The sequence below is a fragment of the Xanthomarina sp. GH4-25 genome (assembly GCF_045363175.1).
Classification (GTDB): Bacteria; Bacteroidota; Bacteroidia; order Flavobacteriales; family Flavobacteriaceae; genus Xanthomarina.
Window position 1 is genome coordinate 1 of record NZ_JBJFLO010000009.1, and the last position, 115,343, is coordinate 115,343.

Annotated in this window: 115 protein-coding genes, 1 other RNA gene and 1 pseudogene (1 of these 117 running past the window's edge); 56 read left to right on the forward strand and 61 right to left on the reverse strand. The window is 32.1% G+C overall.

What is annotated here, in order from left to right:
* From ACI5KZ_RS12915 to ACI5KZ_RS12925, 3 genes are all read left to right on the forward strand, one after another.
* Nucleotides 1-1,603, forward strand: a 1,603-nt coding sequence (locus ACI5KZ_RS12915; RefSeq protein WP_406847852.1) for a gliding motility-associated C-terminal domain-containing protein, incomplete at its 5' end; no start/stop codon positions are given.
* A gap of 11 nt (nucleotides 1,604-1,614) precedes the next feature.
* Nucleotides 1,615-2,541 carry a type IX secretion system membrane protein PorP/SprF gene (locus ACI5KZ_RS12920; protein WP_109308117.1) on the forward strand — a complete coding sequence of 309 codons (927 nt, stop codon included), beginning with the start codon at nucleotides 1,615-1,617 and terminating at the stop codon, nucleotides 2,539-2,541.
* An 11-nt stretch (nucleotides 2,542-2,552) separates the two neighbouring features.
* A complete protein-coding gene (locus ACI5KZ_RS12925; protein WP_406847853.1) occupies nucleotides 2,553-4,469 on the forward strand; it encodes an OmpA family protein in 1,917 nt (638 codons plus the stop codon).
* Between the two features lie 617 nt (nucleotides 4,470-5,086).
* On the opposite strand, the gene ACI5KZ_RS12930 is transcribed toward ACI5KZ_RS12925, so the two are convergent.
* Together ACI5KZ_RS12930 and pdxH are read right to left on the reverse strand one after the other, a co-directional pair.
* Complete coding sequence (locus ACI5KZ_RS12930; RefSeq protein WP_406847854.1) at nucleotides 5,087-5,581, reverse strand: CAP domain-containing protein; 495 nt, start codon at nucleotides 5,579-5,581, stop codon at nucleotides 5,087-5,089.
* Nucleotides 5,582-5,746: 165 nt separating this feature from the next.
* Nucleotides 5,747-6,394: a pyridoxamine 5'-phosphate oxidase gene (gene pdxH, locus ACI5KZ_RS12935; protein WP_406847855.1), complete on the reverse strand. Its 648-nt coding sequence runs from the start codon at nucleotides 6,392-6,394 to the stop codon at nucleotides 5,747-5,749.
* 82 nt (nucleotides 6,395-6,476) lie between these two features.
* On the opposite strand from pdxH, the gene ACI5KZ_RS12940 reads away from it, so the two are divergent.
* On the forward strand, nucleotides 6,477-6,890 hold the full coding sequence (locus ACI5KZ_RS12940; RefSeq protein WP_109308114.1) for a hypothetical protein: 414 nt from the start codon (nucleotides 6,477-6,479) through the stop codon (nucleotides 6,888-6,890).
* On the opposite strand, the gene ACI5KZ_RS12945 is transcribed toward ACI5KZ_RS12940, so the two are convergent.
* The 8 genes from ACI5KZ_RS12945 to lon form a co-directional block, all read right to left on the reverse strand.
* On the reverse strand, nucleotides 6,887-7,792 hold the full coding sequence (locus ACI5KZ_RS12945) for a ribonuclease Z (RefSeq protein WP_109308113.1): 906 nt from the start codon (nucleotides 7,790-7,792) through the stop codon (nucleotides 6,887-6,889). The two genes, ACI5KZ_RS12940 and ACI5KZ_RS12945, sit on opposite strands and share 4 nt — an antisense overlap.
* 82 nt (nucleotides 7,793-7,874) lie before the next feature.
* Nucleotides 7,875-8,207: a ribonuclease Z gene (locus tag ACI5KZ_RS12950; RefSeq protein WP_109308112.1), complete on the reverse strand. Its 333-nt coding sequence runs from the start codon at nucleotides 8,205-8,207 to the stop codon at nucleotides 7,875-7,877.
* An 11-nt stretch (nucleotides 8,208-8,218) separates the two neighbouring features.
* Nucleotides 8,219-9,148, reverse strand: coding sequence for an aspartate carbamoyltransferase catalytic subunit (locus ACI5KZ_RS12955; RefSeq protein WP_109308111.1), 930 nt, complete (start codon nucleotides 9,146-9,148; stop codon nucleotides 8,219-8,221).
* Between the two features lie 3 nt (nucleotides 9,149-9,151).
* Nucleotides 9,152-9,691: a bifunctional pyr operon transcriptional regulator/uracil phosphoribosyltransferase PyrR gene (gene pyrR / locus ACI5KZ_RS12960; protein WP_109308110.1), complete on the reverse strand. Its 540-nt coding sequence runs from the start codon at nucleotides 9,689-9,691 to the stop codon at nucleotides 9,152-9,154.
* A 126-nt stretch (nucleotides 9,692-9,817) separates the two neighbouring features.
* Nucleotides 9,818-11,680, reverse strand: coding sequence for a 30S ribosomal protein S1 (gene rpsA, locus ACI5KZ_RS12965; RefSeq protein WP_109308109.1), 1,863 nt, complete (start codon nucleotides 11,678-11,680; stop codon nucleotides 9,818-9,820).
* Nucleotides 11,681-11,907: 227 nt separating this feature from the next.
* On the reverse strand, nucleotides 11,908-12,603 hold the full coding sequence (cmk, locus tag ACI5KZ_RS12970) for a (d)CMP kinase (RefSeq protein WP_109308108.1): 696 nt from the start codon (nucleotides 12,601-12,603) through the stop codon (nucleotides 11,908-11,910).
* Nucleotides 12,604-12,634: 31 nt separating this feature from the next.
* Nucleotides 12,635-13,654 (reverse strand): type IX secretion system protein PorQ, encoded by a 1,020-nt coding sequence (gene porQ / locus ACI5KZ_RS12975; RefSeq protein WP_109308107.1) that lies wholly within the window; start codon nucleotides 13,652-13,654, stop codon nucleotides 12,635-12,637.
* 210 nt (nucleotides 13,655-13,864) lie between these two features.
* Entirely contained in the window at nucleotides 13,865-16,315 is a 2,451-nt protein-coding gene (gene lon, locus ACI5KZ_RS12980; RefSeq protein ID WP_109308106.1) for an endopeptidase La, read from the reverse strand.
* Between the two features lie 239 nt (nucleotides 16,316-16,554).
* Between lon and ACI5KZ_RS12985 the strand changes: the two genes are divergently transcribed.
* The 4 genes from ACI5KZ_RS12985 to ACI5KZ_RS13000 are packed head-to-tail and all read left to right on the forward strand — an operon-like array spanning nucleotide 16,555 to nucleotide 19,494.
* The gene (locus ACI5KZ_RS12985) at nucleotides 16,555-17,118 is read left to right on the forward strand and encodes an RNA polymerase sigma factor (protein WP_109308105.1); all 564 of its coding nucleotides are present in this window, start codon (nucleotides 16,555-16,557) and stop codon (nucleotides 17,116-17,118) included.
* 10 nt (nucleotides 17,119-17,128) lie between these two features.
* Nucleotides 17,129-17,692, forward strand: a complete 564-nt coding sequence (locus ACI5KZ_RS12990; protein WP_109308104.1) for a hypothetical protein — start codon at nucleotides 17,129-17,131, stop codon at nucleotides 17,690-17,692.
* The gene (locus tag ACI5KZ_RS12995) at nucleotides 17,670-18,764 is read left to right on the forward strand and encodes a hypothetical protein (protein ID WP_109308103.1); all 1,095 of its coding nucleotides are present in this window, start codon (nucleotides 17,670-17,672) and stop codon (nucleotides 18,762-18,764) included. The genes ACI5KZ_RS12990 and ACI5KZ_RS12995 overlap by 23 nt, the downstream gene beginning before the upstream one ends.
* Before the next feature lie 19 nt (nucleotides 18,765-18,783).
* Nucleotides 18,784-19,494 carry a head GIN domain-containing protein gene (locus ACI5KZ_RS13000; RefSeq protein WP_109308102.1) on the forward strand — a complete coding sequence of 237 codons (711 nt, stop codon included), beginning with the start codon at nucleotides 18,784-18,786 and terminating at the stop codon, nucleotides 19,492-19,494.
* Nucleotides 19,495-19,541: 47 nt separating this feature from the next.
* Here the strand turns inward: ACI5KZ_RS13000 and ACI5KZ_RS13005 are convergent, their stop codons facing one another.
* The 3 genes from ACI5KZ_RS13005 to ACI5KZ_RS13015 form a co-directional block, all read right to left on the reverse strand.
* Entirely contained in the window at nucleotides 19,542-20,114 is a 573-nt protein-coding gene (locus tag ACI5KZ_RS13005; RefSeq protein ID WP_406847856.1) for a hypothetical protein, read from the reverse strand.
* Nucleotides 20,115-20,169: 55 nt separating this feature from the next.
* Nucleotides 20,170-21,468 carry an MFS transporter gene (locus ACI5KZ_RS13010; RefSeq protein WP_406847857.1) on the reverse strand — a complete coding sequence of 433 codons (1,299 nt, stop codon included), beginning with the start codon at nucleotides 21,466-21,468 and terminating at the stop codon, nucleotides 20,170-20,172.
* A gap of 78 nt (nucleotides 21,469-21,546) precedes the next feature.
* A complete protein-coding gene (locus ACI5KZ_RS13015; protein ID WP_406847858.1) occupies nucleotides 21,547-22,377 on the reverse strand; it encodes a M48 family metallopeptidase in 831 nt (276 codons plus the stop codon).
* Nucleotides 22,378-22,532: 155 nt separating this feature from the next.
* Here ACI5KZ_RS13015 and msrB point away from each other — a divergent pair, with 155 nt between their 5' ends.
* The 3 genes from msrB (at nucleotide 22,533) to lpdA (ending at nucleotide 25,155) form a co-directional block, all read left to right on the forward strand.
* Nucleotides 22,533-23,006, forward strand: a complete 474-nt coding sequence (gene msrB / locus ACI5KZ_RS13020) for a peptide-methionine (R)-S-oxide reductase MsrB (RefSeq protein WP_406847859.1) — start codon at nucleotides 22,533-22,535, stop codon at nucleotides 23,004-23,006.
* Between the two features lie 75 nt (nucleotides 23,007-23,081).
* Entirely contained in the window at nucleotides 23,082-23,636 is a 555-nt protein-coding gene (locus ACI5KZ_RS13025; RefSeq protein ID WP_406847860.1) for a DUF1572 family protein, read from the forward strand.
* A 142-nt stretch (nucleotides 23,637-23,778) separates the two neighbouring features.
* Nucleotides 23,779-25,155, forward strand: a complete 1,377-nt coding sequence (gene lpdA / locus ACI5KZ_RS13030) for a dihydrolipoyl dehydrogenase (protein WP_406847861.1) — start codon at nucleotides 23,779-23,781, stop codon at nucleotides 25,153-25,155.
* A gap of 115 nt (nucleotides 25,156-25,270) precedes the next feature.
* On the opposite strand, the gene aroQ is transcribed toward lpdA, so the two are convergent.
* The 6 genes from aroQ to ACI5KZ_RS13060 all read right to left on the reverse strand — a co-directional run bounded on the left by aroQ (nucleotide 25,271) and on the right by ACI5KZ_RS13060 (nucleotide 29,478).
* Nucleotides 25,271-25,684 carry a type II 3-dehydroquinate dehydratase gene (gene aroQ, locus ACI5KZ_RS13035; protein WP_406847862.1) on the reverse strand — a complete coding sequence of 138 codons (414 nt, stop codon included), beginning with the start codon at nucleotides 25,682-25,684 and terminating at the stop codon, nucleotides 25,271-25,273.
* A gap of 102 nt (nucleotides 25,685-25,786) precedes the next feature.
* Entirely contained in the window at nucleotides 25,787-26,425 is a 639-nt protein-coding gene (locus tag ACI5KZ_RS13040; RefSeq protein ID WP_406847863.1) for a porin family protein, read from the reverse strand.
* 169 nt (nucleotides 26,426-26,594) lie between these two features.
* Complete coding sequence (locus ACI5KZ_RS13045; RefSeq protein WP_406847864.1) at nucleotides 26,595-27,251, reverse strand: porin family protein; 657 nt, start codon at nucleotides 27,249-27,251, stop codon at nucleotides 26,595-26,597.
* Between the two features lie 154 nt (nucleotides 27,252-27,405).
* Entirely contained in the window at nucleotides 27,406-27,936 is a 531-nt protein-coding gene (locus tag ACI5KZ_RS13050; RefSeq protein WP_406847865.1) for a hypothetical protein, read from the reverse strand.
* Nucleotides 27,937-28,053: 117 nt separating this feature from the next.
* On the reverse strand, nucleotides 28,054-28,641 hold the full coding sequence (locus ACI5KZ_RS13055) for a hypothetical protein (RefSeq protein ID WP_406847866.1): 588 nt from the start codon (nucleotides 28,639-28,641) through the stop codon (nucleotides 28,054-28,056).
* A gap of 150 nt (nucleotides 28,642-28,791) precedes the next feature.
* Nucleotides 28,792-29,478: a porin family protein gene (locus tag ACI5KZ_RS13060; protein ID WP_406847867.1), complete on the reverse strand. Its 687-nt coding sequence runs from the start codon at nucleotides 29,476-29,478 to the stop codon at nucleotides 28,792-28,794.
* Between the two features lie 220 nt (nucleotides 29,479-29,698).
* On the opposite strand from ACI5KZ_RS13060, the gene xerD reads away from it, so the two are divergent.
* On the forward strand, nucleotides 29,699-30,595 hold the full coding sequence (gene xerD / locus ACI5KZ_RS13065) for a site-specific tyrosine recombinase XerD (protein WP_406847868.1): 897 nt from the start codon (nucleotides 29,699-29,701) through the stop codon (nucleotides 30,593-30,595).
* A gap of 86 nt (nucleotides 30,596-30,681) precedes the next feature.
* Nucleotides 30,682-31,842: an ATP-binding protein gene (locus ACI5KZ_RS13070; protein WP_406847869.1), complete on the forward strand. Its 1,161-nt coding sequence runs from the start codon at nucleotides 30,682-30,684 to the stop codon at nucleotides 31,840-31,842.
* Nucleotides 31,843-31,875: 33 nt separating this feature from the next.
* Here the strand turns inward: ACI5KZ_RS13070 and rny are convergent, their stop codons facing one another.
* The 4 genes from rny to ACI5KZ_RS13090 all read right to left on the reverse strand — a co-directional run bounded on the left by rny (nucleotide 31,876) and on the right by ACI5KZ_RS13090 (nucleotide 34,295).
* On the reverse strand, nucleotides 31,876-33,450 hold the full coding sequence (gene rny, locus ACI5KZ_RS13075; RefSeq protein ID WP_109308092.1) for a ribonuclease Y: 1,575 nt from the start codon (nucleotides 33,448-33,450) through the stop codon (nucleotides 31,876-31,878).
* Between the two features lie 49 nt (nucleotides 33,451-33,499).
* Nucleotides 33,500-33,644: non-coding RNA, 6S RNA (gene ssrS / locus ACI5KZ_RS13080), on the reverse strand.
* Nucleotides 33,645-33,695: 51 nt separating this feature from the next.
* The gene (locus ACI5KZ_RS13085) at nucleotides 33,696-33,989 is read right to left on the reverse strand and encodes a cell division protein ZapA (RefSeq protein ID WP_109308091.1); all 294 of its coding nucleotides are present in this window, start codon (nucleotides 33,987-33,989) and stop codon (nucleotides 33,696-33,698) included.
* Nucleotides 33,990-34,004: 15 nt separating this feature from the next.
* Nucleotides 34,005-34,295, reverse strand: coding sequence for a hypothetical protein (locus tag ACI5KZ_RS13090; protein ID WP_109308090.1), 291 nt, complete (start codon nucleotides 34,293-34,295; stop codon nucleotides 34,005-34,007).
* A gap of 174 nt (nucleotides 34,296-34,469) precedes the next feature.
* On the opposite strand from ACI5KZ_RS13090, the gene ACI5KZ_RS13095 reads away from it, so the two are divergent.
* The 5 genes from ACI5KZ_RS13095 to ACI5KZ_RS13115 all read left to right on the forward strand — a co-directional run bounded on the left by ACI5KZ_RS13095 (nucleotide 34,470) and on the right by ACI5KZ_RS13115 (nucleotide 40,199).
* Nucleotides 34,470-36,161 (forward strand): M23 family metallopeptidase, encoded by a 1,692-nt coding sequence (locus ACI5KZ_RS13095; RefSeq protein ID WP_406847870.1) that lies wholly within the window; start codon nucleotides 34,470-34,472, stop codon nucleotides 36,159-36,161.
* Nucleotides 36,115-38,634, forward strand: a complete 2,520-nt coding sequence (locus tag ACI5KZ_RS13100; RefSeq protein ID WP_109308088.1) for a carboxypeptidase-like regulatory domain-containing protein — start codon at nucleotides 36,115-36,117, stop codon at nucleotides 38,632-38,634. The genes ACI5KZ_RS13095 and ACI5KZ_RS13100 overlap by 47 nt, the downstream gene beginning before the upstream one ends.
* A gap of 84 nt (nucleotides 38,635-38,718) precedes the next feature.
* Nucleotides 38,719-38,964, forward strand: a complete 246-nt coding sequence (locus ACI5KZ_RS13105; protein ID WP_109308087.1) for a hypothetical protein — start codon at nucleotides 38,719-38,721, stop codon at nucleotides 38,962-38,964.
* A 242-nt stretch (nucleotides 38,965-39,206) separates the two neighbouring features.
* The gene (locus tag ACI5KZ_RS13110) at nucleotides 39,207-39,581 is read left to right on the forward strand and encodes a hypothetical protein (RefSeq protein WP_406847871.1); all 375 of its coding nucleotides are present in this window, start codon (nucleotides 39,207-39,209) and stop codon (nucleotides 39,579-39,581) included.
* Nucleotides 39,582-39,701: 120 nt separating this feature from the next.
* Nucleotides 39,702-40,199 carry a hypothetical protein gene (locus ACI5KZ_RS13115; RefSeq protein ID WP_109308085.1) on the forward strand — a complete coding sequence of 166 codons (498 nt, stop codon included), beginning with the start codon at nucleotides 39,702-39,704 and terminating at the stop codon, nucleotides 40,197-40,199.
* 111 nt (nucleotides 40,200-40,310) lie between these two features.
* Here the strand turns inward: ACI5KZ_RS13115 and ACI5KZ_RS13120 are convergent, their stop codons facing one another.
* Nucleotides 40,311-41,459 carry a cysteine desulfurase family protein gene (locus ACI5KZ_RS13120; protein WP_406847872.1) on the reverse strand — a complete coding sequence of 383 codons (1,149 nt, stop codon included), beginning with the start codon at nucleotides 41,457-41,459 and terminating at the stop codon, nucleotides 40,311-40,313.
* A 219-nt stretch (nucleotides 41,460-41,678) separates the two neighbouring features.
* Between ACI5KZ_RS13120 and ACI5KZ_RS13125 the strand changes: the two genes are divergently transcribed.
* The gene (locus ACI5KZ_RS13125) at nucleotides 41,679-42,620 is read left to right on the forward strand and encodes a hypothetical protein (protein ID WP_406847873.1); all 942 of its coding nucleotides are present in this window, start codon (nucleotides 41,679-41,681) and stop codon (nucleotides 42,618-42,620) included.
* Here ACI5KZ_RS13125 and ACI5KZ_RS13130 read toward each other — a convergent pair.
* Together ACI5KZ_RS13130 and ACI5KZ_RS13135 are read right to left on the reverse strand one after the other, a co-directional pair.
* On the reverse strand, nucleotides 42,617-43,180 hold the full coding sequence (locus ACI5KZ_RS13130) for a Smr/MutS family protein (protein WP_406847874.1): 564 nt from the start codon (nucleotides 43,178-43,180) through the stop codon (nucleotides 42,617-42,619). The genes ACI5KZ_RS13125 and ACI5KZ_RS13130 overlap by 4 nt on opposite strands.
* On the reverse strand, nucleotides 43,180-43,380 hold the full coding sequence (locus ACI5KZ_RS13135) for a hypothetical protein (RefSeq protein WP_109308081.1): 201 nt from the start codon (nucleotides 43,378-43,380) through the stop codon (nucleotides 43,180-43,182). The genes ACI5KZ_RS13130 and ACI5KZ_RS13135 overlap by 1 nt, the downstream gene beginning before the upstream one ends.
* 112 nt (nucleotides 43,381-43,492) lie before the next feature.
* Here ACI5KZ_RS13135 and ACI5KZ_RS13140 point away from each other — a divergent pair, with 112 nt between their 5' ends.
* The 5 genes from ACI5KZ_RS13140 to ACI5KZ_RS13160 all read left to right on the forward strand — a co-directional run bounded on the left by ACI5KZ_RS13140 (nucleotide 43,493) and on the right by ACI5KZ_RS13160 (nucleotide 47,299).
* The gene (locus ACI5KZ_RS13140) at nucleotides 43,493-44,431 is read left to right on the forward strand and encodes a hypothetical protein (RefSeq protein ID WP_406847875.1); all 939 of its coding nucleotides are present in this window, start codon (nucleotides 43,493-43,495) and stop codon (nucleotides 44,429-44,431) included.
* 3 nt (nucleotides 44,432-44,434) lie between these two features.
* Nucleotides 44,435-44,704: a hypothetical protein gene (locus ACI5KZ_RS13145; RefSeq protein WP_406847876.1), complete on the forward strand. Its 270-nt coding sequence runs from the start codon at nucleotides 44,435-44,437 to the stop codon at nucleotides 44,702-44,704.
* A gap of 76 nt (nucleotides 44,705-44,780) precedes the next feature.
* A complete protein-coding gene (locus ACI5KZ_RS13150; RefSeq protein ID WP_406847877.1) occupies nucleotides 44,781-46,631 on the forward strand; it encodes a T9SS type A sorting domain-containing protein in 1,851 nt (616 codons plus the stop codon).
* 44 nt (nucleotides 46,632-46,675) lie between these two features.
* On the forward strand, nucleotides 46,676-46,963 hold the full coding sequence (locus ACI5KZ_RS13155; RefSeq protein WP_406847878.1) for a DUF2752 domain-containing protein: 288 nt from the start codon (nucleotides 46,676-46,678) through the stop codon (nucleotides 46,961-46,963).
* 9 nt (nucleotides 46,964-46,972) lie between these two features.
* Nucleotides 46,973-47,299 carry a CCC motif membrane protein gene (locus tag ACI5KZ_RS13160; RefSeq protein ID WP_109308077.1) on the forward strand — a complete coding sequence of 109 codons (327 nt, stop codon included), beginning with the start codon at nucleotides 46,973-46,975 and terminating at the stop codon, nucleotides 47,297-47,299.
* A gap of 71 nt (nucleotides 47,300-47,370) precedes the next feature.
* Here the strand turns inward: ACI5KZ_RS13160 and rocD are convergent, their stop codons facing one another.
* Nucleotides 47,371-48,615 (reverse strand): ornithine--oxo-acid transaminase, encoded by a 1,245-nt coding sequence (gene rocD, locus ACI5KZ_RS13165; protein WP_406847879.1) that lies wholly within the window; start codon nucleotides 48,613-48,615, stop codon nucleotides 47,371-47,373.
* 370 nt (nucleotides 48,616-48,985) lie between these two features.
* Between rocD and ACI5KZ_RS13170 the strand changes: the two genes are divergently transcribed.
* Both ACI5KZ_RS13170 and ACI5KZ_RS13175 read left to right on the forward strand, forming a co-directional pair.
* Nucleotides 48,986-50,362, forward strand: coding sequence for a LytTR family transcriptional regulator DNA-binding domain-containing protein (locus ACI5KZ_RS13170; protein WP_406847880.1), 1,377 nt, complete (start codon nucleotides 48,986-48,988; stop codon nucleotides 50,360-50,362).
* A gap of 177 nt (nucleotides 50,363-50,539) precedes the next feature.
* Complete coding sequence (locus ACI5KZ_RS13175) at nucleotides 50,540-54,481, forward strand: immunoglobulin domain-containing protein (RefSeq protein WP_406847881.1); 3,942 nt, start codon at nucleotides 50,540-50,542, stop codon at nucleotides 54,479-54,481.
* A 65-nt stretch (nucleotides 54,482-54,546) separates the two neighbouring features.
* Here ACI5KZ_RS13175 and ACI5KZ_RS13180 read toward each other — a convergent pair whose 3' ends face one another.
* Entirely contained in the window at nucleotides 54,547-54,933 is a 387-nt protein-coding gene (locus tag ACI5KZ_RS13180; protein ID WP_109308073.1) for a DUF6768 family protein, read from the reverse strand.
* Between the two features lie 4 nt (nucleotides 54,934-54,937).
* A complete protein-coding gene (locus ACI5KZ_RS13185) occupies nucleotides 54,938-55,477 on the reverse strand; it encodes an RNA polymerase sigma factor (protein ID WP_109308072.1) in 540 nt (179 codons plus the stop codon).
* Between the two features lie 155 nt (nucleotides 55,478-55,632).
* Between ACI5KZ_RS13185 and rlmD the strand changes: the two genes are divergently transcribed.
* The 6 genes from rlmD (at nucleotide 55,633) to ACI5KZ_RS13215 (ending at nucleotide 59,605) form a co-directional block, all read left to right on the forward strand.
* Nucleotides 55,633-57,045, forward strand: coding sequence for a 23S rRNA (uracil(1939)-C(5))-methyltransferase RlmD (gene rlmD / locus ACI5KZ_RS13190; RefSeq protein ID WP_406847882.1), 1,413 nt, complete (start codon nucleotides 55,633-55,635; stop codon nucleotides 57,043-57,045).
* Nucleotides 57,046-57,066: 21 nt separating this feature from the next.
* Nucleotides 57,067-57,600 (forward strand): DUF6452 family protein, encoded by a 534-nt coding sequence (locus tag ACI5KZ_RS13195; RefSeq protein WP_109308070.1) that lies wholly within the window; start codon nucleotides 57,067-57,069, stop codon nucleotides 57,598-57,600.
* On the forward strand, nucleotides 57,572-58,297 hold the full coding sequence (locus ACI5KZ_RS13200; RefSeq protein ID WP_406847883.1) for a DUF6048 family protein: 726 nt from the start codon (nucleotides 57,572-57,574) through the stop codon (nucleotides 58,295-58,297). The genes ACI5KZ_RS13195 and ACI5KZ_RS13200 overlap by 29 nt, the downstream gene beginning before the upstream one ends.
* A 130-nt stretch (nucleotides 58,298-58,427) precedes the next feature.
* Entirely contained in the window at nucleotides 58,428-58,661 is a 234-nt protein-coding gene (locus tag ACI5KZ_RS13205; protein WP_109308068.1) for a thioredoxin family protein, read from the forward strand.
* A 1-nt stretch (nucleotide 58,662) separates the two neighbouring features.
* Nucleotides 58,663-58,926 (forward strand): DUF2024 family protein, encoded by a 264-nt coding sequence (locus ACI5KZ_RS13210; protein WP_109308067.1) that lies wholly within the window; start codon nucleotides 58,663-58,665, stop codon nucleotides 58,924-58,926.
* A gap of 67 nt (nucleotides 58,927-58,993) precedes the next feature.
* Nucleotides 58,994-59,605, forward strand: a complete 612-nt coding sequence (locus tag ACI5KZ_RS13215; RefSeq protein ID WP_109308066.1) for a MarR family winged helix-turn-helix transcriptional regulator — start codon at nucleotides 58,994-58,996, stop codon at nucleotides 59,603-59,605.
* A gap of 22 nt (nucleotides 59,606-59,627) precedes the next feature.
* Here the strand turns inward: ACI5KZ_RS13215 and ACI5KZ_RS13220 are convergent, their stop codons facing one another.
* Nucleotides 59,628-60,785 (reverse strand): class I SAM-dependent RNA methyltransferase, encoded by a 1,158-nt coding sequence (locus ACI5KZ_RS13220; RefSeq protein WP_109308144.1) that lies wholly within the window; start codon nucleotides 60,783-60,785, stop codon nucleotides 59,628-59,630.
* Nucleotides 60,786-61,006: 221 nt separating this feature from the next.
* On the opposite strand from ACI5KZ_RS13220, the gene ACI5KZ_RS13225 reads away from it, so the two are divergent.
* From ACI5KZ_RS13225 to ACI5KZ_RS13240, 4 genes are all read left to right on the forward strand, one after another.
* Nucleotides 61,007-61,738: a bifunctional 2-polyprenyl-6-hydroxyphenol methylase/3-demethylubiquinol 3-O-methyltransferase UbiG gene (locus ACI5KZ_RS13225; RefSeq protein WP_109308065.1), complete on the forward strand. Its 732-nt coding sequence runs from the start codon at nucleotides 61,007-61,009 to the stop codon at nucleotides 61,736-61,738.
* A gap of 49 nt (nucleotides 61,739-61,787) precedes the next feature.
* Nucleotides 61,788-62,462, forward strand: coding sequence for a ZIP family metal transporter (locus ACI5KZ_RS13230; protein ID WP_406847884.1), 675 nt, complete (start codon nucleotides 61,788-61,790; stop codon nucleotides 62,460-62,462).
* Nucleotides 62,463-62,466: 4 nt separating this feature from the next.
* Entirely contained in the window at nucleotides 62,467-62,895 is a 429-nt protein-coding gene (locus ACI5KZ_RS13235; RefSeq protein WP_109308063.1) for a DUF4268 domain-containing protein, read from the forward strand.
* 86 nt (nucleotides 62,896-62,981) lie between these two features.
* Nucleotides 62,982-63,512, forward strand: coding sequence for a DUF4833 domain-containing protein (locus ACI5KZ_RS13240; protein ID WP_109308062.1), 531 nt, complete (start codon nucleotides 62,982-62,984; stop codon nucleotides 63,510-63,512).
* 14 nt (nucleotides 63,513-63,526) lie between these two features.
* Here ACI5KZ_RS13240 and ACI5KZ_RS13245 read toward each other — a convergent pair whose 3' ends face one another.
* Complete coding sequence (locus ACI5KZ_RS13245) at nucleotides 63,527-64,171, reverse strand: hemolysin III family protein (protein WP_109308061.1); 645 nt, start codon at nucleotides 64,169-64,171, stop codon at nucleotides 63,527-63,529.
* Complete coding sequence (locus ACI5KZ_RS13250; RefSeq protein ID WP_109308143.1) at nucleotides 64,159-64,821, reverse strand: DUF4294 domain-containing protein; 663 nt, start codon at nucleotides 64,819-64,821, stop codon at nucleotides 64,159-64,161. The genes ACI5KZ_RS13245 and ACI5KZ_RS13250 overlap by 13 nt, the downstream gene beginning before the upstream one ends.
* A gap of 113 nt (nucleotides 64,822-64,934) precedes the next feature.
* On the opposite strand from ACI5KZ_RS13250, the gene ACI5KZ_RS13255 reads away from it, so the two are divergent.
* The 9 genes from ACI5KZ_RS13255 (at nucleotide 64,935) to ACI5KZ_RS13295 (ending at nucleotide 75,000) form a co-directional block, all read left to right on the forward strand.
* Nucleotides 64,935-66,023 (forward strand): M42 family metallopeptidase, encoded by a 1,089-nt coding sequence (locus ACI5KZ_RS13255; protein WP_109308060.1) that lies wholly within the window; start codon nucleotides 64,935-64,937, stop codon nucleotides 66,021-66,023.
* A 94-nt stretch (nucleotides 66,024-66,117) separates the two neighbouring features.
* Nucleotides 66,118-66,669 carry an NUDIX domain-containing protein gene (locus ACI5KZ_RS13260; protein WP_406847885.1) on the forward strand — a complete coding sequence of 184 codons (552 nt, stop codon included), beginning with the start codon at nucleotides 66,118-66,120 and terminating at the stop codon, nucleotides 66,667-66,669.
* 18 nt (nucleotides 66,670-66,687) lie between these two features.
* The gene (locus tag ACI5KZ_RS13265; protein WP_109308058.1) at nucleotides 66,688-67,362 is read left to right on the forward strand and encodes a PrsW family intramembrane metalloprotease; all 675 of its coding nucleotides are present in this window, start codon (nucleotides 66,688-66,690) and stop codon (nucleotides 67,360-67,362) included.
* A 101-nt stretch (nucleotides 67,363-67,463) separates the two neighbouring features.
* A complete protein-coding gene (locus ACI5KZ_RS13270; protein ID WP_406847886.1) occupies nucleotides 67,464-67,952 on the forward strand; it encodes an acetyl-CoA carboxylase biotin carboxyl carrier protein subunit in 489 nt (162 codons plus the stop codon).
* Nucleotides 67,953-68,039: 87 nt separating this feature from the next.
* Nucleotides 68,040-69,482, forward strand: a complete 1,443-nt coding sequence (gene accC, locus ACI5KZ_RS13275) for an acetyl-CoA carboxylase biotin carboxylase subunit (protein WP_406847887.1) — start codon at nucleotides 68,040-68,042, stop codon at nucleotides 69,480-69,482.
* Nucleotides 69,483-69,589: 107 nt separating this feature from the next.
* The gene (locus tag ACI5KZ_RS13280) at nucleotides 69,590-71,131 is read left to right on the forward strand and encodes an acyl-CoA carboxylase subunit beta (protein WP_406847888.1); all 1,542 of its coding nucleotides are present in this window, start codon (nucleotides 69,590-69,592) and stop codon (nucleotides 71,129-71,131) included.
* A 131-nt stretch (nucleotides 71,132-71,262) separates the two neighbouring features.
* Entirely contained in the window at nucleotides 71,263-72,462 is a 1,200-nt protein-coding gene (locus ACI5KZ_RS13285; RefSeq protein WP_406847889.1) for a multidrug effflux MFS transporter, read from the forward strand.
* Between the two features lie 186 nt (nucleotides 72,463-72,648).
* Nucleotides 72,649-74,382 (forward strand): APC family permease, encoded by a 1,734-nt coding sequence (locus tag ACI5KZ_RS13290; protein WP_406847890.1) that lies wholly within the window; start codon nucleotides 72,649-72,651, stop codon nucleotides 74,380-74,382.
* A 54-nt stretch (nucleotides 74,383-74,436) separates the two neighbouring features.
* A complete protein-coding gene (locus tag ACI5KZ_RS13295) occupies nucleotides 74,437-75,000 on the forward strand; it encodes a DUF1579 domain-containing protein (RefSeq protein WP_406847891.1) in 564 nt (187 codons plus the stop codon).
* A gap of 79 nt (nucleotides 75,001-75,079) precedes the next feature.
* Here the strand turns inward: ACI5KZ_RS13295 and ACI5KZ_RS13300 are convergent, their stop codons facing one another.
* From ACI5KZ_RS13300 to ACI5KZ_RS13340, 9 genes are all read right to left on the reverse strand, one after another.
* Complete coding sequence (locus ACI5KZ_RS13300; RefSeq protein ID WP_109308051.1) at nucleotides 75,080-75,709, reverse strand: MarC family protein; 630 nt, start codon at nucleotides 75,707-75,709, stop codon at nucleotides 75,080-75,082.
* A gap of 150 nt (nucleotides 75,710-75,859) precedes the next feature.
* Complete coding sequence (locus ACI5KZ_RS13305; RefSeq protein WP_109308050.1) at nucleotides 75,860-76,237, reverse strand: hypothetical protein; 378 nt, start codon at nucleotides 76,235-76,237, stop codon at nucleotides 75,860-75,862.
* Nucleotides 76,237-76,650, reverse strand: a complete 414-nt coding sequence (locus ACI5KZ_RS13310; RefSeq protein WP_406847892.1) for a GreA/GreB family elongation factor — start codon at nucleotides 76,648-76,650, stop codon at nucleotides 76,237-76,239. The genes ACI5KZ_RS13305 and ACI5KZ_RS13310 overlap by 1 nt, the downstream gene beginning before the upstream one ends.
* 20 nt (nucleotides 76,651-76,670) lie before the next feature.
* On the reverse strand, nucleotides 76,671-77,966 hold the full coding sequence (locus tag ACI5KZ_RS13315; RefSeq protein ID WP_109308048.1) for a Glu/Leu/Phe/Val dehydrogenase: 1,296 nt from the start codon (nucleotides 77,964-77,966) through the stop codon (nucleotides 76,671-76,673).
* 11 nt (nucleotides 77,967-77,977) lie between these two features.
* A complete protein-coding gene (locus ACI5KZ_RS13320) occupies nucleotides 77,978-78,172 on the reverse strand; it encodes a hypothetical protein (protein WP_406847893.1) in 195 nt (64 codons plus the stop codon).
* Nucleotides 78,173-78,348: 176 nt separating this feature from the next.
* Nucleotides 78,349-79,677 carry a sigma-54 dependent transcriptional regulator gene (locus ACI5KZ_RS13325; protein ID WP_109308047.1) on the reverse strand — a complete coding sequence of 443 codons (1,329 nt, stop codon included), beginning with the start codon at nucleotides 79,675-79,677 and terminating at the stop codon, nucleotides 78,349-78,351.
* Between the two features lie 3 nt (nucleotides 79,678-79,680).
* The gene (locus ACI5KZ_RS13330; RefSeq protein ID WP_406847894.1) at nucleotides 79,681-80,781 is read right to left on the reverse strand and encodes a sensor histidine kinase; all 1,101 of its coding nucleotides are present in this window, start codon (nucleotides 80,779-80,781) and stop codon (nucleotides 79,681-79,683) included.
* A gap of 15 nt (nucleotides 80,782-80,796) precedes the next feature.
* Nucleotides 80,797-81,411, reverse strand: a complete 615-nt coding sequence (locus ACI5KZ_RS13335; protein WP_406847895.1) for a DEAD/DEAH box helicase — start codon at nucleotides 81,409-81,411, stop codon at nucleotides 80,797-80,799.
* 33 nt (nucleotides 81,412-81,444) lie between these two features.
* On the reverse strand, nucleotides 81,445-83,211 hold the full coding sequence (locus ACI5KZ_RS13340; protein WP_406847896.1) for an ABC transporter ATP-binding protein: 1,767 nt from the start codon (nucleotides 83,209-83,211) through the stop codon (nucleotides 81,445-81,447).
* A gap of 296 nt (nucleotides 83,212-83,507) precedes the next feature.
* Here ACI5KZ_RS13340 and ACI5KZ_RS13345 point away from each other — a divergent pair, with 296 nt between their 5' ends.
* From ACI5KZ_RS13345 to ACI5KZ_RS13360, 4 genes are all read left to right on the forward strand, one after another.
* The gene (locus ACI5KZ_RS13345; protein ID WP_406847897.1) at nucleotides 83,508-84,482 is read left to right on the forward strand and encodes an alpha/beta hydrolase family protein; all 975 of its coding nucleotides are present in this window, start codon (nucleotides 83,508-83,510) and stop codon (nucleotides 84,480-84,482) included.
* Entirely contained in the window at nucleotides 84,479-85,120 is a 642-nt protein-coding gene (locus ACI5KZ_RS13350) for an alpha/beta hydrolase (protein ID WP_406847898.1), read from the forward strand. The genes ACI5KZ_RS13345 and ACI5KZ_RS13350 overlap by 4 nt, the downstream gene beginning before the upstream one ends.
* Nucleotides 85,121-85,210: 90 nt before the next feature.
* Nucleotides 85,211-85,465, forward strand: a complete 255-nt coding sequence (locus ACI5KZ_RS13355) for a class I SAM-dependent methyltransferase (RefSeq protein ID WP_406847899.1) — start codon at nucleotides 85,211-85,213, stop codon at nucleotides 85,463-85,465.
* Nucleotides 85,466-85,630: 165 nt separating this feature from the next.
* Nucleotides 85,631-86,368, forward strand: a complete 738-nt coding sequence (locus ACI5KZ_RS13360) for a YoaK family protein (RefSeq protein WP_406847900.1) — start codon at nucleotides 85,631-85,633, stop codon at nucleotides 86,366-86,368.
* 401 nt (nucleotides 86,369-86,769) lie between these two features.
* Here ACI5KZ_RS13360 and ACI5KZ_RS13365 read toward each other — a convergent pair whose 3' ends face one another.
* The 3 genes and pseudogenes from ACI5KZ_RS13365 to ACI5KZ_RS13375 all read right to left on the reverse strand — a co-directional run bounded on the left by ACI5KZ_RS13365 (nucleotide 86,770) and on the right by ACI5KZ_RS13375 (nucleotide 92,098).
* Nucleotides 86,770-88,476, reverse strand: a complete 1,707-nt coding sequence (locus ACI5KZ_RS13365) for a T9SS type A sorting domain-containing protein (protein ID WP_109308039.1) — start codon at nucleotides 88,474-88,476, stop codon at nucleotides 86,770-86,772.
* A 198-nt stretch (nucleotides 88,477-88,674) separates the two neighbouring features.
* Nucleotides 88,675-90,597: pseudogene (gene acs, locus ACI5KZ_RS13370) on the reverse strand (acetate--CoA ligase); the annotation flags it as partial.
* Between the two features lie 118 nt (nucleotides 90,598-90,715).
* Nucleotides 90,716-92,098, reverse strand: a complete 1,383-nt coding sequence (locus ACI5KZ_RS13375) for an alanine/glycine:cation symporter family protein (protein ID WP_406847901.1) — start codon at nucleotides 92,096-92,098, stop codon at nucleotides 90,716-90,718.
* Between the two features lie 127 nt (nucleotides 92,099-92,225).
* Here ACI5KZ_RS13375 and ACI5KZ_RS13380 point away from each other — a divergent pair, with 127 nt between their 5' ends.
* Nucleotides 92,226-92,594 carry an RNA methyltransferase gene (locus tag ACI5KZ_RS13380; RefSeq protein WP_406847902.1) on the forward strand — a complete coding sequence of 123 codons (369 nt, stop codon included), beginning with the start codon at nucleotides 92,226-92,228 and terminating at the stop codon, nucleotides 92,592-92,594.
* 121 nt (nucleotides 92,595-92,715) lie between these two features.
* Entirely contained in the window at nucleotides 92,716-93,303 is a 588-nt protein-coding gene (locus tag ACI5KZ_RS13385) for a hypothetical protein (RefSeq protein WP_109308035.1), read from the forward strand.
* Between the two features lie 161 nt (nucleotides 93,304-93,464).
* On the opposite strand, the gene ACI5KZ_RS13390 is transcribed toward ACI5KZ_RS13385, so the two are convergent.
* The 3 genes from ACI5KZ_RS13390 to ACI5KZ_RS13400 all read right to left on the reverse strand — a co-directional run bounded on the left by ACI5KZ_RS13390 (nucleotide 93,465) and on the right by ACI5KZ_RS13400 (nucleotide 96,222).
* Nucleotides 93,465-94,415 carry a phosphoribosylaminoimidazolesuccinocarboxamide synthase gene (locus tag ACI5KZ_RS13390; RefSeq protein ID WP_406847903.1) on the reverse strand — a complete coding sequence of 317 codons (951 nt, stop codon included), beginning with the start codon at nucleotides 94,413-94,415 and terminating at the stop codon, nucleotides 93,465-93,467.
* 122 nt (nucleotides 94,416-94,537) lie between these two features.
* A complete protein-coding gene (locus tag ACI5KZ_RS13395) occupies nucleotides 94,538-95,059 on the reverse strand; it encodes a hypothetical protein (RefSeq protein ID WP_406847904.1) in 522 nt (173 codons plus the stop codon).
* Nucleotides 95,060-95,268: 209 nt separating this feature from the next.
* Nucleotides 95,269-96,222: a PhoH family protein gene (locus tag ACI5KZ_RS13400; protein ID WP_406847905.1), complete on the reverse strand. Its 954-nt coding sequence runs from the start codon at nucleotides 96,220-96,222 to the stop codon at nucleotides 95,269-95,271.
* Nucleotides 96,223-96,333: 111 nt separating this feature from the next.
* Between ACI5KZ_RS13400 and ACI5KZ_RS13405 the strand changes: the two genes are divergently transcribed.
* The 4 genes from ACI5KZ_RS13405 (at nucleotide 96,334) to dnaN (ending at nucleotide 101,158) form a co-directional block, all read left to right on the forward strand.
* Nucleotides 96,334-97,170, forward strand: a complete 837-nt coding sequence (locus ACI5KZ_RS13405) for an S-adenosyl-l-methionine hydroxide adenosyltransferase family protein (RefSeq protein ID WP_406847906.1) — start codon at nucleotides 96,334-96,336, stop codon at nucleotides 97,168-97,170.
* Between the two features lie 13 nt (nucleotides 97,171-97,183).
* Nucleotides 97,184-97,480 (forward strand): putative quinol monooxygenase, encoded by a 297-nt coding sequence (locus ACI5KZ_RS13410; RefSeq protein ID WP_109308030.1) that lies wholly within the window; start codon nucleotides 97,184-97,186, stop codon nucleotides 97,478-97,480.
* A 48-nt stretch (nucleotides 97,481-97,528) separates the two neighbouring features.
* Entirely contained in the window at nucleotides 97,529-99,910 is a 2,382-nt protein-coding gene (gene gldG, locus ACI5KZ_RS13415; RefSeq protein ID WP_406847907.1) for a gliding motility-associated ABC transporter substrate-binding protein GldG, read from the forward strand.
* Between the two features lie 129 nt (nucleotides 99,911-100,039).
* Nucleotides 100,040-101,158, forward strand: coding sequence for a DNA polymerase III subunit beta (gene dnaN / locus ACI5KZ_RS13420; RefSeq protein WP_109308028.1), 1,119 nt, complete (start codon nucleotides 100,040-100,042; stop codon nucleotides 101,156-101,158).
* 111 nt (nucleotides 101,159-101,269) lie between these two features.
* On the opposite strand, the gene ACI5KZ_RS13425 is transcribed toward dnaN, so the two are convergent.
* The 11 genes from ACI5KZ_RS13425 to ACI5KZ_RS13475 all read right to left on the reverse strand — a co-directional run bounded on the left by ACI5KZ_RS13425 (nucleotide 101,270) and on the right by ACI5KZ_RS13475 (nucleotide 113,230).
* The gene (locus ACI5KZ_RS13425) at nucleotides 101,270-102,331 is read right to left on the reverse strand and encodes an AI-2E family transporter (RefSeq protein ID WP_406847908.1); all 1,062 of its coding nucleotides are present in this window, start codon (nucleotides 102,329-102,331) and stop codon (nucleotides 101,270-101,272) included.
* An 11-nt stretch (nucleotides 102,332-102,342) separates the two neighbouring features.
* Complete coding sequence (locus ACI5KZ_RS13430; RefSeq protein WP_165815775.1) at nucleotides 102,343-103,719, reverse strand: efflux transporter outer membrane subunit; 1,377 nt, start codon at nucleotides 103,717-103,719, stop codon at nucleotides 102,343-102,345.
* Nucleotides 103,706-104,737 carry a hypothetical protein gene (locus tag ACI5KZ_RS13435; RefSeq protein WP_406847909.1) on the reverse strand — a complete coding sequence of 344 codons (1,032 nt, stop codon included), beginning with the start codon at nucleotides 104,735-104,737 and terminating at the stop codon, nucleotides 103,706-103,708. The genes ACI5KZ_RS13430 and ACI5KZ_RS13435 overlap by 14 nt, the downstream gene beginning before the upstream one ends.
* On the reverse strand, nucleotides 104,727-105,800 hold the full coding sequence (locus tag ACI5KZ_RS13440; protein WP_406847910.1) for an HlyD family secretion protein: 1,074 nt from the start codon (nucleotides 105,798-105,800) through the stop codon (nucleotides 104,727-104,729). Before ACI5KZ_RS13440 ends, ACI5KZ_RS13435 begins: the two co-directional genes overlap by 11 nt.
* A complete protein-coding gene (locus ACI5KZ_RS13445; protein ID WP_109308022.1) occupies nucleotides 105,800-106,240 on the reverse strand; it encodes a potassium channel family protein in 441 nt (146 codons plus the stop codon). The genes ACI5KZ_RS13440 and ACI5KZ_RS13445 overlap by 1 nt, the downstream gene beginning before the upstream one ends.
* A 245-nt stretch (nucleotides 106,241-106,485) precedes the next feature.
* Nucleotides 106,486-106,824, reverse strand: coding sequence for a DUF4870 domain-containing protein (locus ACI5KZ_RS13450; RefSeq protein WP_109308021.1), 339 nt, complete (start codon nucleotides 106,822-106,824; stop codon nucleotides 106,486-106,488).
* An 83-nt stretch (nucleotides 106,825-106,907) separates the two neighbouring features.
* Nucleotides 106,908-107,117 (reverse strand): DUF2892 domain-containing protein, encoded by a 210-nt coding sequence (locus ACI5KZ_RS13455; protein ID WP_406847911.1) that lies wholly within the window; start codon nucleotides 107,115-107,117, stop codon nucleotides 106,908-106,910.
* Nucleotides 107,118-107,135: 18 nt separating this feature from the next.
* A complete protein-coding gene (locus tag ACI5KZ_RS13460) occupies nucleotides 107,136-107,441 on the reverse strand; it encodes a hypothetical protein (protein ID WP_406847912.1) in 306 nt (101 codons plus the stop codon).
* Nucleotides 107,442-107,451: 10 nt separating this feature from the next.
* Nucleotides 107,452-110,646: an efflux RND transporter permease subunit gene (locus ACI5KZ_RS13465; RefSeq protein WP_406847913.1), complete on the reverse strand. Its 3,195-nt coding sequence runs from the start codon at nucleotides 110,644-110,646 to the stop codon at nucleotides 107,452-107,454.
* 141 nt (nucleotides 110,647-110,787) lie between these two features.
* Complete coding sequence (locus tag ACI5KZ_RS13470; protein WP_406847914.1) at nucleotides 110,788-111,867, reverse strand: efflux RND transporter periplasmic adaptor subunit; 1,080 nt, start codon at nucleotides 111,865-111,867, stop codon at nucleotides 110,788-110,790.
* 49 nt (nucleotides 111,868-111,916) lie between these two features.
* Nucleotides 111,917-113,230, reverse strand: a complete 1,314-nt coding sequence (locus ACI5KZ_RS13475; protein WP_406847915.1) for a TolC family protein — start codon at nucleotides 113,228-113,230, stop codon at nucleotides 111,917-111,919.
* Between the two features lie 225 nt (nucleotides 113,231-113,455).
* Here ACI5KZ_RS13475 and ACI5KZ_RS13480 point away from each other — a divergent pair, with 225 nt between their 5' ends.
* On the forward strand, nucleotides 113,456-114,454 hold the full coding sequence (locus ACI5KZ_RS13480) for a metal-dependent hydrolase (RefSeq protein WP_406847916.1): 999 nt from the start codon (nucleotides 113,456-113,458) through the stop codon (nucleotides 114,452-114,454).
* Nucleotides 114,455-114,507: 53 nt separating this feature from the next.
* Here the strand turns inward: ACI5KZ_RS13480 and ACI5KZ_RS13485 are convergent, their stop codons facing one another.
* From ACI5KZ_RS13485 to ACI5KZ_RS13495, 3 genes are all read right to left on the reverse strand, one after another.
* A complete protein-coding gene (locus ACI5KZ_RS13485; RefSeq protein WP_406847917.1) occupies nucleotides 114,508-114,660 on the reverse strand; it encodes a hypothetical protein in 153 nt (50 codons plus the stop codon).
* A 216-nt stretch (nucleotides 114,661-114,876) separates the two neighbouring features.
* A complete protein-coding gene (trxA, locus tag ACI5KZ_RS13490) occupies nucleotides 114,877-115,173 on the reverse strand; it encodes a thioredoxin (RefSeq protein WP_109308015.1) in 297 nt (98 codons plus the stop codon).
* A gap of 1 nt (nucleotide 115,174) precedes the next feature.
* On the reverse strand, nucleotides 115,175-115,343 hold the 3' portion of the coding sequence (locus tag ACI5KZ_RS13495; protein WP_406847918.1) for a DUF3365 domain-containing protein. 353 nt of this gene lie beyond the right edge of the window; 169 of the gene's 522 nt are visible here — the last part of the coding sequence; its start codon lies off the right edge, out of view; it ends in the stop codon at nucleotides 115,175-115,177.

Here is a 115,343-nt window from a genome sequence, read left to right on the forward strand (position 1 = left end):
TAACATAATCATTACTCGTACTTGGACATTCACAGATGCTTGTGATAACTCTTCATCAGTATCTCAAATAATAACGGTTGCTGATACTACAGCTCCAGTGGCTCCTAGTGCGCCTGCTGATATTGCTTACGAGTGTATCGCTGATGTGCCTGCTGCTGGTGACTTAACAGCTGCTGATAATTGTGCTGGTGATATTACTGTTACTGGTGTGGATGCAACTGATAATACGGATCCTTGTAACATAATCATTACTCGTACTTGGACATTCACAGATGCTTGTGATAACTCTTCATCAGTATCTCAAATAATAACGGTAGCTGATACTACAGCTCCAGTGGCTCCTAGTGCGCCAGCTGATATTGCTTACGAGTGTATCGCTGATGTGCCTGCTGCTGGTGATTTAACAGCTGCTGATAATTGTGCTGGTGATATTACTGTTACTGGTGTGGATACAACTGATAATACGGATCCTTGTAACATAATCATTACTCGTACTTGGACATTCACAGATGCTTGTGATAATTCTTCATCAGTATCTCAAATAATAACGGTTGCTGATACTACAGCTCCAGTGGCTCCTAGTGCGCCTGCTGATATTGCTTACGAGTGTATCGCTGATGTGCCTGCTGCTGGTGATTTAACAGCTGCTGATAATTGTGCTGGTGATATTACTGTTACTGGTGTGGATACAACTGATAATACGGATCCTTGTAACATAATCATTACTCGTACTTGGACATTCACAGATGCTTGTGATAATTCTTCATCAGTATCTCAAATAATAACGGTTGCTGATACTACAGCTCCGGTTGTAACAAACGACTTATCTGATGTATTTGTTAATTGTGATGACATACCAGAAGTACCAACACTAACTTTTGATGATTGTACAAACGATGTTACAATAACAGACTTCAATGAAGATAATTCGTTTGATGGAACAAATAACGATTATGAAATTATATGGACTTGGGAGTTTACAGATTCTTGTGGTAACATAGGAACAGCTTCTCAGATTGTTTATGTAACAACCGTTGATTCTGTTACTCAAGAAAATGATAGTAGATGTTCAGATGATGGAGTTATTGATTTATTTGATTACTATTATGGTACAGATATGTCAGGAACTTGGATCGTTATTTCTGGAGATGCAACCCTAAATGGAAGCGATTTTGATCCATTGGGTGTTGAATTAGGAGATTATGTATTTAGTTATACAGTTGCTGATAATGGCTGTTTAAGTACAACAGAAGTTTATCTTAATATTAATGATGACTGTATTGTATTACCTGCTCCTCCATGTGATCCAAATTATATTACAATCTCAAAAGCTGTAACTCCAAATGGTGACCAATGGAATGAATTCTTTGAAATTTCAGGAATTGAAGAATGTGGATTTGTCTTTGATGTTAAGATATTTAACCGTTGGGGTGCTATGATTTTTGAGACTAGTAACTATCAAAACAATTGGAATGGAACTGCTTCTAAAGCCTCAATAGGTAATGCAGATAAAGTACCAAATGGAACATATTATTACATTGTAACTTTAAAAAATAGTGGATTGAAACCTTTCACAGGACACATCTACTTAGGAACCAAATAAAACTATAACCTATGAAACTTACTAAACATTATATAGTTGCGTTAGCACTATTGAGTTGTACGTTCGGAATTGCACAACAATTACCACAATTCACTCAATATATGTATAACACCATCGCTATAAACCCTGCTTATGCAGGAAGTCGAGAGACATTAAGTGTTGTTGCCTTACATAGAAGTCAATGGGTTGGCTTTGATGGAGGTCCAATTACTCAAACACTTTCCGTCAATTCACCTTTAAGAAATGAAAAGATTGGATTAGGGATGTCTTTTATAAATGATAAATTAGGAGATGAACGCTTTTCTTATTTATATGGAGATTTTTCATACACCATTCAAACAGGTGAAAAAACGAAGTTAGCATTTGGTTTAAAAGCTGGTTTTACAAGTTATAGTTTAGATAGAAATGCTGTAGATCCTGGAGGACAAGATCCAAATATTTATGGTGTAGATGACCGTTGGAGCCCAAATATTGGAGCTGGTTTATATTGGCATTCTCAAATGTGGTATTTAGGGCTTTCTGCTCCAAGAATACTTAATACTGATTATGCTAAAGATAGCAACAATGCTGATATTGCTGCTTTAGAGCGTGTTAGCTATTATTTTACAGGTGGTTACGTGTTTACATTAAGTGAAAACACAAAATTAAAACCCGCATTTCTAGTTAAAGCTACCAATGGTGCTCCTCTATCTTATGATGTCACTGCAAATTTCTTATTCTATGAAAAATTCTGGCTTGGTGGCGGATACAGAATAAACGAAAACACATCTGCTCTTGGAGCTCTTGCAGATTTTCAAGTTTCAAAACAATTTCGAATTGGGTATGCTTACGAATATCCACTTTCAGAACTAAACGATTATACTGGTGGAACACATGAAATTTTAATCATGTTCGAATTATTTAAAGCTAAACGAATCAAATCACCTAGATACTTCTAAAAAATAACAGCATGAAAACAAAAGTCATATTCACAATAATTGCATTAAGTAGTACTTTTCTATTTTCTCAAGAGAAAGTTGCTGACAAATTTTTTGACAACTATGCTTATATGAAAGCTGCTGAATTATATCAGGAAGCAGTCAATAATGGCGAAGATAATGTACACGTACTTACTAGGTTAGGAGATTGTTATTACAACAATTCAGACTCTAAACAAGCTGCTGTTTGGTATGCTAAAGCTTTAGAGAAAGACAAAAAAATTAGCCCAGAGTTTATTTATAAATATATTCAAACACAACGTAGTTTAGGAAACTATGATGAAGCTGATGTTTGGTTAGCCAAATTTAAAGAAATACAAAATAATGATAGTCGTGTTGAAGATGTTAAGAGTAGTAATCTACACCTTTATGAAAAACTAGCTTCTACTAAAGGGGTTTATGTGAAAGTAGATAATTTATCTATAAATACAAACTACTCAGATTTTGGCTCTACAGTGCATGACAGCACCATATATTTCGCCTCTTCAAGAGACACTAAAAATGATATATACAAATGGAATAACGAACCATTTTTAGACTTATATCAAGGTGATATAACGACTAAAGATGGTAAGAAAGAAATTTCAAATGTAAAAAAATTAATTTTTGAAGGTGTCCATAGAGACAACTTACACTATGCTGATGCTGCATTGACAAAAGATGGTCAAACCATGTACTTTTCTAGAATGAACGTGGGTAAAAGAAACAGGGCCAGAATGGATAAACAAGGAACTGTACAATTAAAAATATATAAAGCTAAATTAGTGGATAGTGTCTGGTCAAATATTGAAGAACTAGCTATCAATAGCGATGATTTTTCAACTTATCATCCAGCTTTAAGTCCGGATAACAAAACTTTATATTTTACTTCAGATCGTGAAGGTGGTCTGGGTCAAACAGATATATATAAAGTAGATATTAGCAATTCTGGAACCATTGGAGAAGTATCAAATTTAGGTCCTAAAATTAATACAGAAGGCCGAGAAAGTTACCCATTTGTTGCAAAAGATAGTACCCTGTATTTTTCATCAGATGGTTTTTTAAACTTAGGATTATTAGACATTTTTAAATCTGAAATTCTTAAAGATGAAAATGCTGAGACTGAAAACCTTGGAGCTCCTTATAATAGTGGTTATGACGATTTTGCCTTTGCAATAGACTCAGACACGAACATAGGTTACTTCTCATCTAATAGACAAGATGGAAAAGGAAGTGATGACATTTACCAGTTTAACATTTATGAATGTAAACAGAGTATAAAAGGAATTGCTAGAGATAGTAAAACTTTAAATCCTTTACCATTGACAAAAGTACAGTTAATAGATGAATCTGGTAAAATTGTTGAAGAAGTGACAACTAACGAATTAGGAGAGTATACTTTTGAAGCAGATTGTAATAATAAATACACCATTTTAGGTAGTAAACCAGATTATAAAGATGCCATTGCTAAAGTAGAAACAACAGACGAACATGGAAAAGAGCATCAAGCAGATTTATTTTTGATACCATTAATTAATGATAATGAAATTGTTATAAATCCAATTTTCTTCAATTTTGATAAATGGGATATTAGACCAGATGCAGCCTACGAATTAGAGAACATTGTCTCTGTGATGCGTGAACACCCTAAAATGATTATTAAAATTGAATCTCATACAGATAGTCGTGGTACTGACAGCTATAACATGAAGCTTTCAGATAGAAGAGCTAAATCTACCAGAGATTATTTATTCTCTAGAAACATAGCCCAAGATAGAATTACAAGTGCTATTGGATATGGAGAAAGCCAATTAGTAAATCAATGTTCAAATGGTGTAAAATGTACTGAAGAAGAGCACCAGGAGAATAGACGATCAAAATTTATTATCTTATCTGATAATGAAGATTAAACATTAAAATTTATTAATTAAGACATTTCATATAACTTAATTAAATATAGTAAAGTGTAATAAGGTTTAGTTATTTTTAATATCTATAGCTTACATATTAAACCTTCCTAACAATGATCTTATTACCTAAAAGCCACTCATCTAGAGTGGCTTTTGAATTATACAAATTCACTCCATTTTTCTTCTACTAAAAATCTTAGAAACTTCTAATACAGTTATTTGACTAATTAAAATTGTTGTGTCTAAGGATGAACTTAATAAGTTTGTATTCTTTAAATAAAAATGAGACTTATAAAAAGAATATGTCTTTTACTTAAATTTAAAACTTAAAATATTACAAATAAAATTCTTTCCTATTTTAAGCGAACTTAGGACATTAATAAAACGTTGATCTATAATTCTACTAAAGAACGTTAATAATCGAAATAAAGGGTTTTTAATAAGTCTTTATTGTTTGTCTTATACTTAACAATACTATAACAAGCTAAAATAAGTTGTAAAAGTAAAAAAGACCACTCTAGAATTAGAATGGTCTTTTTTGTTGCTATTAATTAGTTATAGTTAAAAATTCAAAATAAATATAGCTTACATATTATTTACTTTACTCCCTAAACTGTTTATTTTTTTACGAAAATGTTTGTGTAAAACCATTTTCCATCACTATTCTGATCTGCAGAAATATCAAAATCTGTATAATCTCCTTCAATATTTGCACGATGTCCTTCGCTATTTAACCAAGCATTTACTACAGACTCAGCAGATGTAAAACCATAAGCAACATTTTCTGAAACTTTATTAGCACCTGCATTATTAATTAAATAAGTTTTACGTTGATAAAAGTTATCGTGAGAAACGTTATCATGATCAATCATGTAATCTGTATGAGTATAGGCTTGAGACTTAATAACTGACATATTATTTAAAGGGTTTAACCCCATACTAATTCTATAATCGTTAATTAATTCAACGATTTCAATTTCTATTACTTTAGTTTCAGGAACAACAAGATTAGTATTAACATTATTGGTAGTTTCTTCAAGGCTGTCTGTAGAACACGAAAATGTAAACAGAGCAAATAATACCATAATTGGTAGTAAAGTAGGCTTTTTCATTGTTAGGTAATTTAGATTTGGTATTGCTAATTTAAAATCCTAATTAGAAAAAACTGTTAAAGAAATGTTAAAATCGACAAACTACGTGCTTTTAATCGATTTTTTATACATTTTATCGATGAAATGCAGTTTAAAAAAAGAAAATAGTGTATTTAATCGGATAAATTATGGAGATAAACGATTTTTAACCCAATCAAAATCTGAAGTCAGTAAATATCTCACTCTATCATGCAGTCTGTTAGGCCTTCCTTGCCAAAATTCTATCTCGACAGGCTCTACAATATAACCTCCCCAAAATGATGGTCTAGGTATTTCTTTTCCTTCATATGCATTCTCAAGAGAAACTAATTTTGCTTCTAAAGCATCTCTACTCTCAATAACTTCGCTTTGATTTGAAACAATGGCTCCTATTTGGCTACCTCGAGGTCTTGACTCAAAATAACCATCACTTAAATTTTTAGCAATCTTTTTGGCTTTACCCTTTATAATAATTTGTCGTTCTGCTCCATGCCAAAAAAAAGACAAACAGACATTTGGATTGTTTTGAATGGCTCTTCCTTTTTCACTATTATAATTGGTGTAAAAAATAAAGCCTTCATGCGTAAATTTTTTAAGCAACACTACTCTATTTTTTGGATAACCGTCTAACCCAAAAGTAGAAACCGTCATAGCATTAGTTTCTATTTCGGGAAAGAATTTATCCACTTCAAAAAACCATTTTTGAAATAATTCCAACGGGTTTTCTGGTGTATCCTTTAATAAAAGTTCATGCTTTTCATAAGACTTTCTGTAACCTCCTAAATCTGTATCCATTACAATAAAATATGAGTTTTTATATGATTTTTTCTTTTGTAGGTAAACAATTTCATATAAATTTAAGAAATAATTTCCCTAAATGAATTTTGAAAATAGTAAATATTTTAACCAACTTCAGCACTCAAAAATAGAGTTTTCTTTTGGCACCTACTTCTTTTTAGACAATTTTATCATTTCAGAATTAAATGAAGGTATTCATTTTGATTGGGATAAAATTCAAGAAGTTATTTCGGCCGTTGCCGAATATTATGGTGACAACTTTATTATTGGATATATTTCAAACAGAGTAAATTCTTATTCGATAAACCCACAACTATGGGTAGATTTCTATAAAGAATATAATTTTATAGTTGCAAGTGCTGTGGTAGCTTACAATGATTTTAATTATATGAACGCCTCTTTAGAGAAACATTTTTCTAAAAACAGCGTCAAACGTTGTCACTCTCTTGATGAAGCCATTCATTGGATGTCTAATCTTAAAGAGTTTAATTAAAAAGTGAACGATTTACCATCTTCAGCTAATTCCACATTCTCAAAAATAGTTTGAGCTTCTGTCTTAAACTCTAAAAGGTTGTCGTAACGTGTCGAGTAATGTCCAAGTATAAGAGTTTCAACCTCTGCTTTTTTTGCAATATTTGCAGCTTGTTTAGCTGTACTGTGCTTTGTTGGTTGGGCTAATTTTTCATGTTTTTCTAAAAATGTCGATTCATGATATAAAGCCGTGACTCCTTGAATTACATTAACCATATCTTCATTATAAGCAGTATCACTACAAAACGCATAGCTTTTCGACTTATTTGGTGGTGTTGTAACAGTTTCGTTTTTTACTAATACCCCTTGGTTATTTTCGACATCAAAACCTTGTTTCAGCTTATTATAATAAGCAACATCAATATTTTCATTTAATACAGCATTCATATCTAATTTACGTTCGCCTTCTTTTTCTTTGAATAAAAATCCGTTTGTGTAAATTCTATGATCTAAAGGAATGGTGTGTACTTCTACTTTTTCATCTTCAAAAATTAATTCCGATTCTTTTGATGTCAATTCATGAAAAATAAGCAGGTAATTAGTCCAAGAACTGGCTAATTTCATTTGAAGTGTTACCAGTTCTTTCAAACCCTTAGGTGCATATATATGCAATTCGGTTTCCCGAGTTAATAATCTAAAAGTTGAAATGAGGCCGATTAAACCAAAATAATGATCGCCGTGTAAATGTGAAATAAAGATATGCTTAATTCGGTTAAACTTCACTTTATTCCTGCGTAACTCCACTTGAGTACCTTCGCCACAATCTATTAAAAATAGATGATTATTAATTTCTAATACTTGTGATGTTGGATTGGTATTTACACGTGGCGTTGCACTATGGCAACCGAGGATTGTTAACTTCATATGTTGTTTGTTGTTTCAGCGTTTACCGTTTTGTCGTAGATTATTTTCGACTTAACAACTTAACGACAAACAGCTTAACATTTTAAAACCCTAAATCGCGTTCCATTTCTTCCATCTCTACAATATCGTAAGCTTCTTGGACTGTTGGAACTACAACTAGCTCGTCTGGCATCTCATCTAAATTCACTTTATCTGAAACAATAACAAACGAATGATTGGATTTTCTGTGAGTATTAGAGAGTCGCAAAAATTCCACAATCTCTTGTAAAGTAATAGGTTTTAAACTTGTTAATGAAACGATGATGTTATCATTTTTATAACGATTGTAAATAACATCTAATTTTTTTACCAATTCGACAACAGATGTTTTTTCTTGAGTAATTATGGTAATATTACCATCTTTATCTATAATCATAATTTGATATTTTATTGTTTAATTTTTGAAGCTAATAAATAAATAACTGCCATTCTAACAGCAACACCATTTTGAACTTGATCTAAAATAATAGCTTGTTTAGAGTCTGCTACATCACTGGTTATTTCTACACCACGATTTATAGGTCCTGGATGCATGATGGTAATTTCTTTGTCTAACGAATCTAACAACGCTTTATTTACTCCAAACTGTTGCGTATATTCTCTTGTAGAAGGAAAATAACTAATCTCCATACGTTCGTTTTGCACACGAAGCATATTTGCTACATCACACCAATTCAATGCTTTACGAAGGTTGGTTTCAACTTTTACTCCTAGTTTATCTATGTGTTTTGGAAGTAAGGTTTTTGGTCCACACACCATGACATTAGCACCTTGTAACTTCAATGCATAGATATTTGAAAGTGCCACACGACTATGAAGGATATCACCAACAATGACCACATTTTTTCCTTTTACTTCACCCAATCGTTCTCTAATAGAATAAGAATCCAATAAAGCTTGTGTAGGATGTTCGTGAGCTCCATCTCCTGCGTTAATAATACTTGCTCCAACATGTTGTGATAAAAAGACACTAGCTCCTGGATTTGGATGTCGCATAACAACCATATCCACTTTCATAGAAAGGATGTTATTTACGGTATCGATTAAGGTTTCTCCTTTTTTTACTGAAGATTGTGATGCTGAAAAATTAATAACATCTGCAGAGAGCCTTTTTTCTGCTAATTCAAAAGAGAGTTTGGTTCTTGTTGAATTTTCAAAGAATAAATTAGCAATGGTAATATCTCTTAGCGAAGGTACTTTTTTAATGGGTCTGTTAATCACTTCTTTAAAGTGATCGGCAGTTTCAAAAATAAGCTCGATATCTTTAGTGTTCAGATACTTTATTCCTAATAAGTGGTTGACACTTAATTCGCTCATAGTTTAATAATTTATAAGGTAAACCGAGTCTTCACCTTCATTTTCAATCCAATTTACTTTGACTTTTTCATTATTTATAGCGTCCACTTGTCTGCCTCTATAATCTGGCTGAATGGGTAAGTGTCTGCTAAAACGTCTATCTATTAGTGTTAGAAGTTCAATTTCCTGAGGTCGTCCAAACGATTGAATGGCTGTTAATGCCGACCTTATACTTCTTCCTGTATATAAAACATCGTCAATAAAAACAATGTTTTTATCTTCAACTATAAAGTTAATTTCTGTGGTATTGGCTTCTAAAGGTTTCTCACCTCTACGAAAATCGTCTCTAAAAAAGGTAATGTCTAAGAGACCAAATTGCACATTTTTTATGTGATAATCTTCTCTTAACATTTTTGTTAATCGTTCAGCCAGAAATTTACCTCTAGGCTGAATCCCGATTAATACGGTGTTCGTAAAGTCTTTATGTTTTTCAATTAATTGACAAGCCAGTCTATGAAGAATGATGTTTACCTCTATTGCATTAAGTAACACTTTTTGACTCATATATTCCAAACTTAATTGGTAAACAAAGGTAATGCAAAATTTTAAAACTGAAAGTTAATTTCCTAGTAATAAAAAAAGCCTTCAAAATAAATTGAAGGCTTTAGTATTATATAATGAATGAAGAGATTATTTCTTTCCGTCCATTTTATCTTTAAGAGCTTGTAAAGCATCGTTAGCATCACCTAAAGTTGGCTTAGCTTCGGCAGCTTGAGCTTCTTGCTTCTTAACTGCTGCTTTTACGTTTGCAGCTTCTTCTGCTCTAAAAATAGCAGTATGTGAAGCAACAACACGTTTAAACTCTTTATTAAATTCAATAATTTTGAATTCAGCAGAATCTCCTTTACCTAGTTTCTTTCCATCTTCTTTTTCAAGGTGACGAGAAGGAACAAAAGCAACGATATCTTCGTTAAATTCAATAGTTGCACCTTTATCTACAACCTCAGCAATTTCTGCTGTATGTACTGTATCTAAAGCGAACTCAGTTTCGTATTTATCCCAAGGGTTATCTGTAGTTTGTTTGTGACCTAAACTTAATTTACGTCCTTCTACATCTAATTCTAGAACAACAACGTCTAAAGTATCACCAACATTACAGAATTCACTTGGATGCTTAATTTTCTTAGTCCAAGATAAATCTGAGATGTAAATTAATCCATCAATACCTTCTTCTAATTCAACAAAAACACCAAAGTTTGTAAAGTTACGTACAATACCTGAATGCTTAGAGCCTACAGGGTATTTAGAAGTAATATCTGTCCATGGATCTGGCGTTAATTGCTTAATACCAAGAGACATTTTTCTATCTTCTCTATCTAAAGTTAAAATAACGGCATCTACTTCGTCTCCAACTGTTACAAAATCTTGAGCTGAACGTAAGTGAGTAGACCAAGACATTTCAGATACGTGAATTAAACCTTCAACACCATCTGCAACTTCAATAAATGCACCGTAATCTGCAATAACAACTACTTTACCTTTTACTTTGTCTCCAACTTTAACTTCTTCACCTAAAGCATCCCATGGATGTTTAGATAATTGTTTAAGACCTAATTGGATTCTTGATTTATCTTCGTCGAAATCAAGGATTACAACGTTTAATTTTTGATCTAATTCAACAATCTCGTTTGGATGATTAATTCTAGACCAAGAAAGATCTGTAATATGAACTAATCCATCTACGCCACCAAGATCGATAAAGACTCCGTAAGAAGTAATGTTTTTAACAACACCTTCTAATACTTGACCTTTTTCTAATTGACCAATAATTTCTTTCTTTTGTTCTTCAATATCAGCTTCAATAAGAGCTTTATGAGAAACCACAACGTTTTTAAATTCATGGTTAATTTTAACCACTTTAAATTCCATGGTTTTATTAACATACTGATCGTAATCTCTAATTGGTTTTACGTCAATTTGAGAACCTGGTAAGAATGCTTCGATTCCGAAAACATCTACAATCATACCACCTTTAGTTCTACATTTAACGAAACCATTAACGATTTCACCATTGTCATGTGCTGCATTAACACGATCCCAAGCTTTAATTACACGAGCTTTTCTGTGAGATAATACTAATTGACCTGTTGCATCTTCACGAACATCGATTAATACTTCTACTTTATCTCCTACTTTTAAATTTGGATTGTAACGAAATTCATTTAAAGAAATAACTCCTTCAGATTTTGCGTTGATATCTATAATAGCATCACGATCTGTAAGATGAATAACTTCTCCTTCAACAACTTCATCATCTAAAGTGTCTACGAAATTTTCGGCTACTAATTTTTCAAATTCTTGTAATTGAGAATCTTCAACCTCATCAATACCTTCTTGGTAATTGTGCCAATTGAAATCTTTTAAGAATTTTTCTGGGTTTGCTTGAGCTTCAGATACTACTGGAGCTTCTACTGTTTGAGTTTCAGTTGATTCAACTTCAACTGCTTTTGCTTCAGTTGCTTCAACTTCTGCTTGTTTTGCTTTTTCAGCCATTTAATAATAAGTTAATAATGTTTTCAAGATTTACTTTTATGTAAAATCGTAATAACATTATGTTTTTGTATTCTGTGTTGTTTCAGAAAATTTAAGCAAATAACACACAGAAGTGTTAGTTTAAATTTGTTTTGTTCCCTTCTAAATTCTGACTCTTTGCTAAAAGGAGTGCAAAATTAATGATTTTAGATAAAATATCCTAATGTATTTTTCTTAAAATTAAAGGATTAATGGTTTTCTTGTAGCTTGGTTTCAACAAGTTGACGTATTTTGTTGAATTGCTGTTCTAAAGACATGTTCGAATTGTCAATTTCAATAGCATCATTTGCCTTGGTAAGTGGAGAATCTTCTCGATGAGAATCTATATAATCTCTGCTCTGTACATTATGAAGAACTTCTTTAAAAGAGACATTGTCTCCTCTTTCAATTAGCTCATTATAGCGTCTTTTGGCTCTTGTTTCGGCTGAAGCTGTCATAAACAATTTAAGTTCTGCATTTGGAAAAACTACTGTTCCAATATCGCGACCATCCATAACAATCCCTTTACATTCGCCCATCTTCTGTTGTTGTTTTACTAACAGTTCTCTGACTTCAGAAATTTCAGCTATTTGACTAACAAAACTTGAAACTTCTAAGGTTCTAATTTGTTGTTCAATGTTTTTACCGTTTAAGTATACTTCAGCAAACCCTAATTCTGGATTGAATTTAAAGCTAATTGTAATTTTATGAAGATTGGATATTAAGTCTTGAATATGGAAGTGATCTTTCTCTATAAAATGATGTTGCATTGCAAACCATGTAACAGCACGATACATAGCACCAGAATCCACATAAATATAGCCTAAATGTTTTGCTAATTGTTTGGCAACTGTGCTTTTTCCTGTAGAAGAAAATCCGTCTATGGCTATAGTAATTTGTTTCATATAAACTTTCAAAGATATTGGAATTTACAAACTATCGTAAATCAAGCTGCAATCCAAAAAAGTTTGCATTAGCAGCACTTGTGTATCGAGCATGGGTAAAACTAAAACGTAGTTTATTAAGCTTTAAACCAATACCAGCAGAGATACCAGAAAAATTCCTTTGATCTACAATTTTAAGTTCTTCTCCTCTTCTAAAATTATATCCAAGTCTAATACTAAAAGCGCCAGCTGGAAAAATTTCGGCTCCAACAACAGTATGGTTTAATACATTTTTAAAGAATCCAGACTTCTCTTGAGTTTGATTTCCTTCTAAATCGGTTTCAGCTCTCGCAGGATTTGAAACTGAGATTGGCCATTTTTGCAAATTCTCAAAGGTTAAATGCCAACGTAATGGCACGTGTTCAAGGGTTTGCGACATTCCAAAAGCAATTTCAAGAGGTAAGGGCTCGTTTAAACCAGCATAGGTGGTTATTTGCATTCCTAAGTTTCTAACAACTAAGGTTGCTTGGAATTCAATATCTTCATTTATATATAAAAGTCCTGCATCTATTGCTGCTCCAAAAGAATTGTACTGCTCTAGTAACGATGTAATTAATTTGATGTTTCCTCCTAGATAAAAATCGGAATAGCCAATTTGTTTTGCATAACCAAAAGATAATGCCGCTTCATTTCCAGTAAAAGATCCTGTTGAATTTCCATTCTCATCGTAGCCATCAAAACTTCCATAGTTAATATAACTAACTCCCATATGGAATGTTTGTCTTCGTCTATCCCAAGTGTAAGCATAAGCTGCTGTACCATAACTTATCCCTCCTAAATAGCTCATATAATTAAGCGCTAATTGATTATCCATTTCAACGTTAATGGTTGCCGGATTGGATAGTGCTTGAGTAACATCGTAATCAACATTCGTGAAGACTTTTCCTCCTAAAGCTGCTTGTCGAGGTGAAGACACTAAATTAAGAAATTGATAGGTCGCTTCGCCACCAATTTGTGCTGAAACAATAGTGCTGAAAAGTAAAATAAAAACGACCGTTATATATTTAATCATATTGGTTGCAAAGAAACTAAATCTATCTTAAAACGGTTGCAAGTATAAATTATTTTTAAGTGATAAAAAAAAGAGGCAGTTTAAAAAGTAATTTCTACTGCCAAACTGCAAAAAAATGAAATTGTTAAAAATAATTTTCAATAAGAATTGCAACAAATTTTATACTGGCTTCCATAGATTTTAATCTTTCAAACAGGCCTCTTTCTTAAATTATAATTTTTTAGCGTTTACTACTTTTTGTTTGGTAAGAGCAATCTTGATAACATCGCTCATATCTGACACATAATGAAACGTCAATCCTTTTAAATATTCTGGTTTAATTTCTTCAATATCTCTTCTATTTTCTTCGCAAAGTAATATTTCTTTAATTCTAGCACGTTTAGCTGCTAAAATTTTTTCTTTAATACCTCCAACCGGAAGTACTTTTCCTCTTAACGTAATTTCACCTGTCATTGCTAAGCTTTTTTTCACTTTTCTTTGAGTGAATAATGATACCAAAGAGGTAAGCATCGTTACACCTGCACTTGGACCATCTTTTGGAGTTGCTCCTTCTGGCACGTGAATATGTACATTATATTTTTCGAAAATATCTGGATCTAAATCAAGCTCCTTAGCATTAGATTTAATAAATTCCATGGCGATCGTAGCAGATTCTTTCATAACAGTTCCTAAATTACCTGTAATGGTTAAGTTCCCTTTTCCTTTAGAAAGAATAGACTCAATAAAAAGTATGTCGCCTCCTACTCTAGTCCAAGCTAAACCTGTTACAACACCTGCAACATTATTGTTTTCATATTTATCTCTTTCTAACTTAGGACCTCCAAGAACTTCTATTATTATCTCGTTTGTTACTTTAATTACATATGGTTCTTCCATAGCAATGTTTTTAGCTGCATAACGCACCATTTTTGCTAATTGCTTTTCGAGCCCACGAACTCCAGATTCTCTAGTATAACCTTCAACTATTTTTTCAAGTTGTGCTTTTCCTATTTTTAAATCTTTTTCAGCTAAGCCATGCTCTTTTAACTGTTTTGGTAATAAATGTCTTTTGGCAATCTCTACTTTCTCTTCAATGGTATAACCCGTTACATTAATAATTTCCATTCTATCCAATAATGCTGGTTGAATGGTATTAAGGCTATTAGATGTGGCAATAAACATAACTTTCGATAAGTCGTAACCCATTTCTAAGAAGTTATCGTAAAACTCACTATTCTGCTCTGGATCTAAAACTTCTAACATAGCTGAAGATGGATCTCCTTGATGCGAATTAGAAAGCTTATCTATTTCATCTAATACAAAAACAGGGTTTGAGGTTCCTGCTTTTTTAAGACTTTGCAATATTCTTCCAGGCATGGCACCAATATAGGTTTTTCTATGACCTCTAATTTCTGCCTCATCACGTAAGCCACCTAGAGACATACGCACATATTCTCTTCCTAGAGCTTCTGCTATAGATTTTCCTAAAGAGGTTTTACCAACTCCCGGAGGACCATAAAGGCATAAGATTGGCGACTTCATATCATTACGCAATTTAATAACAGCCAAATGTTCAATAATTCTTTGTTTGACATCGTCTAGACCATAATGATCCCTATCTAAAATACGTTTAGCTCTTTTTAAATCGAATTTATCTTTACTGAATTCATTCCAAGGTAAATCTAAAAATAGGTCTAGATAATTACGTTGAATGGAATATTCTGCAACTTGAGGATTCATACGTTGCATTTTAGCTAGTTCTTTATTAAAATGCTCTGCAACTTTCTCGTCCCATTTTTTTGATTTGGCACGTACTCTCATCTCTTCTTGTTCCTCATCGTGACTTACACCACCAAGTTCCTCCTGAATGGTTTTCATTTGTTGATGCAAAAAATATTCGCGTTGTTGCTGATTCATATCACTTTGAACCTTCAGCTGAATATCATTTTTAAGTTCTAACTTTTGAAACTCGACATTCATGAATTTTAAAGTCGCAAGCGCACGTTCTTTCAAATTGTTTGTTTCTAATAAAGTTTGCTTTTCCTTTACAGAAAGATTCATATTAGAGGACACAAAATTTATTAAAAACGGATTGCTTTGAATGTTTTTTATAGCAAATGAAGCTTCGCTTGGAATGTTTGGACTGTCTTTAATTATTTGAAGTGCTAACTCTTTAATAGAATCTATAATAGCTTCAAACTCTTCATTTTTTTCAGCTGGCCTAGCTTCAGGAACTTCACGAATAGTGGCATTCATATAAGGTTCTTCAGTAATTACCTCTGCTACTTTAAAACGTTTCTTTCCTTGAATAATAACAGTTGTATTACCATCTGGCATTTTAAGAACTCTTAAAATTCTAGCAACAGTTCCAGTTTCATGGATATCTGCAGCAGTAGGATCTTCAACAGATTCGTCTTTTTGAGCCACTACACCTATAACTTTACTGCCTTTATTAGCATCATCTATCAATCTAATAGATTTGTCTCTTCCTGCAGTAATAGGTATTACAACGCCTGGAAACAAAACCGTATTACGTAAGGATAATATAGGTAGTGTTTCTGGTAATTTTTCATTACTAATTTCTTCTTCATCTTCAGGAGTCATTAAAGGAATTAATTCTGAATTTTCATCGAATTCCTGAAATGACAAACTGTCAAGGCTAAATAAATCTCTCTTCTTCATATATGTTATTAAGTCATTCTGTCATTAAACTAATTAAAAACAGAACAATTATCTTTTAAAATTAATACTTACAAAAATGTATACATCTTGTTTTTAACGCTTTACAGCCAATACTAGGATGTATTTAACATTAAAAGTTCAATTAATATGCCATGTTTCAATTGAATCATTAAATTTATTTACTTAAAACTGTAACAAACTTAAAAACCAAGCATCTTTATACTAACAAACCGTTTTAATTGACACTAACCAAACAAAATATCAAACAGCTTGTAGAGCTTTGTAAATCTGAAAATCAACTAGCGCAGTTGGAAATTTACAACAGATACAACAAAGCGATGTACAACGTAGCATTTAGAATTGTAAAAGATCGTTTTGAAGCTGAAGACGTCATGCAGGAAGCTTTTCTGCTTGCTTTTACAAAACTTGAAAGCCTACAAGATATATCAACATTTGGTGCTTGGTTAAAACGAATTGTAATTAATAAAAGTATTTATCATTTTAATAAAAATAGCAAATATGAAAATGTTTCTTTTGAAGATGTAGAATACAATATTGAAAGTGATACTATGGGAATCCCTAATGATTATGAGTTTACAAATCTAAAAGCAAAACAGGTTTTAGAGACTTTAAACACATTAAAAGAAAGTTATCGTGTATCACTAACATTACATTTAATTGACGGTTACGATTATGAGGAAATAGGTGACATATTAAACATAAGTTATGCCAATTGTAGAACCACTATATCGAGAGCAAAAGAAAGTTTAAGAAAAAAATTACAACTACAAGTCTCACTTTAATAATATAGATATGAGCACAGACAACCTAAATAAATTATTTGAAGATTTAAAAGACACTTTTGATTTAGAAGAACCAAGTTCTGACCATACCAAACGTTTTTTAAACAAATTGAATAACAAATCAAACATTGTTTCAAACAATAAATCTAAAAGCAGACATTTATGGAAGCCAATGCTTGGTATTGCTGCATCTATTATGCTAATAGTTACTTTGTTTATTACAAATAATAAACAAGATAGTGTTAGAGATTTGGCAAGTGTGTCTCCAGAAATGGCTCAAACGCAAACTTTCTTTACAAATACTATTACAGAAGAATTAAAAAAAATTGAGCAAGCTTCTAATCCAGAAACCAAGCTAATTATTAAAGATGCTTTAATTCAAATTAAAAAACTTGAAATAGATTATGATAATCTTAAAGTAGATTTAACTAAAAGTGGTGACGATAATCGCGTAATCTATGCCATGATTAAAAACTTTCAAAATCGAATTGACATATTACAAAACACATTAACACATATTGAGAACATTAAACAACTTAACAATCTAAACAATGAAAACAATACAACTATATAAACTTGCAATCCTCTTTTTATTAATTCCATTCATTGGTTATTCAACTACTAATCTAAATGGGAAGGAGAAACACACCAAAGAGAAAACTATTAAAAAATCTTTTAATGTATCGGCAAAAGCCACATTAGAAATAGATAACAGTTATGGAAACTTAGACATTGTTACTTGGAATGAAAACAGAATCGAGATTGTTGTAACCATAACAACTAAAGGGAATGACGAAGAAAAAGTACAACGAAAATTAGATGATATTACTGTAGAATTTAATGGATCTAATAGTTTGGTTTCTGCAAAAACCATTTTCAATAAAAACAAATCTAATTCTTGGTGGAATTGGGGTGGAAACAACAACGTAAACATGTCTATAAATTATGTGGTTAAAATGCCAATTACTAATGCTGTAGATTTAAGCAACAATTATGGTAACATTAATGTTGGAAAACTTGAAGGTCGTGCAACCATTAATTGTGATTATGGTAAAATAACAACCAAGGAGCTCTTAGCTGATGGCAATCGTTTAAATTTCGATTATACCTCTAACTGTTATTTTGAATACATTAAAAGTGGTGAAATAAATGCTGATTACAGTGGATTTACAATTGCAAAAACTAAAAACATCCATATTAATGCAGATTACACCTCATCCATTATTGAAACGGCTGAAGATGTAAACTATGTTTGCGATTATGGTTCTATAAAAATCAACAGAGTAAACAATGTTATTGGTAATGGCGATTATTTAACTGTTTTTATTGGTGATGTTTATAAAAACGTGACTCTTGAAGCCGATTATGGTTCTATAAAAATTGCAAACATGACTAAAAATGCTGGGAACATAAACATAGAATCAGATTATACAGGAATTAAAATTGGTCATGATTCTAATTATCACTTTAATTTCGATATCGATTTAGAATATGCATCCTTAAATGATAGTGGCGATTTTCAGTTCAATAAAAAACGTGAAGATTCAGGAGACAAATATTATGCTGGGTATTATGGCGCATCAAATACAGGGAATTTAATAAAAATAGAATCAGATTACGGAAGTGTATCTTTTAATAAAAACTAACCACTAAACTAAATTTATTATGAAAAAATCAATTCTAATTATCGCCATTCTAATAAGCTCATTTAGCTTTGCTCAAAAAGTAAATGGCAATGGAAATGTAGCTACAATTACAAGAACTACTGAAGACTATGATGGTGTAAAATGCTCAGGATCTTACGATTATATATTAGTCGCAGGGACAGAAGGCAAAATCATTCTTGAAGGTGAAGAGAACTTATTAGAATATATTATTACTGAAGTTAAAGGAAATGACCTAATTGTTAAAGTTAAGGACAAAATAAACCTTAATCCAAGTATGAACAAAACCATAAAAATTACTATTCCGTTTAAAGAGATCCATAGCACTTCACTTACTGGTTCTGGAGATTTATGGAATGAAGACAAAATAAATACTACTAATTTTGCTGTTTCTCTAACCGGTTCGGGTGATGTTACCATTGATATTAACGCTAATTCGATAACAAGTAGCTTGTCTGGTTCTGGAGATTTAAACTTAACTGGTAATACAGATAGCTTAAAAGTAACTGTTTCTGGATCAGGAGATTTTAATGGTTCAAAATTAGAATCTAATCACACTGATGTGTCCTTAGCAGGTTCTGGAGATGCAGAGGTTGTAAGCAATAAATCTTTAAAAGCAAGAGTTGCTGGTTCTGGTGATATTGAATACAGAGGAAATCCAGATAAAGAAGACACCAAAGTAGCTGGCTCTGGATCAATAAGTAAAGACTAACAGTCTAATTAAAAAAAAAGCCACTCAAATTGAGTGGCTTTTATAATTTACATTCTTTCTAACACGGTACTAGATTCAGTTACAATTACAATTTCTATTTCATTAACAACTTGTATTTGTTCATCTACTTGAGACATCGTTAATACATTTCCATTTGAACTAAATTGATAAGTAGCTGTTTGGCTAGTTTCAAAAACAGATGTATTTACGCCATCTATTTCTAAATCAAACAATAATCCATCTGTAGACATTAAATTCCCATTAGTATAATAATTTCCTGAACCATTTACATCAGTATATGTAGATGACATATCATCCATGACGACACCGTTTACTTCTGTAATGGCACGCATTTTATAATTACCATGAGTTGTAAACTCATTACTCGTAAAAGTTACAATATAATCGAATTCTGAACCTGTAATAACAGAAGATGTTTCTATTTCTTCAGCATTAAACACTGTAGTAGTTGCTGTTAGAGCATTAAAAGATACTACATTCCAATCTCCAATAATTTGTGCTGAATTGGGATTATTAGCATTGTAACTTTCTCCAAAATTACCTTCTAAAGGTTCATCATTACAAGAATGATAATGAAAACAATAAAATAGATAGTACAAAAACAGATAGAGACTTAAATTTATTCATTTTAATTTTATATTAATTTAATCAATATTATTTCAATTTAATTTTTGGTACCCTAAATAATAAAATAATTCCTATTAAAAAGAAAACAAATAGAAATACAATAGCATTTCGCATACTTCCAGTTAGCTGATCTATGGTGGCAAAAATAACCATCCCAATAACAATTCCTATTTTTTCAGCAACATCATAAAAACTAAAAAATGACGTTGTATCTTCTGTTTCTGGTAAAAATTTGGAATAAGTAGACCTAGCTAAAGCCTGAATGCCTCCCATAACTAGTCCAACAACACCAGCCGTTAAATAAAAATGAAATGGCTCAACAACAAAATATGCAGCAAAACACATAGCCATCCAAATAAAATTAACAACAATTAATGTTTTGATATTTCCAAATTTTTCAGAAGCTCTAGATGTTAAAACAGCGCCCAGAATAGCAACAACCTGTATCACTAAAATACTAACAATTAGTCCCATGGTTTTTTCAGAATCGTCTGCCCATGCTATTTCTTCCTCACCAAAATATACAGCGACCAACATGATGGTTTGTACTGCCATACTAAACACAAAAAAGGCTGCTAAATATCTTTTCAACCTTAAGTTTTGCTTTAGTTGATGCCACACTTGGCGCAACTCTTTAAACCCGTTTAAAATAATATTTCTAGTTACCTTTTCACCATTTGAAACTCCTTTTGGTAAAACATAAAAAGTGTATTGACTAAATAAAATCCACCAAACACCTACCATAACAAAAGACCAGCGCATCATTTCTATTTTAGCCTCACCAGTTTCTTGGCTCATAACCATGGCTAAATTTATAATGAGTAATATGACACTCCCAACATATCCTAAAGAAAACCCTCTAGCACTTATTCTATCTTGTTGTTCTGGAAAAGCAATATCTGGTAAGTACGAATTATAAAAAACCAAACTTCCCCAATACCCAATGAGTCCCATAAAATAAAATAACAAGCTTATATAAATATGATCTAAACTAAACCAATACAAGCCAATACAACCAATACCCCCTACATAACAGAAAAATTTCATAAAACTTTTCTTATTCCCTACATAATCTGCTATTCCAGATAATAATGGAGACATAACCGAAACAACCATAAATGTAAAAGCAGTTACAAAAGTTATTAATGCTGTGCTTTTAAATTCAAAACCAAACGCATCAATGTGTTTAATTTCACTTAGAAATAATGCTGAATAAAATATTGGAAAGATTGAAGAAGCAATGGTTAAGGTGTAAACAGAGTTTGCCCAATCGTAAAAAGCCCAAGCATTTAACAATTTTTTACTTCCTTTTTCAAGTTTTGTCATAAAACGTTTTTAAAATAAAAAAAGCTGTTCTGTTAATTGAACAGCTTCGAAAGTAAGTAAATATTTTAAATTATGCTTTTAAAATTTGGTAATTGGCCTAAAAGAAGTCACACCAAACTTTTTAGCTTCAGCAACTGCCATAGGTACTAAAGAGCTAATTTCTTGAATTCTAGAATCGTTAGAAGGATGCGTACTTAGTATTTCTGGTGGCGCACCTCCTCCACTATTTGCCTTCATTCTTTTCCATAACTCAGCAGCTTCACTTGGGTTGTATCCAGCCATTGCCATTAATATCAACCCTATTTTATCTGCTTCTGTTTCATGACTTCTACTAAAAGGCAACATCACCCCAACTTGAGATCCTATACCGTAATACTGATTAAAAGCTTCTCTGTCGTTGTCATTTTGAATGGCAATATTTCCTGCCATTGCTACTCCTTGTTGTATATAATCTGCACTCATGCGTTGTTGACCATGGTTTGCAAGCGCATGTGCAACTTCGTGTCCCATAATGGCTGCAACTCCTGTCTCGCTTTGAGCTATTGGAAGAATTCCAGTATAAAAAACTATTTTTCCACCAGGCATACACCAAGCATTGACAGTTTTGTCATCAATTAAATTATATTCCCATTTATAATCATTTAAATAACCTTCGTAACCATTGGCATTTAACCAACGTTCTGCAGCAATAGAAATACGTTGTCCTACACGTTTAATCATTTCAGATTGTGCTGTCCCTTTAATAACCTTGCTTTGTGATAACACTTGATTATATTGTTGAAATGCTGTTGGAAATAACTGTGTATTTGGCACCAATGCCATAGTTTGTTTTCCTGTAAATGGATTTGTTGAACAAGACATTATCAGTAATAGTAGTCCAAACACTCCTATTTTATTCATTAATTTCATTTCTAGCGTTTTTATTGTTTTATAAAAATACAAAAACCATTCCTTTATTTAATAGCCAGGTGAATTTTGTTTCTAAGCAATTCTATTTTTAGATTGTAAAGTTATAAATTGTATTGCGACTGACTGTAACACATATCAAAATAATTTTAATTCATATGAAACTAATAATAAGCCTGATTCTAATTGTAAGTATGCAAAGCTGCATGAGCCAAGAGAACAAAAAAGAAACGAGTAAAAGCACCTTTAAAATAACTAAAACAAATTCTGAATGGAAACAACAATTAACAGCTAAAGAATATTATGTTTTAAGAGAATCTGGTACCGAAAGAGCTTTTTCAAGTCCTTTAAATAATAATAAATCTGAAGGGACTTATGTCTGCGTTGCATGCAAAACACCATTGTTTAAAAGCGAACATAAATTCGATTCTGGAACTGGATGGCCAAGTTTTGATAGAGAAATTTCTGGAAATGTTAGTTTTTCATCTGATGGAAACGAATATATTGGTATTGAAGAACATTGTGCTACATGTGGAGGACATTTAGGTCATATTTTTAACGATGGCCCTAAAGACACGACAGGTAAAAGGCATTGCATCAATGGCGTAGCTCTAGAATTTATTCCAAATTAATATTTTTAATTGTACTATCAATTTTTATAATACTTGTTATTTAATCGAAGTTGATTTTAGTATTATCTTTAGTATATGGAAAACACATACATTTCTGCTATAAAAAAACAATTTGATTATTATAAATTAGTTGGAGACAAAACCTTCGAGCAACTAACATTTCAAGACATGCAATGGGCTCCAAATGAGACTTCAAATAGCATTTCAGTTATTGTAAAACATATGGTTGGAAATATGTTAAGTAGATGGACTAATTTTTTAACAGAAGATGGTGAAAAAGAATGGCGACAACGTGACCAGGAATTTGAACAATCTTATACCAATAAAGCAGAGATTATAGCTGCTTGGGAGAAAGGTTGGACTTGTCTATTTGATGCTATTTTACCTTTAACTGAAAGTGATATGAACAGGATTGTTTATATTAGAAATGAAGGACATTTGGTTTCCGAAGCAATATTTAGACAATTAGGTCATTATCCATACCATATAGGTCAAATAGCATATTTAGGAAAAATCCTGAAAAGCAATGATTGGAAATCGCTATCCATTCCTAAAGGAAATTCAACGACGTACAACAAAGAAAAATTTAGTAAAGAAAAAGGCCAACGCCATTTTACAGATAATCTTTAAAATTTAACTTCTAAAAAAAGATACTCCATAGTTACCAAATCTATTTAGACATTTGATTTTTCGAATTTAGTATTTGTGATTTGTTATATGAAATTTACTTTTTGTAACTTCGTAGCTTCTTAAAACGACTAAAAAAAATACGATGAGTAAATACGATATAATTGTACTTGGAAGTGGTCCTGGAGGCTACGTTGCTGCTATTAGAGCTTCTCAATTAGGTTTTAAAACTGCTATTATTGAAAAAGAAAACCTTGGCGGCATCTGCTTAAACTGGGGTTGTATTCCTACTAAAGCCTTATTAAAATCTGCACAAGTTTTTGAATATTTAAAACATGCTGAAGATTATGGTCTTTCTGTAAAAGGATTTGATAAAGATTTTGATGCTGTTGTTAAACGTAGTCGTGGCGTTGCTGAAGGCATGAGTAATGGTGTTAAATTCTTAATGAAAAAAAATAAAATTGATGTTATTGAAGGTTTTGGGAAGCTAAAAACTGGAAAAAAGATTGATGTTGACGGAAAAGAATATACAGCCGATCATATTATTATAGCAACGGGAGCACGTTCTCGCGAATTACCAAGCTTACCTCAAGATGGTAAAAAAGTTATAGGCTATAGAGAAGCAATGGTTTTACCAAAACAGCCAAAATCTATGATTGTGGTTGGTTCTGGAGCTATTGGTGTAGAATTTGCTTACTTCTATAACTCCTTAGGAACTGAAGTAACAATTGTAGAATACTTAGATAAAATTGTACCTGTTGAAGATGATGATGTTTCTAAACAATTAGAACGATCTTTTAAGAAAAGTGGTATAAAAATTATGACTTCTGCTGAAGTAACAAGTGTTGATACTTCTGGAAAAGGCGTAAAAGCTACTGTAAAAACTAAAAAAGGAGAAGAAATATTAGAAGCTGATATTGTACTATCTGCTGTTGGCATAAAATCGAATATAGAAAATATTGGTTTAGAAGATGTTGGGATTGCTGTAGATAGAGATAAAGTTTTAGTAAACGATTATTACCAAACTAACATTCCTGGTTATTATGCCATAGGAGACATTACTCCTGGGCAAGCTTTAGCTCATGTTGCTTCTGCCGAAGCCATTTTATGTGTAGAAAAAATTGCAGGACAACATGTAGAAGCCTTAGATTATGGTAACATACCTGGTTGTACCTATTGTACGCCTGAAATTGCCAGTGTTGGTTTAACCGAAAAACAAGCTAAAGAACAAGGCTTGGATATTAAAGTCGGAAAATTTCCGTTTTCTGCCTCTGGTAAAGCAAGTGCTTCGGGAGCCAAAGATGGCTTTGTAAAAGTAATTTTCGATGCTAAATATGGCGAATGGTTAGGATGCCATATGATAGGTGCAGGAGTTACAGATATGATTGCTGAAGCTGTTTTAGGACGTAAATTAGAAACTACAGGGCACGAAGTGCTAAAAACGGTACATCCACACCCTACTATGAGTGAAGCTGTTATGGAAGCAGTTGCTGATGCTTATGGAGAGGTAATACATCTTTAAGAATTAAGAGAATAGAATATAGATAAAAAAGGTTTCGAATTATTCGAAGCCTTTTTTTAATGTGTCTTGGTTCTAAGGTGAACAGTTTTAGTTCTAAAAACAAAGCAGTCTATTTTCAAAAACTTTGAATTGCCAGCTCATAACTTTGCAAACCAAAACCAACAATAATCCCTTTGGCGTTTGGTGCCACATAAGATAGATGTCTAAAATCTTCACGCTTAAACGTGTTAGAAATATGCACTTCTATCACTGGAGTTTCAATTGCTGCAACAGCATCACCTATTCCAACAGAAGTATGTGTATAAGCAGCTGCATTTAATATAATACCATCATAAGTAAAACCCACTTCCTGAATTTTATTTATCAATTCTCCTTCAACATTAGACTGATAATGCTCTAATGCTACTTGAGGATATTTTTCCTTAATGGTTTCAAAAAACTCATTAAAGGTTAAGCTTCCATAAATCTGTGGTTCCCGCTTCCCTAATAAATTTAGATTTGGACCATTTATGATGATTATTTTTTTCATCTATATCTTTTCTTTCAATACAGAAGTAAAGGTATCAAAAAATAAGGCATAAAAAAACCGAAGCTATTAACTTCGGTTTCAAAATTTATAAGATTTGCCGGATTAAAACATAAACCCAACACCAAATTGCCAAACAGCGTTTTTGGCATCTACATTTTCGAAAATAGTATTCTCTTCAAAAATGTTTGTTAATCCAAAATTGTAACGACCATTAATAAAAAAGCCATTGTCAAATTTATAACCTGCACCAAGAGCTAGACTCGTATCGAAATCTTTTACATAAGAATCGTCTTTGTCTATTTCTATATCTCCACCATCTGAGTTTGGTTGAAAATCTAATTCTTCATGAATTTTAAAACCAAACTGTGGACCAGCTTCAATACTTAACCCTTTAATTAAATAGGCTTTAAGCAATAAAGGTACTTGAATGTAATCTAATTGATATTCAATATTGTCATCGGTATCAAACACATTGTCTTGATCTATTTCTTTAACATCAAACCCTTGTCCCGAATACATAACCTCTGGTTGAAAGGATAATCTTTCAGTTAATGGAATTTCAGCTAGTAAACCAACATTAAAACTAGTTCTTGATGCCACATCGTCTATATCATCACCCGTTATTTTAGTAAAATTAACACCAGCTTTAACACCTAATTGAACGGCCTTTGAATCTGCTTGTGCCTGCATTAAAGTTGTACTAAAAATGAGTAATCCCGTTAATAAAATTAATTTTTTCATATGTGTTTCTATTTAAATTTATAATTATGTTACAAATATTAAAGATTTTGTAAGCATATATTGACGTATTCAAAAAGAAAAATGACGCGATTAAAAATTAAAGTAATTGAACGACACAAAAAAACCGAAGCTATTAACTTCGGTTTTAAATATAATTTATATTGTTTTTTTAGAACATAAAACCAACTGATAGTTGGATTACTCCATTATGCCATTTATCATCTGTTCCATCAACATCGAGAACATTCGATAAGCCTAAGTTATAACGAGCTCCAAAGTTTAAACCATTATCCAATTTGTAACCTAATCCAAAGTTTAAGCCAAAATCTACTGAACTAATATTATCCTTTATGTCTTCTTCTCCAGATTCAGAATAAGTTTCATCAAATCCTCCACCTTCAATACTTTCTGTATATTCGTACTCAGATTTAGCTGAGGCTAAAATCCCTACTTGAGGACCAGCTTCTACACTAAACCCATTAGTTACATAATATTTAAATAACACAGGAATATTAATATAGCTTAAATTTAATTTGGCTTCTTCTTTGTCAGTATAAGTTACACCTCCACTAGTTTGCGTTGAAGAATAAGAATCTTTAGCTCCTTGCAAAGAGTATAATAACTCGGCTTGAAGTCCCATTTTTTCATTAAACATAATTTCAACTGCTCCTCCGATGTGGAATCCTACTTTTAAATCTGCATCTTCAATGTCGCCAGTTAAAGTGGCAAAGTTAACACCTGCTTTAGGTCCAAAACTAACTTCTTGGGCATTCACATTAGATAATCCAAATACTGCTACAGCAGCGATAAGTAATACTTTTTTCATAATAAATTAAGATTTAGGTTATTTTTAAATTATGTGCAAATATAAATATATTCTTTATTATGGCTACTAAAACAAGTAAGAAAACACTTCTTTTTAAAATATAAAAAAACCGAAGCTATTAACTTCGGTCTTAATTAATTTTAAAACAATTTATTTAAAGGTTTACCATAAAACCTAAATTAAATGCTGAGTAATAGAAATAATTATCACTTATTCCAATATAGTTAAAGTTTAGTTGTAAACGCTCATTAAGGTTAAACCCAACCATAGGTCTCCAATAAAAGCCACCATCATAATATTTGTTATTAAGGTAATCTTTAGCACTAGTTACAGAAATAGCATATCCTATATCTGCACCAAAAACCAAACGTCTGTTGACATTAATACGAGCAGCTGCTGCTACTGGTACATATTGATAATCTGGAGTGTCAAAACTTCCTATTATTGGACCAATATAATAGCTGTCTCCAAATGCTTGACCATAACCAGTAGCCAAACCAATATCAAATGCTTGATTAACTTCAAATAAGTAATTAGCATCTACAGAAAAGGCAAAAGAAAAATCGTAACCTTCATAATTTTCGTAAGGAAAGCCAATACTACCACCAATATTAAAACCTGACTGAGCAAAAGTAAAAGTGCTAAGTACTAAGGCTATTAACAATGTTAAAAATTGTTTTTTCATCTTTAATTTCTTTTAATTGTTTTACTAATATACTAACTATTTTTTAAGAATATTTAATCAAATTATATAAAAAGCCGAAGAATAAACTTCGGCTTTAAAACGATAATAAATGTTTTATTAGAATCCAAATTCAACTCCAAAATTAAATGAGTTGAACCCACTACTAGATATATAAGTGCTTCCGTAATAATTATCATCATAATCCACACCACCTGAAACATTTTGGAAAGAAGCTATTAAAGCAACGACTCCTAAATCAAACCCAAATTTAGGTCTGGCATAAAAACCAGATTTAGCATCACCAGACACATTAATTGCAACCCCAAGATCTAGACCACCAAAAAACTTATGGTCTGCAAAATAATATCTAGCAGAAGCTGCAATTGGCACAAAAGAAGCATCTTTATAGTCTCTAGCAAAATAATAATCGTCTTCCCAATTATAATAAGTATAGTTACCATCTGCAATAAAATGCGTGTAACCTAACAATCCTCCTACTTCAAAGTTATCGATAACTTCAAATAAATAAGCACCATCGAAACCAAAATTAAAAGCAGCTATATCGCTTGCCGTGCTTAAAGGAACTCCAATATTAGCTCCTACATAAAATCCGCCATTTTTGGCTTTCTCAGCAAAATCGCCTTGAGCCTTTATAGTGGTAAATCCGAGAACTGCTATAGCAGTTAATAAACATATTTTTTTCATAAATAGCTTTAGTTTTACATTATTAAGTTAAAACAAAGATAATTATTTTGGAAATTTTAAACTACAAATAGCCAAGAAAACACTTAATCATTTTATAAAAAAAAACCGAAGCCAATGGCTTCGGTTTTTTGCTATAAATTCAATTATTAATTAAAACATATACCCTACAGAAAGTTGGAATACACGATTTTTTCTTGAAAATGCAAAATTATTATAAACATCACCATAATCAGGATCATTATAGTAATCTTCATCATCTACTTTAGATAGTCCAAAACTATAACGTGCTTGAAAGAAAACACCATTGTCTAATTTATAACCAGCTCCAATGTTCATAGCAAAATCCGTTCCTTTAAACGCATCTTTTGTTTTAATTTCTTCCTCATCTGGAAACATATCATTATAATAATCACTTTCATCATCTTTAGCAGAAATTAAAAAACCTACTTGTGGTCCAGCTTCAATGCTTAAATTTTCAATAGGAAAAAATTTCGCCATTACTGGTAAGGTAATATAGCTAAGATTTACATTATTGTCTTTTTTATTATCATCAATGTCATAAAAAGATGTTTTATAACCTTGAGATGAAAATAATAATTCCGGTTGTACTGCAAACTTTTCAGAAATCATAATTTCTGCAAGACCACCTACATGAAAACCAACTTTTGATTTAGAATCTCTAGTTTGATCACCATCCCAATAATCATAATAATTACCAAAGTCTCCAGCCACGGTAGAAATATTCATACCTGCTTTTACACCAAAACTAACGTTTTGTGCGTTCATATTCGAAAATCCGAAAACTGCAACTGCAGCCATTAATAATACTTTTTTCATAATTGTTTAAGTTTTAATTGATTATAGCAAACTAAATACTTTTTTTTTGAATTATAAACAAAAAGTAAATATTTATTAACAATTTAATAAACATAACCATATAACTAATTGATTATCAATGTTTAATTTTTGTACTTATTAACAATTTATATTGAATCTATCTTTTATTTTAAAGAATAAACCCTAGTTTTGACTTATAATTTGCCATATTTTTGCTTTAATGAAATGGTCTCACGCTTTAAAAGATTATAAGCTATTTTTAAAAATAGAAAGAGGGTTGTCCAGCAATTCCATATCAAGTTACGGCTTAGATGTAGAAAAGCTGATTGCTTTTTTAGAGACAAACAGTATACAAGAAAGCCCACTATCTATTACAAAAGAGATCGTTCAGCAATTTATTTATGAACTGTCTAAAAGTGTTAATGCAAGAACACAATCAAGAATGATTTCTGGGTTGAGGAGTTTTTTTAACTATCTGATTTTTGAAGATTATAGAACTGATAATCCTTTAGAACTTATTGAATCTCCAAAAATTGGCAGAAAACTTCCAGACACGCTTTCTTTAGATGATATTAATAAGCTTATTGATGCCATTGATTTAAGCAAACCTGAAGGAGAACGCAATCGAGCTATTCTAGAAACATTATATAGTTGTGGATTACGTGTTAGCGAACTAACTAATTTGAAAATTTCGGATTTATTTTTTGAGGAAGGCTTTATTAAGGTTACTGGAAAAGGAGATAAACAACGTTTTGTTCCTATTGTAAACTCTGCACAAAAATATATTAACTTATATAAGAATCACGTTCGAAATCAACTTTCTATCCAAAAAGGACATGAAGACACTTTGTTTTTAAATAGAAGAGGAAAACAGCTTACAAGAGCTATGATTTTTACTATTATTAAACAGCTTGCTGTAAAAATTGACTTAAACAAAACCATTTCACCGCATACCTTTAGACATTCATTTGCTACTCACCTACTAGAAAATGGAGCAGATTTAAGAACCATCCAACTCATGTTAGGCCACGAAAGTATTACAACTACAGAAATCTATATGCACGTAGATAAAAGTCATTTAAAGAATGTTCTAAAAACATTTCACCCTAGAAAGTAATTATTTTGACGATTATTTTAGCAGTTCATCGATTTTTAGTATTTTTGTAAGACCCAATATAAATTCCCCAATGAAACTAAAAGCTAATGAAAAGTAATTCAATCTTAACCAACTATGGGTTAGAAGAAACGAAGAGCCCTAACACTGTTTTTAATTCCTTAAAATATCAATTCGCATTAGATAATTCTAATATTGGTGTTTGGGAATGGGATGCAGAAACAGATAAAGTTTATTATTCAAAATTAGCCAAATACAATTTAGGTTATACAGATTTTGAAGATTTAACAGACATGCATTGGAGCAAGCGCGTACATCCTGATGATATGGAAGTCCTCATGGAACGCTTTGAAACTCATGTAAAAAACCAAACACCACAATACAAAAGCGAACATCGTTTATTATGCAAAGACGGCACTTATAAATGGTTTTTCGATTGTGGTAAAATTATTGAACGTAATGATTCAGGCAATCCGAAAAGAGGTATTGGAACATTAATAGATATTACAGAACGGAAAGAGAGTGAACAGCTAGTAACCAGCAATTTAGATCTTATTACCAACCAAAATAAAAAACTTACAAATTTTGCTCATATTGTAACTCATAACTTAAAGGAATATGCTGGAAATTTTGAAAGTATCCTCCAGTTTTATGACGAAGCTGAAGATAATAATGAAAAAAACGAATTAATAGATCATTTAAAGACCGTATCTGCATCATTAAGTAAAACCATTACAAGTTTAAATGAAATTGTTTCTAAACAATCGATTAAAAGAATCGAGCGAAATCATTTAAACATTTACAATCAAATTGAAGAAGCCATAAAAATCCTTGATTTAGAGATTGCAGAAAAACAAGCTGTTATCCATAACAATGTTCATAAAACCATTACCATTTATGCCAATTCGGCCTACCTAGAAAGCATTATTCAAAATTTAGCTTCTAATGCTTTAAAATATTCACATCCAGAAAGAACACCAATTATCACTATAAATTCTCACATTTTTAATGATGGTTTATTAATGATTACTGTAACAGATAATGGAATTGGTATAGATTTAGAAAAATACGGAAAAGATATTTTTGGACTCTACAGAACATTTCATGGCAATGAAAATGCTGAAGGCGTCGGTTTATATCTTACTAAAAATCAAATAGAAACCTTAGGTGGCAATATAACCGTAAAGAGCAAAGTCAATGAAGGAACAACGTTTACCATTACCATGGAAACACAAAAAAAACCAGCTTAAAGCTGGTTTTTTTATTCTAAATTTTCACATTTATTATTTTGCAATATTCACTGCTCTAGTTTCCCTAATAACAGTCACTTTCACCTGACCTGGATAGGTCATATCAGTTTGAATTTTCTGAGAGATATTAAACGATAAATCAGATGCATTTTGGTCTGATACTTTTTCGCTTTCAACAATCACTCTTAATTCTCTACCTGCTTGAATGGCATAGGCTTTTTTAACGCCTCCAAAACCAAAAGCAATATCTTCTAAATCTTTTAAACGTTGGATATAGCTATCCAATACCTGACGTCTTGCTCCAGGGCGTGCACCAGAAATGGCATCACATACTTGAACAATTGGAGATAATAAAGAGGTCATTTCAATTTCGTCATGATGAGCACCAATAGCATTACAAACTTCATCTTTCTCACCATATTTTTCAGCCCATTGCATCCCTAATATAGCATGTGGCGTTTCCATATCTGCTTCGGCATCTGGCACTTTACCAATATCATGTAACAAACCAGCACGTTTTGCTAGTTTTGGATTTAAGCCTAATTCAGCAGCCATTACGCCACAAAGTTTTGCAACTTCTCGAGAGTGTTGCAATAAGTTCTGTCCGTAAGACGAACGGTATTTCATTCTACCAACCACTTTAATAAGCTCTGGATGTAAATTATGAATTCCTAAATCAATAATGGTCCGTTTACCTACTTCTATAATTTCTTGCTCTATTTGTTTGGTTGTCTTTTTAACAACTTCTTCAATTCTAGCAGGATGAATTCTTCCATCTGTAACTAATTTATGTAATGATAAACGTGCTATTTCACGTCTTACAGAATCGAAACAAGATAAAATAATAGCTTCTGGTGTATCATCTACAATAATTTCAACACCTGTTGCAGCTTCAATAGCACGAATGTTTCTTCCTTCACGACCAATAATACGTCCTTTAACATCGTCTGATTCAATATTGAAAACAGAGACACAGTTATCTACGGCTTCTTCAGTTCCAATACGCTGAATGGTATTAATAATAACTTTTCTAGCTTCTTGTTGGGCAGTAAGTTTGGCGTCTTCAAGTGTGCTTTGCACATAAGCCATGGCATCACTTTTAGCTTCACCTTTTAAAGATTCAACGAGTTGTGATTTGGCCTCTTCAGCAGACAAGCTAGAGATAACCTCTAGTTGTTCTATTTGACTTTTGTGAAGCCTGTCTATCTCTTCTTGTTTTTTCGAAAGAATTTCGACTCTATGATTGTAATCTTTTAATTTATCTTCTAAGCTCTGGTTGAGTTTGGCGTTTTTAGATAATTCGCTTGAAACTTGAGATTCTTTGTCTCTAGTTCGCTTTTCAGCCTCAGCCATCTTTTTATCACGAGATGTGATAACCTTTTCGTGTTCAGATTTTAATTCAATAAATTTTTCTTTGGCCTGAAGTATTTTGTCTTTCTTAATGCTTTCTCCTTCACTATTAGCTTCTTTAATAATTGAAGCAGCCGATTTTTTAGCACCTTTTATAAGTTTTGAAGCATTGTTTTTCTCTAATGCTTTTGCTATAATGAAACCGACTATGATTCCAAGTAAAACACCACCTATAGTTAATATAATTGAGTTGTCCATGTTAGTTTGTTTATATATAAAAAAAGCCTACACTAGTTCGTTTTGTAATAAACTCCTTTAAACAAGTTTAGGGCTAACAAACGGATCAAGTATCTGCCCGAGATACTGCGTTACTGAATAAATTCAGCACAGGCAGCACTAGCAGCTCGCTTTTACAGTTCAAACTCACCCTTTTTAAAGAAATAATGTTGAGTTTTCCAAATAATAACTAATGTAGGCAGTAACCTTATTTATTTTAAAGAACGTTAAGAGTTTAAATGACCTTGTAACAAATTGTTTAAAGCTGTTAGCTTTTCTTCAACATGTTCACTGACATTTTCTTTATCTATTGATTTTTGTTCTACTTGAGATGCAAATTGTAAAGCACACATGGCTAAAACATCTTGTTTATCTCTCACAGAATAACTTTGCTCAAATTGACTTATCATTGTTTCAATATTTTTAGCTGCTTTTCGCAACCCTTCTTCCTGACTAGGTGGAATAGTCAAAGGGTACACTCTATTAGCTATTGAAAGCTTTATTTTAAGCTTATCTGACATTGAAATTATGTTACATTATTCAGATAATTGCGCAATACAATGATCAATTTCTCTAATTAATGTGTTTATTTTAAGCTTTGTTTCTCTTTTATTTTCGTCACTACCAAGCATTGAATTTGCAATTTTGAGTGCCTCGTATTTTTCTTCCCAAGCTGCTATTGCATGCTGTTGGTCTTGAAATTCTTGTCGAGATTTGTTGAGCTCCTGTTTTAGTTTAGTATTAGCCTCATTTACTTTATCCATTTTAAGTAGAACCTGACTAATTTTATCTTCTAAAGCATCAACAATTTCTTCTATTTTGCTCATCTACAATTTTCAATACATATTAGACAAAGTTAAGATACCTTCGTATAAATTACAATTGTTTTTACATAAAATTTATAAAATGTTGTAATTGCTTGCTATTAATACAAAATAGCATGCAATATATCTTTTGTAGATATCGTTCAAATTAATAATTTAGCAAGAATTACTTTTTATATGAAATTTACGTTACCCATTTTTCTTTTTTTATTATGCTCTTTTGGTTTTTCTCAAGATTATTATCCAAAAGACTATTTTGGCAACCCTTTGGATGTCACTTTAGTGTTGTCGGGTTCTTTTGCCGAATTGCGTTCTAACCATTTTCATTCTGGGTTAGATATTAAAACGCAACAACGTGAAGGATTAAAAGTGTATGCTGCTGCTAGTGGTTATGTAAGTAGGATTAAAATTTCTCATTTTGGCTATGGAAAAGCCCTATATATTACACATCCAAATGGTTATACAACTGTTTATGCACATTTGCAAAAGTTTTCTCCAGAGTTAGAAGCCTATATTAAAAAAGTACAATACGAGAAAGAATCTTTTGAAGTTGAAGTGTTTCCTAACACACAAGACTTAATTGTTGAAAAGGGTGAAGTTATAGCTTATAGTGGAAATACAGGTGGTTCTGGCGGTCCACATCTTCATTTTGAAATTAGAGATAATGAAGAAAGACCTATCAATCCTATGCTTTTTGGAATTGATATTAAAGATACTACATTGCCCGTAATTAAAGACGTATATGTATATCCAACAGGACTTAATTCTTATGTAAACAAATCGAATGAAAAACAAAAATTACGATTAATTTCGTTGCCAAACGGCGATTATACGGTTGAAAACATACAAGCTTTTGGAAAAATTGGATTTGCTATAGAGTCTAACGACAGGCAAGATCTGGCTTATAATAACAACGGTGTTTACAACATTCAAACCTTTTTTAATGGAAATAAAAAAATAGATATTGACTTTAAGCGTTTTTCTTTTGATGAAACCAAACATCTTAATCGATTTATTGATTATAGTCATTACAAAACCGACAAACAAAGACTTCAAAAATTATTTATTGAACCAAAAAACCCATTGAGTTTGTATAAAGAATCTGATAATCAAGGTTATATTATGATTGAAGATAGTACCTCTTCGGTATATAAAGTAGCTGTTAAAGATTTTAAAAACAATACAACTTGGCTAACCATAAATATTGAGGGCAAAAAGGAACAAGACATAAAGCTTAAGGATTCCTTTGTGTCATCTTATTATATTTATGCCGATAAAACTAACGAACTGGTAAACAAAAACATTTCAATTGAGTTTTATCCTGACACCTTTTATGATGATTTTTACATGGATTTTTCAGTTTCTAATGATACTATCAAATTACATGATGACATCATTCCTGTAAAAAAACATTTTAAAATTACTTACGACATTAGCAAATATAACTCGCCAGATGCCGATAAACTCTATATTGCAAGACTTGTAGGTTATTATAAATATCCATGGTACTCCAACACAACCAAAGAACAGAATCTAATTTATACCATAACAGACGATCTTGGAACCTATGCGTTAATAGCAGATTTAATAGAGCCAACCATTAGACCTATAAACTTTAAAGATGGCCAGTGGTTAAGCAAATATCGTTACCTAAAACTAAAAATTGACGATGAGGGTTCTGGTATTTCAAATTATCGTGCAACAATTAATGGAAAATGGGTTTTAATGGAGTACGATTATAAAACAAAAACATTAACGTATGATTTTAATGACAAAATAATTACCGATACAAAAAATAATTTAAAGCTAATTGTTACGGATAATGTTGGAAATAATTCTACATTTGAAACTACATTTTACAGAAAATAAAAAAACAATACGTTTGAAAAATTTATATTATCTATTTAGTTTTTTCCTTTTTTTGACATCCTTTACAGGGGTTTCTCAAACAGGAACACTTAAAGGTGTTATTCTAGACGAAGCCAAAAACCCCATTCCTAACGTAAACATAAAAGCAGGAGATAAAGGAACAGTAACAAACGATAATGGTTTTTTTATATTAAAAATTCCAGCTGACCAAGATGTTATAGTAGCGTTTTCTCATCTTTCTTATAAAGGGATTGTGGCTACATTTAATTTAAAAAATGGCGAAGACATCGAGTTTCATCCAGTCATGAAAGAATCTGTTGAACAAATTTCAACCGTTGTCATATCCAGTAAAAAAAGAAAAGATGTTGAAGGTATTGTTACTTTAAAACCCGAAACAATAAGAAATATTCCTGGTGCTAATCCTGGTGTAGAAAATTTATTAAAAACACTTCCCGGAGTGAGTAGTAATAATGAGTTAAGTACTCAGTACTCTGTAAGAGGAGGAAATTACGACGAAAATTTAGTCTATGTTAATGGTGTCGAAATTTACAGACCTTTTTTAGTTCGTTCTGGACAGCAAGAAGGCTTGAGTTTTGTAAATCCAGATATGGTACAAAATGTCGATTTCTCAGCAGGTGGCTTTCAAGCTAAGTATGGAGATAAATTAGCTTCCGTTTTAGACATTACTTATAGAAAACCTTATAATTTTGGCATTAGTGCAGACCTTAGTCTACTTGGTGGAAGTCTTACAGCAGAAGCTATTAGTAAAAACACAAAGCTATCTGGTATCGTAGGTGTGCGTTATAGAGATAACAGTCTGTTTGTTAATGCCCAAGAAACAGAAACCAACTACGACCCAAAGTTTTTAGACATTCAGTCACAGATAAATTATAGTTTTTCAGACAAATTTAGTGTTAGCTTTTTAGGTAATGCTGCTTTAAATAAATACAATTATGAGCCTAAGACAAGACAAACAAACTTTGGAACTTTAGAAAACCCGTTAGCCTTACTAGTGTTTTATGAAGGTCAAGAAAAAGATCAATATCAAACACTTTTTGGTGCTATAAAAGGAACTTATTTGCTTAACGACAACGTGACTTTAAATTTAATTGCATCAACTTATCATACAACAGAAGAAGAGTATTTCGACATTTTAGCACAATACAGATTGGGTGAAGTCAACACCAATATTGGCGATGAGGATTTAGGTGAAGTAGAATTTAGCGAAGGTATTGGAGGACAATTAAATCATGGGAGAAATGATTTAGACGCACTGATTACAAACATAGAACATAGCGGTAAATACACACTAGATGACAACGATTTTGAATGGTCTTTAAAATACACAAACGAAGATATTAGAGACCGGTTAGTAGAATGGGAAGTAATTGATTCTGCAGGATTTTCAATCAATCCACCAGATGCTGGAGGTTTTAACAATCAACCCTATTCTCCATACGAAGGACCTCTTGTTGCTTTTCAAAATGTACGGGCAAAAAACGAAACTACCATACAAAGGCTACAAGCTTATTTACAATGGAGCAAACGAACGACACTTGGAGATAACGATGTGTGGTTTAATGTTGGTGCACGTGTTCATAATTGGACAGTTAGCGGCAACGGCATTGAAAAAACAACTCAAACCGTTGTTAGTCCTAGAGCGCAGTTTGCCATAAAACCTAATTGGGAAAAAGACATGCTTTTTAGAATTGGTGGTGGTATGTATTATCAACCTCCATTTTATAGAGAGTTACGCGATTCTTCGGGAACCGTAAGACCAGATGTGAAAGCTCAAAAATCTATTCAAGTGGTGATAGGTAATGACTATAGTTTTAAAATGTGGGACAGGCCTTTCAAACTAACTACAGAAGCTTATTACAAATACCTGACAGATGTAAACCCATATACTGTTGAAAATGTGCGTATTCGTTATCGTGCAGCTAATAATGCCACAGCTTATGCCTATGGATTAGATATGAGACTGAATGGCGAATTTGTTCCAGGAACAGAATCTTGGTTTAGCTTTGGATATTTAAAAACGCAAGAAAACATCAATAATAGAGGATATATTGCCAGACCTACAGACCAACGTTTAAAATTTGCAGCATTGTTTCAAGACTACGTTCCAAATATGCCTAAACTAAAAATGTATTTAAATCTGGTATATAATACAGGACTTCCTGGTGGTTCACCAAGTTATGCCGATCCTTACGAGTATCAAAATAGATTACCAGATTACAAACGTGCAGATGTTGGCATCCAATATGTAATTGTTGATCAAAACGAAACACATACAGGTTGGAGAAAGCCATTTAAATATCTATCCTTAGGGATTGAAATCTTTAATATTTTCAATGCTCAAAATTCCATAACAAATACTTGGGTTAGAGATGTGTATAGTAAAAGGCAATATGCTATTCCTAATTACTTGACACCTCGTGTGTTTAATGTAAGAACGACAATGAAGTTTTAATGGTTACAAAATGGTTGAATCGAGAAGTTGAAACATATTTGATTATAAACTTCAAATCCATAAAAATTAAATAATTTTATAAAAATGGGACTGAAAAAATTAGCTGAATTATCTAACGAGGAATTACTTGAAGAAAATAATAAAATACAATATAACAAAATCGTTAATGCTGCTATTATAGGATTATGCATAGGCATTGCTGTATATAGTGCAGTTAAAAATGGCTTTGGATTTTTTACGTTCTTCCCATTACTTTTGACTTACCCTTTTATAAAAAATGGAAAAAAAATCAAAGAATTAGAGAAAGAATTAAAATCTAGGAATCTATAATAATATACGTAAATATAATTAACAATAGTTTGAGAAATTTGAATTGAAAACGTTATATAAATTAGCAAAAAAAATAGACGTAATCCAATAAATTCATCCAACATATTATTATTTAACACTCTTTTTTTAATTTGAATCACAAACATTTATACATTTGTGTCAATGAAATATCCATTTCAATCATTAAAAAATAAAACTATGGATATTCCACTTAATAAATTAATAACAATAAATATATTTAAGTGAAACAAACGATTAGAAATATCATGGCACTAAGCCTACTCCTTGCTTATAGCTTAAGCATGGGCATTTCTATTCAGAATTTTATTGTAGATACGGTTTTAGATAGCGATCAACATCATGATGTGGCTATTAATCTTAATAATTCTAAGACACCTGAATTATCCATATTTCCAGACTTAGAACCTCTTGGAGATATTGTAACAGAAGAAGTTTTAAATTTTCAAACAGCAGATTTAAAAACCTCTTTTTTGTTTTTAAAACATGTAGAAACCTACACGTTAACTAAAGATAATCAATATCTAGTTAAAAGCAAAAACATCCAACCTGGATTAGATGTTGAGGCACTACTCTACCCTTTTCACACCTTTTCTTAAAATTCCATTTTTTATTTTTTATCACAACTAATTTTCTGAACGATGATTAGCTGTACTTATTTATTCAATTTTGACTTAATGTCAAAAAAAATCATTTTATAACTAATAAAAAACAACTTTATGGAATCTCACAGTACCATTATTGGAATTGTAATTGCACTTATAGTATTATTACCTTTAATTTTAATACAAGCAACACAAAAAAAAGAAAAGAAAAATTCGAGAAAAGGCTTTAAAGAAGAAGCTTTAAAAAACAATTTAAATATTAATGAACCAGATTTCTGGGGAACTTACTATGCTATTGCCTTAGATGAAACCGCTAACAAAATTATTTACTCTAAAATAATTAATGCAGAACACCACACTACAATTGTTGATTTAGGTAAAGTATCTTCATGCGAAATTGTAAGAACTCAAAGAGCTTTTAAAAACAAAACAACTTCTAAAATTGAAACAGATAAAATAGACTTAGTAATAACCAATAAAACTAAAACAAAAGACATTTTAGAGTTTTATAATGTAGATGTTAATATTGAAATGAGTACCGAAACTGCTTTACTAGAAAAATGGGAAGCAAAAATTAAAAGCAGACTTCTTAACGAAGCACATGCAGCTTAAGTGTTGATTTAATTGCAAAAAAAACCTTCAGATATATTTCTGAAGGTTTTTTGTTTAGAGAAAACATCTCTTTTCTCTTTATTTTATATGCTACTTTTGTAAAATGCTTACTTACTTTTCAACAAATTCTTTTAAAACGCCAATTACATAATCTATTTCCTCTTTGGTGTTGTATTTACAAAACGAAAATCTAACGGAAGGTTTTAGTTTATCTTCTTCATTTAATATTTGTTCTAAAACATGAGATCCTTTACCACTTCCACTTTGGCAAGCACTACCTTTAGAACAAGCAATTCCTTTCAAATCTAATTGAAATTGAAGAGTTAAAGCTTTCTCTGCAGACATAGGCAAACAAACATTTATCAATGTGTAGGTACTTTTCGAATTGTCTGAACAGTCTCCATTAAACTTAACTCCTGTAATGGCATTTTTTATTTCTTTTTTAAAATAATCTTTAAGACCTTCAACATAAGCACGTTCTTCATCCAAGTTTTCATAGGCTAACACAAAAGCCTTCTCCAAACCTTTAATATTGTGTACTGGTTCTGTTCCTGCTCTAAAGCCTCGTTCCTGAGAACCTCCAAAAATAAGAGGCTTTAACGCGTTACTTTTTCTTATAAAAGCAAATCCAATACCTTTTGGTCCGTGAAATTTATGTGCAGCTGCCGTCATAAAGTCAATAGGTGTTTTTTGTACATCCCATTTATAATGACCAATAGATTGAACCGTATCACTATGAAACAGGGCATTATTAGCAACACATAAAGCAGCAACCTTATCAACGTCTAATATATTACCAACTTCATTATTTACATGCATTAAACTCACCAACTTTCTTTCGTCGTTAGCAGATAATAAACGTTCTAAGTCTTGATAATCTGGAGTGCCACAATCTTGAAGTTTTACATACTCTACCGTAACATTATATTCGTTTCTTAATTCTTCAACAGTATGCAAAACAGCATGATGTTCAATAGGAGATGTAATAATGGTAGTTACATTGGCATCTCTAACAGCACAACGCAATATCATATTATCAGCTTCTGTACCACCTGAAGTGAAAATAATTTCTTGAGGAGATGCGTTTAATTCTTTAGCAATGGTTTTTCTTGTTGTTTCAATAATTGATTTTGATGCTCTTCCAAAAGCATGAGTTGAAGATGGATTTCCATAAAAATTTAATAAAGTATCTTGAATAACTTCAATCACTTCATCTCTAACTCTTGTGGTAGCAGCACTATCTAAATAAACAGGTTTCATGTGTTTTTGCTTATTGTTATTAATTAGTTACATAATTCGGCTTAATAATTTATTTATTCTGAAGTAAAAAAATAAATAAAAGATGTTTTATGTGAACATTTTAGCTTGATTTAATATCAAAATATAAAGAGCAAAAATAACGCAATTATAATTATTTACAAGAAGCCTCGTTGTATATTTACTAAATCTTTTATTTTTGTCTCAAATTGTAATCATGCTATGCGAAAAATAATAACCTTCTTATCCATTATGCTTTTAATATTTTCATGCGACGATGGGGATATTATTATAGTACAATTAGATTTCGATGATACCTTTGAGGCTTGTGGTGAATTAGTGTTTTATAACATTAGAGAAAATCCAGCAGAATCTATTTCCTTACAAATAAGTTCTCCTGCCATTACTTTAGATGATCTTTTTGAAGTTGAGCCAATTTCAAATGGATCTTTATTGGTCGAGCTAGTTAATGATTCAATCTCTGGAACTATCGATGGTGTCACCAATTTATTTAACTATAGAAGTTATAATAGTATTAGTGGAAACCTATTTTGTAACGACGTACCTCCTTCTGATTTGCAAATAACAGACGACCAATCTAGCAGCTCTGGAAATTTTCTGATTACAACAACCTATTCTGAAGATGATAACGATGGTGTTCCTGCTGAAATGGAAGATTTAAACGGAAATGGTGATTATTTTGATGATGATACCGATGGTGATGGAATTCCAAACTTTTTAGACGAAGATGACGATGGCGATAATGTACTAACCAGTACAGAGCTAATTGATTATGACATGGATGATAATGATGATGACCCATTAACAGACCCTCAAGATACCGATGGCGATGGTGTGCCAAATTATTTAGATAATGATGACGATGGGGATATGGTATTAACCATAGACGAAGAAAATGTGACTCAAGATCAAAATCCGTCTAACGATTATACCAATCCAAACATTGCCGATTATTTAAATCCACAAGTAGCAACTGTTGTCGATGCAACAGCTTACAGACCACATAACATTGAACAAACCTATGTTGTAACTTTAAAAGTAGATAGCATTTCATTTCCAACACTGAATCAAGATAATTTTGACTTTGGATTGTTACAAAACTCTGGAACATCAGACACAAGAACGGTTACACCAGATTTTTAATCTCTTTCTGCGTTTTGAAAAATATAAACTTCAGTAGCTCCTAATCCATATTTTTGGTAATTAGCCTCGTAGTATTTTACATTATTATATCTACCAAACAGATACTCTAATTCAATTTTTAAGACACCTTCACCAACACCATGTATAAAAACTACTTTTTGAATACGTTTTCTAATAGCGTATTCTAATTGTTTTCTGGCTGTATCTAATTGCAAAGTAAGCATGTCGTGATTACTCATTCTACCAGAGGTATCTGTTAATTGATGAATGTGTAAATCGACTTCCATAGTAGGCTCGAAACGCTCTTTAACTTTTTTCTTATTTATAGGCTTTCTTTTTGAGCTTTCTTTTTCTTTTAAGACTTCATCTAAAGGAACATCAAGAAAAGAATTTCTTTTTAATTGAGATTCGTTTGCTATAAGAACTACCTCATTGGATTTAAAATCTAATTCAAAACCATCATCCGTTTCAATTGTAATATTATTATCAATGATTTTTATTACATATCCCGATAAATCTTCATCTAAAACCGAGACTCTATTTCCAACTTTAAACCCCATTATATATCATCATTAAAATCTTTTTCCTCAGTTTGGTTTTTACTAGGTATTGTACTTGAAATTCTAAACAGTCCAAACATTAAAATTACGATTCCTAAAATCAAAATAACGACATCCTGTTTTTCACCTGCTTGAGCATAAATAGCTACTATAGCCCCAATTACAATTAATAAATAATTTATATATTTTGAATAACTCATACTTACAACGGTGATTTTAAACTATTTAACGAATACCTAATGCTTTACATTAATAATTTATTCAAATTTGAGTAAATTAATAACACCCTATACTAATTAAAAGCTGAAAATTATGAAAAAAAATAACTTCCTTAGCAAGTTCCAAATTTTATTTATAGCAATTTTATTAATTTCTTTAAGTGCAACAGCTCAAGTTGGAATTGGAACGATTAGCCCTACCACAACTTTAGATGTTGAAGGTGCAGTTTCTTTTAGAGAAGGTGCAGCTATAAACTTAACTGCTACAAATAACGACAATGTTTCTTTAGGTGCTGGAATACCATATTCATTTTATAGAATAACTGGAGCTACTGGTAATTTTAATATATCAGGTATTGTTCCTCTAAACACTCCAAATCCAGCAAATGGTCAAGTAGTAACTCTAGAAAACACAACTGCACATACGCTAACCTTAATGCATAATACAACATCAATTGGCTCAAACAGAATCCTTTGCCCAGGAGGTACAAACTTCACTCTTGTAGGTCAATATGCAACAGTTACATTACAATATAATACAACACAAAATAGATGGCTCATAGTAAATTATGCTGATAGTAAATATGGTGACAACATACAATATTCAATAGGCACAAGCGATATCCAAAGAAATAGCATCAATTGGGCTGATATGGCAGATATGAGTATTACATTTATTCCTAAACATAGCGTGGTTTATGTTAATTTTAGTGCATCTGGTCATATGAATACTTCTGCTGAAACTTCATATGTTAATTTTAGGCTGGTAGATGATACATCAGGCACCAATATACATATAGCTGGCCTTACTTCTTTATCTACTGATACAGATAATGATTCTTGGTCTGGAACATATCAAATTGCAACTTCTTGGAATGCTCATTTTACAATGTATCCTGTTGTAGTTACTCCAGGTGTAAGTATTACTTTAAGAATTCAATGGAGAAGAGATGGGAATAGTCCTTCTGTAGCATACAACTCTGTTTCTTCATTGCCAGACTATTCTCATAGAAGTATAACCATTTTAGATTAAATTATGAAAACTATTATATTTTGTATTTTTTTTATGTTCTGTTTTAACTCTTATAGTCAAACTAGTCCTAATTTACTCCATAGTTCATCGAAAAACACTTATGTCAAACAAAAGGATTCTACTGCTTTAGAAGAAAACACTGAAATAATTACTAAATCTGAACTATATCAAAAAAAAAGAGATACAACGGTGTCTATTAAAATATTGGAGCAACCCAAACAAAAGAGTGATGACAAAGCAACTTTAAAAAATAAATATGAGGTTAAAAATTAAAACCTTGTAGAAACACCAAAACTTGTTAATAAAGAACATTTAACTATTTTTTTAATTTATAATTCAAAGCCAATAAATGAAACATATATATACATTAATTTTATTTGCTACTTGTAGTCTCATGCCTGCTCAAGATTTATTTGTTAAAACAGGTAGTTATATCTATGTAGATGGGGCTGCTTTTTCAAGTGGACCTACTGTGGCGCCTCTATATGTAACCAATGACATTAATTTAGACACTGGTATTGGAACTGGTGGCCATATTTATTTACGTAATGATGCACAATTGCTACAAGGTACAGGAACTGTGACAAGTACAAATTCTGGAAAGGGCCAACTAAGTGTTTACCAAACTGGCAACTCAAATACTTATATGTATAATTATTGGGCATCTCCGGTTGGGTTAAACAGTGGAACTGCCGGGAATACAACATTTATACCATTTGACAACCTTTATCGTGAAACTGCTGCTCCAATTACTAGCTCCCCTTTTGGATTCATAGCTGGTTATAATGGTACAACAACACAAATTGCTAGTTATTGGCTCTACACCTATATTGGTTTAACTTCAACTACAAACCCTTACGAAGATTGGATCGGTTTAGGTGGAGGAAGCTTACCCGTTGGTGGCGATCCAAATGGCACATTAGCTCCTGGTTATGGTTTTACCATGAAAGGAAACCCAAGTGGTGCCCAAAAATACGATTTTAGAGGTAGACCTAATAATGGAACAATTACAGCTATAATAAATGCTAATAAAGAAACTTTGGTTGGCAATCCTTATCCTTCTGCTATAGATGCCTTAGAGTTAATTCATAATACAACAGCAAATCATACAAGTACTACAGGTGTTTTAAAATATTGGGAGCAAGCTCCTGGTGCTACATCGCATGTATTATCTAATTATATTGGAGGTTATGCTTTATATACTATTTCTGCAGGTGGTGTGGACTCGTTTACTTATGCTCCTTTTACAACTTATTTATTAAATGGAACACCAACAAATGTCCCTTTTGGTTATGGCACTAAAACTGCAAGACGTTATATCCCAATTGGACAGGGATTTATGATGGAGGGTTCTTCAGCTGGTGGCAGTGTGACATTTACTAATACACAAAGAGTGTATTATAAACAATCAGATCCAAACAGTGAGTTTTTTAGAACAGAGAACACTAATAATGTAGTTTCCTTTCAAGAATCTGAGTACAATGAAAACGGCTTAAATATTGTTCCAGAAGACTTTAAACGCTTTAGAATCAATGTTGATTTTTCTCAAGGAGAGTTTTTTACTAGACAATTATTAATGAATTTTCATCATACTGCTACAGATGGTTTTGATTATGGTTTAGAAGCTAATAATGTAGAAGTTTTAAGCACAGATGCATACTGGGTGTTAAACAATAAACCATATGTGATTCAAGCCTTTAATTATGATATGGAATTAAAAATTCCTTTGGTTATTAAAGCACAAAACAATCAACCTATAAGATTTAGAATTTTCGATATCCAAAATTTTGATGACAGTCAGCCCATCTTTATTCATGACATAGAAAACCAAATCTATGTAAATTTAAGAGAAAATAATTATGAAATAAATTTACCTCAAGGCACATATACAGATCGTTTTGAAATAACTTTCACTTCTGAAGCTTTAAATGTTGAAGATGTTATAACTGTAGATGATTTAAACATTTATCAAAATAATCAATTATCTCAATTAAGCATTTTAAACCCAAAACTTTTAGAAATAAAACAAGTAAAATTATATGATGTTTCTGGAAAACAAATCTTTGATGAAAGAGACTTAAAGTCGGAAGCAAACTACAGTTTTTCAACAAAAAACTTAAGTCAAGGAGTTTACATAGCTAACGTTACTTTTAACGATAATCAGATTGTAAGTAAAAAGATTGTAATTTCAAATAAATAACACATTCGATTTTTATACCTTTAATAAATCTAATTTAAAGATTTATGACATCTTCTTTAGAAGATTTTATGTTACCCTGTTTAAGTAAACAAATCTTAGGATTTGATTGTTTAGGTTGTGGTTTACAAAGAGCTTTTGTTTTCTTATTACATGGCGAATTTATAGCTGCATTTAAAATGTATCCAGCTGTTTATACTTTAATTCCGTTATTCTTATTCATAGGTTTAAATTTTTTCTTTAAATTTAAACATTCAAACAAAATTATTAACATTTTAGCTATTATAAGCATAAGCATTATTGTAGTAAGTTATACACTAAAAATTATCAATTAACTATCACTTATGGAAAAAGAAAATCTCAATCCAACCCTAGTTTATGTTTTAGCAATTTTAGGATTATTATGTTGCTGCATTGGAGGACTTGGTTTTGTACTAGCTGGAATTGCCTTCTTTATTGCACATAGCAAATTAAAACAAGTAGAAGAAAATCCAGAAAATTACGATCATAGTAGTGTCAAAGCTATGAATACAGCTAAAATAGTTGCTATGTCTATTCTAATTATAAATTTACTTTACTTTGGAATGACAGTCTATAGAATTGCAACTATTGGTTGGGATGAAATCATGATACAATCTGAAACCATGATGGAAGAATGGGGAAATCAATAATATAATCTCAATATATTTATAAAAAGTAAGAGCGACCATTTTGGTCGCTCTTACTTTTTATATTAAAAACATTATTTTTCGAATTGTTTCAATGTTTTAACAATAATAGATACACAGTCTAATAATTGTTCTTCATTCATTACCAATGGTGGTGCAAAACGAATAATATTCCCATGTGTTGGTTTTGCTAATAAACCATTATCACGTAAAGCCAAACAAATATTCCATGCCGTTTCACTTTCTTCGTCATCGTTAATTACAATGGCATTTAATAAGCCTTTTCCTCTTACTAATTTTACTAAATCTGTTGTTTCAATATATTTAGAAAGTTCGCTTCTAAATAGCTTACCTAAAGTCTCAGCATTTTCGGCTAGGTTTTCATCTCTTACAACTTCTAAAGCCGCAATGGCAACAGCAGCTGCAACAGGATTTCCGCCAAAAGTAGAACCATGATTCCCAGGCTTAATCACTTTCATAATATTATCATTTGCCAATACAGCAGAAACAGGGTAAGCACCTCCACTTAATGCTTTTCCAAGAATTAAAAGATCTGGTTTCACGTTTTCATGATCTACAGCTAATAGTTTTCCGGTTCTAGCAATTCCAGTTTGTACTTCGTCTGCAATAAATAACACATTGTATTTTTCACATAAAGCTTTTGCTTTTGTTAAATACCCTTCACTTGGCACAAAAACGCCAGCTTCACCTTGAATAGGTTCTGCCATAAATCCCGCAATGTTTGGATTGCTTTTTAATTCGGATTCTAATGCATCTAAATTATTGTAATCAATTTTAATAAATCCTTTTGTATATGGTCCAAAGTTTTTTCTAGCAACTGGATCATTAGAAAATGAAATAATAGTTGTAGTTCTTCCATGGAAGTTATTTTTACAAACAACTATTTCAGCTTCATTTTCATCAATTCCCTTGACTTCATAAGCCCATTTTCTACAGATTTTTAATGCAGTCTCAACAGCTTCAGCTCCTGTATTCATTGGTAATAGTTTGTCGAATCCAAAAAATTCGCAAGCAAATTTTTCATATTTTCCTAACACATCGTTGTAAAAAGCTCTGGAAGTTAAGGTAAGAGTTTGTGCTTGATTTACCATTGCTCCAACAATTTTTGGGTGACAATGTCCTTGATTTACTGCAGAGTAAGCCGATAAAAAATCGTAATACTTTTTTCCTTCAACGTCCCAAACAAAAACACCCTCTCCTCTACTTAATACTACAGGAAGTGGATGGTAGTTATGAGCTCCATACTTGTTTTCTAATTCTATCGCTTGTTGCGATGATAATTGGTCTAAAACAGCCATTTTAAAATAATTTAAGGTTTAATGCCATGATTTAATGGCATCGTTTGACATCCATTATTGGTGCAAACATTAATAATTAAATCTCGTTTATCGAGTAAAATAACCATTCCTACTGTACCTTTATTCTTTCAGAAAGACTGAAAAAGCAGCGTGGGAGAGAAATCATCCCTTAGGACTCGCAAATTACTAAATAAATAGCTGTGACGAGAAACTTTTTAAAAAAAGTTGTTTGTAATAAATCTATTTTATTATTCGTCATATATTTCATTTGTAAATAATAATATTCAACTTGTAGTAAACTTCTATTAACACGATTTATCAGATAGGTTATTAAATTGAAATCTAATATATTCGTAACATCTCTAATACTATGAAAAACAAAACTGTTACAAATTCTATTTTAGGTTTTCTTATTTTATTCCTTAATTTTTCAGGTTATGCGCAATCTGAAATTCATAATAATCAGGAAGCTATTAGATTGAATAATCTTTTAAGAAAACATTCTAAAAATACAGATAGCTTAACATTTTATGCCAATGAATTACTACGTTATTCCAAAGAAAATAATCTGGAGTATTGGACATACAATGCTTTTGTAGCATTAGGAAATTCGGAAAGAATCTCAGGAAATATTATTGAGAGCAATAATTCGTACCATCATGCATTAGGTATTGCAGAAGCCATTTCAGATAAAAAATCTCAATATAAGGTTATGAATAATATTGCCATGAACCATAAACGATTAAACCGAAATGATTCGGCATATTACTATTTTAAAAAATTAGATAAGTATCATTCTAAACAACTTGAAGTTTTACCAGCTAGCATAGCAAAAATGAATATTGGATTAACCTTCTTTCAATATCAAGAATTAGATAGTGCCAATTATTATTTAAAAAATTCTTATAATGGGTTTATAGAAGCCAAAAACAAAAGGTTTATTGCCCAGAACTTAAACCTGTTAGGAGAGCTACAATTACAAAAAGAAGCCTATTCCAAAGCTCTTGAATATGCAAATTCCAGCCTGAACTTGGCTAATGAAAACAATTTTAAATTTTTACTTCCAACTAATTATTCCTTGTTATCTAGAATTTACACCAGCATGGGCAATGAGGAAAAAGCAGATGAATATTCAAATCTAGCTAAAGAATCTCGACCTAAAAACATGGAATTTTCCAATTCTAAAATTGCTAATTTAAATGATGCCATTAGAGAAGATAAAGCTAAAGCCTATGAATCTGTTTTAAATGATTCTGAGGATTCTAAAATGTTTTACAAGGCCAATTTTTTTATCATATTAATTGTTGTTTTACTTTTAGGAATTGTTATCTATTTCTTGCTTAAGAGAAATCGAATTATTAAAAATAAGGTTAAAGTCATTCAGCAAAATATTGAAATAATTAGAGAATCTAAAGATGGAAATAAGGTAGTTGATGAAAAGGTTATTCAATTAAAAAGTAAAGCCTCGATTAATTCTTCAAATATTTTATATGTTAAGTCTGATGGGCATTATGTAGAATATCATTTAGACACTAAAAAAAATCCAGAAGTTGACAGAAATACCATGATAGAAGTTGAAAAACTATTGCCTTCAAAATCTTTTGTTCGAATTCACAAATCTTATATTGTAAACATCAATAAAATTAAAATTATTAATTCTACTAAAATTATGTTAGATACTGGCGAGTGGATTAACCTTTCTAGAGTGTATAAAGAACGCTTAAAGAATATCCTTCATAAAGAGTAATATTTTTTGCGTTATATAAAAACCATGTATTTTGTGCACAAAATTGTGTCGTTCATGACAAAAAATCTTTATTAAGTTAAGTATTTCATAATTTGTTAAATGCTATTAATAGAATGTGAAAAGTGAGAGTTTAAATTATTAGAATTCTCATTTTTTTATTCAAACAAACAACTAACCATGAAATATCTACTTAAACGAAAGTTCCAATTATTTTCAGTATTATTATTTTTTATTTTTTTTAATTTCCAGCAAAGTATCCTTGCTCAAACAGTGCCTCAGTCTGAAAAAGATGCACTTATAGCTTTGTATAACAGTACAGATGGTGCAAATTGGGCTAATAATACAAACTGGAATACAGCAGAACCAGTTTCAACATGGGCTGGAATAACTGTTGTTAATAACCATGTTACTAGAATTGACAAAAACAGAGGAAATCTAGTAGGTACCTTACCAATAGAATTACAAAATTTACCTTATTTAGAACATTTACAACTTTCTAGAAATAATCTTTCTGGAACTGTACCAGACCTTACAGGTTTGGCCAATTTAAATTTCTTTAACATTAATCTCAACGACTTTCAATTTGGAGATTTTGAAAACGAATATGCTACCTATGCTGCAAATATTGCATTTTTTGGTGCTGGTGGTATGAATAAAGTGGAACTGGAAAGTGATGTCGACCTAGTTGTTGGCCAAACCTATGCCATGAACATGCCAGTAATTAGTGGAACAAGTGTTACCTATCAATGGTATAAAAACAATGAACCTATTATAGGAGAAACAGGTTTAACCTACACCATTACAAATGCTCAAGAAGCAGATGCTGGAAATTACACCTGTAAAGCTTCAAGTTCAGTCATTACAGATTTAGTTATTGAGAGAGAAACTGTTCATATTTATCGTGACATATTAGCTTCAGATAGAGACGCCCTTGTTGATTTATATAATGCAACAAATGGTGCAAACTGGACTACCAATACCAACTGGAATACAGCAGCGCCTGTGTATCAGTGGCATGGTGTAACAATGTCTGACAATCGTGTTATTGAAATAAACTTAGAGTCGAATAATTTAGTTGGAACCTTGCCAGTACAAATAGGAGATTTAGATAACCTTGAAAAATTAATCCTTAATTTTAATAATTTAACAGGTAGTATTCCTGTTACATTAGGGAATTGTACAGCTTTAATCGAATTAAATTTATGGGAAAATAATTTATCTGGAACCATTCCTTCTGAATTAGGTAATTGTACATCATTAGAAATAATGAGTCTAGAAAACAACCAGTTAACAGGTAATATTCCTACATCATTTTCCAATTTAACTGCAATGGTCTCATTTTGGGTTAATGGAAATTTATTGTCTGGAGAGATACCTGATATTGTTTCAAACTGGCCAGAATTATATTTTTTCTCAATTGGAGATATTAATGGAAGTGGTTCTTACAATAACTTTACAGGAACACTTGATTTTAGTAATAATCCTGTTTTATCAGGTTGTTGGGTTGAACATAATAACCTCTCTGCTTTAAATTTACAGAATGGTAATAATACAAATTTCATTGCCAATAATTTTAACGCTACTAACAATCCAAACTTAGAATGTATTCAGGTTGATGATGCAACTTATAGTTTTACAAACTGGACAAATTTAGATGTTCAAACAAGTTTTAGTACAGATTGTAGTAACACAACAACAATTGCAATTCCAGATACCAATTTTGAGCAAGCTTTAATAGACTTAGGCTTTGACACCAATGGACTAAATGGAAATATTTTAGAAGCTAATGCGCTAGCTGTTATTGAACTTTATATTAATAATCCGGTAAACAATGTCAATCTACCTAATGTTAATTCAACTATTACCGATTTAACAGGAATAGAAGGTTTTACAAATTTAACACGTTTAGTGGCAACGGATAATAGTTTAACAAGTATTAATGTGACTCAAAACACAGCCCTAGAGTGGCTGTATTTAGGAAATAATTTGTTTTCTACTATTGATATTTCAAATAATTTAGCCTTAACACGATTAAATATAATTGGTAATAATTTTTCAAATATCGATGTTACAAATCACACAGCTTTAACACAATTATATATAGGAGGCAATAATTTTTCAAATATTGATGTTTCAAATAATTTAAATCTAGATAGGTTATCTGCTAATGATAATCAATTAACTAGTATAGATGTTGCTGTAAATACTTTATTAACAAGACTAGAGTTACAAAACAATCAAATTGCAGCTATAGATGTAACTAACAATGCAGCTCTAATAGTATTATATTTAGAAAACAACCTATTAACCTCTGTAGATGTCAGCCAAAATACGAGTTTATTAAATTTAGCTATTGGTATAAACCCAATTACAAGCCTCGATATTAGTATGCTTCCACAATTACCAATTCTAACAACTGAAGGGACTTTAATTAGCTCCTTAGATTTAAGCCAGAATATAAATCTAGAACAGCTTTGGATTGCAGACAACCCAAACTTAACGAATATCGATTTTTCCAATAATCCATTACTCTGGAATTTAGGTGCTTATAATACACCTTTGGAAAGTTTAGATTTATCAAATAACGCCATTACTAGATTATATGCTAGCGATATGCCTAATCTTTATAGATTAGATTTAGCAAATGGTAATAATTTGAATGTTACAGAAATCTTTTTAACAAATAATCCAAGTTTAGAATGTGTTTCTGTAGATGACGCTGCTTATGCAACAACCAACTGGACAAACATAGATCCAACGGCTACATATAGTGAGAATTGTAATTCAGTTTGGACTGTTTATACTTCAGATGAAAATTTAGACACTGCAATTAATGCTTATTTAGGCGTTATTGATACAGATATGGATGGTGTCATGTCTTATGAAGAAGCTTCGAATTTTACTGGAACTTTAGACTTAAGTGGTTCTGGTATAGTAGATATTACAGGACTTGAAGCTTTTACCAGTATTACAGAAATTAATTTATCTGGAAATTCTATTACAGACATTAGTCGTTTAATTTTTGGTAATGTAGTTACTTTAACACGTAATGGATTAGAATTTAAAACGGTTGAACGAAGAGGGTTCAATTCGTTACAGATATTAAACTGTAGTAATAATAATTTAAAACAATTAGATGTTAGTATCATTACAACATTAACATCTTTAGATTGTTCTAACAATCAATTAGAAATTTTAAATGTTAAGAATGGAAATAATACAAGCTTTGTAAATTTTGATGCATCTGGTAATCCAGGTCTTTATTGTGCTTTAGTTGATGATATTTCTTATTCTAATACCAACTGGACATTAAAAGATACACAAACATTATATAGTGATACAGATTGTAATGCTAAAATACAACCAAAAGTATTTTTGCAAGGTGCCATGTTAAACCCAATTCCTGGCGAAGAACATTTAATGAGAGATAATTTGAGAGCTCTTGGATATATTCCAACTACCAGTCCTTACGCAGATGGATTAACCTGCGATGTTTCTATTTTTAATGTAACAGGAGATAACGCTATTGTAGATTGGGTAGAGATCTCACTTAGAGATGCTTCAAACTCTGGAAATAAATTACAAACCAGATCTGCTTTGTTACAACGAGATGGAGATGTTGTAGATGTTGATGGTGCCTCTGAAATTGCATTTGATTTATGGGCAAAACCGTATTTTATATCCATCAACCATAGAAATCATCTAGGTATTATGTCCAATACATCTAATATATTAAACTTTATGCCATCAGTTTTTAACTTTGCAGATGGTAGTATCGCAACTTATGGTACAAATGCACAAACTAGTTTTGGCATGCCTACTGGAGTTTACGGATTATGGTCTGGAGATACAAATTCAGCAAATCAAATAAAATTCTCTGGAGCCAATAATGGCAGTAATAAAATTAAAGATTTTGTTTTAGCAGATCCTGCCAATGGGTTTAATTCCGTAACTTTTTCTTCAACTGGTTATTTAAATATAGATTTAAATATGGATGGTAATGGAAAGTTTTCAAGCTCAGGTAATGATAGCAATGTTATTAAAGACAATGTGCTATCTCATCCTGCTAATGGCTTTAATTCTTCAACATTTACTATATCTGCGACTGTTCCAGAATAAAAAGATATGATATAACTCACAATATTTAGACTCATTTATAACTATAATATAGATGAGTCTATTTTTTATTTAGATACTTTTCCTGCTAAAGAAGATACTTGTAATTCCAATCGCTTTAATTCTCTCAATAACGCATTCTTATCCATTTGCATCCATGCAAAAACTTTTAGCATACTTACTCCTAATAGGAAAACAACAGCTCCTAAACCCCATTTCAATAACTCTTTAGTCGCTTCTACATTAAAGAATTGCACTAGACAATAAATAAACAAGCCAAAGAAAACCAAGGTCATGAAATTCATTAATAACATAAGCCATTTATTTTTCCCTTTAAACAAACCGAATATCATTTCTAGAACATTTTGCTCTTCAAGTTCTTTATAGAATTTAGCTTCTTCTTCTGTAAGTGTTTCCTTTATTAATTTGTCGATGTCTTCTTTATGATTTTTCATAATACTAAGTTTTTATTATTTGTTTTAACTTTTCTCTGGCATGAAACAATCTCGATTTTGTTGTTCCAACAGATATATTTAGCGTGTTACTTATTTCTTTTAGACTGTAAGCTTCCATATAAAATAGCTTTATGACCATTTCTTGTTGTGTAGGTAATGTTTTGATGGCTTTTTTAAGTTGTTGTTTTAATACTTCTCTATTTTCTGTGTCTTCTTCATGAGAATCAAAAGTATATTGATATGCCTCGTGTTTTGATTGAGTTCTTTTTTGGTTTTTCAACCAATCGAAAGATTTTGAATAAATAATTCGTGTTGCCCAACTACTAAAGCTACTTGGATCTTTTAAGTCTTCAAGTTTAATAATAATTGTTTTCCAAGTGTCCTGTGCAATGTCTTTTGAAACATCTGCATCCTTAATTAACCAATATGCTTTGTTACAAAATGTTTTATGCCATCGTTTTACTAATTTCTGCAATGCTTTCGTGTCACCAGATTGATACTGCTGAATTAAATCCTTATCAGTTTCCAAAAACTTTTCTTGCATTATTAAGGTTGGTTTCTATACTAAAGACGTCAAAAAATTAAAAAGGTTCATTTTATTCTCATCAAAGTGGGAATCTTTTTAAATGAATGTTGAAATCTTTTAAAGATAATTCAAATTACCTCTATTATATTTAATGCTATTATTATTTTTGTAGCATGTCTAGAAGAAAAAATAAAAAACAAATTTTTACAAACGTAGAAGTTATTGATGCTGGAGCTAAGGGAAAAACTATTGGTAAAGCTGAAGATGGAAAAGTCATTTTTTTACCAAATGCTGTTCCTGGAGATGTGGTCGATGTACAAACGTTTAAAAAACGAAAATCTTATTACGAAGGTAAAGCCATTGCTTTTCATAAACTTTCCGATAAACGTACAACACCTGTTTGCGAGCACTTTGGAACTTGTGGTGGTTGTAAGTGGCAAGATATGGGTTATGAACACCAATTGTTTTTTAAACAAAAAGAAGTGGTGAATAATTTAATACGTCTTGGACATTTAGAATTACCAGAAGTAACACCTATTTTAGGTTCTACAAACGAATATTTCTACAGAAATAAAATGGAATTTTCTTTTAGCGATAGTCGCTGGCTGACAATCGAAGAAGTGCAATCTGATGAAGATTTAGGCGATAGGAATGCTTTAGGATTTCATATTCCTGGTATGTGGGACAAAATTCTAGACATTAAAAAATGTCATTTACAGGCTGACCCTTCTAACGCCATTAGAAATGCCGTCAAAGAATTTGCTGTAAAAAACAATTTAGAATTTTTTAATACAAGAAATCAAACAGGTTTATTACGTACTTTAATGCTTCGAACATCTTCAACTGGAGATATTATGGTAATGATTCAGTTTTTTAAAGAAGATAAACTCAAAAGAGAATTGTTATTAGATTATTTAGCTGAAACATTTCCAGAAATAACCTCTTTACAATATGTTATTAACGAAAAAGCTAACGATACCATATACGACCAAGAAGTTATTTGCTACAAAGGACAAGACCATATTTTTGAAGACATGGAAGGCCTGAAGTTTAAAATTAACGCCAAGTCTTTCTATCAAACCAATTCAGAACAGGCCTATCAACTTTATAAAATAACAAGAGATTATGCAGGGTTAACTGGAAGCGAACTAGTGTATGATTTATATACAGGAACTGGTACTATTGCACAGTTTGTAGCTAAACATGCTAAAAAAGTTATTGGCGTAGAAGCTGTTCCAGATGCTATTTCTGCTGCTAAAGAAAATGCACAATTAAATGGTATTGAAAACGTTGAATTCTATGTTGGTGATATGAAAAATGTTTTTAATGAAGCATTTATTAAAACACATGGTCATCCAAATGTTATAATTACAGATCCACCAAGAGATGGCATGCATAAAGATGTGGTACAACAAATTTTAAATATAGCTCCAGAAAAGGTGGTTTATGTAAGTTGTAATAGTGCAACCCAGGCAAGAGACTTAGCTTTAATGAAAGATATGTATAAAATTACAAAAGTTAGACCAGTGGATATGTTTCCACAAACGCATCATGTTGAAAATGTTGTACTTTTGGAAAGACGATAAACGTCATTTAATTATTTGTGAATGAAAAAATATAGATTTTTAATAATTCCTTTACTAGTGCTTTTTGTAACCCTTTTGAGTTGTGAGAAGGACGATATCTGTTCTGAGACTACAGAAACAACTCCTAACATGCACATCGTATTTTACGATATCAATTTTCCAAGTACAGATACACCAAAAAATGTAAAAAAATTACGAGTTACTGGAATTGGAGATCCAGATCCTGGGGTTGTATCGACTTATGATGGTAGTAAATCTGCTAAAGAAGTATATCTTCCATTAAAAACGACAGAAAACAGCACACAATTTATTCTTCATAAAGATTATAAAATAGACGAAGATGACAATGTTTTAGGAAATCCAGATACCATAACTATTAGTTATGTGAGAAAAGAAGTTTTCGTCTCTCGTGCCTGTGGTTACAAAACTATTTTTGAAAATGTAGTTGTAACTGTTGAAGATGATGGAGATAAATGGATACAAATAGCACAAGCCGTTAACGACAATCAAACTGTAGAGCATGAAGATGACATACATTATAAAATATTTCACTAATCCGTTTTTTATTTTACTTCTTTTTTGTGCTACTACTCAGGCTCAAAACGATAGTATTATAAGCACCAAAACCGATTCCATAAAACACAAAGAAAATTATGGGCTTCGTTTGGGTGGCGATTTAAGTAAAATAATAAAGTCTTTAATAGACGATGAATATAAAGGATTCGAAATCAATGCCGACTTTAGGCTTACACGAAAGTGGTATTTAGCAGGCGAATTTGGAGCTGAAGAAAAAAACACAATCAATGATTATATTAATGTTACTACCACAGGAAGCTATTTTAAAGCTGGAGTAGATTATAATGCCTATGAAAATTGGTATGGCATGGAAAACATGATTTATGGTGGTTTTCGTGTTGGAGCAAGCACTTTTAGCCAGACCTTGAACAGTTATGGTGTGTATTCGCAAGATCAATATTGGACACCACAATTCATGTCTAATGAAGGAGAAAAGTTTAGTGGGCTTTCTGCCATTTGGGGAGAATTTATTATAGGTTTAAAAGTTGAAGTTCTAAATAATTTATACTTAGGTCTGAATGCCCAATTTAAATACATGATGAGTCAAGACGAACCTGAAAATTTTGAAAATGTTTATGTTCCAGGATTCCACAAAACATACGATAGTGGTGGATTTGGCTTTGGTTATGGTTATTCTATTTCTTATCTAATTCCCTTATATAAAAAGGGTAAATAACCCGTTTTATTTAACTCCTTCCCTATTTTATTTAAGAATAAATATGTTAAAACTTAGAATTAATTTTATTTAGTTAGGATTCCTTACTATATTTGTTTTGCAATAGTGCAATTAATTTAAATTTATTATCATGACTAAATCAATTTTTTATCACGCTGGGTGTCCTGTGTGTATCAGTGCAGAACACGACATCATTGAACTAGTAGGAAAGAACAATGTTGAAGTTGTTAATATTGGAGAAACCAGAAATAGAATTGAAGAAGCCGAAAAAGCAGGCGTAAAATCGGTTCCTGCTATGGTAACACCAACTGGAAATGTACTTCATATTAATTATGGTGCTTCTATGGCAGATGTAAAAGGATAAGATGAAAGTAGCTGTTTGGGATACATATGTCCAAAGAGAAAATGGTTTAATCATGCATTTCGACATTTTAGTACCTAATAATATTGTTGATGAAAAAACCATTTTTGAATATGGTAGAACCTATTTAAAAGCAAAACCTTTTAAAACAGGTAAATTAACTTCAAGCGAATGTCAATTTTGCCATATAGAACAAGCCACTGAAACCATTATCAACAACATTGAAAAAGTGGGCTTCCATATTATTGAAATGGAACATTGCAACTAATTTAATTAGGATAACTAACTTTGCCTATCAAGTTTGTTCTTGATAGGCAATTTTATAAATACAACTTATGACAGATTCTATATTCAACCCAGAATTTCAAAATCAAGACACGTCTAGTAAAATTATTGTGGCTTTAGAACGTATTTCTGAAGCTTTTAAAGTATTGCTTTGGGAAAAAGCGAAGGCGTTTGGATTAAGTCCTATTCAAATACGTATTTTAATTTTTATTGCTTACCACAAACAAGACTTTTGCAATGTTAGTCATTTAGCAAATGAGTTTAATATTACAAAACCAACCATTAGCGATGCCGTAAAAGCACTTTTGAATAAAGGTTTTATAGAAAAAGATTTTTCATCATCAGACAGTAGAAGCTATACTATTATTTTGTCACCTTCAGGAAAAGAAATTATCAAGCAAACTGAAAATTTTGCCAATCCCATAAAATCAAAGTTGGATGACTTAGATTCTTATAAGCTAGACGATTTGTTTAAAACTTTGAGCGAAGTAATTTATAAATTAAACCAAACTGGAATATTAACAGTACAAAGAACCTGTTATGGTTGCAAGTTTTACAAAAAAACAAAGGATTCCCATTTTTGTAACCTATTAGAAAAAGAACTACTAAGCTCAGATATTAGAATCGATTGTCCAGAATTTGATGCTAGGGAAATTTTATAATACTTAATATTTCCTACTAAAACTAATCATTATACTTAGCTTTCTTACTGCCTTCATACATCACATATTTTACTAATCTGGCTTCTAACTTAGCATTTACCAAATGTATTTTTCTTGAAGGACGTAATCCTACATGTTTTAGAGCATCTAAATTAGATGTAATAAACCACGCATCTGTTCCTGGATAACCTTGCTTAAGTGTGTCTCCAATGTTTTTATAGAATTCCTCCATATCAATATCTAAACGTTCGCCATAGGGAGGGTTAAAAACCATATGTAGCTTGTCTTCTCCTGCCTTTTGCGTTTTAAAAAAATCTTCATGTCTTATAGACACAAATTCTTCTAAATGGGCATTCTTTATATTATCGTTGGCTTTTTCTACTGCCGAAGGCGATTTATCGTAACCCATTATTTTATAATGAAAATCTCTAGTTTTACTTAAAAGAGATTCTTCAATTTTTTCAAATAATTCCACATCCCAGTCAGCCCAACGCTCAAATGCAAATTCTTTTCGCATTAAATTAGGTGGAATATTGCAAGCAATCATCGCTGCTTCAGCCAAAATGGTTCCACTTCCACACATAGGATCCATAAAATCGCTCTGTCCATCCCAACCAGAAAGCATGACCAAACCTGCTGCAAGCACTTCGTTAATTGGCGCAATATTCGTGGCTGTTTTATAACCACGTTTATGTAATGAATCTCCAGAAGAATCTAAAGAGATATGACAAATCTCTCTGTCTATATGAACGTTAATTTTTAAGTCTGGAAATTTTAAATCCACATTAGGCCTTTGTCCTGTGGTATCTCTAAATTTATCCACTACAGCATCCTTGGTTTTCTGTGCTATATAGAGAGAATGGGTAAACACATTAGAGTTTATGGTTGCATCTACTGCTAAAGTCCCTGATGGTTTTAAATAATTTTCCCAAGACATGCTATAGATTTTATCGTATAAATCTTTCTCGTCTTTAACTTTAAAAGTCTGAATAGGCTTTAAAATTTTTATAGCAGTACGCAACCCTAAATTAGCTTTGTACATAAATCCTTTATCTCCAGTAAAACTAACATTTCGAACGCCAGTTTTCACATCCTGAGCTCCAAGTTGTGTTAGTTCTTTTGCTAGTAATTCTTCAAAGCCAAATAAGGTTTTGGCAACCATTTTATAATTATTCTCCATTGCAGACATTAAATAGGTTGCAAAAATACAGTATTTTTGTGGCAACTTAAATTAATTGGGTTAAGGATTGAGCAATTGTTGGAGCTCTTTTTATTGTTAGCTTGAGTGCAACCGAAAGGTCAACAATAAAAAAGCGACTTGTGAAAGCCTGACTCTACGTAGTTGGAACGCAGTAGTGGAACCTCCAAATAAAACAACTTTTGCCTGTACAAGAAATGAATATGACTAAAAACACAACACAATGGTATGCTTCGTGGTTCGATACGCCATATTACCATATTTTATATAAAGACAGAGATCATGATGAAGCCCAAGTATTCATGGATAATCTTACCAATTATTTGAATCTGCCTGAAGATGGAGAGATACTTGATTTGGCATGTGGTAAAGGCAGACACTCGGTGTATTTAAATTCTTTAGGCTTCGATGTTACTGGAGTTGATCTATCTGAAAATAGCATTGCTTATGCCAAACAGTTTGAAAACAAGAATTTGCATTTTGAGGTTCATGATATGTGTAAACCTTTCAATAAAAAATTTGATGCCGTTTTTAATTTGTTTACTAGTTTTGGTTACTTTGAAAATGAAACGGATAATTTAAAAACCATTCAAGCCATACAAGCTGACTTGAACGACTTTGGTTTTGGTGTGATTGATTTTATGAATAGTGATTTTGTGATAAACAATCTAGTACCTGAAGACTCGAAAACAGTTGAAGGTATTGAATTTCATTTAAAACGCTATGTCAAAGACGGCTATTTATTTAAAGATATTTCTTTTGAAGATAACGGTGAGAAATTTCAGTTTCAAGAACGCGTTAGAGCTTTTAGTTTGAAAGATTTTGAAACACTTTTTGAAAAAGCAGGCGTCCATTTATTAGATGTTTTTGGCGATTATAAATTACGTAAGTTTGATAAAAATTCATCTGAACGATTAGTTATGATTTTTAAATAGGTCTATAATTGGCATTAAATTTCACTCAGATTTCTGAGTTTTATTATATATGAATAAATACTTATTACCTGTATTTGCAGTCCTTCTTGGCGCTTTAATTGTTTTAGTTTTAAAACAAAAAAGAAGTTTGTTTACTAAACTTCTACTCTCTTTTAGTGGTGCTTTTTTATTAGCCTTAACACTATTTGATTTGCTTCCAGAAGTGTATCAACACTTAGAAGCCAAACAAACTGGATTATTTATTATGTTTGGTATTTTACTGCAAATAATCTTAGAGTTTTTCTCAAAAGGTGCCGAACATGGGCATATTCACATCCATAAAAACAGTAGTCAGTTTCCTTGGTTGTTATTTATAAGTTTATGTATACATAGTTTTTTAGAAGGCTTTCCTATTCATCAACATAACGATATGGTTTATGGTGTTTTAATACATAAAATTCCTATTGCAACTTTAATCACTAGTTTCTTAGTGCAATCTAACTACAGCAAAATGCAGATAGCAGGATTTCTAATTTTATTTGCTGCTATGACACCTCTTGGTACGTTTATATCCAATAATACCTCTTTGCCAGAAAATTATATTAATTTTATTAATGCTATCGTTATAGGAATCTTTTTTCATATTTCTACAGTTATTCTGTTTGAAAGTAGTGAAGGACACAAATTTAATTTATCAAAATTATTAGCCATCTTTTTTGGGGTGGCAATTGCTTATTTAATTTAATGATATGTTTAGCAAAGAAGAATCTAGATTACTTAAACAAGAATTTTGGACCAGTTTTGGAAAGTCTTTTCCAAGAAAATGGTTGTTGTACGATACAAAAATTAAAGGATTAAGTTTTAAGTTTCATTTCGATACCAAACAAGCCTTAGTTGCTTTAGATCTGGAAGACGATTTAGAAGATAGAATCAATCATTGGGGCAAACTAATAGCTTTAAAATCCATCCTATTAGACGAATTCTTACCAGAAGCTATTTTTGAGGAGGAATACTTTCTAGAAAATGGCAAAGAAATTTCTAGAATCTATGTGCTTTTGGATGCTTCAGCGTCTATTCACAATAAAAAATCATGGCGAATTGTAATGGAATTTTTTAATGAGAACATGAGTAAATTTGAAGCTTTTTTTGAGGAATATCAAGATATTATTAAAGGTTAAATCTGAGATTTATTAGTATTAATATGAGTGTATATAATAAATGGCATCAATATTATTATTAAATTTAAACTTTAGTTAAAGTACTTATGAAAACCTTCTTTACGACATTAATTATATTTTCAACAACAACTCTTGCTTTTGCTCAAGATAATTACCCTATTCCAGAAAAAACCCCAACGCGACTTTTTTATATTCAACATAGCAATAATTCGAACACCTTTGTATATGATGCAAATATTATTAACAATACGATAAACAAAGAAAAACCTATAAATGAATATCGGATATTATATACCGAAGATGGAGCAATAAAACCTTTAACAGGGCTTCAAAAGCGTATGGCTTATGGCTTAACTATAGATTTTCAATCTCCTACTCTATATAAAATGTATTTAGAAGCTAGCAAAAAAATACCTTTTTTCCTGACACTTGATTCAAATTCAAAACCAATAGTATACATTACCGTAAATAACAATAAAATGCTTTTAGATCGGATTTTTGTCAAACTAAAAGGCACTTTTTCTCTAATTCATACAGAAGTAGATTATATTCTATTTGAAGGAAAAGATTTTGTGACTAAACAAGATGTATCTGAAAAATATGTTATTTCGAACTAGCTTGTTTCAAGTTATTATATCACATAAAAGAATATTAGTAAGAAATGGCAAATGGCACCACCTAATACAAATAAGTGCCAAATAACGTGATTAAAAGGAATTTTATGAATGGCATAAAAAATAATTCCTAAAGTATAAAACAACCCTCCAGCAAAAAGCAATAAAGTACCGTTTGTTCCTATATATTCAGCAAGATTAGAAAAATCTACAACAATTAACCATCCCATTATTAAATATAACATCACTGAAAACACTTCGAATCTTCCAGTGAAAAATATCTTTAAAACAAGTCCTAAAAGTGCAATCCCCCAAACCACCCAAAATATAGGCCAACCCTTACTTTGTTCCAAAGCTATTAAAGCAACTGGAGTATAAGTTCCAGCAATGAGCAGATAAATACTAATGTGGTCTATAATTCTTAAATAATGTTTTTGTTTTTCAGATTGAACTGCATGATATAATGTAGACGAACTAAAAAGAATTATTATAGAAAGCCCGTAGACTATAACACCAAACAAACTCCATTCTGTTTTATCAGTATTAAAAACAATAAGTAAAATTAAAGCTGCAACTCCCATTAAAGCTCCTGCGCCATGGGTTAAAGCATTTAAACGCTCTTCTATTAAGCTCTGTATGTTATGGTTTTTTACTTCAGCCATTTTTCTGATAACTCTAAAAAGTCAAATTTTATGGCAGCATCTTGACGTTCAAGCAAACCACTTTGAAAATTTCTCTGGAGCACATCTTCTATTAAATAATCTTCTTTTACATTTTCAGGATCATAAACCTCTTTGAGCGAAATATTAAATAAGTTTGCCGTACTATTAAACCAAAAAGCACGCCAACCACTTCGCAATCTTTTAATTAAATCGAAGGTAGTTTCCCCTGTTTGCCTATAAATGAGCTTCACTAAAATCTGTCCTTCTGTTCTTGTTAATTTTTTTAATTCTTCAGAAAATTCATCTTCAATATAACTTTGAATAATCTTAGCATATTTTTTCTGATCACTTTTCTTTTTTATTTGGTCTATACGTTCATTTAAAGATTCTAATCGTTCTGCTGCCATTTTAGCATAAGGATATACTTTGATGGTTTTTCGTCTTAGAATTAAATAACGTCTTCTATCTTCTTTACTATTAAATTTAAGTTTATGTAGGAGTAAAACTTCATCTAAATCAATAGCCGTATGTGGTATGGAGTCGCCTTCAATAAATATATACTCAACATCATAATCATCAACGTCCAAAGAATCAATCTGGCTTTGAGCAAAAAAAGGTAAAAATAAAAGTATGTAAAATAGTTTTCTCATTACAGAAATTATATCTAAAATCATTCCAAATGCTTTGGTAAAATTAATAATTTACCAAAGCATTAACCTTAAAATACTATTAATATTATTATTTTAGTGCAAAATAATTTAACATGGCAAAAAAGAGCATTTTAAACAAAAAATCGATCGATTTTCTAGAAACATATTTAAACAATGCAGCTCCAACGGGTTACGAATGGGAAGGGCAAAAAATCTGGATGAATTATCTAGAACCTTATGTAGATGAATTTATTACAGATACCTATGGTTCAGCTGTTGGTGTTGTAAATCCAAAAGCAAAATTCAAAGTGGTCATTGAAGGGCATGCCGACGAAATTTCATGGTATGTGAACTATATTACAGACAACGGATTAATATATGTCATTAGAAATGGCGGGAGTGACCACCAGATTGCACCTAGTAAAATTGTTAATATACATACCAAAAAAGGTATTGTTAAAGGTGTTTTTGGATGGCCAGCAATTCATACCAGAAATAAAGCTAAAGAAGAAGCCCCTAAACCAGATAATATTACCATAGATGTTGGTGCTAAAGATAAAGCTGAAGTCGAAAAAATGGGTATTCATGTTGGGTGCGTTATAACATATCCAGACGAGTTTCATGTTCTGAATAAAGATAAATTTGTTTGTCGTGCCTTAGATAATAGAATGGGTGGTTTTATGATTGCTGAAGTGGCACGCTTACTTCATGAAAACAAAAAGAAATTACCTTTTGGACTCTATATAACAAATTCTGTTCAGGAAGAAATTGGTTTACGTGGTGCAGAAATGATTACGCAAACTATTAAACCAAATGTAGCGATTGTAACTGATGTAACACATGATACCACTACTCCAATGATTGACCAGAAGAAAGAAGGTCATTTAGAACTTGGCTTAGGTCCTGTTATTGCTTATGCTCCTGCAGTACAGCAAAAACTAAGAGATTTAATTACTGATACTGCTGAAAAAAATAAAATCCCTTTTCAGCGTTCTGCGCTTTCAAGAGCTACTGGTACAGACACAGATGCTTTTGCTTATAGTAATGGTGGTGTAGCATCGGCTTTAATCTCTTTACCTCTTCGATATATGCATACCACAGTAGAAATGGTACATAGAGACGATGTAGAGAATGTCATTAAACTTATATACGAAACGCTACTTAAAATTGAAGATGGCGAAACATTTTCGTATTTTAAATAAACAGCTAAGCTGCAGCTGAGAAAAAAAATCTTGAAGGTTGTCTGAAAAGTTCAGTTTGATGAAAACAATACTTTTCAGGCAGCCTTAATTTAATATGACCGAAGAACTCATAGACATAGTCACCAAAACAGGCAAACCAACTGGTAAGACTGCGTTAAAGTCGGAAATCCACAAAAAAGGCCATTATCACAACACAGCTCATGTTTGGTTTTACACCAAGGCTGGTCAAATATTGTTAGCTCAACGTGCCTCCTCAAAAACTATTTGCCCCTTACTTTGGGATGTATCGGTTGCTGGACATGTGGATGCTGGAGAAACTATTAAACAAGCAGCTATTAGAGAAACTCTAGAAGAAATTGGCTTAGTTGTTACTGAATCCAATCTACAAAAAATTGGAGTTTTTCCTTGTTTTCAATCATATGACTTTGGAATTATAGATAATGAATTTCATCATACTTATATTATTGAATTAAAAGTAACCCTCAATCAATTAAAACCTCAATTAGATGAAGTTGAGGCTTTAAAACTGATAAGTGTACAAGAATTTGAAGAATTACTAACGTTTTCTGAAAATAACAACCATTTAATCCCTTCAAACAGGACATATTATCAATTTGTTCTAAAAAACATTTTGCAACAATTATAATTTTACTATTTTCATTTAATGAATCTACTTTTAGCTGCTATTGCTCCAATTATTGCTATCATTCTCTATATATATTGCAAGGACGAATATGAAAAAGAGCCTCGAAGATTACTCTTATTTAATTTTTTATTAGGTGCCATTATTAGTGTTTTAATTACTACTATTTTGTATTATGGTACGGATAATCTCCTCCCCTTAAATGATGAATATAGCATCATACAACAATTTTTAAAAGCCTTTCTGGTTGTTGCATTTATTGAAGAGTTTAGTAAATATATTATAGTTCGCTATGTTGCCCAACCAAATAAAGAATTTAACGAACCTTACGATGGCATTATGTATGCCGTAATGGTTTCCATGGGCTTTGCTGCAACCGAAAACATCATGTATGTTTTAGAAGGAGGTTACCAAGTGGCTCTTTTAAGAGCTTTTACGGCAGTCCCTGCACATGCTACTTTTGCTGTACTCATGGGTTATTTTATGGGAAAGGCTAAGTTCTCAAAAAACAAGTATCAGTATAATTTATTAGGATTATTTTTAGCTGTTCTTTTTCATGGCGCATACGATTTCTTTTTGTTTATCGATTTTATACCAGGTATTTGGGTAGGTGCATTTATTTCTTTATTTCTTGGTTTGTATCTATCTGGAAAAGCAATAAAATCGCATCAAAAAAACTCACATTTTAAAGTTTGATTTTTCATTCGGTTTACCATCATTCACTAACCTCTATCCTGTTATAATAATTTAGATTAGCCGTATAAATCCTTATATTTACAACTTCAAATAAAAATTATATGAGTCAATCTTACAAAGTAAACGTTAATAAAACGTTTGATTTTGATATCACTTCAAAAGAAATTTCAATGCTGGACGTTATTGAAATTTCACAAAATTATTTTCATGTTTTACAAGAAAACAGTTCTTATACATGTGAGATAATAGCATCTGATTTCAACTCCAAAACATATAAAGTAAAAATTAACAATAACAGTTATAACATAAACATTTTTAACGATTTAGATATACTAATTAAAGATATGGGATTTGAAGTTGGCGCCTCAAAGAAGGTCAACGACATCAAAGCACCAATGCCAGGATTAATATTGGATATCAACGTGAAAGTTGGACAGGAAGTTAAAGAAGATGATGCCCTTTTAGTTCTCGAGGCCATGAAAATGGAAAATGTTTTAACCTCTCCTAGAGATGGAATTATTAAATCTATTTCTGTAAATAAAGGGGATGCTGTGGAAAAGAATCAATTATTAATAGAGTTTGGTGCATAATGCACATTTTCTACTGCAAGGATTTAAAAACCTTGTAGGTATTTTAAATAAATAAAAATTCTTCCTTTTAGGAAATTTAAGACGGAAATGAAAAAAATACTAATAGCAAACAGAGGAGAAATAGCCATTCGTGTCATGCGAACTGCAAAAAAGATGGGCATTAAAACAGTTGCTGTTTATTCTACAGCCGACAGACACGCACCACACGTAAAGTATGCAGACGAAGCTGTTTTAATTGGAGAAGCACCTTCAAATCAGTCTTATTTATTAGGCAATAAAATTATAGAAGTGGCAAAAAGCTTAAGTGTAGACGCCATCCATCCAGGATATGGTTTTCTAAGTGAAAATGCCCATTTTGCAGAATTATGCGAAGAAAACAACATCATATTTATTGGTCCTAAATCCAAAGCCATAAAAATTATGGGTTCTAAATTAGCAGCGAAAGAAGCTGTTAAAGCCTATAACATTCCTATGGTGCCAGGAACGGATGAAGCCATTACAGATATAGCTGTGGCAAAAAAGATTGCTACTGAAATTGGGTTTCCAATTCTAATTAAAGCCTCTGCAGGTGGTGGTGGTAAAGGTATGCGTGTGGTGGAAAAAGAAACTGATTTCGAATCTCAAATGGATCGTGCTATAAGCGAAGCTGTAAATGCTTTTGGAGATGGTTCGGTATTTATTGAAAAATATGTCAGTTCGCCTAGACATATTGAAATTCAAGTGATGGCAGATGCACATGGCAACATCATTCATTTATTTGAAAGAGAATGTAGTATTCAACGTCGCCATCAAAAAGTCGTTGAAGAAGCTCCTTCCTCAGTCTTAACGCCAAAATTACGTCAGCAGATGGGCGAAGCCGCTATAAAAGTAGCTAAATCTTGTAACTATCTTGGAGCTGGAACTGTGGAGTTCCTATTAGACGATAACCTCAATTTCTATTTCTTAGAAATGAACACCCGTTTGCAAGTAGAACATCCTGTAACCGAATTAATAACTGGGACCGATTTGGTTGAGTTACAAATTCGAGTGGCTCGTGGTGAAACCCTTCCATTAAAACAAGAAGATTTAAAAATAACTGGTCACGCCTTAGAATTGCGTGTCTATGCCGAAGACCCATTAAACGATTTCCTTCCAAGTGTTGGAAATTTAGAAGTTTACAGATTACCTGTTGGCGAAAATATTAGAGTAGACAATGGTTTTGAAGAAGGTATGGACATACCAATCTATTACGATCCGATGCTTTCTAAATTAATCACCTACGGAAGCACTAGAGATGAAGCTATACAACTAATGATTCATGCTATAGAAAACTATCAAATTGAAGGTATTCAAACTACCTTACCTTTTGGATTATTTGTTTTCAAACATGACGCCTTTAGATCTGGAGATTTCGACACCCATTTTGTAAAGAAATATTATTCACCAGAAGCCTTATTGGAAGAACAAAAAGAAGAGGCAAAAATAGCAGCTACTTTGGCATTACAGCAATATTTAGAAGATCAGAAACTATTACGAGTTCCTTTAAAATAATTTAAGACTTAATTATCAGTGCTTCTAAATATAAATCACAATCTAATAAGAAAGATTAATCCAACTAATACTTCAGTAAAGTCGGAGCTATAAAACAAAGAACATTTATGGAATCAAAAATAAAAACCCTAAACGAAAAACTAGCCGAAGCCTATTTGGGTGGCGGACAAGTTCGTATTGACAAACAACATAAAAACAAAAAATTAACGGCAAGAGAGCGTGTTAAATACCTGTTAGACGATGGTTCTTTTGAAGAAATTGGTGCCTTAGTTACTCATAGAACCAAAGACTTTGGCATGGACAAACAAAAATTCTATGGCGACGGTGTGGTAACTGGTTATGGAACCATTAATGGAAAGTTAATTTATGTTTTTGCTCAAGATTTTACGGTTTTTGGTGGTTCTTTATCTGAAACTCATGCAGAAAAAATCTGTAAAATTATGGATTTAGCCCTGAAAGTTGGAGCTCCTTTAATTGGTTTAAACGATTCCGGTGGCGCAAGAATTCAAGAAGGCGTTCGTTCGCTTGGAGGTTACGCAGACATATTTTATAGAAACGTGCAAGCGTCTGGAGTCATTCCTCAAATTTCGGCTATAATGGGTCCTTGTGCTGGTGGTGCTGTGTATTCGCCAGCAATGACAGATTTCACCATGATGGTTGAAGGTACTAGTTATATGTTTGTTACTGGTCCTAACGTAGTTAAAACCGTAACAAATGAAGAAGTCACTTCCGAAGAACTAGGAGGTGCAAGTACGCATTCTACAAAATCTGGAGTGGCACATATTACCTCTTCCAACGATGTAGAATGTTTAGAAGATATTAAGAGATTAATAAGTTATTTACCTCAAAATAATACAGAAACGGCTCCTCTTCTCCCTTTTGAATTTAAAGATGAAGTGAGAGAAAGTCTTTCTGAAATTATACCAGATAATGCTAACAAACCTTACGATATGCACCAAGTAATTTCTGGTATTATCGACGAAGATTCCTTTTACGAAATTCATAAAGATTACGCTGAAAATATTATTGTTGGTTTTGCTCGATTAGGAGGAAGAAGTGTTGGTATTGTAGCCAATCAGCCCATGTATCTTGCTGGAGTTTTAGACGTAAACAGCGCTAAAAAAGCAGCGCGATTTGTCCGTTTCTGCGATGCTTTCAATATTCCTCTTTTAGTCTTAGAAGATGTCCCTGGCTTTTTACCTGGAACAGATCAAGAATGGAATGGAATTATTGTTCATGGAGCCAAATTATTATATGCCTTAAGTGAAGCAACTGTTCCAAGAGTGACTGTAATTACAAGAAAAGCTTATGGTGGCGCATACGATGTTATGAACTCCAAACACATTGGGGCCGATATGAATTTTGCATGGCCAAGTGCTGAAATTGCCGTTATGGGTGCCAAAGGTGCTGCTGAAATTATCTTTAAGAAAGAAATTAATGCGGCTGAGGATAAAGAGGCCAAATGGAAAGAAAAAGAAGCAGAGTATGCAGAGTTATTTGCCAATCCATATAGTGCAGCGCAACGTGGTTTTATAGACGAAGTAATTCTTCCAAAAGACACCAGACGTAAATTAATAAAAGCTTTTTCTATGTTAGAAAACAAGGAAGTTGTTAAGCCCAAACGCAAGCATGGCAATATTCCTTTATAAAATTCTAAAAATAAGGAACTAGTTTTAAAAAGCACAAAACAGATATTCAGTAAGTTTTACTTGATAATTATTTAACTATTATTTAGAAAACGGATTAATCCTTTTTACTAACAATAGTCTACTTTTGCGCCATGCAAAAAAATCCTTCTGTAAAATTTGAATTTATTGCTTTAATGGCTTCATTAATGTCAATTGTGGCTTTGGCTATTGATGCTATTTTGCCTGCTATTTCTACAATAGGTATATCTATTAAAAGTATAGACAGTAACAATAACCAACTACTAATCACTATGATTTTTTTAGGATTAGGAGTTGGTCAATTACTTTTCGGTCCTTTATCAGATAGTCTTGGAAGGAAGCCTATGGTTTATTTTGGCTTTATCGTTTTTGCTATTGCGAGTATCATTTGTGTACTTTCTCCCACTTTAGAATGGATGGTTTTTGGAAGAATCTTACAAGGTATTGGATTAGCTGCTCCTAGAACGATTGCTATTGCCATTATTAGAGACTTGTTTAAAGGCGATTATATGGCAAGAATCATGTCGTTTATTACTACTTTTTTTATTTTAGTTCCTGTTGTAGCTCCACTTATGGGGAAATATATTTTAGACCACTACAACTGGAAGGGCATTTTTTATGTACAACTAATTATTGCACTTTTAGTCTGCATTTGGTTTTGGCAAAGGCAAGTTGAAACCCTAAAACCAGAGCATAAAATAAAAATTAATAAACACTTATTTATAGATGGCTTTAAAGAATTATTAAAACATAAAATAACTCTTGGATTCACTGTTATATCCGGTTTTATTACTGGAGCATTTATTGTGTATTTAAGTGCTTCACAAGTTATTTTTGAAATTCAATACGGCTTGGTTGATGAGTTCCCATATATATTTGCTGGTTTAGCTATTGGAGTTGGGTTAGCAACTTTCTTAAACGGATCTATTGTTATGCGTTTAGGTATGTGGCGTTTAGCATTTATTGCTATAATCACTTTTAGTTTAAATGCATTAGTATATGCTTTGTTATTTTGGAATACAGAAAATCCGAGTTTAACCATCTTGATTGTATTTATGGCCATTCAGTTTTTTACTATTGGTTTTATTTTTGGAAATATTAGAGCTATTGCTATGGAGCCCATTGGACATATTGCAGGAATTGGAGCTGCAATAACTGGGTTTGTTTCTACCATCATGGCAGTACCTATTGCCAATTATATTGGTAGTTTTATTCATACTACTGCTCTTCCTTTGTTTGTTGGTTTTTCAGTGTTTGGCGTCCTTTCTGTTATTATTTTTCTACGTATGCAAGTTTTACATGCTAGAGTGTAAAAATCAAACAACCGTTATAGGGCTTTCAAAATTCAAATAATTGACTATTTTAAAATACTAAAATCAAAGACATTAAAAGTCCTAGAATCAAATAATGAGATTTTTCATTGTATAAAATTTAACTGTTCCTCTTAAAGAATTCGCTATTTTATTTTTTACCTTTAAGTATCTATTCTAACAAACTTAATGATGAAAAAACGTTTAAACCAATTAGCAGCTACTGCTATTTGTGGTAACGATATCAGTTCTTCCTGTTTATATGTTTCGGGGTTAGCCATTGTTTATGCTGGGCAATATGCATGGATTTCTTTATTGATGGTAGCATCTATTCTCTATTTATTTCGTAAAATTTATGGCGAAGTTGTTGGAGCTCTTCCTTTGAATGGTGGTGCTTATAATGCGTTATTAAATACCACTAAAAAATCTACAGCTTCTTTTGCTGCAACTTTAACCGTATTATCATATATGGCTACAGCTGTTATCTCTGCAAGTGAGTCTATTAAATATGCACACAGTCTTTGGCATAGTATTCCTGTTATTTATACCACCATAGGACTTTTAGCGCTTTTTATGGTGATTGTAATATTAGGAATCGGTGAGTCTTCTAAAGTTGCTACAGCCATTTTTATTTTTCATCTTACATCCTTAACTCTTTTATGTTTCTTTTGTGGTCTTTATTTATTTCAAAATGGATTTGACACTCTTTTAGCTAATTTTAAGAACCCTATAGAAGGCAATATTACAACAGCCTTGTTTTTTGGATTTGCTGCTGCTATGTTAGGTATTAGCGGGTTTGAGAGTTCTGCCAACTATGTCGAAGAACAACAAGATGGCGTGTTTCCTAAGACTCTTAGGAACATGTGGATTATTGTAACCATATTCAATCCGTTAATTGCATTTTTAGCTTTGGCTATTTTACCCATAGCAAGCATTCACAATACCAATGAAACCTTACTTTCTTTTATGGGTCAAATCTCTGGAGGGAATTGGTTGTTTTACATTATATCTGTAGATGCTGTATTGGTATTGAGTGGAGCTGTATTAACTTCTTTTGTAGGGGTTGGAGGTTTGGTGGAACGTATGACCTTGGACAGAATCCTTCCCAAATTTCTTTTAAAAAAGAATAATAATGGGAGTTCTTATATAATATTTATTTGTTTTTTCATTCTCTGTGTTACCATTTTAATATTTACACAAGGTAATTTAAAGGCCTTAGCAGGTGTGTATACCATTGCTTTTTTAAGCGTGATGATTCTGTTCGCTATTGGAAACATCTTACTTAAAATAAACAGAAAAAACCTACCAAGACCTGAACGTGCTAGCCAAATAGCATTATTTATTGCAATTCTAGGTGTAGGACTTGCTCTTTTAGGAAATATTATTTTAAATCCTCCCTACGTGGGAATATTTCTGGAATACCTTATTCCAACATCGATTGTGGTTCTTTTTATGCTTTATAGAATTAGAATATTAACATTTTTTCTAAAGTTTGTAGAATATATTACTCCTTCAAATAAACCTGTATTTAAAAATATAGATAGGATTATTAAAAAACAAATTCTTCGTATTAACAGCCAAGAATTTATATTTTTCACAAATCATGACGATGTATCTACCATAAACAAAGCTATTCTATATATTATCAAAAATGAACATACCAAGCGTTTAAAAATTATTACTGTCTTAAAACCAGACTTCTTTGTGCCACCAAATTTAAAAACAGATATAGATGTATTAGATCGTGCTTATCCAAACGTTCATATTGAATTTATAGAAGAACAAGGTCATTTTAATCCAGAAATGATTAAAGAACTATCTAAAAAATATCAAATCCCTGTCAACTTTATGTTTATTGGGTCTCCAGGTGAAAATTTTCCTTATAAAATTCAAGAACTTGGAGATGTTAGGTTAATAATTTAAAACTAATTATTAAAATTTGTATCTTTAAAAGCATCACTAACAATTACTTATAATATGAAAAACTTACTATTTACATCTGTTTTAACCTTGTTTTGCTTAACTGGGTTTTCGCAAACACCAGAAGAAATTAAAGCTTGGCAAGATAATATGACGCCAGGAGAAGAGCATAATTGGTTAGCTTCTATGGATGGCGAATGGGATGCCACAGTAAAAATGTGGATGGATCCAATGCAACCACCAAATGTTTCAAAAGCCACTACAAAAAATGAAATGATTATGGGTGGTTTATACCAAAGGTCTTCACATTCCGGGAATATGATGGGAATGCCTTTTATGGGAGAAAGTATTACAGGTTACGACAAATCTCAGAAAAAATTTCTAGCTACTTGGATTGATAATTTTGGTAGTAGCATCATGTTTATGGAAGGACAATACAATCCAGAAACCAACTCTTTAACTTTAGAAGGCAATATGATAGATCCTGCTACTGGAAAAAACTTGCATGTAAGAGAAGTATTTACAAAAACATCTGAAAACACACATTCTTTTATTATGTACATTATTCAAGAAGACGAAGAAATAAAAAATATGGAGATAACCTATATTAGAAAAAAATAACAAATACCCTCATTATTCAAAATAAAACCCCATTAAAATAAGGAAAGTTATTTTTCTTATAATACTGATTTTGTTGTCTCTACACTAAATTTTCCATAACAGATATTACAGTAGACAGAATATACTCTACCCCTATAGCAATTACGATAAACCCAATAATTCTAGACAAGGCATTGATACCAGAATCTCCAAGAAATTTCACGATTAAATGAGCACTTTTTAATATTAGGTAAATGGTTAAAGAAGCTGCAAATATAGCTCCAACGATAATTAAAATCTCTTGAGGTAACTTGTATTCTTGATTATAAGCTATCAATAAAGAAATGGTTCCAGGACCTGCTAACATAGGGATGGCTAAAGGTGTTAAAGAGATAGGGTCTCTATTTTCAATAATTTCTTTAACGCGATCTCTTTTGATGCCCTTATGCTCTCTAAACTTACCTGTTAACAATGCAAAACCTGAGGTAGCAATAATTAATCCTCCAGCAATCTTTAAAGCGTTTAAACTTATTCCGAAAAAAGAAAGGATAAATTTACCAGCAAAAAAAGATAGAATTAATATAACAAAAACATCAATAGCCGTCCAAAAGGCCGTTATTGCTCTAGCTTTTTTTGAATAATCGTCTGTTAATCCAACAAAAATTGGAACAGTTCCTAAAGGATTCATAATAGAGAATAAAGCTCCAAAACTTATTAAAAATAATTCCATGCTTTTGTTATATATATAAATATGTTGTTTGAGTATGCAAAGTTAAGTAACATTTAATAATATGTAATTAAATGACAAAAAGTAAGCCACAAAAGTAATCAAACTTTCATGGCTTACACAACCAACTAACTAACAAAATTGTAAAATTATTTACAATAATATTTTAAAAAAGACTTGATCTTTTATTGCTCGATAGTCTTTTAAATGCTTTAAATATTTTTTACAAAAAGTATCATGTAAATTAATATAATACAAATCGCAATCTAAATCGTCACATTCATAAAAGCTTTCTAAAGTGCTTCTATAACTGTAAAATTCATTTAATAATGCTGAGTTACTTTCAGATTTCTCTAACAGTAAATCTCTTAAATCTTTATCATGAATCTTATTAGATGCAATTTTAGCTAACCAATTACATTCATTTGTAATATAATTTAGATGCGAGATCCAAATATTGATTTCTAAAGTTCTTTTCTTATGTAAAACTATATCATCCGTTTCATGAGAATAGTGTGTTATTGCTTCCATTACAATTGATATTGTTTGTTTATACTACTTTGCTTTACTTCTACTACTTTTAGAGTTTTAATGCCTCCTGGAAATTCCCAATCAATAGAATCTCCTTCAGCATAACCTACAACAGCAGATCCAATAGGAGTCAGAACAGATATTTTTTTATCTGAATAATTACTTTCTGTTGGTGAAACTAATTGAAATGTGTTTGACCAGCCATCGTTTGATTCTACTGTAACTACAGAATTAAATCTAATAATGTCTTTTGGAATTTCTTCTTCATCTGAAATAATTGCAGTCTCCAATTCTTTTTGTAGCCTTAAAACTGAGTTTTTACGAGCATCTTCTTTATAGTTTCCCGATAAATTAATAAGTCTCTTAAGAGTTACATATTCCTTCTTTTCTAATATTATACTACCATATTTCATAGTTAAAAAATTTAAATTGTTTATGGAAAAATCCCACGTTGTATATACGCTTTTTCAATGCGTTCAATTGCAATAAAATAAGCAGCAGACCTCAAGTCAATACGTTTAGTTACTGATGCTTGTAACACCTTTTTAAAGACATCGTTTAATTTCTTTTCTAGCTTAATAAGAATCTCTTCTAGTTCCCAAAGCTCTCCATTTCTGTTTTGAAGCCATTCAAAATAACTTCCAATAACACCTCCTGAATTACACAAGATGTCTGGAATAATTTCTATTCCACGATCTAAAAGAATCTTTTCTGCCTCTACTGTTGTAGGTCCATTTGCTCCTTCAGCAATTAAGAAGGCTTTTACTTTATGGGCATTTTCTTCAGTAATTTGATTTCCTAAAGCTGCAGGAATACAGATATCGCAATCAAGACTAAAGAAATCTTCTTTTAAAATAGCGTTAGAGTTTGGATAATCTACAATGCTTCCATTATTGGTTTTAATATATTCATATAATAACTCAACCGGAATACCATCTTTATTAATAATGCTTCCAAAAGCATCTTGAACACCAACCATTTTAGCTCCTTCTAGCTCTAAAAAATGTGCAGCCCAATATCCTACATTTCCAAAACCTTGAACAATAAACGTTTTATCTTTTAAGTCAATTTTTTTATTTTTTGCCCAAAATTTTATAGTTAAATAAACTCCATATCCAGTCGCTCTATCACGGCCTTCTAAACCTCCAGAACCTATTGGCTTACCTGTTACAACATGCTGATTCTTTGAACGTTCGGATGGTGATTTTGTAGACATATAAGTGTCTGCAATCCAAGCCATCGTTTGAGCATTTGTATTCACGTCTGGAGCAGGTATATCATGTTCTGGACCAATATTTTCTCCTAAGGCATAAGTAAAACGTCTTGTAATACGCTCTAATTCTGACGTAGAATATTTATTCGGATCCATTTGAATGCCTCCTTTTGCTCCACCATAAGGTAGTCCAGCTAAAGAAGTTTTCCAAGTCATCCACATAGCCAAGGCTTTAACAGAATCTATATCAATTGTTGGATGATAGCGTAAACCTCCTTTATATGGTCCTAAAGCGTTGTTATGCTGTACGCGATAGCCTTTAAAAATTTCTACATTACCATTATCCATTCTTACAGGAAAATGAATAATTAATTCGTTATTGGTTACTTCTAATATTTTTTTAATGTTTGGATTCAGATTCACTAAATCTGCTGCTGTATTAAATTGTTTTAATACATTTTCAAGCATCCCTTGTTTGGGTTGCTTTTTAATTTTTAATTCTTTGATTAAGGTCATTTTTTTGTTTTTTAGATAAGTTCAACTAAGCGTTCTTTTTTATTTTGCTTGAACTTTTTAGTTAGGGTTTGGGGATCATTGGTTTCTTCCGTCTCTTTAGCTAATTCATATTCGCTACAAGACCAAATAAAGCTTTTGTTTGAAGTAAGACTACAGGAATCTACAAAACTACAGGTCCTACATAAACTTCTTTCCAAAGTATTCATAAATTAATTTTTTAAAATCTATTTCATATTAGACAATACCTGTGCCAATTATAAAATTAAATTTCAAAATAACTTATAAGACACTTATTTACAGTGTGTTATGACGACTACATGTAGTTTTAAGAAGATATTTAACTGGGTAATTATTACTCAACTGGGGTGTATTTACGCAAAATTTACTTTATTTTTTCGCTAAGCGTTTTTCTGTCAATTTGAAGAATTTTTGCAGCTTGTGTTTTATTGTTATTTGTGGAAGCTAACACTTTAAGAATATGTTTTTTCTCAACTTCCTTTAATGATAAGAGGGTCTCTTCTTCTGGGAAATCTATTTGGTATTTTAAATGTTCGGGAAGATCTTTTATTTCTATTTTTTTATCGCACATAATTACTGCTCGTTGAATCACATTTTCAAGTTCACGTATATTTCCTGGCCATGAATATCGTTCTAGGATTTGAAGTGCTTCTGGAGCTATTTTAATCAATCGATCTTTATACTCAACACCATATTTAAAAAGAAATTTCTCGGTTAATAACGCTACATCTTCTATGCGTTCTCTTAAAGGTGGTACAAGAATTTGTACAACTGTTAACCTGTAATATAAATCTTCTCGAAATTTACCTTTGTCTATGAGTTCTTTTAAATCAATATTAGTAGCTGCAATCACTCTAACATCTACTTTTTCTACTTTTTGAGAACCTACTCTTGTTACTTCCTTTTCTTGCAAAACCCTCAGCAAACGCAACTGGGTTGCCATAGAAGCATTCCCTATTTCATCTAAAAATAAGGTTCCGTTATTTGCTGCTTGAAAGAATCCGTTTCTATTATCATTGGCTCCAGTAAAAGCCCCTTTAGTATATCCAAATAATTCAGCTTCGAGTAGATTCTCTGGAATGGCTCCACAGTTTACAGCAATAAAAGGAGCTCTGCCGTATTTTCCCATATAATGTATGGAACGTGCTACAAGTTCTTTTCCAGTACCACTTTCACCAGAAATAAAAACAGTAGCTTTATTATCTTTCACACGTTCTATAACGTCTGTTACTTTATTAATAGCTTCAGATTTTCCAATCAATTCACCATAAGATGCTGTTTTACTAACTTTTAAAGAATCTGTTTGTGACTTCTTAACTGGTTTTAGTTCAAAAGATTTAGTAATGGCTTTTTTAAGCTCTTCTTTTGTGAATGGTTTGGTTAAATAATCCATAACACCCGATTTCATAACCTCTAATGCACCATCAATTGAAGGGTAGCCTGTTACAACTAATTTTGGTATATCTGGATAATGTTCAGATACATATTTTACCAATTCCAAACCATCAACTCCTGGCATATTTAGATCGGTAATAAGTAAGTCTATAGATTTATCTTTTAAAATTTCTATAGCCTCTATTACAGAAACTGCTTTATAGGTGTGATAATTTAAAGATTGTAAGTGACGTTGAATAAGTTCTAGAATATGAATATCGTCGTCAACCAGTAATATGTTTTCTTTATTTAAACCCATAGATTAATTTTTAGGGAGTGTGATTGTAAAAATAGTACCTTTTGGTGTATTTGAACTAAATGTGATATTTCCTTTATGACTTTTAACAATGCCATGAACAACACTTAAACCAAGGCCAGACCCATCCCCTACTGGTTTCGTCGTAAAGAAGGGATTAAAAATATTTTCTGAATTTTCTTTTTGAATACCAACACCTTCATCTGAAATTTTTAAAACCACCTGATTCTCATTCTCAGAAACCAATACACCAATAGTACCTTTTTCAGGTGAAAAATAAATAGCATTGATGACTAAATTAAATATTACTTGTGTTAATTGAATGGCATCCACACGTAACAGAATATTCTCTTTTTCAATTTGAAGCTGACAGGTTATGTTTTTTTTAGTAAAATTAGGATTAAGAAGTACAATAGCATCTTTAATTATTGGTACAATATTTCTTAACTCCATTTGTTGTGGCATATCACACGAAAAAAACATGAGTTTTTTTACGACCTCTCTTGAAAAAATGGCACTATTAATTATTTTATCTAAATCGTTCTGTACTTGTTGATTGTTTTCAAACTGTTCTTTCAACAATTCGGTATAACCCAAAATATTTGCCAAGGGTGTATTAAGTTCATGAGCTATTCCTGCTGTTATTTCTCCTAAAATACCCAATCTATCGGCACGTTCTATATGTCTTTTGGCTAAAGCTTCACTTTCAATAATATGTTTACGCTCAATAAGGTTTCCTACTTCCTGAGCAACTCTATTTAGCAGTTGAATTTCTTCATTTAAAAAACTATTCTCGTTGTATTTTAATTTAGAGTAGCCCACTTTTATAGATCCAATAGGCTTATTAAAAGCTTTAATGGCAGATAGAATATAAACATTGTCTTTAGATTGCAACCCAACTAAAAACAACTTGTCTTCTATTTTAAGTTCTACTGAAGCTTCTTCTGGATATCTAATAGCTTCTTGTAAACTACTTGCAATTGCGTCCCATGTTGGTTCTAAATTATTTAGTGTAGAATTAGCTATATAAGAACTAACATTGTATAAGCATGTAAGCTCTTTAATACGCTCCTTTAGTTTATCTTCTGTTGTTATTAATGGCGACATAGGTTAACAATATAACTATTTTTGTGTGACTAGAAATGGATGAAACATAAACTTCTCTTGCCACCTATCAAAACGTTCGTCATATTTGGTTGAAAAAACCAAATATTGACATTTATCTAGGCTTTCTGGAAGTCGAGAAACATCTGCTAAATGAGAGCCTCGAAACAAAAATTCGGCATCATCAACTATAAACATTTGCAGCAATCTAACGTTTATATTATTCATGAAAAACAACTTATTAAAACGCTTTGGCGTGGTAATTAAAATATCAATCCCATCGTAAATATCGTCTCGTTGCACATCAATATTATGTTCTTCATAAACACAATAAACACGTAAATTTGTTCTTGAAGTAAACTTTCTAAACTCTCTATATAACTCAAGAACAGCCACTTTATCTTTTGCAAAAATAATAGCTCTTGGAGCTTCACCTAAAGCTTCTCCTTGTAATTTTTGAACCACACTAATAACCAAACTTGTTGTCTTTCCAGATCCTTTTGGTGCAATACCAAATACATTGGCACCAGATTTTATTTTAGAAAGCACTTTTTTTTGAAATGGCAAAGGCGATTCAAATCCTTGAGTATTTAAAACATCCTTAATAGGTTCTATCAGTTTTTTAAAAGACATATGTTGTGTAATTGATTTTCAAAGGTATGAATATTATATCTTAGCCTGATACGTATAAAGATCATAATAACGTCCTTCTTTCGCTATTAATTCATCATGGTTTCCACGTTCTGCAATATGCCCAGCTTCTATAACTAAAATCTGGTCAGCTTTTTTTATGGTACTCAGTCTGTGTGCAATAACAATGGTTGTTCTGTTTTTTGTTAATTCTGATAAACTTTTCTGAATCAATCCTTCACTTTCTGTGTCCAAGTTAGAAGTAGCTTCATCTAAAATAATAATTTTAGGATCGGCCAAAATAGCTCTTGCAATAGCTAAACGTTGGCGCTGTCCACCTGATAATTTTACACCACGTTCGCCAATTAATGTATCGAGACCATCGTCGAATCTATCTGTAAATTCATTCACATATGCAGCTTTAACGGCATGTTGCAATTCGGCTTCAGTAGCATTTGGTCTTGGAAAAAGGATGTTCTCTTTAATAGTACCTTCAAATAAGAATTCGTCTTGTAAAACAACACCTAGATGTTTCCGATAACTACTTAAATTGACTTTAGACAGATCTTGATTGTCAATAGTCACTGTTCCGGAAATTGGATTTAAAAACGTCGCAGACAATCCTGCAATGGTAGATTTTCCAGAACCCGAACTACCTACTAAAGCTGTGACCGAACCAGAAGGGGCTTTAAAATTAATGTTATGCAACACCTCTTTACCTTCTTCATATTGAAAAGATACATCTTTAAATTCTAAATGTCCTTCAATGTCATCAAGCTTTATCTGCCTTTCTTTGTCATCTTCCTCTGCAGTCATATTCATTAGCTCTTCGGTTCTATCTAATCCAGCTAGAGCCTCTGTTAATTGACTTCCAATATTGCTCATTTGTACAATTGGAGCAATCATAAACCCAAGTAATAAGGTGAAAGAAAGAAAATCACCCACGGTTAAATCGCCAGTCATAATTTTATAACCTCCAATACCCATTATCCCTGTAGAGGCTATTCCTAATAAAAACGTCGAAGAGCTCGTCATAAACGCTGTAGCCGTTAAACTCTTTTTTACATTTTGAAAAAGCCTCTCTACGCCTACTTCAAAAGTTTTATTTTCTTGTTCTTCTGCATTAAAGGCTTTAATAACTCTTACACCTGCTAAAGTTTCGGTTAGTCGACCAGTAACCTCTGCATTAATAACACCTCTGGTTCTAAAAATAGGTCTAATATACCCAAAAGCTTTTAACGCAATAACACCAAAAACAGCAACAGGCACTAATACAAATAAAGTCATGGATGGACTTATCTTCACTAATAATATCAATGAAATAACAGCTGTAATAGTACCTCCAACCATTTGCACTAGACCTGTACCTATAAGGTTTCTAACACCTTCAACATCTGTCATGATTCTAGATACTAAAACTCCAGATTTAGTGTTATCGAAAAAACTAATAGGTAAAGACAAGACCTTTTTTTGCACTTGAGCTCGCAATTCACTTATTAAATATTGTGCTTGGACACTCAATATTTTGGTTAATAAAAAAGAAGTAATGGCTTGTACTAAAATGGCAATCCCAACAATTAGCAATAAATTGTATAATTGGTCGTAGTCTTTATTAGGAATCACATCGTCCAAAAGAGCTTTACTTTTCCAGGGCAACACCAGACTTGACAATCTACTAAGTACAATCAATATCAACCCAATAAATACTAAGTTTCGTCTGGGCCAAATAATAGTTTTAAAAGCCTGTGCCATGGTTACTTTAGACTTCTTTTTCCCTTTTGGTTGGTTTTTATAGTGTTGCATATATTTAAAAGTAAGCTTGTTGTTTTAATATAGACAATAAGTCAATTAATATGCCATGCTTTATTACATGACACATTAACAATCCTTATTGACTTGTACGAATATTCAAGGTATCATTTTCCTAAATAATTACTATATTAGCTACTGTTCTTAAGACACTCCAAAGACACATTATTTAGCCTTTAATAAATAAACTTTTTTACTAGCTTGAAATACCATTTAAAAGTACTGCTAAAAAGGCGTTTCTTAAATGAAATGATTTCTATATTATAATTAACAACTACTAAAAGCAACAGATGAATTATTGTAAAGTCTTCTTTTTTATTTTGATAGGCACCTTTATACAAGCACAAAACAACCATTTACTTCTCGAAAAAAATCTAATTACAAACATTGAGGACACTCCAATTTACAATTATTTAACCGAAGACATAGCTGGAACCAGACACTGGAAAGAGTCCTTTAAATTTATGGATAGTATAAAGATTTACGCCATAAGTTATTTAAGCGATGGTTTAAAAGTTAATGGCTTTTTAGTGATGCCAAAGCAGACAGGTACGTATCCTTGTATTATTTATAACAGAGGTGGAAATAGAGATTTCGGGGCACTTAAAATAGCACAAGCTGCTATCTTTCTTGGTGAAGTTGCAAAAGAAGGCTATGTCGTTATAGCCAGTCAATACAGAGGTAATGCTGGTAGCGAAGGACAAGAAGAGTTTGGTGGTAAGGACGTGAATGATGTAACCATTTTACCCGAAGTTTTAGAAGAAATTGAAGAAGCAGACACTCAACGTATTGGTATGTATGGCTGGAGCAGAGGTGGGATGATGACTTATATTGCATTAACTAAAATGAATAACATTAAAGCAGCTGTTGTTGGTGGTGCCATTTCAGATTCTTTTAGTACCATTAAAGACAGACCTGGTATGGAAACTGGTGTTCTGGCAGAATTAATACCAGATTACGAAGAAAATAAAGACATAGAATTAAACAAGCGTTCTGCTGTAAAGTGGGCTGATACGTTTTCAAAACATGTTCCTATTCTTATGCTTCATGGGAATGCCGATTGGCGTGTTAAGCCAGAACAAAGCTTAAATCTCGCATTGGAATTTGAAAAATATAGGATTCCATATAGGTTAATCATCTTTGAAGGTGGAGACCATGGTATTACAGAATACAGACAAGAAGTAAAGAATCAAGTAATTAATTGGTTTGATAGATATTTAAAACATAATGAGCCTTTACCAAACATGGAATATCACGGAAAATGAAAATACGACTAATCATTGGAATCTTTTGTTACACAATCTTGTTTGGTTGTACTATGGATAATGACGACCGATATGTTTTCTTTCTTCATAACCGGTTTTTAGAAGAGCATGAATTAAATGACGTACATCCAGAATATGGACAGACAGCATATTTGGAAATAATCAAGAGCTTTGAAGAAAGTGGTTTTAAAGTAATTAGTGAAAAAAGAAACGGGAATGTTAATGCAAGAGATTATGCTTTTGGTCTGGTGAATCAAATAGACAGTCTAATAAACATTGGAACTAAACCAAATAACATAACAGTAGTTGGAACATCTAAAGGAGGTTATATTGCTCAATATGTTTCAACTTTAGCAGAAAATCCCGATTTAAACTTTGTTTTTATTGCTAGTTATAGAGATTCAGACATTCAAAACATTCCAGAAATTAATTATTGCGGACATATTTTAACCATTTACGAAAAATCTGATCCCTTTGGTGTTTCTGCAATAGAAAGAAAGACAACTTCCTCTTGTAAAATCAACCACTTTAAAGAAATTGAACTTCATACAGGTTTGGGACACGGTTTTTTATTTAAACCTCTAAAAACATGGATAGAGCCTACGGTTAAATGGGCTAATGGATATTATAACAATTAACCACTGTAACTTATTACAATAAACCATGGATAAACACTTGGAAACATGCCATACTTGGAATAAATTAGTTAAACTCTATCAAGATGTCTTATGGATTTTGACTTATACAATGATACTTATGATGCTTTTTTTGATGTTCTTCCAGAAGCTAATGCATCTGTTTTAGATATAGGCTGTGGCTCAAGAAACATCACCAAATATCTATTATCCAAAAACCCTAAATTGCAAATAACAGGAGCCGACCTATCTAAAAACATAATTGCGCTTGCAAAAAAGTTTCTGAAACCAGATGGAACCGTTAAGGAACACACCATTTTAATATTAAAGAAACAGCTACAGCCTTAAAGTTATCTTATTAAGACTTTCTGTTTATATTAAGTAGATTTTTATGTCTCATTCGTATTCCTTTTATTATTTTAGTACAACTAATATTTCTAATAAAATGGATGAAAACATTGTGATTCATACCATATTCAGGCAATTTAAAAATCAGTATAAAATGGAAACAACATGTTTAAACATCAAGGTAAAAGTAGAACGTTAATCCATAATCTAAGAATTGCTTCTGTTTTATCTTTTGTGGCTGGTATAGTAAATGTTACTGGGTATTTGTCTTTTAAGCAATTAACGACAAATGTTACGGGTCATTTTGCTTTGTTTATAAATGATGTAGCCGATTTAAATTTTTGGAAAGGCACTATTTATTTCCTTTATATTTTTTCATTTCTTTTTGGCTCGTTTCTTTCTAGCTTTTTAATTGACACTTTTAAGAATAATAAACAACTCAATGTATTTATAATACCAACAATCATCGAGGGTCTCATTTTATTATCAATTGGCATCACGAGTAATTTTATAGACATAAAATCACCAGACTTTATTATATGTTTACTGCTTTTTGCTATGGGTCTACAAAATTCTTTAGTTTCTAAAATCTCAAATGCCATAGTTAGAACCACACACCTTACTGGTCTTTTTACAGATTTGGGAATAGACATATCTCATTTGTGTTTTCCTAACTTGTACCCACAAAGAGACAAACTAAAATCAAATATTAAACTGCGCATGTATATTATTTCATTCTTTTTTGCAGGTGGTCTAATTGGTGGTTTTTTATATGCCTCATTTCACTTAAAATTAAACACACTTATTTTTGGAGCTTCAATTTTATTCTTTAGTTTGTTTTACGATGACATGAGATATCGATTAATAAAAACTAAAAGAAAATTTATCCAAAGAAAAAAATAGCACACAACTCTAAATAGATATAGGTTTATTGGTACTAACTGATAACAATCGGTTATAATTGTCAGTAATAAGTCATATTTAATATTAATTATCTCTAAAAAAGTTTTTTTTAGGATTAATTAAGAAGGCATCTTAAAATTGATTTATAAAATAATATAAGTAGATGTATGCTGACTTAGTGAAACTTCATATATTTTGTATCCTAAAAACAATACGAATGCTTATCTCCAAATAAGCTATTGATATTTAAATACATTTTTGTGTATATATAATTGGAATAAACCGAGTAGAGTTATTCACTTGTTGTACTTCATTACCTGAAATCGCTAACCAATGATAAAATTAATTAGAAAAACAAGATACAATTTAATGAAAAATATGAGACTTAATAAACCTTCTAATTATTTAAAGATAACTTTTAAAACTTTCGATTGTCCGTTTACTTTTAAATTAATAAAATAGACACCAGATGCTAATTTAGCTCCAGCTGAGTTTGTTCCATTCCATTTAACTTGTTTCTTGCCTACAACGTTTTCATCAAGAAGTGTTATTTTCTTTATTCCAAGAATATCAAAGACTTCAAGGGTGATTTTCTCATTATTTTTACAAAAAAATTCAATCGTTACTTGTTCACTAAATGGATTTGGATACCATTTAATTTGGAATTCATTAAAAAATGAAAATTCGTTTATTCCGAGTAAATGTGGTGTGATATAAGTATAGAACACGTCTTGTCCACCATTAATTGTATTCGTCCATGATAAATGAGCACCATTATTATCTGAAACCATATCCATATAATCGCCCATTTTATCTTGTTGTGGATAACCTATATGAGGATCGAAAACTGGAGAGAGTTTCATGTTGGGAGACCAAGTTGTTCCTTGATCTTCAGAATACGAAAAATATAAAGCTGTAGAATCGCTCCCTGCTATTCCATCTCGCGTATCCAGCCAAGCCATGTCAATTCTTCCGTTAGGCGCTACCGACATAGTGCCAAACCATTGCACATTGTTTTCACTAGGATCTGTATTAATCCGAACAGGGTCTTCAAAACTCATCCCTCCATCTGTGCTTCTTGCAAACATAAAATCTCCCGGATCGTTATTAGACATTCTAATAACTGAAGCTGCTACATAAACATTGCCTCTTCCAGGGCCATTAGAAACATCGACATCTACCCAAGCTTGACCTAATAACCCTTGCGGATTGATAGTACCACCTAATCCTAAAGAGCCGTCTAAATTTACAAAGCTAGTGGCATCCCAACTTACAGGTGCAATGTTGGGGTTCTTTGCTTGAAGAGATTTTACAACAACTATTGAATTTCCTGATCGCCCTACAACATATAAAACCCCGTCGGTATCTACTGCCATGGTCCCCCAAGAAGGGTTTTCTGCGACTGCCACACAATCTTCAAAGGTATTACTACCATCGGTAGATCGTGTAAATCCCTCTTTCCCACAGGTGGAAAAAGCGGCATTCCAATATGAATAATTATTCCCAGCTCCTACACCTTCTGTTCTGTCAATTCGCATCCATTGTTTATCACCTCCTTGGGCTGGAATTGGTGCTCCCCAATCATTACCACCATCTGTAATTTTAAAAACATCACAAGCATAAGTACTGCGTAAACTATTATAATATAGATTTCCATCCTTATCAAAATCAAGAACAGGGTCAGATCTAAATTCTCCAGGGCTTAAAACTCCAGGAAAAGTCCAAGTTAACCCTCCATCTAAAGAATAAGCATTTCCTGCTTGTCGAAAATTACTGTCTATGGTATCAAATTGACGCCAACCAATTACAATGCGCTCAGGATTGGTTGGATCGACTGCAATTGAAGGTTCATTGGCTGCATCACCAATCATATCATTTCCATCATTATCTACATTCACTTGAACTGTAAAAAAACCATTTCCGTTCATGCTAAAAGACGCTCTTTTAACCATGCTTTCTCGATCTACAGCGATAAAAGCATCGTCAGGGATTTCTTTAGGTAATTCTTGCTTTTCCTGTGCAAGAAAAAAGTTAGTAAATAACAAAAGGGATGTATGCACTAATAATTTGGGAAACCGTATGTATTTATAAGCTTTGATCATTTCCATATCCCCATTTATTTCTCTAAATGTACAATTTAGATTTTAGAACACAAGGTCTTGATTATCAGATTATAAGTGATTTGATTTAATTTCTTTATAATACAGACCGAGCTCAATTTAGCTTAGTATAATTAATCAAACAATAAACGTCACAATTTTTAGAAAAAGAGATATAAGCCATCAACAAATAATAAAAACTACATACTACAACGCTTTATCCATTATATCCTGTACACACTCTGGATTTAATAACGTGCTAGTATCACCCAGATTTTTGGTGTCTTTTTCTGCAATTTTACGTAAAATACGTCTCATTATTTTTCCAGAACGAGTTTTAGGTAAGCCTTCTGTAAATTGTATCTTATCTAATTTAGCAATTGGTCCTATATGGTCTGTAATAATTTGATTAATTTCTTTTCGTAAATTCTCGTGGTTTCTGCTTTCTCCTGAATCTTTTAAGGTCACGTACCCATAAAGCGCTTGTCCTTTAATATCATGTGGAAAACCTACAATTGCACTTTCGGCTACTGCTGGATGCTCATTAATAGCATCTTCAATAGGTGCTGTTCCTAGGTTATGTCCAGAGACAATTATAACATCGTCCACACGACCCGTAATCCTGTAGTATCCAACCTCATCTCGTAAGGCTCCATCTCCTGTAAAGTACATGTTTTTATAGGTAGAAAAATAGGTCTCCTTATATCGTTTATGATTTCTCCAAATAGTTCTAGCCATTGCAGGCCAAGGAAATTTAATACACAAACGCCCTTCTACCTGATTGCCCTTTTGCTCCTCCCCTTGGTCATTCATTAAAGCTGGTTGTACACCTGGGAAAGGTAATGTGGCATAAGTCGGTTTTGTTGGAGTAACATACGGAATGGGAGTTATCATAATTCCACCAGTTTCTGTTTGCCACCAAGAATCTATTATAGGACTCTGCTTTTTTCCAACCACATCGTTATACCAATGCCAAGCCTCTTCGTTTATAGGTTCTCCTACAGAACCCAATACTTTTAGAGAGGTTAAATCGTATTGCTCAACCAATTCTGAACCCTGTTTTGCTAAGGCACGAATAGCTGTTGGTGCAGTATAAAACTGTGTAACTTTATGGTTTTGAACAATCTCCCAAAAACGTCCAAAATTTGGATAATGAGGAACACCTTCAAAAAGAACCGTTGTAGCACCATTAGCTAAAGGTCCATAAACAATATAACTATGTCCTGTAATCCAACCAATATCAGCCGTACACCAATACACATCATCTTCTCTATATTGAAAAGCATTTTTAAAGGTATATGCTGTATATACCATATAACCTGCAGTAGTATGTACCATTCCTTTAGGTTTGCCTGTAGAACCAGATGTATATAAAATAAATAACGGATCTTCTGCATCCATAATTTCTGCTTTCCCTTCTGGTGAAGCAGCATCTAATAGCGGTTGTAACCATATGTCGCGACCTGCTTTCATTGTTATTTCAGATTGAATTCTTTTGGCAACCAGAACTGTTTTAACACCAGGACAAGACTCTAAAGCTTCGTCCACAATCCCTTTTAAATCGATGGTTTTCGAGCCTCTATATGAACCATCAGCTGTAATTACCATTTTACAATCGGAATCGTTAATTCGTGTAGACAATGCCGATGAAGAAAAGCCGGCAAATACCACAGAATGTATGGCTCCAATTCTAGCACATGCTAACACAGAAATAGCTAATTCGGGAATCATAGGTACATAAATACACACACGATCGCCTTTTTTTATGCCTTGTTCTTTTAACACATTGGCAAATTTGTTTACCCGTTGGTATAATTGTCTATACGTAATATGTTCTGCTGGCTCATCCGGATTATTTGGTTCAAATAGAATGGCCGTTTTATCGCCTCTGGTTGCTAAATGTCTATCGATGCAGTTTTCGGTGATATTCAATTTAGCGCCTTTAAACCACGACACTTCTGGTTTCTTAAAGTCCCATTCTAAAACCTGATCCCATTTTTTTCGCCATAGAAAATGCTCCTCAGCAATTTCTTCCCAAAAATTTTCTGGTTCGCGAATGGATTTTCTATATACTTGATAGTACTCTTCTAAATGTTTGATGTGATAATTACTCATTAGCTCTTTCTGTCTTTTAAGACATCTTTCCCAATGAGAAAGAGTCTATTGATTCATATTTAGGTTAAAAATAAACATTTTTAGTTTGTTGCAAAACTGTTTTAGATGTTCTACTTATTATTATAAATAGTCACTAGACGTCTTTTGATTCATGAAGTCTTCTAAAGTAAGATTTTATCTCTTTAATAACTCGTGGAGCCATGATTAAGGTGGCTGTCATAGTTGGAATAGCCATTAAAGCAAAAAAGCCATCAATTAAATTAATCATCATAGCCAAAGAGGTTGTTGCACCCATAATAATACTGGCAATGTAAATGTAATTGTAATAATGTTTGTTGTCTGCTCCACATAAAAAGGACATACATTTAGTTCCATAATAGGAATATGAAAATAAAGATGAAATACTAAACACAGCAATACAAATCAATAACAAATACTTTCCAACACCAGGCATAGCATTACCAAAAGCTGAAGCTGTTAAGCTCACCCCATTCGCATCGGTTGTTTGCCAAACGCCAGTAACCAAAATAGCCAAGGCTGTTAGTGTACAAACTAACAAAGTATCAATAGCAGGTCCCAACATAGCCACTAGACCTTCGCGAACTGGTTCATTTGTTTTTGCAGCACCATGCGCCATAGGTGCTGTGCCAATACCAGCTTCGTTTGAAAAGGCACCACGTCTGATACCTAATAATATCAATCCGCCAACAACACCACCTAGAAAGGAGTCTCCTTTATAATTTGTGGCTGCAAAAGCATCTGTAAAAATCATAACGAAGTATTTAGGAACCACATCATAATTAACTATCAAGATAAATAATACTAATACAAAATATAACAAAACCATACTTGGCACCAGTTTAGAAGCCACTTTACTAATTCTATTTAAACCTCCAAGAATTACTACCGATGTAATTACTACTAAAACAATCCCTATAATCAAATTCGAACTAAAACCAGTTTCCACACCATTTGGAACCAGTAAAATATCGTTTATCGCCTGGGTTAATTGATTTACATTAAAAACCGGCAATGCACCAACCAAACCACATAAACTAAAAAATACAGCTAAAGGTTTCCATTTTTTTCCTAAGCCTTCAACAATAAAATACATGGGACCTCCTTGAATCTTTCCATGACTATCCTTCCCTCGATACATAATGGCTAAGGTTGATGTAAAGAATTTGGTACTCATTCCCACTACTGCACTTATCCACATCCAGAACACAGCTCCTGGACCACCAATGGAAATAGCTACAGCTACACCAGCAATGTTTCCCATTCCTATGGTAGAAGACAAGGCCGTGGTTAGAGCTTGAAAATGACTAATTTCGCCTGCATCATTAGGGTCGTCGTATTTACCACGTAATACCTGTAAGGCATGACCCAGATATCGAAAAGGTAAAAATTTAGAAAGTATTAATAAATATAAACCTCCTCCAATAAGCAAGATCAATAAAGGTAATCCCCAAGCATAGGAAGCGAAGTCTGAAATAAGTTGGTTGAGTTGTTCCATAAGATGTTAATCCTTTTTAATTGTATTAAAACGAATTTGATAAAATTAAATAAAATAAAATTGTAAATACCATAAAGTAAAATCTATAGGTATCTTTATAACCTTTCAAACTCAATAAAGCAAAAAAATGGCATACGATGAATTTTTAGCCGATAGAATTAGACAGCAATTAAAAGAAAAACAACAACCATTTACCGAATTAAATATGATGGGAGGCTTGTGCTTTAAAGTCGATAACAAAATGCTTTGTGGCATCCATATAGACAAGAAATATGGCGACAGTCTGCTTATGGCTAGAATTGGTGAAGATGCCTATACAGAAGCCATAAAAAAAGACCATTGTTTACCTATGGATTTTACTGGAAGACCAATGCGTGGCTATATTTTTGTAACACCAGATGGTTTTGATACAGAAGCAGATTTATCTTTTTATTTAGAGTTATGTCTGGCTTTTAACCCTTTAGCCAAAGCCAGTAAACCCAAAAAGAAAAAATAGTTTTTTACGTAGTACTACGTTTAGATTTTATGCTTAAAAATGGCTAACTTCGTTTAACAGTAGATATAAACAATTAAAAAAGTTGATATCAAGACGTTGCCAACAAGTTGAAAAAAAACGTATGAATAGAATAATAATCGGACTGATTTTAATAATTAGTTCACTAAACTTAACCTTTGGACAGAATTTACAAGAAGGACAAAAAAGATGGAGTTCTGACCAAAAACTAACAATTGAGGATTTTAAAATCAAAATCAGCGATGAAAATAATGATGTCGTTTTCAGCCAATTTATGATTTCACACGCAATCGGCGGATTTGACTTTATGAAACGCAATCTGAATCAAAAAATAGAAAATATATTTCTTGGCAATGCTTCGTGGATAGACACCACAAAAGTTGCTGACATTCAAAAACAAATTGACTTTCAACAAATGCAATTTGACCTTGCCGAAATTCACGCAAGAAAATTTAGAAAAAGAGCATTGGAAAATAAAGGACAAATCGCAAAAGGATTTGACATTATAAACCAAATCAACAACGACATTATGACTGAATTTTCTAAAAGTCGTCTAGAATTGGTAAAAGAAACTGAAAGCGGGCGAAACGTACAAAAAATCGTGGAATGGAAAGAGAAAATAGCAACTGAATTAAAAGAATTGGACGAGTTTAGTTACGAGAACAAAAAGAAAATCAAAACGGAAAAATAAAACCAGTTGGCAACACCGTATAAAATTAATTGCTGGTGCAAGCTTGCTTACGAAAATCCTCGCGGATTTTCTATTCGGTTTGTATTTGCTAAATTAGTTGCTTAAACACGCCACTAATCATACACAAACCCGTTTAACGAAATTCTAAAAATCCTGTTAAGCTAGTTTCCCTTTAAATATTTCAAAACATTCGCTTCTATACGGTCCTGTATATTAGACACATCTGCTTTTATAAAGGTTTCGCCAGTAATGTTTTCGAAAAGTTCTATATAACGTTCACTAACCGTTGTTATGTATTCGTCGGACATTTCTGGAACCGTTTGTCCTTTCAAGCCTTGGAAATTATTAGCAATTAACCATTGGCGTACAAACTCTTTAGAGAGTTGTTTTTGTGCTTCACCTTTATCTTGTCGTTCTTGATAGCCATCTGCATAGAAATAGCGAGACGAATCTGGTGTGTGGATTTCATCAACCAGAACAATCTTACCATCTTTCGTTTTTCCGAATTCGTATTTAGTATCAACTAAAATCAGACCTCTGGAAGCTGCAATTTCAGAACCACGTTGAAACAATTTTCTGGTGTAATCTTCCAACACCAAATAATCGGCTTCAGTGACAATACCTTTTTTAATAATGTCTTCTCTAGAAATATCTTCGTCATGGTCTCCCATTTCAGCTTTAGTTGCAGGTGTAATTATTGGATTAGGAAATTTATCGTTTTCTTTCATCCCTTCTGGCATGTTCACACCACAAAGCATACGTTTTCCTGCTTTATATTCTCTGGCTGCATGACCAGACATATAACCACGAATTACCATTTCTACTTTAAAGGTGTCGCATAAATGTCCAACAGCCACATTTGGGTCTGGAGTTGCTAACAACCAGTTTGGTACTAAATCTTCAGTAGCTTTCATCATTTTGGTCGCAATCTGGTTTAAGATTTGACCTTTGTATGGAATCCCTTTTGGCATGACCACATCGAAAGCCGAAAGCCTATCTGTAGCAACCATAACTAGTAGGTCGTTATTTATATTATAGACCTCCCTTACCTTGCCTTTATAGACACTTTTCTGGTTTGGAAAATTGAAATTGGTATCTGTTATTGTATTCATTAGAAGTAGCCTGTTGGTTGTTATTTGCAAATGTAATTTGTTTCAAATCGACAAACAAATCTAAATAAAAAAAGGAGACATAAATTTGTCTCCTTTAAAGTGTTACTACTATCTATAGCTATTTATTTAAATCGGATGTTATAAGTAATTCCTATACCAACACTTTGTAAATCCAGATCGTATTCTGCAAAAGTGTTTTGATAATAGGCGTAAAAATTCCAGTCTCTGTTATGGTAACCAATTTGCGGGTTAACATACAATCCACCATCATTATTATCTATATTGGCCAAAAAACCATAACCAACATCTGTTCCTAAAAACAATCCGTCTGGTGTAAAGTAATAACGAAAGAATCCTGCAGCAGGAATTACTCCAAAATCTTCAACATGATCTTTACCAAAATAATGGGTGTAACCAGAAGCTAAACCAATGGCTATATTGGGATTAAATAAATACTGTCCTCTAATATCTGCTCCTAAAGTAAATGACGAAGCATCACTTGCATCTCCTACTGGAATTCCGGCAGTTAATCCTGCTTTTAACCATGAGTTATCTGGTGTAATTTCTACATCTTCCATATCTGTTACCTGTGCAAAAACTGGACTAAGTCCTAACATAAATGCTAATAAAATTAATCTTTTCATTGTATCATCGTTTTTTTGGTTCCATACAAATGTCTGCAACTCTAAACGAAAAAAGTTATACAATTTTTGGCAATGTTTATAGAATTATAAGAGGTTGCTATGTATGTATCTGATTTACAACAAAAGAGACTCTTAAAACAAAAAACCAGTTAAATTAACTGGTTTTTAGATACTTTTAATATTTAACTGTCTATAGAAATGACTATTATTTACTCTATATTCTCGATACTTTTATAGGCCTCAATAACCTTCTTAACTAGTTTATGTCTAATGACATCTTTATCATCTAAAAACACCATGCCTACACCTTCTACATTTTTCAAAATCAATAAAGCTTCCTTTAAACCAGAAATGGTTCTTCGTGGTAAATCTATTTGACCTGGATCTCCTGTTAGTAAAAACTTGGCGTCTTTACCCATTCTGGTTAAAAACATTTTCATTTGGGCATGCGTCGTATTCTGTCCTTCATCTAAAATTACAAACGCGTGATCTAAGGTACGTCCTCTCATAAAAGCTAATGGTGCAATTTGTATGGTTCCATTTTCAATGTATTGCGCCAGTTTTTCGGCAGGAATCATATCACGTAAAGCATCATAAAGTGGTTGCATGTATGGATCTAGCTTTTCTTTTAAATCGCCAGGAAGGAATCCTAGATTTTCACCAGCCTCTACGGCAGGTCTAGTTAAAATAATACGTTTAACTTCTTTGTTTTTTAAAGCTTTAACAGCCAGAGCAACACCTGTATAGGTTTTCCCTGTTCCGGCAGGACCAATAGCAAAAACCATATCGTTTTTACGCATAAGCTCTACCAGTTTTCTTTGGTTTGCTGTTTGTGCTTTAATCAACCTACCATTAACACCATGAACAATGGTTTCTCCACTAGCATCACTGGTTGTATAATCTTCTTTACTCTGACTGGTAAGCACACGTTCTATAACATTCTCATCAAGTTTGTTATACTTTATGTAGTGTTCCATAAGCATATTAAAACGCCTGTCAAACTCCTCTAGCTGATCTTCATCTCCGTAGGCTTTTATTTTCGTTCCTCTGGCAACAATTTTAAGTTTGGGAAAGTATTTTTTTAATAATTCAATATGGGTGTTTTGTGCTCCAAAAAATTCTTTAGGAGAGACTTCTTCAAGTTCGATAATGATTTCGTTCAAAAGCTGTGGAATTTAATTAAAATTATCAATTAAGATTTATTAGATTTGTGCTTAAACAAAGCTACACATTTTTAATGTGAGTTGCTTTAAAAAAATATCAACAATTAGTCCATGCCAATTATAACTTTAACAACAGATTTTGGAGAGAAAGATCACTTTGCTGGCGCAGTTAAAGGAGCTATTTACAGCGAAATATCTGAGATGAAAATTGTTGATATCTCGCATTCTGTGTCTCCATTTAACATTCCAGAAGCTGCTTATATTATTCTAAATGCTTATAATAGTTTTCCAAAAGGAACCATTCATATAATTGGCATAGACTCTGAAATTAATATGGAGAATAAGCATATTGCTATGAAGCTTGACGACCATTATTTTATTTGTGCTAACAATGGCATTATGAGTATGATTTGTGCCGAAATAGCACCAGAACAAATTGTTGAAATAAATATTCACGACCGTATCGAAACTAGTTTTCCAGCGCTAGATGTTTTTGTTAAAGTAGCTTGCCATATAGCAAGAGGTGGTACATTAGATGTAATTGGAAAAGTAATACACAATATAAAACCTATAAAAAATATTATTCCATATGTAAACGACGAGCAAAACCAAATTGTTGGAAGCGTTATTTATATTGATAACTATGGAAATGTAATAAGTAATATTAAGAAAGCCTTTTTTGAGAAAATTCAACAAGGAAGAGCTTTCGAAATTTCTGCAAGAAATTATACCTTTAAAAAAATATACACCAAATACAGTGATGTTGTAAATTTTGAAACACCTGTTGAGAAAAGAAACGATGAAGGGAAAAGCCTGGTTGTATTTAATTCTTCAAATTATCTTGAAATAGCTATTTATAAAAGCAACAGCCAAACCTCTGGAAGTGCTTCCACACTCATGGGATTAGATATTATGGACGCCATTAGTGTAAAATTTTTAAATGACTAATTTTAAAAAAACTATGTTTGTAAGAATTGTTAAATTGAGTTTCAATGAACACCAGATCGAGGAATTTCTTGCAAATTTTGAATTAAATAAAAATCGTATCAGACATTTTAAAGGCTGTCAGTTTTTAGAATTGTATCGAGACAAAACAAATAACAACGTATTTTTTACTTATAGTTATTGGAATAGCGAAGCAGATTTAGAAGCTTACAGGCAATCCGATTTGTTTAAAAATGTGTGGAGCAAAACAAAACCACTATTTAATGCAAAACCAGAAGCCTGGAGTGTGGAGAAGCTGGTTTCTCTTGAATAATGCTTGAAAATTTTTAAATTATTAAGTTTTAACCTTTGAAATAAAAACATGTTCGCCATATTAAAAAAAGAAATAAACTCGTTTTTTGCTTCACCAATTGGTTATTTGGTTATTGCGCTTTTTTTACTGTTAAATGGCCTTATTTTATGGCTTTTTAAAGGCGAATTCAATATTATAGATAATGGCTTTGCAGATTTATCATCCTTCTTTCTTTTAGCACCTTGGGTTTTAATTTTTTTAATTCCTGCTGTAACCATGCGAAGCTTTAGCGATGAAAAAAAACAAGGTACTCTGGAGCTTTTATTAACCAAACCAATCTCTTTATTCAACATTGTTTTAGGAAAATATCTGGGCGCTTTTATTTTAATACTTTTTGCTTTACTACCTACGCTTTTATACGTTTACACAGTATTTCAGTTAGGAAATCCGGTAGGAAATATAGATACAGGCAGTACTTTAGGCTCTTATTTTGGACTGCTTTTTTTAGTAGCAGCTTACACATCTATAGGGGTTTTTACTTCCACACTTTCAGATAATCAAATTGTTGCATTTATTGCGGCCGTTTTTATTTGTATTCTGTTTTATATTGGCTTTGAAGGTGTTGCAGACATGCTATCAAGTTCGTTTATCGAACAATTAGGTATGAATGCACATTACAAAAGTATGAGTCGTGGTGTTCTAGATACACGAGATATTCTTTACTTTTTAAGCATCACTGTATTTTTTCTAGTATTAACTAGCAAACGTATTACAACAAAAGGCATTCAAATAAAAGAAGGTAAAATTTTAATTGGAGTCCTAATTGGTTTATTGGCTTTAAATGCCATCAGTAGTAATTATTATGGACGTTTCGATTTAACCTCAGATAAACGTTATACCATTAGCGAATCTGCCCTAAGTATTATTGACAACGCTAACTCACCCATTCAAATAGATGTCTTTTTAGAAGGAGACGATTTCCCTTCGGAATTTAGGCGACTTCAATTAGAAACTAAGCAGATTCTTGAAGAGTTTGCTTCACATAACAAAAACATTGTCTTTCATTTTTTAGACCCTATTGCCGACGAAGCTAATAGAGACACAAACATCCAGCAATTGAGCAATCGTGGTTTGACACCTATGCAATTAAGTGTTGAAGAAAATGGAAAAAGCAGTCAGGCTGTTATTTTTCCTTGGGCTTTGGCAAGTTACAATGGTGTTACAGTGAAAATTCCTTTGGTAAAAAACAAAATTGGTGCAACGCAACAAGAGTTGGTCAATCATTCCGTACAGCATTTAGAATATGCTTTTGCTGATGGTTTTAGCAAGTTGATAAACCCTAGAAACAAAAAAATAGCCTTCTTAATTGGGAACGGCGAATTGAAAGGCCGTTATATTGAAGATTTCCTCAAAACCGTTTCAGAATATTACAACCTTGCTCCTTTTACTTTAGATAGCGTTGCTAGCAACCCTGAAAAGACACTCGATCAATTAAAAGATTTCGATTTGATTGTTTCGGCCAAACCAACCGAAGCTTTTACTGAAAATGAGAAATTTGTTTTAGACCAATTTACTATGTCTGGTGGCAAAAGTCTTTGGTTAATAGATGCTGTTGCTATGGAAAAAGATAGTCTATACAATACCGGAAAAAGTGTAGCTATTGGAAGAGATTTAAACCTAACCGATTTTTTCTTTAAATATGGTATTAGAATTAATCCTGTGTTAGTAAACGATCTTTACTCCGCTCCTATTACTCTTGCTATTGGCGAAGGTAGCGAAGCGCGTTTTCAGCAATTTCCTTGGTATTACTCTCCTTTGGTAAACCCAGAAAGTCATCATCCTATTGTTAATAATATCAATCTGGTAAAGTTCGATTTTGCCAATCAAATAGACACTTTAAAGAATGCCATTAAGAAAACCATTTTACTTAAAAGTTCGATTCTAACTAAAACCGATGGAACCCCACGGGAAATTAGTTTAGAAATGACTACTGAAGAACCTGATCCAAAGCTTTATAATAAACCATATCAAAACTTAGCTGTTTTGTTGGAAGGTGAATTCATCTCTGTATATAACAATCGTGTGAAACCTTTTACACTTTCGAAAGAAATAAATAATAGCAAACCAACCAAAATGATTGTGGTTGCTGATGGGGATGTTATAAAAAACGAATTAGGTAAAAATGGCCCTATTGAACTAGGGTTCGACCGAAGTTCTGGACAAGTATATGGCAATAAAGAGTTTTTACTGAATGCTGTAAATTACCTTTTAGACGACAATGGACTTATAAACATTCGTTCTAAAGAAATTGAAGTGTCATTTTTAGATTACAAAAAAGCTGCTTCAGAAAAAACCAAATGGCAATTAATTAATATTCTGTTACCATTAGTAATATTGGGTGTTTTCGGATTTATTTTTAACTTTTTCAGAAGAAAGAAATACGCGAAGTAAGTTCGTGAATTCTCTAAAAAATTTCCATTTATAAAGGAATGATTTGTTAATAAGTTTGTTTCCTATATTAGCAGCTATACGATATATTTGTAATAGTAATTAAACGAACTTAAAACGTATTTAATATACATGAAATTTATAGTATCAAGTACCTATTTACTGAAGCAACTGCAAGTTCTTGGAGGTGTTATAAACAACTCGAATACTTTACCTATTTTAGATAATTTTTTATTCGAATTAAACAATTCAGAACTCATCATTTCTGCTAGCGATTTAGAGACTACGATGTCAGCTAAATTAGAAGTAGAAAGCGATAATAGTGGTAATATTGCGGTTCCTGCACGTTTACTTCTAGAAACTTTAAAAACTTTTCCAGAGCAACCTTTAACCTTTGTTGTGGAAGATAATAATACCATAGAAATTAGCTCTAATCATGGAAAATATGCTTTAGCATATGCTGATGGAAACGAATTTCCAAAAGCAGTGTCTTTAGACGATGCTACCTCTACAACCATAACTGGAGATATTCTAGCAACAGCTATTAGTAAAACTATTTTTGCTGCTGGAAATGATGATTTACGACCAGTAATGAGTGGTGTGTTTTTCCAGTTTTCTACAGAAGGATTAACTTTTGTTGCAACAGATGCTCATAAATTAGTTAAATACTCTAGAGAAGATGTTAAAGCTGGTCAAACTACTGAATTTATCATGCCTAAAAAACCTTTAAATCTTTTAAAAGGAATTTTAGCTGCTAGTGATGATGATGTTACGATAGAATATAACGATTCTAACGCAAAATTCACGTTCGAAAACACCGTTTTAATCTGTCGTTTAATAGATGGGAAATATCCAAACTACGAAGCGGTTATTCCAAAAGAGAACCCTAATAGATTGGTTATAGACAGAATGCAGTTTTTAAATTCTGTCCGTCGTGTAAGTATTTTTTCAAATAAAACGACCCATCAAATCCGTTTAAAAATAGCTGGAGCTGAATTAAATATTTCAGCAGAAGATATCGATTACTCTAATAAAGCTGAAGAGCGTTTAACCTGTGATTATCAAGGGGACGATTTACAAATTGGTTTTAACTCACGTTTCTTAACCGAAATGCTGAATAACCTAACTTCTAGCGAAGTGCAACTGGAAATGAGCTTACCAAATAGAGCAGGGATTTTAACGCCTGTCGATGGTTTAGACGAAGGTGAACAGGTTACGATGCTTGTAATGCCTGTGATGTTGAATAGTTAATATTAAAACACTTTCATTTCATTCTCATTACTTCTATTGAGATTAGAGAATAAAAACAAAAAAACCACAACTTTTCAATTGTGGTTTTTTTTATTTATTTTATTGGTAGCCTTATTCGGCCAATACAATCTCTTCTTTACTATCTATCCATGCCATATATAATTTATGTAAAACAGATAATAATACCGTTCCAATAAAAATACCAATAATACCATGTAATAACATGCCTCCTAAAGCTCCAAGTATAATTAAAAGCATAGGTGTTTCTAATCCTTTTGATAATAGAATTGGTTTTAAAACATTATCCAATAATGAAATAATAATAATGTATACCGTAAATATCGTGGCAACAGCAGAACTATCGGAAATGGAATAGGCTATAAAAATTGTTGGTATTACTACAAGAGTTACAGGAATCTGAACTATAGCAGCTATCATGACTATAAATGCAAAAATAGCAGGTCCAGGAATTCCAATAAGTTTAAAGCCTATAAAGCACAAGAAAGCTTGAATTATCGCAACAAACAAAATACCCTTAACCACATTCCTTACAGTATCTCTTGCTATTAATAACATCTCTGTTCCTTTTATATCTCCTACCAACTTGTTTGCAAAATCGCTAGCCGATTGAAAAGCTCCTTTGGCATTAGACATAAATACCACTGCAATAATAAATGATATTAAAAAAGATAAGATAGTACCTATAAGTCCTGTAAATCTTTTTATAGTACTACTTCCTTTTTCTAATAAAAAGTCTTTATGCTTGATTGCATAGTTCTTAGAATTAACTGAAAGTTCCTGCCAATTATTATATACTCGTTCACCAAAAACTGGCCAGTCTTTTACTTTTTCAGATGGAGGTGTGATTTTCAGTTCATTATTTTGAATTGCCGTAAGAGTATCATTCAAATTGCTAAACAATGAACTTACCATAGAATAAGTTGGTACAATTAATAAAGCGACAACAACAATTGTAAAGATAAACGTGGCTTTCTTTTTATGCTTTTCTCCAAAAACACTAAGAAGTTTTTGAAATAATGGAAATAATGCTACAGCTAAAATTACTCCCCAAGTAAAAACTCCGATAAACGGTTTAATTAGAAAGAATCCCCAAAGGATTAATAAAGAAAGAACGATTAACCTGATAAATTCTGTGATTGTAAATGATTTCATAATGATGTAGTTTAATTGGTTTGTTGGTTTTGTTGGTTCCATCCACCTCCTAAAGCTAAGTATAATTTTACAACAGATTGCAATTGTGACTTATAACTTTCGGAAGCTGTTAATTGAACATTAAAAAAAGTAGTTTGTACGTTTAAAAATTCTAAAAAAGAGGTTGCACCTTCATTGTATCGAACCCAAGCCAAATTATATGCTTCTTCTGCTAATTTTAATTGGTGTGCACGTATTTTAACCTCTTTTTTATAGGTTTCAATAGCTATTAATGCATCCTCAATTTCTTGAAAAGCCAATAGATAAGCTTGTTTATAATCCAGTATCATTCTATTGTATTGCTCTTCTTCTATAGCAATGGTGTTATTTATGCTATTGCCGTTAAAAATAGGTCCAAACATGTTTCCTAATAGGTTCCCAAAAATGGCTGAAGGATCTAATAATTGTGCCCCTAAAGTAAAATCAATTTGAAAGTTAGGGTATTTAAATGTTTCTGCAGCTCCAAGCTTTGCTAATTGTGCTTTAAGCTGTATTTCTGAACTTAAAATGGATGGACGACGTCTTAATAATCCAGCTGGTACACCAACTGGCAATTCGGAAGGAAAAACTTGCTCTTCTAATTTTTTTCCTCTTGGAATATCTCTTGGCAAACTTCCTAAAACTGTACTAATAGCATTCTCTATTTGCCTTCTAGACCTGTACAATGTTTGCATTGTTACTTGAACATCTTTTAAACTAATGCTAATTTGATTGACATCTACTTTTGAAATAAACCCACCATCATAGCGTGCATCAATAATAGCCTTGTATTTTTCCATGGAAGCTTCCATTTGCTCAGAAACATAAATTTTATTATCTATATCTCTCAATGTAAAATATAATTCTGCTATTTGAGATACCAAAGTTGCCTTTACTTCAAAAACTGCCATTTCAGTCGATAAGTAAGTTTGTAAAGCTGCTTCGTTTTGATTGGCAATGCGTCCCCAAACATCTAAAGTATAAGAAACTTGCCCAACTGCTGTAATTGAGTTTTGAAACTTTGGAAACAAGGATGTTTTGGTAGTTTCAGCAGAGAGACCATAATTCACTTCAGGATATAATTGAGCTTTAGAAATTGCTAACTGTAGCTGAGACTGCTTAATTGCAATAATGATGTTTTGTAAGGGCAAATTATTTTCCAATCCTTCAGTTATTAAATCTGTAAGAACGGGATCGTTAAAAAATGTCCACCAATCCGTATTCGCTATACTTAGTGTATCTGTTGTTTTTGTTGAAAAGGATATTGGATCTTCAATTTCAGGAGCTGTAAAATCCTTTTGAACACCACATCCAATGAATGACACACAGAGTAACAAAGCAAAGGCAACATATAGGCTATACCATTTCATTTTCATAGACTCTTGGATCATTAAAATATGTGATAATTTTATAGGCTAAAACAACGTAAACTACTGCCATCCCAATGTAAAACAAACGTTCAACAATGGTTTCTCCAGCTGACGTACTAGAACTTGAAATTAATCCCATAACTAGGAAAAAAGTTCGGAAAGCAATTGTGTAAATAGGCACGGTTTTCTTTCCAGAAAAAATATGATAGGTAAAATATAAACCTATAACAAGGTTTAAAAATATATAGAAAAAGAAGGTAGGTGTAATTGTTAATAAATTATAGGCTATAATGCCACAAACACCTCCAAATACGTTTGCTAGAATAAGGGCAAGACCTTTCTTCGATTTATAAATCATTGGATCTAATCCTAAAATAAGAATAAACACAAAGGTTAATACAAGTGCATTTGGTCTAAAAAAATAAAAGTATAAAACAGCAGGTAAAAGTACCATTAATCCGTTTATGGCTATTTTATCTAAATGATATGTTACTACGTCTTCTTTTTCTTTTGGAGTTTTCTCACTAACTGAAGTTTCTGGGAAAAACATAAAAGCCAATTGGGTAACCCCTAATGCAATAGCGAGATTTATTATCATATCCATTAATATGAGATCCCCTAATGGTTCAGCAGTTAAACTTAAAAAAGGTAATAAAAGGGTTAATATTAAAAATAATAATCTAATTGGTTCAGGAATCTTTACCAATCTAAACGACCAGAAAATTGCAAGTCCTAAAATCAATAAGGTTTCAATAGCATAATCTTGAACAAATCCTCCCAAAAGCAAGCCAAATAAACCAAGAATAAATAACCCTAAAATAGCAGCAATCGATTTTTTAATTCCTATGGCATTCTTCCCTTTATCCAATAACATAAGTGCGAAAATAGCTGAAATTTGAGGCAAAAGAATGTTGTTTACTGTTGCAATCAATAGTGCAGAAACGACACCCAATAAACATCTAATTATGGCTCTAGTTTGCAGAGAAGGTTTGATATTTAAATTTACTTTATCTAACATAAGAAGCTTTTGAAGTAAACCAAATTTTAAACTTTGCTAGGGTGTTTAAAATAAAACTATTACCCGTATAAACAACCACATTGGCCTGACTCCCTTGTCGTAATTTTTTATAAATATCTTGATTTTCAATAGCAATAATAACTGGAAAACGCTGCTGTTCTCTTAACCAACCTTGCTGACTTCTAACGGTTGGTAAATTGGCAGCATTGGTGCTCTGTGTTTTTACACCATAAGCAATACTTGTTACCTTGGCCTTATACACTTCACCTGCGTCAATATCAAACGTAATGGCTGCTTCATCATTAACTTTTAAATGTGTTAAGTTATTTTCAGTAAAATTAGCTTGAATCCAAATAGTTTTGTTTGAAATTAAAGTCGCTAAAGCATGACCTGCAGAGGCAAAATAACCGGTTTCTACATTAAAACTTTCTATAACACCATCGGAAGGTGCAGTAATAACCGTATGCTCTAAATCCCAATTGGCTTTTTCTAACTGATTTATGGCTCCTTTAACCAACGGATTATTAGCATCTGTTGGACCGAGAGCAGCTTTTTGGCCTTCTAAATTAGCTTCAGCTGTCTTTACGCGTTCGATTGCTGATAAATAAGAAGATTCTGAACGATCTCTATCAGCTTCAGACAAAGCTCCTTCATTCTGAGCCATAACACGTTGGGTACGGTCCCAATTCTTTGTGCTACGGTCTAATTGAACACGAGCACTATTTAATTGTGCTGTAGCTGCTTTTAATCCTGAAAGTCCTGCCGTTAAATTTTGTGTTACATTCTCTAAATTAATTTCTGCTTGAGTTACAGCAATCTCAAAGGGTTTTCTATCAATTATAAATAAGGTGTCTCCTTCTTTGACTTCAGAATGCAGACTTACATCCACTCGAGTTACATAACCACTAACCATTGGTGCTAATGACAAATTTAAACCTTGTACACGCGCTTGATTTGTTGAAGGCGTAAACCTGCTAGACAAAACATTAAAAAACATCAAAATAAATGCAAGAATAACTACAATGACACTTATTTTTTTTGCTGAACTTTTTTTTGCTTCCATTAGTTAGAATTTATTCTTTTAAAAATTTGCTGAATTAATGAAAACATGATTGCCGTTGACCATCCAATTAACATAATACCATTAATAGCCTCAATACCAGATAGTAATCTCCAATTGCCAGATAAAGTTAAATCGCCATAACCTAAAGAAGTAAAAGTAACCATAGAAAAATACCAGGCTTCAGAAAAACTAGAAAACAGCATGTTGGTCTCTGGAATAAGCATATAAACAGCTGCCCAAAGCCAAGTTTGGAAAAAATGCAGAATGGAAAAAAATACAAATGAATAAATCAATAATTGCAATACAACTTTCGAAGATTGAAATTTTAACTCATTTTTAAATGAAGGTGCTATTTTTTTAAACCATCTAACATTACCAAATGCTTGAACTACCACATTTATCATTATAATAAAACTTCCTATTATTAGAGAAAAAACCATAAAAAATATCTTAGTTCTTGAAAATTAATCGTTTTTCGTTATCAATAAAAGTCCTTAATTTAGATGCTAGTTTTGTAAAGAGAGCAATAATTAAAATAAACTTTCTTATGCAAAGAAAACAAAAATAATAACTTCTAACATTCTAATAACTTAAAATGCGTTTGTTTCTATTGAATTGCATTGCTTAAAAAACAAAAAATGCCCACAATATTGTGAGCATTTTCAATCCTTTATAACTAAAATTCCTAACTAATAAAATTGAAAGATAAAGGGTATGTTGGAGATTCGCCATTGTTAGCTCTTATTGCATTGATAATTGGAAATATTAATGAAATAAACCCAATAACTATCAAACCTATAATGCCTAATCCTAATAGTAAAATAGCTGGAACACATATAATAGCATATATAATTAAGCTTAACTGAAAATTAATAATACGCTTTCCTTGGTCATCCATTTCTAGAACTCTGTCTTTTTGTGTTACCCATAAAATTAATGGAACTATAAGTCCTCCAAAGCCTGTGATAAAGGTTAACAACTGACTTAAATGTGTAATTACTAATAATTGTTTGTCTGTTCTCATGATGGTGATATTTAATTGATTGATGTACTAATAAGACGAACAATTGATGAAAATGTTACACTTTTAGTTTAAGAAATTACCAATTATTTTACCGAACAACCGACTCCTTCTTTTTTAACACCCAACTTAACAAGAATGGTTTCTAACAAACACCATTTTGTAAAGGCCGATTGAATTAAATTTACTCCTATAAACACTGTAAACCACATCCAATTTTGATCTACATAATACGTCAACACGACACTCAATAGTACCATACTACCTACAATAACTCTAAAATATGTATTTAACATTTTTTCTGATTTTTAAATTTATATCTGTCTTTCTATTGGAACCACAACTGCTCTTACGGCATTATTGGTTTCAATACTTGAATTAAACTCTTTTATTAAACTGAATAAGGCATCTATCTTTTCATCTTCCGTAAAAGAGAAAAACAAACGGGATTCATTACTAAACTGCTCACCTGGAAACCAGCTAGAAGTCATTAATATGGAAGATCCGTTTTTATATCCATCAATATCTGAACTACTAAAATTGTGAATATCTGCATTTTTGAAAAGTTTCAAAACATCCTTTTGAAACTCTTCTACCGAGGTAACAATCACTAATTTCATATTCTTAGTTTTATTTAAAATTCTTTTTTTCAATCATATAATACACAAGTGGCACAACCAACAAGGTTAATACGGTTGAAACAATTGTCCCCCCCATTAAAGAGATGGCTAATCCTTGGAAAATTGGATCAAACAAAATAACAAAGGCTCCAATAACAACTGTTCCTGCTGTTAATAAAATTGGTGTTGTTCTAACGGCTCCAGCTTCGATGGCTGCTTCCTTAAGTGGCACACCCTCGGCTGTTTGCAGGTTTATAAAGTCAATCAATAAGACGGAATTTCTCACCATAATTCCAGCTAAAGCAATCATTCCAATAAAAGACGTTGCTGTAAAGAAGGCTCCCATAATCCAGTGCCCCAGAATAATTCCTATTAAGGATAATGGTATGGCAACCATCATAACAATTGGTGCTTTAAAGTTTTGGAACCAACCTACTATTAAGATGTAGATTAGTATAATCGCGCCTAAAAAGGCAATTCCTAAATCTCTAAACACTTCCAGTGTAATTTGCCATTCTCCATCCCATTTAACGGTATAAACATCTTCAAAATCAGGTTGACCTAAATACATTTCGTTCATTTCATAACCTTCTGGCAATGGAATTTCTTTTAATTTATCTTCCATTCCTAAAATAGCATAAGCAGGGCTTTCTAGGTCCCCAGCCATATCTGCTAAGACGTAAACAACTCGTTTTTGATTTTTTCTATAAATACTTTTAGCACTTGTAGTTTCGCTAATAGTAACCAAATCTGCAATTGGAACCATGTTCCCTTGTTTTGATGTTACTTTTAATTGTGAAATATCTGAGATAGTTGATTTCTCCTTTTCATCTAAAGCCAATACCAAACCAACTTGACTGCTAGCATTTTCATCATATAAGGTGGTTATGGCTCTATTGGACAAGGCCATATTCATAGTATATGCTATTTGCTGTGGCGCCACACCATAAAGCATCGCTTTTTCTTTGTTGATTTCGAATTGATATTCTGTTTGGTCATCTTCAACCATCCAATCTATATCTACTACATCTTCTGTATTGTGTAAAATGTTTTGAATATGATCAGCAATCTTTATTTGCTCGTTATAGTCAGGCCCATAAACTTCTGCAACTATAGTTGACAATACTGGAGGTCCTGGTGGTACTTCAACCAATTTCACATTGGCATGGTATTTTGAAGCTATCCTTTGAATATCTGGACGCAACAATTTAGCAATGTCATGACTTTGAGCTGAACGTTCTCCTTTCCCAATTAAATTAACCTGAATATCTGCCATATTAGAACCTCCACGTAAGTCGTAATGACGTACCAAACCATTAAAGGTTATTGGAGCTGAAGTCCCAACATAATTTTGATAATTTACCACTTCTGGTCTTGTTGATAAATACTGTGAAATCTCCTGAGCTACAACACCTGTGCGCTCTAAAGTAGTGCCTTCTGGCATGTCTATAACTACTTGAAATTCGTTCTTATTATCAAAAGGCAACATTTTTACAGCAACCGATTTGGTGAAAAACAAGACCATAGTAGCCATAAGCAAGACGAAAGTACCTACTAAAAATAACCATCGTTTCTTACTATTTTCAAGTAATGGACGTTCAAATTTGTTATATACTTTATAAATAAAAGTTTCTTCTAATGGCTTATCTTCTTTTTTTGGTTGTCCTTTTTTATCTTTTTCTCTTAAGAAAATAAACCCTAAATAAGGTGTAATTGTCAAGGCTACAAATAAAGATAGAATCATAGCAATAGACGCTCCAATTGGCATTGGCGCCATATATGGTCCCATTAAACCAGACACGAAAGCCATAGGCAATACCGAAGCAATTACAGTAAACGTAGCTAAAATAGTTGGATTCCCAACTTCATTAATGGCATATAAAGCAGCTTGTTTAAAAGGCAAACGTTTCATTTTAAAATGCCTATGCATGTTTTCGGCAATAATAATCGAGTCATCGACGACTATTCCTGTTACAAATACTAAAGCGAAAAGTGTGATTCGGTTTAGTGTATAATCCATCATATAGTAGCTTAACAAGGTCAAGGCAAAGGTAATTGGAACAGATAAAAACACGACCAATCCACCACGCCAACCCATAGCTATCATCACCACAAGTGTTACAGCGAAGATTGAACCTATAAGGTGCCATAAGAGTTCTGAAACTTTATCTGAAGCCGTTTCACCATAGTTTCTAGTAACTTCCACATGAACATCATCTGGAATTAAAGTAGTACGTAAATGTTCTACCTTATCTAAGATGATTTCAGAAATTTTCATGGCATCTGCACCTTTTCTTTTTGCAACAGAAATGGTTACTGCTGGATATTCCGATTTATAATCTGAAGATTTTACACTGCCTTTACCAAATCCTAAACTCACATAATTTTGTGGTACTTCAGGCCCATCAATAATTTTTGCTACTTGCTTTAAATAAATTGGCTGATTTTGTTGCACGCCAACTACTAGGTTTTCAACATCTGTAACGGTTGCCAAAAACTTTCCAGTGTTTACAAGGAATTCTGTATCGTTACTATCAAAACTTCCTGAACTTAATTGGCTGTTATTAGCTTTAATCATTTCAGAAACAGATAAGAAATCTAGTCCAGAAGCAGCTAATTTATTTTTATCCAATACCACACGCAATTGACGGTCTCTACCTCCAATTTTATGTGTCATGGACACATCATTCACTTTTTTAATTTCGTTTTCTAACTCTTCAGCCATTTGGCTTAGTTGAAAATCGTCGTAGTTTTCACTCCACAAAGTTAACCCCAACATAGGAACATCGTCAATAGCACGTGTTTTCACTAATGGAAAAGTAACTCCTTGGGGCATTTGATCCATGTGCTTGTTAATCTCGTTGTAAAGTTTTACATAAGAGCGCTCAATATCTTCACCTACATAAAACTGAACAATGATCATACCTTGCTCCTTCATGGAGGTAGAATAAACATATTCCACACCCTTAATATTAGAGATTAGTTTCTCTAAAGGCTTGATAACTCGAGACTCCACCTCTGTAGGACTAGCTCCTGGATACCCAACAAAAATATCTGCCATTGGCACATCAATTTGCGGCTCTTCTTCTCGTGGAATTAAAAACGAACTGTATACGCCAACAACCATAAATACAATCATTAAAAGCACCGTAAGCTTAGACTGTATAAAGATTTTTGCAATTTTCCCTGCGATTCCTTCTTTCATTTGAGTTTTTTATTTTTTGGCGTTTTAACAGGCTATCCACTATATCTTTTTACTTGTTCTCGACACAAATTTGCTTAGGCAGCAAATTCACTCGAACTGACGTAAAAAGGATGCCGCTTCTATCCTTAACGCGACTTTTAGTTATTGAATTGAAATTTTAGCCCCATTAAACAATTTGCCTTCAGCTGAAACGATATACCCTTCATCTGCTGATAAACCTGATAATACTTCCACTTGATCTCCATAAGTCCTACCTAATCTTAACCAACGCAATAAAGCTGTATTGCTTTGACTTACCGTGTAAACTCCGGACAATTGACCATTTGTAACAAGTACTTCTGTTGGAATTAAAACCATATCAAAATTTGATTTTTTCTCAACTGGAAACTGAACCGTTACAAACATGCCTGACAAAATATTAGCTTCCGTTTTATCCAAAGCTATTTTTACCAAATATTGTCCTCCGGTGTTTTTGGCCGAAGTACTCACTTCTGTTAATTTTCCTTTTAATGTTTTGTTGATGGATTTTACTAAAACGGCTACTTCAATATTATTTTCTATTTCAGAAATTTCTGTTTCTGGAACCATGGCCATCACTTCAAAATCCCCTGGAGCTTCGACTGAAATCAATGGTTGTCCTGGATTTGCCATGTCGCCTTCTCTTACTGTTTTTGAAGTTACAACACCGGCAAATGGTGCTGTAATATTTGAATAAGCAAATTGAGCATTCACTTCGTTTTTCATTTGTTTGGCTGCTTCTAAACGGGCTTTTGCCATTTCGAAATTGGTAGCAATATCATCTAGTTCTTTTTGTGAAGCACTATTATCTGCATACAAACTTTGAAAACGGTTATAGTCTTTCTGTGCGTTATTAAAAGCTGCAGTGGCTTCTATAATTCCTGCCTCAATTTGTGCTCTTTTGGCTTGTAAATCAGTATTATTGATGGATACCAATAATTGGCCTTTGTTTACTTTATCTCCAACATTAACATGTACTTTGGTAACATAGCCCATCATTCTAGTGCTTAAATCTGCACTATTAACCGATTGTATTTTACCACTAACAGCTAAAAATGGGCTATTATTTGCTTCAGTTACTTGATGCACTTGCACTTTTATGGCTGGCGAACTATCTCCTGTTGCTTTTTTATCTTCGTTCCCACAGCTCACCATAAAAAATGCTGCTACTATAATTATTACTTTGTAAGTATATTTTTTCATTGATTTAATATTTTTATACCCCCTGAATTGGGAATCGTTGGTTTGTTATTTAGTTTTTAGTCAGAAAATACAAATAGGACTGCGCATAATTATATTCGAAAATAGTTTGATAATATTCCAATTGTTTTTGTGAATATTGAGTTTCAGCCAACAACAAATCGGTTGTTTTCTCTAAACCTTCTTCATATCTATTCGTTCTTATTCTAAAAGATTCTTCTGATTGTTCCAGAGCTAACTTTGTTAAATTCAGTCTATTTTCAGCATCTGTTAACATGCGTTTGGCCTTGTTCAATTCTAATTGATTTTGAGACACATATTGTTCGTATTTCAGCTTCGATTTCTCGAATTCTGCTTTACTTTTTTGTGCTTTTCCAAAACGTTTGGTTCCTTCTAAAATGGTCCAACTTAATTGCGCTCCAAATATATAGCCGCTAGCATCACCTTGAAAAATTTGATTGTCGTAAAGCTCATAACTTCCAAAAGCATTTAAACGTGGTAAAAACGCCATATTATCTGCTTTACTCATAGTTTCATATGCATTAGAGGCTAATTTCATAGCTTTAATATCTGAGCGATTTTCTGAAATGGTTTCAGAATTTATGATATTAAAATGTCCTATTTGCAAACTATCAGACGGTTTGTAAATAACATCGCTAGTTTCGTTCATTAAAAATGATAAGTAATTAGAAGCATTTTCTACATTACTTTTTGCTGTTTGCAACTGATTTTTAACTTCGCTAACACGAACATCTATAGATAACACATCAGCTCTTTGAAGGTATCCTTGTTTAAATCTGTTTTCTGTTATTTTTTTACTTTCAATTGCAGTTACTAAAGCTTTTTCTAGTACATCGACTCCTTTATAAGCTAGTTGCAATTGCATATAAGCCTTTTCAACTTCAAAAGCATAATAATCTGAAGTACGTTCAATTTTTAAGGCATGTGCTTCCATTTTAGACTTTGCAGCTTTACGCTGATACAGACCATCCATGTTAATTAATGGTTGTTGAATTTCTATTCGTGTGGCAAAATTTTCTACTTGTCCCGGATTGTTTAACAGGTTTGGATTAAAATCTGATGCTGTTAAAATTTCCTGATTTAATTTAGAACCAAAAGCCATTAGAGGATTTGTTGTAGCCATTCCTGTATGAGAGGCTGTAATATTTGGTAAAAACACCCCATTAGTTTGTCTAAAATCAGCCTTAGCTTCTAAGTATTCTTGTTCAGAAATTTTAATCGATCTGTTTTCTTCCGAAACCTTTGTCAATACTTCAGCTTTAGTTATTGGCAACACTTGTTGTGCTTGCATGACAACTGATGCTATAATAAAAATAAAGCTGAATATGTATATCTGTTTTTTCATTTATCACATTGTTTGTTACAGCAAATTTAAGTTTATTAAAGCTGATGGAAAGTAACATAGGTTACCAAAGAAAAATCACTAACAGTAAGCTTTTCATTATTTTCCTGATAGGTTTATACTAATAAAATCATTAATTCTTTTAATCTAAATTCAAAGCTTTTCACTTTTTTAGTTCCTTATAAATGTCTTAGTTTGTACCTAATCAAAAATCTGCTTTAAGTAATCATGGATTCATTAACACAAATTGTTTTAGGTGCTGCCATTGGAGAAGCTGTTCTTGGAAGAAAAGTTGGCAATAAAGCCATGCTTTATGGTGCTATTGCAGGTACCATTCCAGATTTAGATGTTTTTTCCTCCTATTTTACAGATACGGTTTCTGCATTAGAAATACATAGAGGTTTTACACATTCTATATTTTTTTCTATATGCTTTGCCCCTCTTTTTGGCTGGATAGTTTCCAAATACGAAAGATTTAAAGACATCAAAGGTTGGTCTTGGTTGTTTTTCTGGGCTTTTATTACCCATCCTATTTTAGATGCACATACCACATGGGGAACACAATTGTTTTGGCCCATAGACTACCCAATTGCCTTTAAAACCATTTTTGTTATAGATCCCCTTTACACCTTACCCTTTTTAGTATTTTTAATTTTAGCTGCATGTCAAAAACGTGATGCTCCAAAAAGACGATACTATAACAATTTGGGTTTAATAATTAGTAGTAGTTATCTTCTATTAACTTTTGGTTTAAAAGGAATGGCTTATAGTCAGTTTAAAAAAGAATTAGAATCACAGCAAATTGCATACACAAAATTAGAAACAAAACCTTCACCGTTAAATACCGTATTATGGTCTGCGAATGTTGATACCAAAGACCATTACCTTATCGGTTATTATTCGTTTTTTGACGAAAAACCCATTCACTTTGAAGCTTACCCAAAAAATCATGAACTTTTAGGGGGTTTAATTCTTGAGAAAAAGGTGAAACGAATGATTCATATCTCTCAAGGTTGGTATAGTATTTCAAAAAAAGAAGAACAAATATTTTTCAACGATTTACGCTTTGGCTTGTTAAGTTTAAAGCCAGGTGCGCAAAATTTTGTTTTTCAATATGAAATAAAAACCGATGCCTCAGGAGAAGTAACTTTTACTGAAACGGTTAAAAATCGAGAGGATGCCAAACAGCTTTTAAGTGATCTTTGGAAAAGAATAAAAGGAAATTAAAACATTAAACTATCGGGTTAAACCAGATAACGGACTATAGGTGTCATTAAAAATTACAGCTCCTCTTCTTCTGTTTTATCTTCTTTTTTACCACTCATCATAAAATTAATAAGAATGGCAACTAGAGTTACACATACTAGAGCGAAAATAGCAATCATAATAACGCCATTATTCCAATTGTACAAAGCAAGATTTTGAGTAATCATAATCGAGGAGTTTAGTTGTTTATAATTAATAGTAAAAATATCTGAAATAAGTCTTATTAAATATGACTTTAGTCAGTAAATATACTATACTTTTTAAAATAGTAACAAAAAGGCATTTTTAGAAATAAAAATGCCTTTTCAAACCAACCAAAAATCACTGACTAATAATTTGTCAGTTTACTGTGAGAATCAATTTATCGGTTCGTGCATCTGCATCTACTTATGATTCTTTATTATTTTTATTAAATCTTCCTTTTGTACCAATCCAGATTGTCTCCACAATTGTTTACTCTCTTTAAATAAAATTAAAGTAGGCACGCCTCTTACTTGATATTTTGCAGCTAAAGATTGGTTTTTATCCACATCAATTTTTATAATTGAAACGGCTTCGCCTAAATTATCTTTAACCTCTTTTAAAATGGGAGACATCATTTTACAAGGTCCACACCATTCTGCGTAAAAATCAATTAAAACTGGTTTATCTTGATTTATTATTTCTGAAAATTGACTCATATTATTCCTTTTTAAAATTTATACGCCAAATCCCTCTTACTTCATTGTCGTTATAACCAATGGCTAGATCTTTTGGATAAAGCGCACGTATCGTTTTATATGCTTCTTCATCTAATTCTTTATATGGTGAACCATGGCATTGTAAACACATAACATTAGTAGTAATTGGA

Bases quoted from the DNA above. Each gene is read 5' to 3' on its own strand.
- ACI5KZ_RS13115 (WP_109308085.1), top strand. From the start codon at position 39,702: ATGGAATCTCACAGTACCATTATTGGAATTGTAATTGCACTTATAGTA.
- ACI5KZ_RS13435 (WP_406847909.1), bottom strand. From the start codon at position 104,737: ATGTTAGATAAAGTAAATTTAAATATCAAACCTTCTCTGCAAACTAGA.
- ACI5KZ_RS12955 (WP_109308111.1), bottom strand. From the start codon at position 9,148: ATGAGCGAATTAAGTGTCAACCACTTATTAGGAATAAAGTATCTGAAC.
- lpdA (WP_406847861.1), top strand. From the start codon at position 23,779: ATGAGTAAATACGATATAATTGTACTTGGAAGTGGTCCTGGAGGCTAC.
- ACI5KZ_RS13450 (WP_109308021.1), bottom strand. From the start codon at position 106,824: ATGAGAACAGACAAACAATTATTAGTAATTACACATTTAAGTCAGTTG.
- ACI5KZ_RS13175 (WP_406847881.1), top strand. From the start codon at position 50,540: ATGAAATATCTACTTAAACGAAAGTTCCAATTATTTTCAGTATTATTA.
- ACI5KZ_RS13455 (WP_406847911.1), bottom strand. From the start codon at position 107,117: ATGTTAAATACATATTTTAGAGTTATTGTAGGTAGTATGGTACTATTG.
- ACI5KZ_RS13010 (WP_406847857.1), bottom strand. From the start codon at position 21,468: ATGACAAAACTTGAAAAAGGAAGTAAAAAATTGTTAAATGCTTGGGCT.
- ACI5KZ_RS13355 (WP_406847899.1), top strand. From the start codon at position 85,211: ATGGATTTTGACTTATACAATGATACTTATGATGCTTTTTTTGATGTT.
- ACI5KZ_RS13235 (WP_109308063.1), top strand. From the start codon at position 62,467: ATGTTTAGCAAAGAAGAATCTAGATTACTTAAACAAGAATTTTGGACC.
- ACI5KZ_RS13390 (WP_406847903.1), bottom strand. From the start codon at position 94,415: ATGAATACAATAACAGATACCAATTTCAATTTTCCAAACCAGAAAAGT.
- ACI5KZ_RS13120 (WP_406847872.1), bottom strand. From the start codon at position 41,459: ATGAAACCTGTTTATTTAGATAGTGCTGCTACCACAAGAGTTAGAGAT.
- rny (WP_109308092.1), bottom strand. From the start codon at position 33,450: ATGGACAACTCAATTATATTAACTATAGGTGGTGTTTTACTTGGAATC.
- ACI5KZ_RS13200 (WP_406847883.1), top strand. From the start codon at position 57,572: ATGACATACATTATAAAATATTTCACTAATCCGTTTTTTATTTTACTT.
- ACI5KZ_RS13470 (WP_406847914.1), bottom strand. From the start codon at position 111,867: ATGAAAAAATATACTTACAAAGTAATAATTATAGTAGCAGCATTTTTT.
- ACI5KZ_RS13270 (WP_406847886.1), top strand. From the start codon at position 67,464: ATGAGTCAATCTTACAAAGTAAACGTTAATAAAACGTTTGATTTTGAT.
- ACI5KZ_RS13210 (WP_109308067.1), top strand. From the start codon at position 58,663: ATGAAAGTAGCTGTTTGGGATACATATGTCCAAAGAGAAAATGGTTTA.
- ACI5KZ_RS13290 (WP_406847890.1), top strand. From the start codon at position 72,649: ATGATGAAAAAACGTTTAAACCAATTAGCAGCTACTGCTATTTGTGGT.
- ACI5KZ_RS13485 (WP_406847917.1), bottom strand. From the start codon at position 114,660: ATGATTACTCAAAATCTTGCTTTGTACAATTGGAATAATGGCGTTATT.
- ACI5KZ_RS13155 (WP_406847878.1), top strand. From the start codon at position 46,676: ATGACATCTTCTTTAGAAGATTTTATGTTACCCTGTTTAAGTAAACAA.
- ACI5KZ_RS13255 (WP_109308060.1), top strand. From the start codon at position 64,935: ATGGCAAAAAAGAGCATTTTAAACAAAAAATCGATCGATTTTCTAGAA.
- ACI5KZ_RS13085 (WP_109308091.1), bottom strand. From the start codon at position 33,989: ATGTCAGATAAGCTTAAAATAAAGCTTTCAATAGCTAATAGAGTGTAC.
- ACI5KZ_RS12940 (WP_109308114.1), top strand. From the start codon at position 6,477: ATGAATTTTGAAAATAGTAAATATTTTAACCAACTTCAGCACTCAAAA.
- ACI5KZ_RS13440 (WP_406847910.1), bottom strand. From the start codon at position 105,800: ATGGAAGCAAAAAAAAGTTCAGCAAAAAAAATAAGTGTCATTGTAGTT.
- ACI5KZ_RS13105 (WP_109308087.1), top strand. From the start codon at position 38,719: ATGGGACTGAAAAAATTAGCTGAATTATCTAACGAGGAATTACTTGAA.
- rlmD (WP_406847882.1), top strand. From the start codon at position 55,633: ATGTCTAGAAGAAAAAATAAAAAACAAATTTTTACAAACGTAGAAGTT.
- ACI5KZ_RS13345 (WP_406847897.1), top strand. From the start codon at position 83,508: ATGAATTATTGTAAAGTCTTCTTTTTTATTTTGATAGGCACCTTTATA.
- xerD (WP_406847868.1), top strand. From the start codon at position 29,699: ATGAAATGGTCTCACGCTTTAAAAGATTATAAGCTATTTTTAAAAATA.
- trxA (WP_109308015.1), bottom strand. From the start codon at position 115,173: ATGAGTCAATTTTCAGAAATAATAAATCAAGATAAACCAGTTTTAATT.
- ACI5KZ_RS12930 (WP_406847854.1), bottom strand. From the start codon at position 5,581: ATGAAAAAGCCTACTTTACTACCAATTATGGTATTATTTGCTCTGTTT.
- ACI5KZ_RS12945 (WP_109308113.1), bottom strand. From the start codon at position 7,792: ATGAAGTTAACAATCCTCGGTTGCCATAGTGCAACGCCACGTGTAAAT.
- ACI5KZ_RS13350 (WP_406847898.1), top strand. From the start codon at position 84,479: ATGAAAATACGACTAATCATTGGAATCTTTTGTTACACAATCTTGTTT.
- ACI5KZ_RS13225 (WP_109308065.1), top strand. From the start codon at position 61,007: ATGACTAAAAACACAACACAATGGTATGCTTCGTGGTTCGATACGCCA.
- ACI5KZ_RS13310 (WP_406847892.1), bottom strand. From the start codon at position 76,650: ATGAAATATGGTAGTATAATATTAGAAAAGAAGGAATATGTAACTCTT.
- ACI5KZ_RS12990 (WP_109308104.1), top strand. From the start codon at position 17,129: ATGAGCACAGACAACCTAAATAAATTATTTGAAGATTTAAAAGACACT.
- ACI5KZ_RS13205 (WP_109308068.1), top strand. From the start codon at position 58,428: ATGACTAAATCAATTTTTTATCACGCTGGGTGTCCTGTGTGTATCAGT.
- ACI5KZ_RS13375 (WP_406847901.1), bottom strand. From the start codon at position 92,098: ATGGAACAACTCAACCAACTTATTTCAGACTTCGCTTCCTATGCTTGG.
- ACI5KZ_RS13180 (WP_109308073.1), bottom strand. From the start codon at position 54,933: ATGAAAAATCATAAAGAAGACATCGACAAATTAATAAAGGAAACACTT.
- ACI5KZ_RS13385 (WP_109308035.1), top strand. From the start codon at position 92,716: ATGAATAGAATAATAATCGGACTGATTTTAATAATTAGTTCACTAAAC.
- ACI5KZ_RS13430 (WP_165815775.1), bottom strand. From the start codon at position 103,719: ATGAAATGGTATAGCCTATATGTTGCCTTTGCTTTGTTACTCTGTGTG.
- aroQ (WP_406847862.1), bottom strand. From the start codon at position 25,684: ATGAAAAAAATAATCATCATAAATGGTCCAAATCTAAATTTATTAGGG.
- ACI5KZ_RS13160 (WP_109308077.1), top strand. From the start codon at position 46,973: ATGGAAAAAGAAAATCTCAATCCAACCCTAGTTTATGTTTTAGCAATT.
- ACI5KZ_RS13055 (WP_406847866.1), bottom strand. From the start codon at position 28,641: ATGAAAAAAATATGTTTATTAACTGCTATAGCAGTTCTCGGATTTACC.
- ACI5KZ_RS13320 (WP_406847893.1), bottom strand. From the start codon at position 78,172: ATGAATACTTTGGAAAGAAGTTTATGTAGGACCTGTAGTTTTGTAGAT.
- ACI5KZ_RS13280 (WP_406847888.1), top strand. From the start codon at position 69,590: ATGGAATCAAAAATAAAAACCCTAAACGAAAAACTAGCCGAAGCCTAT.
- ACI5KZ_RS13260 (WP_406847885.1), top strand. From the start codon at position 66,118: ATGACCGAAGAACTCATAGACATAGTCACCAAAACAGGCAAACCAACT.
- pdxH (WP_406847855.1), bottom strand. From the start codon at position 6,394: ATGGATACAGATTTAGGAGGTTACAGAAAGTCTTATGAAAAGCATGAA.
- ACI5KZ_RS12920 (WP_109308117.1), top strand. From the start codon at position 1,615: ATGAAACTTACTAAACATTATATAGTTGCGTTAGCACTATTGAGTTGT.
- ACI5KZ_RS13130 (WP_406847874.1), bottom strand. From the start codon at position 43,180: ATGGGGTTTAAAGTTGGAAATAGAGTCTCGGTTTTAGATGAAGATTTA.
- ACI5KZ_RS13315 (WP_109308048.1), bottom strand. From the start codon at position 77,966: ATGACCTTAATCAAAGAATTAAAAATTAAAAAGCAACCCAAACAAGGG.
- ACI5KZ_RS13230 (WP_406847884.1), top strand. From the start codon at position 61,788: ATGAATAAATACTTATTACCTGTATTTGCAGTCCTTCTTGGCGCTTTA.
- ACI5KZ_RS13325 (WP_109308047.1), bottom strand. From the start codon at position 79,677: ATGGGTTTAAATAAAGAAAACATATTACTGGTTGACGACGATATTCAT.
- ACI5KZ_RS13170 (WP_406847880.1), top strand. From the start codon at position 48,986: ATGAAAAACAAAACTGTTACAAATTCTATTTTAGGTTTTCTTATTTTA.
- rocD (WP_406847879.1), bottom strand. From the start codon at position 48,615: ATGGCTGTTTTAGACCAATTATCATCGCAACAAGCGATAGAATTAGAA.
- ACI5KZ_RS13395 (WP_406847904.1), bottom strand. From the start codon at position 95,059: ATGAAAAGATTAATTTTATTAGCATTTATGTTAGGACTTAGTCCAGTT.
- ACI5KZ_RS13140 (WP_406847875.1), top strand. From the start codon at position 43,493: ATGAAAAAAAATAACTTCCTTAGCAAGTTCCAAATTTTATTTATAGCA.
- ACI5KZ_RS13150 (WP_406847877.1), top strand. From the start codon at position 44,781: ATGAAACATATATATACATTAATTTTATTTGCTACTTGTAGTCTCATG.
- ACI5KZ_RS13000 (WP_109308102.1), top strand. From the start codon at position 18,784: ATGAAAAAATCAATTCTAATTATCGCCATTCTAATAAGCTCATTTAGC.
- ACI5KZ_RS13240 (WP_109308062.1), top strand. From the start codon at position 62,982: ATGAAAACCTTCTTTACGACATTAATTATATTTTCAACAACAACTCTT.
- ACI5KZ_RS13215 (WP_109308066.1), top strand. From the start codon at position 58,994: ATGACAGATTCTATATTCAACCCAGAATTTCAAAATCAAGACACGTCT.
- ACI5KZ_RS13265 (WP_109308058.1), top strand. From the start codon at position 66,688: ATGAATCTACTTTTAGCTGCTATTGCTCCAATTATTGCTATCATTCTC.
- ACI5KZ_RS13285 (WP_406847889.1), top strand. From the start codon at position 71,263: ATGCAAAAAAATCCTTCTGTAAAATTTGAATTTATTGCTTTAATGGCT.
- ACI5KZ_RS13125 (WP_406847873.1), top strand. From the start codon at position 41,679: ATGCGAAAAATAATAACCTTCTTATCCATTATGCTTTTAATATTTTCA.
- ACI5KZ_RS13295 (WP_406847891.1), top strand. From the start codon at position 74,437: ATGAAAAACTTACTATTTACATCTGTTTTAACCTTGTTTTGCTTAACT.
- ACI5KZ_RS13460 (WP_406847912.1), bottom strand. From the start codon at position 107,441: ATGAAATTAGTGATTGTTACCTCGGTAGAAGAGTTTCAAAAGGATGTT.
- ACI5KZ_RS13405 (WP_406847906.1), top strand. From the start codon at position 96,334: ATGCCAATTATAACTTTAACAACAGATTTTGGAGAGAAAGATCACTTT.
- ACI5KZ_RS13095 (WP_406847870.1), top strand. From the start codon at position 34,470: ATGAAATTTACGTTACCCATTTTTCTTTTTTTATTATGCTCTTTTGGT.
- ACI5KZ_RS13060 (WP_406847867.1), bottom strand. From the start codon at position 29,478: ATGAAAAAAGTATTATTAATGGCTGCAGTTGCAGTTTTCGGATTTTCG.
- ACI5KZ_RS13040 (WP_406847863.1), bottom strand. From the start codon at position 26,425: ATGAAAAAATTAATTTTATTAACGGGATTACTCATTTTTAGTACAACT.
- ACI5KZ_RS13185 (WP_109308072.1), bottom strand. From the start codon at position 55,477: ATGCAAGAAAAGTTTTTGGAAACTGATAAGGATTTAATTCAGCAGTAT.
- ACI5KZ_RS13220 (WP_109308144.1), bottom strand. From the start codon at position 60,785: ATGGAGAATAATTATAAAATGGTTGCCAAAACCTTATTTGGCTTTGAA.
- ACI5KZ_RS12925 (WP_406847853.1), top strand. From the start codon at position 2,553: ATGAAAACAAAAGTCATATTCACAATAATTGCATTAAGTAGTACTTTT.
- ACI5KZ_RS13425 (WP_406847908.1), bottom strand. From the start codon at position 102,331: ATGAAATCATTTACAATCACAGAATTTATCAGGTTAATCGTTCTTTCT.
- ACI5KZ_RS13135 (WP_109308081.1), bottom strand. From the start codon at position 43,380: ATGAGTTATTCAAAATATATAAATTATTTATTAATTGTAATTGGGGCT.
- ACI5KZ_RS13050 (WP_406847865.1), bottom strand. From the start codon at position 27,936: ATGAAAAAACAATTTTTAACATTGTTAATAGCCTTAGTACTTAGCACT.
- msrB (WP_406847859.1), top strand. From the start codon at position 22,533: ATGAAACTAATAATAAGCCTGATTCTAATTGTAAGTATGCAAAGCTGC.
- ACI5KZ_RS13305 (WP_109308050.1), bottom strand. From the start codon at position 76,237: ATGGAAGCAATAACACACTATTCTCATGAAACGGATGATATAGTTTTA.
- ACI5KZ_RS13045 (WP_406847864.1), bottom strand. From the start codon at position 27,251: ATGAAAAAAGTATTACTTATCGCTGCTGTAGCAGTATTTGGATTATCT.
- ACI5KZ_RS13380 (WP_406847902.1), top strand. From the start codon at position 92,226: ATGGCATACGATGAATTTTTAGCCGATAGAATTAGACAGCAATTAAAA.
- pyrR (WP_109308110.1), bottom strand. From the start codon at position 9,691: ATGAGTCAAAAAGTGTTACTTAATGCAATAGAGGTAAACATCATTCTT.
- ACI5KZ_RS13250 (WP_109308143.1), bottom strand. From the start codon at position 64,821: ATGAGAAAACTATTTTACATACTTTTATTTTTACCTTTTTTTGCTCAA.
- ACI5KZ_RS13480 (WP_406847916.1), top strand. From the start codon at position 113,456: ATGGATTCATTAACACAAATTGTTTTAGGTGCTGCCATTGGAGAAGCT.
- ACI5KZ_RS13245 (WP_109308061.1), bottom strand. From the start codon at position 64,171: ATGGCTGAAGTAAAAAACCATAACATACAGAGCTTAATAGAAGAGCGT.
- cmk (WP_109308108.1), bottom strand. From the start codon at position 12,603: ATGAAACAAATTACTATAGCCATAGACGGATTTTCTTCTACAGGAAAA.
- ACI5KZ_RS13100 (WP_109308088.1), top strand. From the start codon at position 36,115: ATGTTGGAAATAATTCTACATTTGAAACTACATTTTACAGAAAATAAA.
- ACI5KZ_RS13145 (WP_406847876.1), top strand. From the start codon at position 44,435: ATGAAAACTATTATATTTTGTATTTTTTTTATGTTCTGTTTTAACTCT.
- ACI5KZ_RS13340 (WP_406847896.1), bottom strand. From the start codon at position 83,211: ATGCAACACTATAAAAACCAACCAAAAGGGAAAAAGAAGTCTAAAGTA.
- ACI5KZ_RS12950 (WP_109308112.1), bottom strand. From the start codon at position 8,207: ATGATTATAGATAAAGATGGTAATATTACCATAATTACTCAAGAAAAA.
- ACI5KZ_RS13335 (WP_406847895.1), bottom strand. From the start codon at position 81,411: ATGTCTTTTAAAAAACTGATAGAACCTATTAAGGATGTTTTAAATACT.
- ACI5KZ_RS13365 (WP_109308039.1), bottom strand. From the start codon at position 88,476: ATGGAAATGATCAAAGCTTATAAATACATACGGTTTCCCAAATTATTA.
- ACI5KZ_RS13070 (WP_406847869.1), top strand. From the start codon at position 30,682: ATGAAAAGTAATTCAATCTTAACCAACTATGGGTTAGAAGAAACGAAG.
- dnaN (WP_109308028.1), top strand. From the start codon at position 100,040: ATGAAATTTATAGTATCAAGTACCTATTTACTGAAGCAACTGCAAGTT.
- ACI5KZ_RS13015 (WP_406847858.1), bottom strand. From the start codon at position 22,377: ATGAAATTAATGAATAAAATAGGAGTGTTTGGACTACTATTACTGATA.
- ACI5KZ_RS13090 (WP_109308090.1), bottom strand. From the start codon at position 34,295: ATGAGCAAAATAGAAGAAATTGTTGATGCTTTAGAAGATAAAATTAGT.
- gldG (WP_406847907.1), top strand. From the start codon at position 97,529: ATGTTCGCCATATTAAAAAAAGAAATAAACTCGTTTTTTGCTTCACCA.
- ACI5KZ_RS13475 (WP_406847915.1), bottom strand. From the start codon at position 113,230: ATGAAAAAACAGATATACATATTCAGCTTTATTTTTATTATAGCATCA.
- ACI5KZ_RS13025 (WP_406847860.1), top strand. From the start codon at position 23,082: ATGGAAAACACATACATTTCTGCTATAAAAAAACAATTTGATTATTAT.
- porQ (WP_109308107.1), bottom strand. From the start codon at position 13,654: ATGATTAAATATATAACGGTCGTTTTTATTTTACTTTTCAGCACTATT.
- ACI5KZ_RS13300 (WP_109308051.1), bottom strand. From the start codon at position 75,709: ATGGAATTATTTTTAATAAGTTTTGGAGCTTTATTCTCTATTATGAAT.
- lon (WP_109308106.1), bottom strand. From the start codon at position 16,315: ATGAAGAAGAGAGATTTATTTAGCCTTGACAGTTTGTCATTTCAGGAA.
- ACI5KZ_RS13410 (WP_109308030.1), top strand. From the start codon at position 97,184: ATGTTTGTAAGAATTGTTAAATTGAGTTTCAATGAACACCAGATCGAG.
- accC (WP_406847887.1), top strand. From the start codon at position 68,040: ATGAAAAAAATACTAATAGCAAACAGAGGAGAAATAGCCATTCGTGTC.
- ACI5KZ_RS12995 (WP_109308103.1), top strand. From the start codon at position 17,670: ATGAAAACAATACAACTATATAAACTTGCAATCCTCTTTTTATTAATT.
- ACI5KZ_RS13445 (WP_109308022.1), bottom strand. From the start codon at position 106,240: ATGGTTTTTTCTCTAATAATAGGAAGTTTTATTATAATGATAAATGTG.
- ACI5KZ_RS13330 (WP_406847894.1), bottom strand. From the start codon at position 80,781: ATGTCGCCATTAATAACAACAGAAGATAAACTAAAGGAGCGTATTAAA.
- ACI5KZ_RS13465 (WP_406847913.1), bottom strand. From the start codon at position 110,646: ATGAAAGAAGGAATCGCAGGGAAAATTGCAAAAATCTTTATACAGTCT.
- ACI5KZ_RS13360 (WP_406847900.1), top strand. From the start codon at position 85,631: ATGTTTAAACATCAAGGTAAAAGTAGAACGTTAATCCATAATCTAAGA.
- ACI5KZ_RS13195 (WP_109308070.1), top strand. From the start codon at position 57,067: ATGAAAAAATATAGATTTTTAATAATTCCTTTACTAGTGCTTTTTGTA.
- rpsA (WP_109308109.1), bottom strand. From the start codon at position 11,680: ATGGCTGAAAAAGCAAAACAAGCAGAAGTTGAAGCAACTGAAGCAAAA.